Annotated in this window: 107 protein-coding genes (2 of these 107 only partly in view); 61 read left to right on the plus strand and 46 right to left on the minus strand. The window is 73.1% G+C overall.

Features of this window, described 5'->3' with window-relative positions:
- The 4 genes in view from nagA to BLU82_RS34275 are tightly spaced (at most 11 nt apart) and all read right to left on the minus strand, a layout consistent with a single transcriptional unit that may run on beyond the window.
- Window positions 1–184: the beginning of an N-acetylglucosamine-6-phosphate deacetylase gene (nagA, locus tag BLU82_RS19395; RefSeq protein WP_092622750.1), read on the minus strand. The gene continues 983 nt to the left of window position 1, outside the view; the window shows 184 of its 1,167 coding nt (coding positions 1–184); it begins with the start codon at window positions 182–184; its stop codon lies off the left edge, out of view.
- Window positions 185–187: 3 nt separating this feature from the next.
- Entirely contained in the window at window positions 188–1,033 is an 846-nt protein-coding gene (locus BLU82_RS19400; RefSeq protein ID WP_092622751.1) for a PTS system mannose/fructose/sorbose family transporter subunit IID, read from the minus strand.
- An 11-nt stretch (window positions 1,034–1,044) separates the two neighbouring features.
- The gene (locus tag BLU82_RS19405; protein WP_092622752.1) at window positions 1,045–1,818 is read right to left on the minus strand and encodes a PTS sugar transporter subunit IIC; all 774 of its coding nucleotides are present in this window, start codon (window positions 1,816–1,818) and stop codon (window positions 1,045–1,047) included.
- The gene (locus BLU82_RS34275) at window positions 1,815–2,237 is read right to left on the minus strand and encodes a PTS sugar transporter subunit IIA (protein WP_157741135.1); all 423 of its coding nucleotides are present in this window, start codon (window positions 2,235–2,237) and stop codon (window positions 1,815–1,817) included. The genes BLU82_RS19405 and BLU82_RS34275 overlap by 4 nt, the downstream gene beginning before the upstream one ends.
- Window positions 2,238–2,388: 151 nt before the next feature.
- Between BLU82_RS34275 and BLU82_RS19415 the strand changes: the two genes are divergently transcribed.
- From BLU82_RS19415 to BLU82_RS19425, 3 genes are all read left to right on the plus strand, one after another.
- Window positions 2,389–4,395, plus strand: coding sequence for a TPM domain-containing protein (locus BLU82_RS19415; protein WP_172885650.1), 2,007 nt, complete (start codon window positions 2,389–2,391; stop codon window positions 4,393–4,395).
- A gap of 63 nt (window positions 4,396–4,458) precedes the next feature.
- Entirely contained in the window at window positions 4,459–5,190 is a 732-nt protein-coding gene (locus BLU82_RS19420; protein WP_092622754.1) for a PspA/IM30 family protein, read from the plus strand.
- An 88-nt stretch (window positions 5,191–5,278) separates the two neighbouring features.
- Window positions 5,279–5,767 carry a pyridoxamine 5'-phosphate oxidase family protein gene (locus BLU82_RS19425; RefSeq protein ID WP_092622755.1) on the plus strand — a complete coding sequence of 163 codons (489 nt, stop codon included), beginning with the start codon at window positions 5,279–5,281 and terminating at the stop codon, window positions 5,765–5,767.
- 639 nt (window positions 5,768–6,406) lie between these two features.
- On the opposite strand, the gene BLU82_RS19430 is transcribed toward BLU82_RS19425, so the two are convergent.
- Window positions 6,407–7,252, minus strand: coding sequence for a LysR family transcriptional regulator (locus tag BLU82_RS19430; RefSeq protein WP_092622756.1), 846 nt, complete (start codon window positions 7,250–7,252; stop codon window positions 6,407–6,409).
- An 81-nt stretch (window positions 7,253–7,333) separates the two neighbouring features.
- Here BLU82_RS19430 and BLU82_RS34280 point away from each other — a divergent pair, with 81 nt between their 5' ends.
- The 10 genes from BLU82_RS34280 to BLU82_RS19475 all read left to right on the plus strand — a co-directional run bounded on the left by BLU82_RS34280 (window position 7,334) and on the right by BLU82_RS19475 (window position 15,392).
- Window positions 7,334–7,471, plus strand: a complete 138-nt coding sequence (locus BLU82_RS34280) for a hypothetical protein (protein WP_157741136.1) — start codon at window positions 7,334–7,336, stop codon at window positions 7,469–7,471.
- 111 nt (window positions 7,472–7,582) lie between these two features.
- Complete coding sequence (locus BLU82_RS19435; protein ID WP_092622757.1) at window positions 7,583–9,103, plus strand: ABC transporter substrate-binding protein; 1,521 nt, start codon at window positions 7,583–7,585, stop codon at window positions 9,101–9,103.
- A 4-nt stretch (window positions 9,104–9,107) separates the two neighbouring features.
- Window positions 9,108–10,061: an ABC transporter permease gene (locus BLU82_RS19440; RefSeq protein ID WP_092622758.1), complete on the plus strand. Its 954-nt coding sequence runs from the start codon at window positions 9,108–9,110 to the stop codon at window positions 10,059–10,061.
- Window positions 10,058–10,903 (plus strand): ABC transporter permease, encoded by an 846-nt coding sequence (locus BLU82_RS19445; RefSeq protein WP_092622759.1) that lies wholly within the window; start codon window positions 10,058–10,060, stop codon window positions 10,901–10,903. The genes BLU82_RS19440 and BLU82_RS19445 overlap by 4 nt, the downstream gene beginning before the upstream one ends.
- Entirely contained in the window at window positions 10,887–11,678 is a 792-nt protein-coding gene (locus tag BLU82_RS19450; protein ID WP_092622760.1) for an ABC transporter ATP-binding protein, read from the plus strand. Before BLU82_RS19445 ends, BLU82_RS19450 begins: the two co-directional genes overlap by 17 nt.
- On the plus strand, window positions 11,675–12,475 hold the full coding sequence (locus tag BLU82_RS19455; RefSeq protein WP_092622761.1) for an ABC transporter ATP-binding protein: 801 nt from the start codon (window positions 11,675–11,677) through the stop codon (window positions 12,473–12,475). The genes BLU82_RS19450 and BLU82_RS19455 overlap by 4 nt, the downstream gene beginning before the upstream one ends.
- A complete protein-coding gene (locus tag BLU82_RS19460) occupies window positions 12,472–13,584 on the plus strand; it encodes an LLM class flavin-dependent oxidoreductase (RefSeq protein ID WP_092622762.1) in 1,113 nt (370 codons plus the stop codon). The genes BLU82_RS19455 and BLU82_RS19460 overlap by 4 nt, the downstream gene beginning before the upstream one ends.
- Window positions 13,581–14,063 carry a cupin domain-containing protein gene (locus BLU82_RS19465; protein ID WP_092622763.1) on the plus strand — a complete coding sequence of 161 codons (483 nt, stop codon included), beginning with the start codon at window positions 13,581–13,583 and terminating at the stop codon, window positions 14,061–14,063. The genes BLU82_RS19460 and BLU82_RS19465 overlap by 4 nt, the downstream gene beginning before the upstream one ends.
- On the plus strand, window positions 14,060–14,782 hold the full coding sequence (locus tag BLU82_RS19470; RefSeq protein WP_092622764.1) for an alpha/beta hydrolase: 723 nt from the start codon (window positions 14,060–14,062) through the stop codon (window positions 14,780–14,782). Before BLU82_RS19465 ends, BLU82_RS19470 begins: the two co-directional genes overlap by 4 nt.
- A gap of 22 nt (window positions 14,783–14,804) precedes the next feature.
- Window positions 14,805–15,392 (plus strand): flavin reductase family protein, encoded by a 588-nt coding sequence (locus tag BLU82_RS19475; protein WP_092622765.1) that lies wholly within the window; start codon window positions 14,805–14,807, stop codon window positions 15,390–15,392.
- Window positions 15,393–15,586: 194 nt separating this feature from the next.
- On the opposite strand, the gene BLU82_RS19480 is transcribed toward BLU82_RS19475, so the two are convergent.
- From BLU82_RS19480 to era, 4 genes are all read right to left on the minus strand, one after another.
- Window positions 15,587–15,973, minus strand: coding sequence for a GNAT family N-acetyltransferase (locus tag BLU82_RS19480; protein WP_092622766.1), 387 nt, complete (start codon window positions 15,971–15,973; stop codon window positions 15,587–15,589).
- Between the two features lies 1 nt (window position 15,974).
- On the minus strand, window positions 15,975–17,537 hold the full coding sequence (gene dacB, locus BLU82_RS19485; protein WP_197682334.1) for a D-alanyl-D-alanine carboxypeptidase/D-alanyl-D-alanine-endopeptidase: 1,563 nt from the start codon (window positions 17,535–17,537) through the stop codon (window positions 15,975–15,977).
- Window positions 17,538–17,587: 50 nt separating this feature from the next.
- Window positions 17,588–19,330, minus strand: coding sequence for a 2-isopropylmalate synthase (leuA, locus tag BLU82_RS19490; RefSeq protein WP_092622767.1), 1,743 nt, complete (start codon window positions 19,328–19,330; stop codon window positions 17,588–17,590).
- Between the two features lie 330 nt (window positions 19,331–19,660).
- Window positions 19,661–20,590, minus strand: a complete 930-nt coding sequence (era, locus tag BLU82_RS19495) for a GTPase Era (protein ID WP_092622768.1) — start codon at window positions 20,588–20,590, stop codon at window positions 19,661–19,663.
- A 104-nt stretch (window positions 20,591–20,694) separates the two neighbouring features.
- On the opposite strand from era, the gene BLU82_RS19500 reads away from it, so the two are divergent.
- The gene (locus tag BLU82_RS19500; RefSeq protein WP_092622769.1) at window positions 20,695–21,021 is read left to right on the plus strand and encodes a multidrug efflux SMR transporter; all 327 of its coding nucleotides are present in this window, start codon (window positions 20,695–20,697) and stop codon (window positions 21,019–21,021) included.
- On the plus strand, window positions 21,021–21,590 hold the full coding sequence (locus tag BLU82_RS19505) for a TetR/AcrR family transcriptional regulator (protein WP_092622770.1): 570 nt from the start codon (window positions 21,021–21,023) through the stop codon (window positions 21,588–21,590). The genes BLU82_RS19500 and BLU82_RS19505 overlap by 1 nt, the downstream gene beginning before the upstream one ends.
- A 221-nt stretch (window positions 21,591–21,811) precedes the next feature.
- Here the strand turns inward: BLU82_RS19505 and BLU82_RS36025 are convergent, their stop codons facing one another.
- From BLU82_RS36025 to BLU82_RS19535, 6 genes are all read right to left on the minus strand, one after another.
- Window positions 21,812–23,899, minus strand: a complete 2,088-nt coding sequence (locus BLU82_RS36025; RefSeq protein WP_092622771.1) for a zinc ribbon domain-containing protein — start codon at window positions 23,897–23,899, stop codon at window positions 21,812–21,814.
- A gap of 72 nt (window positions 23,900–23,971) precedes the next feature.
- Window positions 23,972–24,313 (minus strand): cytidine deaminase, encoded by a 342-nt coding sequence (locus tag BLU82_RS19515; protein WP_069113706.1) that lies wholly within the window; start codon window positions 24,311–24,313, stop codon window positions 23,972–23,974.
- Entirely contained in the window at window positions 24,310–25,671 is a 1,362-nt protein-coding gene (locus tag BLU82_RS19520) for a hemolysin family protein (protein WP_092622772.1), read from the minus strand. Before BLU82_RS19520 ends, BLU82_RS19515 begins: the two co-directional genes overlap by 4 nt.
- A complete protein-coding gene (gene ybeY / locus BLU82_RS19525; protein ID WP_092622773.1) occupies window positions 25,671–26,135 on the minus strand; it encodes an rRNA maturation RNase YbeY in 465 nt (154 codons plus the stop codon). The genes BLU82_RS19520 and ybeY overlap by 1 nt, the downstream gene beginning before the upstream one ends.
- Window positions 26,132–27,166: a PhoH family protein gene (locus BLU82_RS19530; RefSeq protein WP_092622774.1), complete on the minus strand. Its 1,035-nt coding sequence runs from the start codon at window positions 27,164–27,166 to the stop codon at window positions 26,132–26,134. The genes ybeY and BLU82_RS19530 overlap by 4 nt, the downstream gene beginning before the upstream one ends.
- A 113-nt stretch (window positions 27,167–27,279) precedes the next feature.
- Window positions 27,280–27,627 carry a histidine triad nucleotide-binding protein gene (locus BLU82_RS19535; RefSeq protein WP_231947535.1) on the minus strand — a complete coding sequence of 116 codons (348 nt, stop codon included), beginning with the start codon at window positions 27,625–27,627 and terminating at the stop codon, window positions 27,280–27,282.
- Window positions 27,628–27,793: 166 nt separating this feature from the next.
- Here BLU82_RS19535 and BLU82_RS19540 point away from each other — a divergent pair, with 166 nt between their 5' ends.
- From BLU82_RS19540 to BLU82_RS19550, 3 genes are all read left to right on the plus strand, one after another.
- Complete coding sequence (locus tag BLU82_RS19540) at window positions 27,794–28,864, plus strand: LCP family protein (protein ID WP_157741137.1); 1,071 nt, start codon at window positions 27,794–27,796, stop codon at window positions 28,862–28,864.
- A 96-nt stretch (window positions 28,865–28,960) separates the two neighbouring features.
- Window positions 28,961–29,470 carry a SigE family RNA polymerase sigma factor gene (locus tag BLU82_RS19545; RefSeq protein WP_197682335.1) on the plus strand — a complete coding sequence of 170 codons (510 nt, stop codon included), beginning with the start codon at window positions 28,961–28,963 and terminating at the stop codon, window positions 29,468–29,470.
- Window positions 29,471–29,480: 10 nt separating this feature from the next.
- Window positions 29,481–30,506: a Gmad2 immunoglobulin-like domain-containing protein gene (locus tag BLU82_RS19550; protein WP_092622777.1), complete on the plus strand. Its 1,026-nt coding sequence runs from the start codon at window positions 29,481–29,483 to the stop codon at window positions 30,504–30,506.
- Here the strand turns inward: BLU82_RS19550 and BLU82_RS19555 are convergent, their stop codons facing one another.
- Genes BLU82_RS19555 through hrcA form a run of 3 tightly spaced genes read right to left on the minus strand, consistent with a single transcriptional unit; the run spans window position 30,507 to window position 33,415 of the window.
- Window positions 30,507–31,244, minus strand: coding sequence for a 16S rRNA (uracil(1498)-N(3))-methyltransferase (locus BLU82_RS19555; RefSeq protein ID WP_092626036.1), 738 nt, complete (start codon window positions 31,242–31,244; stop codon window positions 30,507–30,509).
- Window positions 31,241–32,380, minus strand: a complete 1,140-nt coding sequence (gene dnaJ / locus BLU82_RS19560; protein ID WP_092622778.1) for a molecular chaperone DnaJ — start codon at window positions 32,378–32,380, stop codon at window positions 31,241–31,243. Before dnaJ ends, BLU82_RS19555 begins: the two co-directional genes overlap by 4 nt.
- 12 nt (window positions 32,381–32,392) lie before the next feature.
- The gene (gene hrcA / locus BLU82_RS19565) at window positions 32,393–33,415 is read right to left on the minus strand and encodes a heat-inducible transcriptional repressor HrcA (RefSeq protein WP_092622779.1); all 1,023 of its coding nucleotides are present in this window, start codon (window positions 33,413–33,415) and stop codon (window positions 32,393–32,395) included.
- A 931-nt stretch (window positions 33,416–34,346) separates the two neighbouring features.
- Between hrcA and BLU82_RS19570 the strand changes: the two genes are divergently transcribed.
- The 3 genes from BLU82_RS19570 (at window position 34,347) to BLU82_RS19580 (ending at window position 37,537) form a co-directional block, all read left to right on the plus strand.
- Complete coding sequence (locus BLU82_RS19570; protein WP_092622780.1) at window positions 34,347–34,997, plus strand: TetR/AcrR family transcriptional regulator; 651 nt, start codon at window positions 34,347–34,349, stop codon at window positions 34,995–34,997.
- A gap of 81 nt (window positions 34,998–35,078) precedes the next feature.
- The gene (locus BLU82_RS19575; protein ID WP_092626038.1) at window positions 35,079–36,578 is read left to right on the plus strand and encodes an MFS transporter; all 1,500 of its coding nucleotides are present in this window, start codon (window positions 35,079–35,081) and stop codon (window positions 36,576–36,578) included.
- A gap of 119 nt (window positions 36,579–36,697) precedes the next feature.
- Window positions 36,698–37,537 carry a DUF3097 domain-containing protein gene (locus BLU82_RS19580; RefSeq protein WP_092622781.1) on the plus strand — a complete coding sequence of 280 codons (840 nt, stop codon included), beginning with the start codon at window positions 36,698–36,700 and terminating at the stop codon, window positions 37,535–37,537.
- 188 nt (window positions 37,538–37,725) lie between these two features.
- On the opposite strand, the gene hemW is transcribed toward BLU82_RS19580, so the two are convergent.
- Genes hemW through BLU82_RS19595 form a run of 3 tightly spaced genes read right to left on the minus strand, consistent with a single transcriptional unit; the run spans window position 37,726 to window position 42,033 of the window.
- Window positions 37,726–38,952 (minus strand): radical SAM family heme chaperone HemW, encoded by a 1,227-nt coding sequence (gene hemW, locus BLU82_RS19585; protein WP_092622782.1) that lies wholly within the window; start codon window positions 38,950–38,952, stop codon window positions 37,726–37,728.
- Between the two features lie 39 nt (window positions 38,953–38,991).
- A complete protein-coding gene (locus BLU82_RS19590; protein WP_092622783.1) occupies window positions 38,992–40,824 on the minus strand; it encodes a long-chain fatty acid--CoA ligase in 1,833 nt (610 codons plus the stop codon).
- A 60-nt stretch (window positions 40,825–40,884) separates the two neighbouring features.
- On the minus strand, window positions 40,885–42,033 hold the full coding sequence (locus BLU82_RS19595; RefSeq protein ID WP_197682336.1) for a glycosyltransferase: 1,149 nt from the start codon (window positions 42,031–42,033) through the stop codon (window positions 40,885–40,887).
- 295 nt (window positions 42,034–42,328) lie between these two features.
- On the opposite strand from BLU82_RS19595, the gene BLU82_RS19600 reads away from it, so the two are divergent.
- From BLU82_RS19600 to BLU82_RS19610, 3 genes are all read left to right on the plus strand, one after another.
- Window positions 42,329–43,072, plus strand: coding sequence for a hypothetical protein (locus BLU82_RS19600; protein ID WP_157741138.1), 744 nt, complete (start codon window positions 42,329–42,331; stop codon window positions 43,070–43,072).
- Complete coding sequence (locus BLU82_RS19605; protein ID WP_092622785.1) at window positions 43,038–43,724, plus strand: hypothetical protein; 687 nt, start codon at window positions 43,038–43,040, stop codon at window positions 43,722–43,724. Before BLU82_RS19600 ends, BLU82_RS19605 begins: the two co-directional genes overlap by 35 nt.
- Window positions 43,725–43,805: 81 nt before the next feature.
- Window positions 43,806–44,360, plus strand: a complete 555-nt coding sequence (locus BLU82_RS19610) for an NUDIX hydrolase family protein (protein WP_092622786.1) — start codon at window positions 43,806–43,808, stop codon at window positions 44,358–44,360.
- On the opposite strand, the gene BLU82_RS19615 is transcribed toward BLU82_RS19610, so the two are convergent.
- Window positions 44,357–45,355 (minus strand): IS481 family transposase, encoded by a 999-nt coding sequence (locus BLU82_RS19615; protein WP_092622787.1) that lies wholly within the window; start codon window positions 45,353–45,355, stop codon window positions 44,357–44,359. The two genes, BLU82_RS19610 and BLU82_RS19615, sit on opposite strands and share 4 nt — an antisense overlap.
- 185 nt (window positions 45,356–45,540) lie before the next feature.
- Here BLU82_RS19615 and BLU82_RS19620 point away from each other — a divergent pair, with 185 nt between their 5' ends.
- The gene (locus BLU82_RS19620) at window positions 45,541–46,173 is read left to right on the plus strand and encodes a hypothetical protein (protein WP_092622788.1); all 633 of its coding nucleotides are present in this window, start codon (window positions 45,541–45,543) and stop codon (window positions 46,171–46,173) included.
- Here BLU82_RS19620 and lepA read toward each other — a convergent pair.
- Window positions 46,170–48,020 carry a translation elongation factor 4 gene (gene lepA / locus BLU82_RS19625; protein ID WP_092622789.1) on the minus strand — a complete coding sequence of 617 codons (1,851 nt, stop codon included), beginning with the start codon at window positions 48,018–48,020 and terminating at the stop codon, window positions 46,170–46,172. The two genes, BLU82_RS19620 and lepA, sit on opposite strands and share 4 nt — an antisense overlap.
- 158 nt (window positions 48,021–48,178) lie before the next feature.
- Between lepA and BLU82_RS34780 the strand changes: the two genes are divergently transcribed.
- The 4 genes from BLU82_RS34780 (at window position 48,179) to rpsT (ending at window position 49,995) form a co-directional block, all read left to right on the plus strand.
- The gene (locus BLU82_RS34780) at window positions 48,179–48,388 is read left to right on the plus strand and encodes a hypothetical protein (protein ID WP_172885493.1); all 210 of its coding nucleotides are present in this window, start codon (window positions 48,179–48,181) and stop codon (window positions 48,386–48,388) included.
- 5 nt (window positions 48,389–48,393) lie between these two features.
- The gene (locus tag BLU82_RS19630; RefSeq protein WP_197682337.1) at window positions 48,394–48,657 is read left to right on the plus strand and encodes a hypothetical protein; all 264 of its coding nucleotides are present in this window, start codon (window positions 48,394–48,396) and stop codon (window positions 48,655–48,657) included.
- Between the two features lie 294 nt (window positions 48,658–48,951).
- A complete protein-coding gene (locus BLU82_RS19635) occupies window positions 48,952–49,518 on the plus strand; it encodes a type II toxin-antitoxin system PemK/MazF family toxin (RefSeq protein WP_231947538.1) in 567 nt (188 codons plus the stop codon).
- Between the two features lie 216 nt (window positions 49,519–49,734).
- On the plus strand, window positions 49,735–49,995 hold the full coding sequence (gene rpsT / locus BLU82_RS19640) for a 30S ribosomal protein S20 (protein WP_069113733.1): 261 nt from the start codon (window positions 49,735–49,737) through the stop codon (window positions 49,993–49,995).
- Between the two features lie 460 nt (window positions 49,996–50,455).
- Here the strand turns inward: rpsT and holA are convergent, their stop codons facing one another.
- The 6 genes from holA to leuS form a co-directional block, all read right to left on the minus strand.
- Window positions 50,456–51,343 (minus strand): DNA polymerase III subunit delta, encoded by an 888-nt coding sequence (gene holA / locus BLU82_RS19645; RefSeq protein WP_370246188.1) that lies wholly within the window; start codon window positions 51,341–51,343, stop codon window positions 50,456–50,458.
- Complete coding sequence (locus BLU82_RS35735) at window positions 51,280–54,165, minus strand: DNA internalization-related competence protein ComEC/Rec2 (protein WP_092622791.1); 2,886 nt, start codon at window positions 54,163–54,165, stop codon at window positions 51,280–51,282. Before BLU82_RS35735 ends, holA begins: the two co-directional genes overlap by 64 nt.
- On the minus strand, window positions 54,162–55,340 hold the full coding sequence (locus tag BLU82_RS19655) for a helix-hairpin-helix domain-containing protein (protein WP_092622792.1): 1,179 nt from the start codon (window positions 55,338–55,340) through the stop codon (window positions 54,162–54,164). Before BLU82_RS19655 ends, BLU82_RS35735 begins: the two co-directional genes overlap by 4 nt.
- A 468-nt stretch (window positions 55,341–55,808) precedes the next feature.
- Entirely contained in the window at window positions 55,809–56,267 is a 459-nt protein-coding gene (locus BLU82_RS19660) for a VOC family protein (RefSeq protein ID WP_172885651.1), read from the minus strand.
- 408 nt (window positions 56,268–56,675) lie between these two features.
- The gene (locus BLU82_RS19665) at window positions 56,676–57,653 is read right to left on the minus strand and encodes a DegV family protein (RefSeq protein ID WP_197682338.1); all 978 of its coding nucleotides are present in this window, start codon (window positions 57,651–57,653) and stop codon (window positions 56,676–56,678) included.
- Between the two features lie 5 nt (window positions 57,654–57,658).
- Entirely contained in the window at window positions 57,659–60,511 is a 2,853-nt protein-coding gene (leuS, locus tag BLU82_RS19670) for a leucine--tRNA ligase (protein ID WP_092622793.1), read from the minus strand.
- A gap of 208 nt (window positions 60,512–60,719) precedes the next feature.
- Here leuS and BLU82_RS19675 point away from each other — a divergent pair, with 208 nt between their 5' ends.
- On the plus strand, window positions 60,720–61,934 hold the full coding sequence (locus BLU82_RS19675) for a TerC family protein (RefSeq protein ID WP_092622794.1): 1,215 nt from the start codon (window positions 60,720–60,722) through the stop codon (window positions 61,932–61,934).
- Window positions 61,935–61,943: 9 nt separating this feature from the next.
- Here BLU82_RS19675 and BLU82_RS19680 read toward each other — a convergent pair whose 3' ends face one another.
- Window positions 61,944–62,579: a vitamin K epoxide reductase family protein gene (locus BLU82_RS19680; protein WP_092622795.1), complete on the minus strand. Its 636-nt coding sequence runs from the start codon at window positions 62,577–62,579 to the stop codon at window positions 61,944–61,946.
- Between the two features lie 109 nt (window positions 62,580–62,688).
- Here BLU82_RS19680 and BLU82_RS19685 point away from each other — a divergent pair, with 109 nt between their 5' ends.
- The 5 genes from BLU82_RS19685 to BLU82_RS19705 are packed head-to-tail and all read left to right on the plus strand — an operon-like array spanning window position 62,689 to window position 66,620.
- Complete coding sequence (locus BLU82_RS19685; RefSeq protein WP_092622796.1) at window positions 62,689–63,414, plus strand: DUF4129 domain-containing protein; 726 nt, start codon at window positions 62,689–62,691, stop codon at window positions 63,412–63,414.
- On the plus strand, window positions 63,411–63,875 hold the full coding sequence (locus tag BLU82_RS19690; protein ID WP_092622797.1) for a hypothetical protein: 465 nt from the start codon (window positions 63,411–63,413) through the stop codon (window positions 63,873–63,875). The genes BLU82_RS19685 and BLU82_RS19690 overlap by 4 nt, the downstream gene beginning before the upstream one ends.
- Complete coding sequence (locus tag BLU82_RS19695) at window positions 63,872–64,849, plus strand: MoxR family ATPase (protein ID WP_092622798.1); 978 nt, start codon at window positions 63,872–63,874, stop codon at window positions 64,847–64,849. Before BLU82_RS19690 ends, BLU82_RS19695 begins: the two co-directional genes overlap by 4 nt.
- A complete protein-coding gene (locus BLU82_RS19700; RefSeq protein WP_092622799.1) occupies window positions 64,846–66,177 on the plus strand; it encodes a DUF58 domain-containing protein in 1,332 nt (443 codons plus the stop codon). Before BLU82_RS19695 ends, BLU82_RS19700 begins: the two co-directional genes overlap by 4 nt.
- Window positions 66,174–66,620, plus strand: a complete 447-nt coding sequence (locus BLU82_RS19705; protein WP_092622800.1) for a hypothetical protein — start codon at window positions 66,174–66,176, stop codon at window positions 66,618–66,620. The genes BLU82_RS19700 and BLU82_RS19705 overlap by 4 nt, the downstream gene beginning before the upstream one ends.
- A 19-nt stretch (window positions 66,621–66,639) precedes the next feature.
- Here BLU82_RS19705 and BLU82_RS19710 read toward each other — a convergent pair whose 3' ends face one another.
- Window positions 66,640–68,370, minus strand: coding sequence for an aminotransferase class V-fold PLP-dependent enzyme (locus BLU82_RS19710; RefSeq protein ID WP_092622801.1), 1,731 nt, complete (start codon window positions 68,368–68,370; stop codon window positions 66,640–66,642).
- Window positions 68,371–69,328: 958 nt separating this feature from the next.
- On the opposite strand from BLU82_RS19710, the gene BLU82_RS19715 reads away from it, so the two are divergent.
- From BLU82_RS19715 to BLU82_RS19730, 4 genes are all read left to right on the plus strand, one after another.
- Window positions 69,329–71,452: a PhoX family phosphatase gene (locus BLU82_RS19715; RefSeq protein ID WP_092622802.1), complete on the plus strand. Its 2,124-nt coding sequence runs from the start codon at window positions 69,329–69,331 to the stop codon at window positions 71,450–71,452.
- Window positions 71,453–71,649: 197 nt separating this feature from the next.
- The gene (locus BLU82_RS19720; RefSeq protein WP_092622803.1) at window positions 71,650–73,779 is read left to right on the plus strand and encodes a PhoX family phosphatase; all 2,130 of its coding nucleotides are present in this window, start codon (window positions 71,650–71,652) and stop codon (window positions 73,777–73,779) included.
- A 110-nt stretch (window positions 73,780–73,889) separates the two neighbouring features.
- The gene (locus BLU82_RS19725) at window positions 73,890–74,639 is read left to right on the plus strand and encodes a cupin domain-containing protein (protein WP_092622804.1); all 750 of its coding nucleotides are present in this window, start codon (window positions 73,890–73,892) and stop codon (window positions 74,637–74,639) included.
- A gap of 227 nt (window positions 74,640–74,866) precedes the next feature.
- Complete coding sequence (locus BLU82_RS19730) at window positions 74,867–76,762, plus strand: glycerophosphodiester phosphodiesterase family protein (RefSeq protein WP_092622805.1); 1,896 nt, start codon at window positions 74,867–74,869, stop codon at window positions 76,760–76,762.
- Window positions 76,763–77,239: 477 nt separating this feature from the next.
- Here the strand turns inward: BLU82_RS19730 and BLU82_RS19735 are convergent, their stop codons facing one another.
- The 3 genes from BLU82_RS19735 to BLU82_RS34290 form a co-directional block, all read right to left on the minus strand.
- The gene (locus BLU82_RS19735; protein WP_092622806.1) at window positions 77,240–80,338 is read right to left on the minus strand and encodes a M14 family metallopeptidase; all 3,099 of its coding nucleotides are present in this window, start codon (window positions 80,336–80,338) and stop codon (window positions 77,240–77,242) included.
- Window positions 80,339–80,432: 94 nt separating this feature from the next.
- A complete protein-coding gene (locus tag BLU82_RS19740) occupies window positions 80,433–80,804 on the minus strand; it encodes a DUF2203 domain-containing protein (RefSeq protein WP_092622807.1) in 372 nt (123 codons plus the stop codon).
- A 19-nt stretch (window positions 80,805–80,823) separates the two neighbouring features.
- Window positions 80,824–80,988, minus strand: coding sequence for a hypothetical protein (locus BLU82_RS34290; RefSeq protein ID WP_157741139.1), 165 nt, complete (start codon window positions 80,986–80,988; stop codon window positions 80,824–80,826).
- 257 nt (window positions 80,989–81,245) lie between these two features.
- Here BLU82_RS34290 and BLU82_RS19745 point away from each other — a divergent pair, with 257 nt between their 5' ends.
- From BLU82_RS19745 to BLU82_RS19755, 3 genes are read left to right on the plus strand one after another with little or no spacing between them, the layout of a single operon-like run.
- The gene (locus tag BLU82_RS19745; RefSeq protein ID WP_092622808.1) at window positions 81,246–81,767 is read left to right on the plus strand and encodes a (2Fe-2S)-binding protein; all 522 of its coding nucleotides are present in this window, start codon (window positions 81,246–81,248) and stop codon (window positions 81,765–81,767) included.
- Window positions 81,764–84,178: a xanthine dehydrogenase family protein molybdopterin-binding subunit gene (locus BLU82_RS19750; RefSeq protein ID WP_092622809.1), complete on the plus strand. Its 2,415-nt coding sequence runs from the start codon at window positions 81,764–81,766 to the stop codon at window positions 84,176–84,178. The genes BLU82_RS19745 and BLU82_RS19750 overlap by 4 nt, the downstream gene beginning before the upstream one ends.
- Window positions 84,175–85,029 (plus strand): xanthine dehydrogenase family protein subunit M, encoded by an 855-nt coding sequence (locus BLU82_RS19755; RefSeq protein WP_092622810.1) that lies wholly within the window; start codon window positions 84,175–84,177, stop codon window positions 85,027–85,029. The genes BLU82_RS19750 and BLU82_RS19755 overlap by 4 nt, the downstream gene beginning before the upstream one ends.
- Window positions 85,030–85,102: 73 nt before the next feature.
- Here the strand turns inward: BLU82_RS19755 and BLU82_RS19760 are convergent, their stop codons facing one another.
- Together BLU82_RS19760 and BLU82_RS19765 are read right to left on the minus strand one after the other, a co-directional pair.
- Complete coding sequence (locus tag BLU82_RS19760) at window positions 85,103–85,708, minus strand: hypothetical protein (protein WP_092622811.1); 606 nt, start codon at window positions 85,706–85,708, stop codon at window positions 85,103–85,105.
- Window positions 85,708–86,226: an RNA polymerase sigma factor gene (locus BLU82_RS19765; RefSeq protein WP_092622812.1), complete on the minus strand. Its 519-nt coding sequence runs from the start codon at window positions 86,224–86,226 to the stop codon at window positions 85,708–85,710. Before BLU82_RS19765 ends, BLU82_RS19760 begins: the two co-directional genes overlap by 1 nt.
- Before the next feature lie 143 nt (window positions 86,227–86,369).
- Between BLU82_RS19765 and BLU82_RS19770 the strand changes: the two genes are divergently transcribed.
- The 3 genes from BLU82_RS19770 (at window position 86,370) to BLU82_RS19780 (ending at window position 88,078) form a co-directional block, all read left to right on the plus strand.
- Window positions 86,370–86,858, plus strand: a complete 489-nt coding sequence (locus BLU82_RS19770; protein ID WP_157741140.1) for a DUF1772 domain-containing protein — start codon at window positions 86,370–86,372, stop codon at window positions 86,856–86,858.
- A 37-nt stretch (window positions 86,859–86,895) separates the two neighbouring features.
- The gene (locus BLU82_RS19775; RefSeq protein ID WP_197682339.1) at window positions 86,896–87,384 is read left to right on the plus strand and encodes a MarR family winged helix-turn-helix transcriptional regulator; all 489 of its coding nucleotides are present in this window, start codon (window positions 86,896–86,898) and stop codon (window positions 87,382–87,384) included.
- Between the two features lie 364 nt (window positions 87,385–87,748).
- Window positions 87,749–88,078 (plus strand): putative quinol monooxygenase, encoded by a 330-nt coding sequence (locus BLU82_RS19780; protein ID WP_092622815.1) that lies wholly within the window; start codon window positions 87,749–87,751, stop codon window positions 88,076–88,078.
- Here BLU82_RS19780 and BLU82_RS19785 read toward each other — a convergent pair.
- The gene (locus BLU82_RS19785; RefSeq protein ID WP_197682340.1) at window positions 88,053–88,475 is read right to left on the minus strand and encodes a DUF2000 domain-containing protein; all 423 of its coding nucleotides are present in this window, start codon (window positions 88,473–88,475) and stop codon (window positions 88,053–88,055) included. The genes BLU82_RS19780 and BLU82_RS19785 overlap by 26 nt on opposite strands.
- Window positions 88,476–88,524: 49 nt before the next feature.
- On the opposite strand from BLU82_RS19785, the gene BLU82_RS19790 reads away from it, so the two are divergent.
- Entirely contained in the window at window positions 88,525–89,316 is a 792-nt protein-coding gene (locus tag BLU82_RS19790; protein ID WP_092622816.1) for an AraC family transcriptional regulator, read from the plus strand.
- Window positions 89,317–89,349: 33 nt separating this feature from the next.
- Window positions 89,350–90,363: an aldo/keto reductase gene (locus tag BLU82_RS19795; protein ID WP_092622817.1), complete on the plus strand. Its 1,014-nt coding sequence runs from the start codon at window positions 89,350–89,352 to the stop codon at window positions 90,361–90,363.
- 3 nt (window positions 90,364–90,366) lie between these two features.
- Here BLU82_RS19795 and BLU82_RS19800 read toward each other — a convergent pair whose 3' ends face one another.
- Window positions 90,367–90,708: a YciI family protein gene (locus BLU82_RS19800; protein ID WP_231947838.1), complete on the minus strand. Its 342-nt coding sequence runs from the start codon at window positions 90,706–90,708 to the stop codon at window positions 90,367–90,369.
- A gap of 147 nt (window positions 90,709–90,855) precedes the next feature.
- Here BLU82_RS19800 and BLU82_RS19805 point away from each other — a divergent pair, with 147 nt between their 5' ends.
- The 3 genes from BLU82_RS19805 to BLU82_RS19815 all read left to right on the plus strand — a co-directional run bounded on the left by BLU82_RS19805 (window position 90,856) and on the right by BLU82_RS19815 (window position 93,685).
- Window positions 90,856–91,227: a VOC family protein gene (locus BLU82_RS19805; protein ID WP_092622819.1), complete on the plus strand. Its 372-nt coding sequence runs from the start codon at window positions 90,856–90,858 to the stop codon at window positions 91,225–91,227.
- A 562-nt stretch (window positions 91,228–91,789) separates the two neighbouring features.
- Window positions 91,790–92,593, plus strand: coding sequence for a DUF5134 domain-containing protein (locus BLU82_RS19810; protein ID WP_092622820.1), 804 nt, complete (start codon window positions 91,790–91,792; stop codon window positions 92,591–92,593).
- A 162-nt stretch (window positions 92,594–92,755) separates the two neighbouring features.
- Entirely contained in the window at window positions 92,756–93,685 is a 930-nt protein-coding gene (locus tag BLU82_RS19815) for a serine protease (protein WP_092622821.1), read from the plus strand.
- 67 nt (window positions 93,686–93,752) lie between these two features.
- On the opposite strand, the gene BLU82_RS19820 is transcribed toward BLU82_RS19815, so the two are convergent.
- Window positions 93,753–94,310 (minus strand): TetR/AcrR family transcriptional regulator, encoded by a 558-nt coding sequence (locus tag BLU82_RS19820; RefSeq protein ID WP_092622822.1) that lies wholly within the window; start codon window positions 94,308–94,310, stop codon window positions 93,753–93,755.
- A 114-nt stretch (window positions 94,311–94,424) separates the two neighbouring features.
- Between BLU82_RS19820 and BLU82_RS19825 the strand changes: the two genes are divergently transcribed.
- Together BLU82_RS19825 and BLU82_RS19830 are read left to right on the plus strand one after the other, a co-directional pair.
- Window positions 94,425–95,570 (plus strand): FAD-dependent oxidoreductase, encoded by a 1,146-nt coding sequence (locus BLU82_RS19825; protein ID WP_092622823.1) that lies wholly within the window; start codon window positions 94,425–94,427, stop codon window positions 95,568–95,570.
- Between the two features lie 35 nt (window positions 95,571–95,605).
- Window positions 95,606–96,364: a hypothetical protein gene (locus BLU82_RS19830; RefSeq protein ID WP_157741141.1), complete on the plus strand. Its 759-nt coding sequence runs from the start codon at window positions 95,606–95,608 to the stop codon at window positions 96,362–96,364.
- Between the two features lie 51 nt (window positions 96,365–96,415).
- On the opposite strand, the gene BLU82_RS19835 is transcribed toward BLU82_RS19830, so the two are convergent.
- Window positions 96,416–97,759, minus strand: a complete 1,344-nt coding sequence (locus tag BLU82_RS19835; protein ID WP_092622825.1) for a 6-phospho-beta-glucosidase — start codon at window positions 97,757–97,759, stop codon at window positions 96,416–96,418.
- Window positions 97,756–98,508: a DeoR/GlpR family DNA-binding transcription regulator gene (locus BLU82_RS19840; protein WP_092622826.1), complete on the minus strand. Its 753-nt coding sequence runs from the start codon at window positions 98,506–98,508 to the stop codon at window positions 97,756–97,758. Before BLU82_RS19840 ends, BLU82_RS19835 begins: the two co-directional genes overlap by 4 nt.
- A gap of 198 nt (window positions 98,509–98,706) precedes the next feature.
- Here BLU82_RS19840 and BLU82_RS19845 point away from each other — a divergent pair, with 198 nt between their 5' ends.
- From BLU82_RS19845 to BLU82_RS19865, 5 genes are read left to right on the plus strand one after another with little or no spacing between them, the layout of a single operon-like run.
- Window positions 98,707–99,804 (plus strand): carbohydrate kinase family protein, encoded by a 1,098-nt coding sequence (locus BLU82_RS19845; RefSeq protein WP_197682342.1) that lies wholly within the window; start codon window positions 98,707–98,709, stop codon window positions 99,802–99,804.
- A 44-nt stretch (window positions 99,805–99,848) separates the two neighbouring features.
- Complete coding sequence (locus tag BLU82_RS19850) at window positions 99,849–101,213, plus strand: extracellular solute-binding protein (protein WP_092622828.1); 1,365 nt, start codon at window positions 99,849–99,851, stop codon at window positions 101,211–101,213.
- On the plus strand, window positions 101,213–102,103 hold the full coding sequence (locus BLU82_RS19855) for a carbohydrate ABC transporter permease (RefSeq protein WP_092622829.1): 891 nt from the start codon (window positions 101,213–101,215) through the stop codon (window positions 102,101–102,103). The genes BLU82_RS19850 and BLU82_RS19855 overlap by 1 nt, the downstream gene beginning before the upstream one ends.
- Window positions 102,100–102,903: a carbohydrate ABC transporter permease gene (locus BLU82_RS19860; protein WP_092622830.1), complete on the plus strand. Its 804-nt coding sequence runs from the start codon at window positions 102,100–102,102 to the stop codon at window positions 102,901–102,903. Before BLU82_RS19855 ends, BLU82_RS19860 begins: the two co-directional genes overlap by 4 nt.
- Window positions 102,904–102,942: 39 nt before the next feature.
- Window positions 102,943–105,636 (plus strand): sugar-binding protein, encoded by a 2,694-nt coding sequence (locus tag BLU82_RS19865; RefSeq protein ID WP_092622831.1) that lies wholly within the window; start codon window positions 102,943–102,945, stop codon window positions 105,634–105,636.
- A 54-nt stretch (window positions 105,637–105,690) separates the two neighbouring features.
- Here BLU82_RS19865 and BLU82_RS19870 read toward each other — a convergent pair whose 3' ends face one another.
- From BLU82_RS19870 to BLU82_RS35180, 4 genes are read right to left on the minus strand one after another with little or no spacing between them, the layout of a single operon-like run.
- Window positions 105,691–106,899: an ABC transporter permease gene (locus BLU82_RS19870; RefSeq protein ID WP_092622832.1), complete on the minus strand. Its 1,209-nt coding sequence runs from the start codon at window positions 106,897–106,899 to the stop codon at window positions 105,691–105,693.
- Window positions 106,896–107,555 (minus strand): ABC transporter ATP-binding protein, encoded by a 660-nt coding sequence (locus tag BLU82_RS19875; protein WP_092622833.1) that lies wholly within the window; start codon window positions 107,553–107,555, stop codon window positions 106,896–106,898. The genes BLU82_RS19870 and BLU82_RS19875 overlap by 4 nt, the downstream gene beginning before the upstream one ends.
- Window positions 107,552–108,631 (minus strand): peptidoglycan-binding domain-containing protein, encoded by a 1,080-nt coding sequence (locus BLU82_RS19880; RefSeq protein ID WP_197682343.1) that lies wholly within the window; start codon window positions 108,629–108,631, stop codon window positions 107,552–107,554. Before BLU82_RS19880 ends, BLU82_RS19875 begins: the two co-directional genes overlap by 4 nt.
- Window positions 108,628–109,158: a hypothetical protein gene (locus BLU82_RS35180; protein WP_197682344.1), complete on the minus strand. Its 531-nt coding sequence runs from the start codon at window positions 109,156–109,158 to the stop codon at window positions 108,628–108,630. The genes BLU82_RS19880 and BLU82_RS35180 overlap by 4 nt, the downstream gene beginning before the upstream one ends.
- 80 nt (window positions 109,159–109,238) lie before the next feature.
- Between BLU82_RS35180 and BLU82_RS19885 the strand changes: the two genes are divergently transcribed.
- Genes BLU82_RS19885 through BLU82_RS19895 form a run of 3 tightly spaced genes read left to right on the plus strand, consistent with a single transcriptional unit; the run spans window position 109,239 to window position 111,754 of the window.
- Entirely contained in the window at window positions 109,239–109,898 is a 660-nt protein-coding gene (locus BLU82_RS19885) for a response regulator transcription factor (RefSeq protein ID WP_172885652.1), read from the plus strand.
- A complete protein-coding gene (locus BLU82_RS19890; protein WP_092622835.1) occupies window positions 109,895–111,064 on the plus strand; it encodes a cell wall metabolism sensor histidine kinase WalK in 1,170 nt (389 codons plus the stop codon). The genes BLU82_RS19885 and BLU82_RS19890 overlap by 4 nt, the downstream gene beginning before the upstream one ends.
- Before the next feature lie 21 nt (window positions 111,065–111,085).
- On the plus strand, window positions 111,086–111,754 hold the full coding sequence (locus BLU82_RS19895) for an alpha/beta fold hydrolase (RefSeq protein WP_092622836.1): 669 nt from the start codon (window positions 111,086–111,088) through the stop codon (window positions 111,752–111,754).
- Window positions 111,755–111,786: 32 nt separating this feature from the next.
- Here the strand turns inward: BLU82_RS19895 and BLU82_RS19900 are convergent, their stop codons facing one another.
- A complete protein-coding gene (locus BLU82_RS19900) occupies window positions 111,787–112,500 on the minus strand; it encodes a TetR/AcrR family transcriptional regulator (protein ID WP_092622837.1) in 714 nt (237 codons plus the stop codon).
- A 90-nt stretch (window positions 112,501–112,590) separates the two neighbouring features.
- Here BLU82_RS19900 and BLU82_RS19905 point away from each other — a divergent pair, with 90 nt between their 5' ends.
- Window positions 112,591–112,849: the 5' portion of an aldo/keto reductase gene (locus tag BLU82_RS19905; protein ID WP_092622838.1), read on the plus strand. It continues 737 nt past the right edge of the window; only the first 259 of its 996 coding nucleotides appear in the window; the start codon lies at window positions 112,591–112,593; its stop codon lies off the right edge, out of view.

Genomic DNA, 112,849 nt, shown 5'->3' on the forward strand with positions numbered 1-112,849 from the left:
CGACGAGGCCCGGCGCGACGATCAGCCCGTCGACGTCGATCCGCTCGACACCCGGCGCGGCGTCGTCGGACGGCCCGGCCGCGGCGACGAGCCCGGCCCGGACGTGGACGGCGCCCGCCTCCAGCCGGCCGTCAGGCAGCAGCACCCGCCCGCCGGTCAGCACGTACTCGTCGGTCCCGGGCACGGCTCAGGCCGCCAGGATGCCGAAGTAACCGAACACCAGGCCCGCGACCAGCGTGCCGAGCAGCACCCAGACCGGCGACACCCGGCGCCTGATCAGCGCGTACACGATCAGCGTCGCGATCAGCGGCAGCAGCGCCGGCAGCACGAGGTCGAGCTGGTCCTGCAGTGCGATGGTCTGCTCGCCACTGGTGTACGACCACGGCGTGGTGACCTTGAGCATCGTCGCCACCAGCGCGCCGGTGACCGCGAGGCCGACGATCGTCGCGCCCTGCTTGATCTGGTCGATCTGCGCCGGCGACAGCTTCTCGAAGAACTGCATGCCGGTGCGGTAGCCGGTGGCGGTGCCGCCGACGCGCATGAGCACCTGGATGGCCAGCAGCGCCAGGAAGAAGATGATCGGCCCGGCGATGTTGCCGTCGATGGCCAGCCCGGCGCAGACCGCGGCCAGGATCGGCCGGATGGTGCCGAAGATCAGCGAGTCGCCGATGCCGGCCAGCGGCGCCATGAGCCCGACCTTGACGGAGTTGATCGCCTCGTCGTTCAGGTCAGTGGCGCCCTTGGCGCGCTGCCGCTCCATGGAGGCGGTGACGCCGGCGATCGGGCCGACCACCCACGGGTTGGTGTTGAAGTAGACCATGTGCCGCTGGTAGGCGGCGGCGCGGTCGACGGGGTCGGGGTAGAGGCGGTCCAGCGTCGGGCGCATCATCCACCAGAACCCGAGGTTCTGGAACCGCTCGTAGTTGAAGCCGCCCTGCAGCAGCAGGCCGCGCACCGTCAGACGGCGGATCTCGCCGCGCTCGTCGTCCAGTTGCTCCGGCGCCTCGGTGGCGATGGTGGCGTTCTCGGTCATGTCTCCTCCGCTCAGATCAGCGCCGACGACTGCGGGCTGGACGGCGACTGCGGCGTCTGCGGCGTGCGGTTCCGCAGGATCGTGACGACCAGCGCGGTCGCGATGATGGCGACGCCGATCACCGTGAAGTCGGTGAACGCGGCGACGGCGAACCCGGCGAAGAAGACCGGGAACAGCGCCTTGTTGTAGAGCACCGACAGCAGGATCCCGAAGCCGACGGCGGGCAGCAGCGCCGCGGACGTGTTCAGCGCGTTCTGGACGTCGTCGCTGAGCGCGTTGAGCACGCCCTCCAGCGCGTTGGCGCCGAACTGCAGCACCAGGAAGGTCGGCACGAAGTAGGCGAGGAAGTGGATCGCGTTGCCGATCCAGATGATGCCCAAGATCGTGCGTCCTCGTGCTTGTGCCGCTGCCGCGTCGGCGCGGTGCACCAGGAACGAGCAGACGGTCTTGGCGAACAGCTCGCAGAACGTGCCGAGCACCGCCGCCGGAACCGCGGCCACGAGCGCCGTCTCAGCACCCTGACCGGCGGAGATGGCCAGCGCCGTGCCGACGGCCGCGCCGATGGCGACGTTGGGCGGCGCGGTGCCGCCGAAGGTCGCGGCGCCGATGAAGATCAGCTCCAGGGTGCCGCCGACGATCAGCCCGGTCTCGAGGTCGCCGGCGATGAGGCCGACGATCGGGCCGAGGATGATCGGCCGCTCCAGCTGCGGGTCGCCGAGGATCCGGCGCGCCAGGTAGGCCAGCGCGACCACCAGAGCGATGAGGAACGCCTGCCAGAGTGTCACGACACTCCTCCTTCCGGCCGGACGAGGGCGCCGGCGTCGCGGATTCCGTCCTGTCCCGCCGTGACGGCGCGGGCGGCCAGCTCCGGCGCCGACGCGGTGCCCGCGGCCAGCGCCAGATCGATGAGCATGGGCAGGTTGACGCCGGTGACGGCGTCGGCCCGGCCGGCCGCCGCCTCGGCGAGCGCGACCCGCGCGGGCGAGCCGCCGAGGACGTCGGCCAGGATCAGCACCTCCCCGGGCTCGCCGGCGGGGTTCGCCCGCTCGATCACCGCGGCCACGCGTGCGGTGAGGTCCTCGACCCCGGTGCCCACCGGGAAGTCGACGGGATGCACGTGCTCAGTCGAGCCGACGATCATCTGCGCCGTCTCGACCAACGACGTAGCGAACGAACCGTGGCCCGTCACGACGATTGTTGTCATCCATACTGCATACAGTATGGAGTGAGGCCGCTGCAACCCGAGATGGGGCGAGCGGCGCCCCGTCCGCGACCGCACCGCACGAGGGGCGGCCGCAGGCCGAATCCATCGGAATCGATTGTGCGACCACCCCTCACCAGGCAGGATGACACTCGTGACTGCCACGCGTTGGCGGGGGCTGGTAACGCTCGTCGTAGTCGCGTTCACCACGTTCCTCGTCGCCGGCCCAGCGGTGGCCGAGCCGCCCTTCAACGTCCCGGGTGCCATCACGGACCGGGCCGGAGCGCTGTCGGGCGACGACGAGCAGCGCGTCCAGGCGGCGTTCGACCGCCTCACCGACGACGCCGGGCTGCAGATGTTCGTCGTCTACGTCGAGAGCTTCGACGGCCTGGACGGCCAGACGTGGGCGAACGACACCGCCACGGCGTCCGGGCTGGGCACCGACGACATCCTGCTCGCGGTCGCGCTCGAGGACCGCTCGTTCGGCATCTCCGTCACCGACGAGCTGGACCTCACCGACGACCAGCTGGCCGAGGTGCGGCAGGACGACATCCGCCCGGCGCTCAGTGACGAGGACTGGGCCGGTGCGGCCATCGCCGGCGCCGACGGGTACCGCGAGGCCGCCACCGGCTCCGGCGGCGGCTCGGCCACGCCGTGGGTGGTCGGCGGCGTGGTGGTGGTCGGCGCGGGCGCCGCGGGCTGGTGGGCGCTGCGCCGCCGCCGTCGCGACCAGGCCGGCGCGCCGGTCGGCCCGGACGGGCAGCCCGTGGACGAGTTGGCCGGGCTGTCGGCGGACGAGCTGGACAAGCGCGCCAGCGCGGCACTGGTCGACATCGACGACGCGCTGAAGACGTCGGAGCAGGAGCTGGGGTTCGCCCAGGCGCAGTTCGGCCTCCAGGCCACCACCGAGTTCAGCGAGCTGCTGGCCACGGCGAAGACGCGGGTCGCCGACGCGTTCACGCTGCGGCAGCGGCTGGACGACAGCGAGCCGGAGACCGATCAGCAGCGGCGGGCGATGACGACCCAGATCATCGTGACCTGCCGCGAGGTCAGCGACGCGCTCGACGCCCAGGTCGAGGCGTTCGACCAGCTCCGCGACCTGCAGGCGCGGGCGCCGGAGGTGCTGGCCGAGACCGCGCAGCGCGCCACCGAGGTCGAGCAGCGGCTGCCCGCCGCCCGGGCCCAGCTCGAGCAGCTGGCGCTCGGCTACCAGCCGGCCGCTCTGGCGTCGGTGAGCGGCAACCCGGACCAGGCGGCCCGGCTGCTGACGGCGGCGCACGAGGCCGTCGCGGCGGGTCAGGAGTCGCTGCGGACGGACGACCGCGCAGCCGCCGTCGCCCAGGCCAGGGCCGCTGAGGACGCCGTCGGACAGGCCGCCACGCTGCTCGACGCGGTCGCGAGCGCCAAGGACGAGCTGGAGACCGCCGGCGAGCGCATCGGCAAGGCGATCGAGTCGGTGTCGCTGGACATCGCCGACGCCGCGCGGCTGGCGCCGTCCGACCCGGCGATCACGACCGCCAGCGCGACCGCTCAGCAGGCCGTCGCCGCCGGACGCGCCGCCGGGCAGGGCGACCCGCTGGCCGCGCTGCGGCAGCTGGCCGAGGCCGAGACGGCGCTGGACGATCTGCTCGACCCCGTACGGGCGGCGGCCGAGGAGGCCGAGCGCGCCCGCACCGCCCTCGCCGAGACCGTGGGACGGGTGACGTCGCAGGTCAAGGCCGTCAACGACTTCATCGAGACGCGGCGTGGCGCGGTCGGCACCGAGGCGCGGACCCGGCTGTCCGAGGCGGCCCGCCACCTCGCGCAGGGCCAGTCGCTCGCGACGTCGGACCCGGCGGCCGCGCTCAACGCCGTCAACCGCGCGGATCAATTGTCGCGGCAGGCGCAGCAGCTGGCCGAGCAGGACGTCGGCCAGTGGCAGCGGCAGCAGAACCCGGGGCGCGGCGGCGGCGACCTCACGTCGATGATCCTCGGCGGCATCCTGATCAACTCGATGGGCCGTGGCGGCGGGATGTTCGGCGGCGGCTCCTCCGGCGGCTTCGGCGGCGGCTCCTCCGGCGGCTTCGGCGGCGGGCGTCCTTCCGGCGGCGGCCGCCGTTCGCCGGGCAGCTTCGGAGGGGGCGGCACCCGCGGCCGCCGGGGAGGCGGTGGGCGGTTCTGACCCTGCGCACTGCCTTTCATCCGATCGCGGCTCCACGGGGGGCCAGGAACGAAGGACGACATCATGGCTGAGAAGCAATCCATTCTCGGGCGCATCTCCCAGCTGGCGAAGGCCAACATCAACTCGCTGCTGGACCGCGCCGAGGACCCCGAGGTCATGCTCGACCAGATGGTCCGCGACTACACCGACAACATCGCCGAGGCCGAGCAGGCCGTCGCGCAGACCATCGGCAACCTGCGGCTGGCGGAGCAGGACCACGCCGAGGACGTCCGCGCCGCCGCCGAGTGGGGCAACAAGGCGCTGGCCGCGTCGCAGCGCGCCGACCAGCTGCGCGCGAGTGGCGACACCGCCGACGCGGACAAGTTCGACAACCTCGCCAAGGTCGCCATCGGCAAGCAGATGGGGTTCGAGTCCGAGGCGAAGACGGCCGAGCCGATGATCGCGTCGCAGCGCGAGGTGGCCGAGAAGCTCAAGGCCGGCCTGGTGGGCATGAAGGACAAGCTCAGCGACCTGAAGAACAAGCGCGACGAGCTGGTCGCGCGGGCCAAGAGCGCCCAGGCGCAGGCCCAGGTGCAGGACGCGGTGCGCTCCATCGACATCTTCGACCCCACCAGCGAGGTCTCCCGGTTCGAGGAGAAGGTGCGGCGGCAGGAGGCGCAGGTCGCCGGCGCCGCCGAGGTCGCCGCGTCGTCCATCGACCAGCAGTTCGAGGAGCTCGAGGACAGCGCGACGTCGGTGGAGGTCGAGGCCCGGCTGGCCGACCTCAAGCGCGGTGCGCCCGCCATCGGCAGCTGACGCTTCCAGGGGACTGTCACTTCGAGGTGCCCGACGCACTTCGAAGTGCCGTCTTCCGCCCCGGCCCGCGGCGTTCGACGATGACGGGGTGACCACCGCGTACGCCGACCTCCGCCCCGACGTCGACCGGATCCTCGCCGGCATCGTCTACGCCACCATGACCACGGTCGACCAGCGGCACCGGCCGCGCTCGCGGGTCCTCATCCCCGTCTGGGAGGTGGCCGGCGGCGCGCCGCTGGGCTGGCTGGCCACTTTCCCGACGCCGGTGAAGGTGGCGCACCTGGCCGCGAACCCGCACGCGACGTTCTCGTACTGGAGCGCCGCCCAGGACACCGTCGCCTTCGACACCACCGCCGCCTGGGTGGACGACCCGGAGACGAAGCGGCGGGTGTGGCGGCTCTACGAACAGGGCAGCCCCCGCGGCGTCGGCTACCCGCCGGGCCGGTTCTGGGCGGCAGCGGAGCACGAGTCGTTCGGCGTGCTGCGCCTGGAGCCGTATCGCGTGCAGGTGCTGCTCGGCCGCGACCTCGCCGCCGGTCGGCCGTCGCGCATCTGGACGGCGCCGGCCCGCGCTTGATGCTCTGTCGCCGTTCGCCGGCGTGCTCTAGTTCGCCGCTTTGCGGCAGTTGGCCGTCCCCCTGCTGCCCATTCTCTTAGCCGCGCACGCGCGCCTCAAGTCCGCGCCGTTGTGGTCGGTGTTCACTGTTGTCGGGGGCTTGGACTTGACCCGCGCGCACGCGGCCTAAGAGCGGGCAGCTATCAGGGGGACGGGGGAAGTGCGGGCACAGCCCGCCCAGTGCGCCGTTCGCCAGCCGTCCGGCGCACCGTTGGCCGGTTCGCGCCGACGCCGGCAGCCCCGGCGGCGGGTTTGCCCGACTTCGATAGCGGGTGTTGCGTTATGGGCCCTGTTGCGGGCCGATCGCGTGGGTTCTGGCTATCGAAGTCGGTCCCGCGGCGGCTCATCAACTCGTTGGCGGGTGCGGGCCACGGTGGACCAGGCGACGGCCGCCGACGTCGGGGTGTGCCCAGTCCTTCCCCGTCCCCCTGATAGGTGCCCGTTCTTAGGCCGCGTGCGTGCGGGTCAAGCGGTCGTCGTCGCGCGAAGCGCCGAATAGTCCGCTTGAGGCGCGCGTGCGCGGCTAAGAGAATGGGCATCAGGGGGACGGCCAACTGCCGCATAGCGGCCCACTGCCGCCACTCCCCGGCGCACTGGAGCTCACGAACCCGCCACCACCTGCTCGACCGCAGCGGCGGCGACGGAGGCGAGCGACGACGGCGCGCCGGCGCGGACGCGGACCCGCAGCGCGGCCGGCTGGATCGGCGGCAGCCCGGCCAGCGGCGCCAGTCCCTCCGGCCGCCCACCCACCCCCGCCAGCACCGCCACCCCGAGGCCGGCCCGGGCGGCCGCCAGGATGCCCGCGAGGTACGCCGCCTCGCAGGCGATCGCCGGCTCCCGCCCGGCCGCGCCGAGCGCCTCGACCGCCCGCCGCCGCAGGGCGCAGGGCTCGTCGAACACGACCAGGGGCAGCGGTTCGCCGGGCGGCGGCAGCCGGAAGCCGGGCGCGGCGTACCAGCGCAGCGGCAGCCGTCCGGCGAACGTGCCGCGGTCGGCGCTGAGCACGACCGCCACGTCGACGCTGCCGTTGTCGACGGCTTGGGCGAGCCGGCCGCTGCGGTCCAGCCGGAACCGGACCTGCCGCCGCGGGAACGCCGCCCGCAGCGCCGTCGCGATCTCGGGCAGCAGCTGGTCGGCGGCGTGCTCGGAGGAGCCGACGACGAGGACGCCGTCGGAGGACTCGACGCCGAGCCGGCGCAGGGCCTCGTCGTGCGCGGTGAGGATGCGCCGGGCCTCGGCCAGCAGCGCCTCGCCCGCGGGCGTGAACCGGCCGCGCCGCCCGTCGCGGACGACGAGTGGCCGGTCGAGCACCTTCTCCAGCTTGCGTAGGTGCTGGCTGACGGCGCTCTGGGTGATGTGCAGCGCGGCGGCGGCGCGGTGGAATCCGCCGCACTCGGCGACGGCGACGAGGCTGCGCAGCGGCACGATGTCGAGGACCGCGCTCATGGACCGATCAGCGTTCGCGATCGATCACGATCAGTATTCGATGTTGGACAGATCGGGGCCGATCCCCTCAGAATCGTTCGCATGGCCCCACTCCAGGACACCGCCACCGGCGAGCGGCTCGCTCGCACGGCGCTGCGGCACGTCCTGGAGCCGGCCCGCATCCTGACGGTCCGGCGCAGCGTCGACCTGCTGCGCACGGCCAGCGCGCTCTGTCGCTGAGCTCCCACTCCGGCACCACCTCGCTCGCCTGACGGCGGGCGGCCGTCTGCCGCCATGCCGTAAAGCCTAGTAAATCCATCGGCTTTAAGTATTTCAACGGAGCGTCCATCGATGAGAACCCGCACGCTGACCACCGTCCTCGCCGCCCTGCTCCTGCTGGCCGGCTGCGCGGGCGACACCTCGCCCACCAGCCAGGGCGCGACCGGCCAGAACGCCGCCGGCGGCAGCCTCACCTGGGGCTGGCACCTCCCGTCGACCTGGGACCCGGTGACGTCCACCGTCGGCCAGGACGTGCACGTGCTGTCGCTCGCCTACGCGGCGCTGACCAAGCAGGACGTCGACGGCAACGCGGTGCCCGCGCTGGCGGAGAGCTGGACGTACAACGAGGCCGGCGACGAGGTCACCTTCACCCTGCGCGAAGGGCTGACGTTCACCGACGGCACCCCGCTCGACGCGGAGGCGGTCAAGGCGAGCCTGCTGCGCGGCCGCGACGCCCCGGACTCGACGATCGGCGCCCAGCTCGGCGTCGTCACCGACATCAGGGTCGACAGCCCCACCGAGGTGACGCTGCTGCTCAACCAGCCCGACTACCAGATCCCGCTGCTGCTCTCGGGCAAGACCGGGATGATCGTCAGCCCGACCGCGGTCGAGAACGACGTCGACGGCCTCGCCACGCGGCCCGTCGGCGCCGGGCCGTTCACGCTGGACGAGTACGTCCCGGCCTCGCACGCCACGCTGCACAAGAACGAGGACTACTGGGACGCCGACGCCATCCTGGTCGACGACTTCGAGCTGCGGGTGCCGCCGGATCCGACCGTCGCCGTCGCGGGCATCCAGTCCGGCCAGTTCGACGTCGCCGTCATCCCGCCGGCGCAGCTCGAGGCGGCCCGGGCGGCCGGGCTCGAGGTCGACGTCATCGACGTGTTCACCGTGCGGGTGCTGGACGTCAACAACACCGTCGAGCCGTTCGACGACCCGCGCGTCACGCAGGCGATCAGCCACGCGATCAACCGCCAGGAGCTGGTCGACGTCGCGTTCTTCGGCGAGGGCGACCCGAACTGGCAGCCGTTCCCGCGCGACTACCTTGCCTGGAACGAGGAGCTGGACCAGCTGTACCCGTTCGACCAGGACCGCGCCCGCGAGCTGCTGGCCGAGGCCGGCTACGCCGACGGTGTCGCCGTCACGCTCACCACCAGCGCCGAGAACGACCCGCTGGCCGAGCTGCTGCAGCAGCAGCTCCAGGCGGTCGGCATCGACGTGACGCTGGAGGTCGCGACGCCCGGCGCGAACAACTACGTGACCCGGCAGTACCCGTTCGTCGTGGACAGCTTCTCCGGCCGCGAGTCGCCGCTGCAGTCGCTGGAGGTGCTGTTCGGGCCGGAGGGGCTGATGAACCTGGGCCGCAACGCGCCGCCGGAGATCCAGGCCGCCATCGACGTCGCCCGCTCCACCCCGCTGGACGACCCCGGCTACGAGCAGGCCGTCCAGGACGCCGTCGCCGCCGCCGTCACCACCATGCCGAACACGTTCCTGTTCACCTGGCCGCGGATCTTCGCCCGCGACCCGTCCGTGCACGGCCTCGAGCACTACATCGGCACCCAGCGGTTCGAGGGCGTCACGGTGGGGCGGTGACGGTGTGCGCGCACTCCACACGGTGGGCAGGGCGGCGCTGATCGCGGTCCCCGTCCTGCTGATCTCGACCTTCATCACGTTCGGTCTGGGCGCGCTGAGCGACCAGAACCCGGCCGCGGCCGCCATGGGCGAGACGGCGACGCAGGCCGACATCGACCGCCTCAACCACGAGTTCGGGCTGGACCGGCCGTTCCTGGAGCGGTACGTGACGTGGATCGGCGACGCGCTCACCGGAGACCTCGGCCGGTCCTGGTTCACCCACATCCCGGTGGCCGAGAGCATCGGGCAGCGGCTGCCGGTCAGCCTGTCGATCGCGGCGCTGGCGCTGCTGCTGGCAGTCGTGCTGGGCGCGGCGGCCGGCATCGGGGCGGCGCTGACGGCAGGCAGCTGGTTCGACCGGGCGGTGACGGCGGTCTGCGCGGCGCTGTCGACGATCCCGGCGTTCGTGGCCGGCATCGGGCTCATCGTCGTGTTCGCGGTGCTGCTGCCGGTCCTCCCCGCCGGCGGGTACGTGCCGCCGTCGCAGGGCGTGGGGCCGTGGCTGACGTACCTGCTGCTGCCCGCGGTCGCGCTCAGCCTGGACAGCGCCGCCGACCTCGCCCGCCAGCTGCGCACCGGCCTGGTCACGACGCTGCGGGAGAACTACGTCACCGGCGCGGTCGTCCGCGGCCTCGGCCCGCGCCGGGTGGTGTTCGGGCACGCGCTGCGCAACGGCGCCGGCCCGGCGGTCGCGGTGCTCGGGCTGCACGTGCCGCGGCTGATCGGCGGCGCCGTCATCACCGAGACGGTGTTCGCGATGCCGGGTCTCGGGCAGCTGGCGACGACCGGCGCGTTGCAGGGCGACGTGCCGGTCGTGCAGGGGACGCTGCTGGTGGCGATCGCGCTGGTGCTGGTCTCCAGCGTGCTGGTCAACGTGGCGCTGGCGCGGCTGCGGCCGGCATCGGGGCGGACGGCATGAGTGCGCTGCGACTGGCCGTCCGGCAGCGTGCGGCGAAGATCGCGCTGGCGGTGCTCGGCGTCGTCGTGCTGCTGATGGTCGCGGGGTCGTGGCTGGCGCCGTACGACCCGCTGCACCAGGACACGTCGGCGATCCTGGCCGGCCCGAGCGCGGAGCACTGGCTGGGCACCGACTACGTGGGCCGCGACGTGCTCAGCCGGCTGCTGGCCGGGTCGCGGCTGTCGGTGATCGCCGCCGCGGAGGCGGTCGGGCTGGGGCTGCTGCTCGGTGTGCTGCCCGGGCTGGCGTCGGTGTACCTCGGGCGGGTCTTCGAGTGGCTGTCGCTGCGGGTGATGGACGGGCTGATGGCGCTGCCGTTCATCATCTTCGCGATCGCCGTGGCGGCGCTGCTCGGCAACGGACTGCACCAGGCCATGTTCGCCGTCGGAGTGCTGATGGCGCCGTCGTTCTACCGGGTCACCCGCGCCGCGGCGATCGGGCTGCGCCAGGCGCAGTACGTCGAGGCGGCGACGCTGTTCGGCGCGACCCGCTGGCGGATCGTCCGCACCCACGTCTGGCAGAAGGTGCTGCCGACGGTCGTGGTGACGACGGCGACGGCGATGGCCGGCGCGCTGCTGGTGGTGTCGTCGCTGACGTTCCTCGGCATCGGCGTGCAGCCGCCGGCGCCGACGTGGGGCGGGATGCTGGCCAGCGACCTCGGCTACCTCAGCCAGCGCCCGTTCGGCCCGGTCGCGCCGGCGCTGCTGATCATCGTCACCGTCGCCGCGCTCAACGCGCTGGCCGACGCCATCACCGTCGACCCCGCCACCACCCAGGAGGCCCCGGATGCTCTTCGTCGATGACCTGCACCTGAGCACCACCGGCGGCACCGAGCTGGTGCACGGCGTGAGCTTCGCCCTCGCGCCTGGCGAGGCGATCGGCCTGGTCGGGGAGTCCGGCAGCGGCAAGACGCTGACCTGCCGGGCGATCCTGGGTGTCCCGCCGCCGGGCGTCACCGTCAGCGGCGGCACGATCCGGCTGGCCGGCGACGACGTCGCCCACTACACGCGGCGGCAGTGGGACCGCGCTCGCGGGCCGCGGATCGCCGCCGTCTTCCAGGACCCGGCGTCGTACCTGAACCCGTCGCTGACGGTGGGCCGCCAGCTCGGCGAGGTGCTGCGGGTGAAGAACGGCCTGCACCGCCGGGTCGCCAAGGCGCGGGCCGTCGAGCTGCTGGCGTCGATGGGGCTGCACCGGCCCGAGCACGTGCACGACCAGTACCCGTACGAGTTGTCCGGCGGCATGCTGCAGCGCGTCCTCATCGCGATCGCCGTCTCCGGCGACCCGGACCTGCTGATCGCCGACGAGGCGACGACGGCGCTGGACGTCACCGTCCAGGCCGAGGTGCTGAACCTGATCGCGGCGCTGCGGGCCGAACGCCGGCTGTCGCTGCTGCTGGTGTCGCACGACCTCGCCGTCGTGGCGCAGCTGTGCGACCGCGTCGTCGTGCTGCGGGACGGGCGGGTGGTGGAGTCCGGGCCGACCCGCCAGGTGCTCGACGACCCCGCCGACCCGTACACCCGCGCGCTGGTCGCCGACCACCGCGAGTACGGCCTGCACCGGCTGGTGGCCCGATGACCGCGCTGGAGGTGGACGGCGTCGAGGTCCGGCTGGGCCGCCGCGCGACGACGCCCATCCTGCACGGCGTCGACCTCACCGCGCGCTCCGGCGAGATCGTCGGGCTGATCGGCGAGACCGGGTCCGGCAAGACGACGCTGGCCCGGGCGGTGGCCGGGCTGGCGTCGTTGCACGCCGGCGCCGTCCGCGTCGACGGCACGCCGGTGTCCGGGCTGCGCGGCGCCGAGCTGCGGCGGTTCCGCCGCAGTGGGAGCGTCCAGTACGTGTTCCAGGACCCGCTGCGCTCGCTCGACCCGGACGTGACGGTGCTCGACTCCGTCGCCGAAGGACTGGCGATCCGCGGCGACGGCCAGGGCGCGGACCGGCGGGCGCGCGCCGTCACCGCGCTGGAGCAGGTCGGGCTGGACCCCGCGCTCGGCGACCGGCTGCCTGGACGGCTCTCCGGCGGCCAGCGCCAACGCGTCACGATCGCCCGCGCGCTCGCCGTCGGCCCCCGGGTGCTGCTGCTGGATGAGCCGGTCAGCGCGCTGGACGCGGCCAACCGCAACCACGTGCTGCGGCTGCTGGACCGGCTGCGGCGCGAGCGCGAAGTGGCGATCGTGCTGATCACGCACGACCTCGGCTCGCTGGCCGGCATCGCCGACCGGATCGTCGTGCTCTACCACGGCCGTGTCGTCGAGGAGGGCCCGGCCGCGCGGGTGCTGCTCGAGCCCACCCACCCCTACACCCAGCGGCTGATCGCGTCCGTCCCGAGCATCGACGGACCCCGTCCCATCTACGCAAGGAGCACGACATGACACTGGAAGTCCTCGGCATGGTCGGCACCAAGGAGGGCTCGGAGAGCCTCGGCTGGCGCCCCGGCCCGGTCGTCGACGCCGCCTACCTGAGCCGGTTCGCGCAGGCGCACGAGCTGGCCGGCTTCGACCGGGTGCTGATCGGCTACAGCGCGTCCTCGCCGGACGGCTTCGCCATCGCCGCCTCCGTGCTGCACCGGACCGAGCGGCTCAAGGTGCTCATCGCGCACCGGCCCGGGTTCGTGCAGCCGACGCTGGTGGCCCGCAAGCTGGCCACGCTGGACCAGCTGACCGGCGGCGGCCGCGTCGCGATCCACCACATCACGGGCGGCAGCGAACAGGACCAGCAGCGCGACGGCGACTACGTCGAGAAGGACGCACGGTACCGCCGCACCGGCGAGTTCATCGAGGTGCTGCGCCGCACGCTCACGTCGGCCGAGCCGTTCGACCACGAGGGCGAGTTCTACCGCTACACCGGCGCGTTCAGCACGGTGAAGCCCGCGACGCCGGACGGCATCCCGGTGTACTTCGGCGGCCAGTCCGACGCCGCCGTCGAGACCGGTGCCCGGCACACCGACGTCTACATGCTGTTCGGCGAGCCGCTGGCGGCGACGGCCGAGCGGATCGCGCTGATCCGCGCCCGCGCCGCCGAGCTGGGCCGGACGGTCGAGTTCAGCCTGTCGACCCGGCCGATCGTCGCCGACACCGAGGACGCCGCCTGGGCCCGGGCCCGCGAGATCTACGACCAGGCGGTCGAGGTCAAGTCGCGCGCGGGCACGGACGACGGCTGGTGGGGCCCGCGCCGCCGCGGCGGCGAGCGCAATGCCGTCTCGTCGAACCGGCTGCAGGAGCACGCCGCCGTCCAGGACGTGCACGACGAGCGGCTGTGGTTCGGCATCACCAAGCTGTTCGGCCCGACCGGCAACTCGACCGCGCCCGTCGGCACGCCGGCGCAGGTGGCCGAGGCGCTGCTGAAGTACTACGACCTCGGCGTCACGAGGTTCCTCATCCGCGGCTTCGACCCGGTGAACGACGTGCTGCGCTGGGGCGAGGACCTGGTGCCGCTGCTGCGCTCCGGCGCCGCCTCGCGGGCGGGGACGGCGGCCGCATGAGCGTCGACTCCGTCGAGAACGGCAACCGAGTCTGGCACGGGCGGCTCGAGCACGTCCGCGGCGCCGGGCTGTCGTCGGACACCGCGCAGACGTCCGGGATGAAGCGGTTCGAGGCGATCTCCGGCCAGACCGTCGGGTCGTCGAAGCTGTGGATGGGCCGCACCGACGTCGCGCCCGCCACCAACTCCGGCGACCACCACCACGGCGAGGCCGAGACCGCCATCTACGTGAAGGCCGGGCACCCGGTGTTCGTCTTCGCCGACGGCGACCAGGAGATCCGCATCGAGACCGAGCCGGGCGACTTCGTGTTCGTGCCGCCGTACGTGCCGCACCGCGAGGAGAACCCGTCGCCGGACGAGGAGGCGGTCGTGGTGATCGCCCGCAGCACCCAGGAGGGCATCGTGGTCAACCTGCCCAGCCTGTGGGCGACGGACGGGGTCGCGGCCGACGCCGAGTGCGCGCCGGAGGTGGACGCATGAGCGTCGTCGAGACGGCTCCCGGTGTCGTCGCGTTCGACCCGCCCGGCGGGGTGACGGCGCGCGGGACGGTCGTCGTGCTGCCCGGGCGGGGTGAGCACGGCGGCGTGTATGAGCGGTTCGGCCAGCGGCTGGCTGCCGACGGGTACGTGGTGCGGGCACTGGGCGAGGGCCCGGCGACGGCGTCCGCGGCGGGCGTCGCGGTGGCGGCCGTGCTGGCCGTCGCGGGTCTCCCCCGGCCGTACGTGCTGGCCGGCTCGGACACCGGCGCGGTGCTGGCGCTGGCCGTGGCCGGCCCGCTCGGCGCCGACGCGGTCGTGGTGGCCGGCTACCCGGTCGCCGGCGGGTCGGCCACGGCCGGCGGGTCGGCCGAGACCGGGATCGAGGCCCGCACGGCCTGCCCGGTGCACGCCGGCCGGCTGCGCGACGACCCGCGGTTCGTCGCCGCGGCGCTGGCCGGCCCGGTGCCCGACGGCGGGCCGCTCGACGCCGTCGAGGTGCCGGTGCTGGCGCTGCACGGCGCCGCCGACACCGTCAGCCCCTACCGGGCCGCCCGGGCCGCGCTGTCCGCCGTGCCCGGCCTCGTGCTGGTGACGCTGGCCGGCGGCCGGCACGACGCGTTCAACGACCGGTCGCACCGCACCGCCGCGGCGCACGTCGTGCTGTTCCTGGAGGACCTGCGCGCCGGTTCCGCCGTCGCCGCCTCCGAACGCCTGGACTGACTCTCGCATCCGAGGAGGACCCATGTCCGTCAGCGCCGACACCTTCCGCAGCGTCTTCCGCCGGTACGCGACCGGGGTCGTGGTGATCACGGCCTCGGCCGGCGGGCGGCCCGCCGGGCTGACCGCGACGTCGCTGGCGTCGGTCTCGCTCGACCCGCCGCTGCTGTCGTTCGCGGTGTCGGCGACGGCGTCGGCGTGGCCGTCGTTCGCGGCCGCCGGCTCGGTCGTCGTCAACTTCCTCGACGCGGACCAGCACCACATCGCGACGCGGTTCGCCACCAGCGGCATCGACCGCTTCGCCGCCCCGACGGCGTGGTCGCGGCTGGCGTCGGGCGAGCCCGTGCTCGACGACGCGCCGTCGCACCTGCGGGCGCGGGTGACGCACCGCCTGCCGGTGGGCGACCACGTCATCGTCGTGGCCCGGGTGGTCGACGCGGCCGTGACGGCGGCGCCGGCCACCGCCCCGCTGGTCTACCACGCCGGCGCCTACGCGACGGTGGCCCCTGCGGGCGGTCAGCAGCTAGGTGCAGTTGGCGGAGTACCGAATCCACGACCACCCACAATGATCATCCAGGATCGGTGGTGCCGCCACACCCCGGATCCTGGATGATCACGCGCCACGGGACCGGCACCTTGGCAAGGCTGACCAGTCAACGCGCCGAGGATCCGCCGGGCGCCCCCTCGTACGGCTCCTCTGATGTGTCATCGAGAAGATCTGCGATTCGCAAGCAGCCGATCTCGCCCTCGAACTGGAAACCCATCCGTTCGAAGGCAGTCCGTCGCCTCTCGACGTCACCGACTTGGTCAAGACGAAGGCCAATCCGGCCCAGCGTCCGATCGAGCCAGCTGGGCGAAATCACGCACCGCATTCGGACCGTGGTGAAGGCCGCGAGCCTCCTTGGCCACGACCACCATCGACACGAAGGCGGCCTGCTCGTCAACGGAAAGGTCCCGGCCGGGCAACCCACCCGAGAATCTCCCGCTGAGGTAGCCAATAACGGTCCCGTCGTCAGCCAGGATCGCGTACCTCGGCAAGCCCGGATCGGTCCCTCGCTGGACAGCGCGGGCGTATGCCTGGACGAGGCGGCATTCCTTATCAGCATCGAGGTCCATGACGTTCTCAGCCGCAACGCGATTCAGGAGGCCGACAACCGCGTCGACGTATGCGTCTGCTCGAGCCAGAATCGTCATGTCAGCAGGCTTTGACCCAGGAGCACTCGACGTCGTCGGGGAGGTCGGCGGCCGGGATGTCGACGCTGGTCAGGCGGGCCGCGGCGTCCTCGGAGTGGGTGGCCAGCCGCACGGCGATCGCGTCCTCCAGGTCGCTCGGCTTGCCGCTGAGGTAGTCGTTGAGCACGATCGAGAACACCAGCCGCCGCCCGTCGGCGTCGTCGACGTAGCCCGAGAGCGCCGACGCGCCGGTCAGCGAACCGGTCTTCGCGTGCACGTTGCCGGCGGCCGGGGTGTCGCGCATCCGCGAGCGCAGCGTGCCGCCGACCATGCGGTCGGACTCACCGGCGATCGGCAGTGCCTCGTACCACGTATCGAACCAGGGCCGGTCCTGCGCGGCGACCAGCAGGTCGGCCAGCTCGGCGGCCGGGATCAGGTTGCGCCGGGACAACCCGGAGCCGTCGCGGTTCGCGACGGTGGGGGTGTCGACGCCGAAGCCGGCGAGGCGGTCGCGCAGGACGGCGAGCCCGGCGGCCCACGTGCCCTCGCCCGCGACCTCGCGACCCATCGCCTTGATCAGCACCTCGGCGTGGCCGTTGTTGCTGAGCTTGAGGAACGGCACCATCAGCTCGCTCAGCGGCATCGACTCGTGCTCGGCGACGACGGTCGCGCCGGATGGCGTGACGCCGCGGCCGATGCCGCCGGTCACGCGCACGCCCTCGGCCGCCAGCGCCTTGACGAACACGTCGGCGGCGTAGTCGGTGGGCTCGGCGACGCTGGCCCACTCGCTGACGCCGCTGCCGCCCGCCGCGACGGTGCCGGACACGACGATGCGGTCGGTGCCGTGCTCGCGCTCGACGGAGATGTCGTTCTCCGTGCCGGTGGTGGCCTCGTCGACAATGGTGACGGCGTCGGTGTCGGGGGTGACGGAGATGCGGGCCGGGTCGCCGGCGGCAGCACCCGGGTCGACGGTCACGATGACGGTGCCGGCGTCGTAGTCGGTGTCGGGCGCGACCGTGAGCGCCGAGACCGGCGCCGCGTAGTAGTACGGCTCGTCGTCCCAGGCCCAGTCGTTGCCGAGGCGGACGTCGTCGAACCAGGTGTCGTCGGCCAGCACCCGCCCGGACACCAGGCGGACCCCGCCGGCCGCCAGCTGCTTCGCCAGCCCCGCGTAGTCCGACGCCAGCATCGTCGGGTCGCCGGTGCCGCGCAGGTACACGTCGCCGCGCAGGATCGGGCCGGTCCGCTGCCCGGCCGTCGCGACGGTGGTCGCGAACGTGTGCTCCGGCCCGAGCACGTCCAGCGCGACGGCCGAGGTCAGCAGCTTCTCGTTCGACGCCGGCATCAGCCGCTCGTCGGCGTCGTGCTCGTACAGCGTCTCGCCGGTCGCGGCGTCGCGCACGACCACCGACGCCTGACCGCCGTCCAGCCGCGGATCGTCGAGGATCGCGTCGAGGTCGGCGGTCAGGGCGTCGGGTGGAGCCGCCTCCGGCTCCGCCGCCAGTAGGTGTGAGGCGACGTTCCCCGTCATGACCAGCGCGGTGGCGCCGGCCGTGACGGCCAGAGTGCGGGTCCAGGTGGCCATCGTGTGCTCCTTGGTCGGGAGCGACACGATGGTCTATACCAATGCGTTAGTCAAGATCCAGTGCGGGCGACGGATCGGTTGACAGCGCTGACGATGGCCTTGAGCGACGCCGTGACGATATTGGGGTCGATGCCGACGCCCCAGAACACCTCGCCGCCGACCGAGCACTCGAGATACGCGGCCGCCTTCGCGTCGGCGCCGGACGTGAGCGCGTGCTCGGCGTAGTCGAGCACCCGGACGTCGTGGCCGATGCTGCGCAGCGCGTCGGTGAACGCGTCGATCGGGCCGTCGCCGCTGCCGTGCAGCACCTGCCGCTCGCCGTCGACGTACACGCCGACCTGCAGGGCGTCGCGCTCCCCCGCCGCCGACGACGTGTGCACCGAGTTCAGCGCCAGCGGGGTGTCGCGCTCGAGGTATTCGGCGCGGAACACCTCGCCCATGCGCGCCGGCTCGACCTCGCCGCCCTCGCCGTCGGTGAGGCCCTGGACGACGCCGGAGAACTCGATCTGCAGGCGGCGCGGGAGGTCGAGCTGGTGCTCGGTCTTCATGATGTACGCGACGCCGCCCTTGCCGGACTGCGAGTTGACCCGGATGACCGCCTCGTACGTGCGGCCGACGTCCTTCGGGTCGACCGGCAGGTACGGGACCTCCCAGGTGTGGTCCTCGACGGCGACGCCGGCGTCCTTGGCGTCGCGCTCGAGCGCCTCGAAGCCCTTCTTGATGGCGTCCTGGTGGCTGCCGGAGAACGCCGTGTAGACGAGGTCGCCGCCCCACGGGTGCCGCTCGGGCACCGGCAGCTGGTTGCAGTACTCGACGGTGCGGCGGATCTCGTCGATGTCGCCGAAGTCGATCTGCGGGTCGATGCCCTGCGTGAACAGGTTCATGCCGAGCGTGACGAGGTCGACGTTGCCGGTGCGCTCGCCGTTGCCGAACAGGCACCCCTCGACGCGGTCGGCGCCGGCCAGCAGCCCCAGCTCGGCCGCCGCGACCCCGGTCCCGCGGTCGTTGTGCGGGTGCAGCGAGAGGATCATCGACTCGCGGTGCGGCAGGTGGCGGTGCATCCACTCGATGGAGTCGGCGTACACGTTCGGCGTCGCCATCTCGACCGTCGCCGGCAGGTTCACGATCATGCGGCGGTCCGGCGTCGGCTGCAGCACGTCGGCGACGGCGCCGCAGATCTCCGCCGCGTAGTCGAGCTCGGTGCCGGTGTAGGACTCGGGCGAGTACTCCCAGTAGATCTCGGTGTCCGGGGTGATCGCCTCGGCGTACTTCTGCGCCGACCGCGCCCCCGTGGTGGCGATGTCGGTGATGCCGTCGCGGTCGAGCCCGAACACGACGCGGCGCTGCAGGATCGACGTCGAGTTGTACAGGTGGACGATGGCCTGCTTCGCGCCCACGAGCGACTGGAAGGTGCGCTCGATCAGGTGGTCGCGGCACTGCGTCAGCACCTGGATGACGACGCCGTCGGGGATGTGCTCGCCCTCGATCAGCTCGCGGACGAAGTCGAAGTCGGTCTGGCTGGCGGCCGGGAAGCCGACCTCGATCTCCTTGTAGCCCATGCGCACCAGCAGCTGGAACATGCGCATCTTGCGCTCGGCGTTCATCGGGTCGATGAGCGCCTGGTTGCCGTCGCGCAGGTCGACGGCGCACCACTGGGGTGCGGTGGTGATGCGCTTGGTCGGCCAGGTGCGGTCCGGGAGGTCGACGGCGATCTGCTCGTGGAACGGCCGGTAGCGGTTCGCCGGCATACCGGACGGACGTTGCGCGGGCGGCCAGACGTTGGCACTGCTCATGGCGGGGAGGCTCCTGCTCGGGAAGGTCGTACACAGCGCGACCGGCAGCGCGAACTCACCGCGACAGGGGAGCCGGTCTAGCGGACCCCGTCGCGGCAGCTAAGCAGGAGGCTGAAGCGCCGCACGAGCAAAGACTCTAGCACCTGGATTCGTGTCCGGGCTGGGGTGGGGGATGCCGGCCCCGCCCCACCCCTCCCCACCCGCAAGCACGGAGGCACCTGCGACCACAGCGGCCGTGGGGGCGGGGGATGCCGTCAGGGGTAGGCTCGGGCGTCCGAGCGAGGAACGAGCGAGGCGGGCGGGGACGGTATCCCCCGCCCCCACGGCCCCTCAGAAGCCGAGCCTGCCGAGTTGCTTCGGGTCTCGCTGCCAGTCCTTGGCGACCTTGACGTGCAGGTCGAGGTAGACGGGGGTGCCGAGCAGCCGCTCGATCTGCGTCCGCGCCTTCGTGCCGACCTCGCGCAGCCGCGACCCCTTGCGGCCGATGACGATGGCCTTCTGGCTGTCGCGCTCGACGTAGAGGCTGGCGTGGATGTCGAGCAGCGGCTTGTCCTCGGGGCGGTCCTCGCGCGGGATCATCTCCTCGACCACGACGGCGATGGAGTGCGGCAGCTCGTCGCGGACACCCTCGAGCGCGGCCTCGCGGACCAGCTCGGCGATCAGCGTCTCCTCCGGCTCGTCGGTCAGCTCGCCGTCGGGGTAGAGCGGCGGCCCATCGGGCAGCTGGGCCAGCAGCAGCTCGGTGAGCAGCCCGACGCGGTCGCCGGACGTCGCGGAGACGGGGACGACGTCGGCCCACTCGATGCCGGTCTCGGCGCCCAGCTCGGCGACGGCGGCCAGCTGCTCGGCCAGCCGGCCGGGGCCGACCAGGTCGCTCTTCGTGACGACGGCCAGCTTCGGCGTCCGCTTCAGCGCGGCCAGCTCGGTCGCGATGTACCGGTCGCCGGGGCCGATGGCCTCGTTGGCCGGGACGCACAGCCCGATGACGTCGACCTCGGCCCAGGTAGTGCGCACGAGGTCGTTGAGCCGCTGGCCCAGCAGCGTGCGCGGCCGGTGCAGCCCCGGGGTGTCGACGATGACCAGCTGGCCGTCGGCACGGTGGACGATGCCGCGGATGGCGTGCCGGGTGGTCTGCGGCCGGTTCGAGGTGATCGCGATCTTCTCGCCGACCACCGCGTTGGTCAGGGTCGACTTGCCCGCGTTGGGCCGTCCGACGAAGCAGGCGAAGCCGGAACGGAAGCCCTCGTAGTCACCGATCACGGTGTCGAGTCTCCCACCTTCGACGCCGCCGCGGAGCCGACTTGTACACCCGTACCAGTCTTTTGGTACAGTCGTACAGGAATTCAGATCGACAGGAGGACATCATGGCGTGGCTCTACGTGATCGTCGGCGGGCTGTTCGAGACGGCCTTCGCGATCTCGCTCAAGGAGTCGAACGGGTTCACCCGGCTCTGGCCGACGGTGAGCTTCGCCGTCACGGTCGCGATCAGCATGGGCCTGCTCGGCCTCGGCCTGCGCGAACTGCCGGTCGGCACGGCGTACGCGGTCTGGGTCGGCATCGGCGCGGTCGGCACCGCCATCGTCGGCATGCTGTTCTTCGACGACCCGGCGACGTTCCTGCGCCTCTCGGCGATCGGCCTCATCGTGGCCGGCGTCGTCCTGTTGAACCTGTCCGGCGGGTCGGGGCACTGATGGCCACCGCGAAGGGCGAGCAACGGCGCACCGCGCTGGTCCGCGCCGCCGCCGACCTGCTGCAGGGCGGCGGGCTGGAGGCGGTCAGCCACCGCGCGGTGGCGGGCCGGGCGGGGCTGCCCCTGGGCGCCACGACGTACTACTTCGCCGACCTGACGGAGCTGCGCCGGGCCGCGGTCGACGCCCTGGCCGAGGACGACGTCGCGCGCATGGCCGCCGCCGTCGAGGCGCTGCCCACCCGGCGACGCGGCGCGGCCGTGGCGGCCCGGCTGATCGCCACTTTGCTGACGCCGGACGAGTACGGCGCGCTGGTCGCCTGGTACGAGCGGTACGTGCTGGCCGCCCGCGAGCCGCTGTTCGCGGCGGCCGCCCGGCGCAGCAACGCGGCGGCGCTCGAGAGCGTCGCGGCCGTGCTGGAGCGGTCCGAGCTGACGGCGGGCGTGGCACCACAGGTGGTGCTCGCGGTGGTCGACGGCGCGGTGCTCGGAGCGCTGGCCGACGGCGCGGACCTGGAGGGGGCGCGCGTCGCGGCCGCCGACGCCCTCACCGTCGTGCTCGACCTCGCCTGACGGCACCGCCGCCCGACCCCGCGCCGCACACACCCACGGCCTTGGCACGCCGGCGATCACCGACGCCGGGCGGTTTGCCCCGATTTGTGGTGCACGCCAACGTGCCAAGGGAGCGCGCCAGCGTGCCAAGGGTGCGCGCCAGCGTGCCAAGGGAGGGCCGACTGGCGGGCAAACGAAACGCCGGCCGGGGCGAACCCCGGCCGGCGTCGGTGTGGACGGACTCAGCGGCCGCCGCGGCGGCGCAGCGCCTCGTCGATCTCGGGGTCGCCGAGCTGGCTCAGCCAGGTCAGCAGTTCCGGGTAGGTCGACGGGTTGGCGGCGACGTACTTGCGCAGACCGGGTTCCTGGGCCGCGATGTCGGCCAGCGTCTGCAGCGGCGTGTTCGGGTCGAGCGCCGTGCGGGCGTCGAACCCGGGGGTGTCGCTGACGGCCGGCTGGTCGACCCGGGTGGCCGGCTCGACCCGCGGCTGGTCGACCCGGGTGGCGGTGTCGTCGGCGGCGGACTGGCCGACCGCGAGGCCGCTGATCGGGCCCGGCTTGGCCTCGCTGAGCAGGCCCTCTCCGGCGGCCGCCGGCTTCGCGTCGTCGGCGGGGACCTCCGGGCTGGCCGGCACCTCGTCGCCCTTGGCGGCATCGGCCTTGGCGGCGTCGGTCTTCTCGGCGGCCGCGGCCTCGGCCTTGACCTTCGCCTCGTCGGCCTTGGCCTTGGCGTCCTCGGCCTTCGCCTTCGCGTCGTCGGCCTTCGCCTCGGCCTTCACCTTGGCGTCGTCGGCCTTCGCCTCGGCCGGGCGGGCCGCAGCAGCACCGGCGGCGGCCGCGGCCGCTCCGGTCGCGACCCCGGTCGCGGCGCCGGCCGCAGCCGGGGTCGACGCGCCGTTACCGTTGCCCGGCAGCACGCTGCTCAGGTTGAGCTGGCTGGCGCCCACCGGGCCGTACTCGGCACGCACCGACGGCGGCGCCGTCAGCACCACGAACAGCGCCACCCCGAACCACCAGAGCACACTGATGATCGCAGCGTCGACGACCGCGACGAACGCGTCGTCGGAGGCACCCAGGATGGCCGCGACGACGATGCCCAGCAGGATGAACACCCCGCCCGCCACGACCGCGATGGCCCGGCCCGCGTTGGGGTCGCGGACCAGCGCGTTGCGGCCGACCAGCGCGGCCAGCGCCAGGATCAGCATGAGCACCAGGACCACGATGGCCAGGCCGCGGCCGTCCTCGACCCCGATGATGCTCAGCACGTACAGCACGACCCCGGCGGCCGCGGTGACCATGACCAGCTCGAGCATGCGGGCGCCGACGCCGGACCAGTAGGCCGCGCCGGGCGTGTGCCGGTACGTCGCCCGGAGCCCCGGCGCGGCCGCCGCGACGGCGAGGGCCGGGACGAGGATCAGCTGCGGGCCGAACGTGCTGAGGCTCCAGGCATCGTTCATGGTGCCCTCGGCGCTGAGCTGCCAGACGCCGACGAACAGCGCCACGAGGCCCACCAGCAGGAGGACGTCGCGCCAGGCGGCGTCGCCGCGGAACACGCCCCACAGCGGCAGCGCGGCCAGCGCCAGGAAGAACAGCATCGCGACGATGAGGTACGTCGTCTGCTCCCATTCGAGGCCCTCGGCGGCGTCGGTGAGGAAGGTGATCAGGCTGATCAGCGTCAGCAGCGCGAACAGCCCGCCTATACCGAGCGTGACCCAGCGCCACAGCGCGCCGTCGCCGGACGGCGACTGCTCGGCCTCGCGGCCCTGCGCCGCCAGCAGCGCGCCGGCCAGGCCGAACGTGATGCCGACGCCCACGCCGTCGCCGCTGTTCTCGCCGACGTAGCCGAGCACCAGCGTGATCAGCACGACCACGACGTACGGCGCGTTGGCGCCCAGCCGGGCCAGCCGCAGCTCGGCCGTCCCCCACGACGCCGGCAGCACGCCGCCGCGCTTGAGGTACGGCAGCGACAGCGACAGCACCGACAGCAGCGTCACCAGGACGACGTAGACCTTGCCGGTCACGGTGTCAGTGAGGTCCCACGGCATGCCGAACGAGACGAGCAGGAGCACCAGCGCGACGACGTCGCGGGCGTAGTCCAACGCGGGGATGTCCGCGAACGGGTTGCGCGCGGGCGCGCCACCGGCCGCGGGAGCACCACCGGATGCGGGCGCGCCACCCGGCGCCGCGGCGCCACCGGACGCGGAGGCGCCCGGAGCTGCCTGCGCCGGAGCGGCCGCCTGGGCCGCCGCGGACGCCGTCATGGGCGCGCCGCAGTTGCCGCAGTACGCCGAACCCGTGGCCGGCGCCCCGCAGTTGCTGCAGAAGTTCATTCGTATCTCCGTCTTCGGTCGGTCGCCTCGGAGGTCGAACGGCCGCACGTTAGCGCACTCGGATGCTGATGGCTACGAACGCAGCGCCGAGATCGGCGTGCCGTCGGGACCCGCGACGTACACCGGTATACCCGGTCCGCCGAGATCCGACACCACCGCGGTGTCGACCTCGCCGGCGGCGTCACCGGTGACGACCGCCGCGGCCTCGAGCCCCGTGGCGCCGCTTGACACCGCCGACGCGACCGCCAGCTGCAGCGCGGTGAGGCGCAGCGACGGCAGCACGACGTCGGCGGCGGCGTAGGTGCGGCCGTCGGCGTCGCGGACGGCGGCGCCGGCGGGCGCCCCGGTGCGGGCCCGGGCGGACCGGGCCAGGATCAGGATCTTCTGGTCCTCGGGGTCGAGTGCGTCGCTCACGCATGCTCCTCGTGCGGCTCGTTGTCGGTGACCTGAACGAGCCGGCTCACCCGGACGGTTCCGATGCGGTTGCGGCGCCCGGACGGGTCCTCGGCGACCAGCCGCAGCCCGGCGACGACGACCTCGGCGCCGGCGATCGGGACCCGGCCCAATTGCTTGGCCATGAGGCCGCCGACGGTGTCGACGTCGTCGTCGGACAGCTCCAGCCCGAACAGCTCGCCGAGGTCGTCGATGTGCAGCCGGGAGCTGACCCGGACCACGCCGTCGTCGAGGGTCTCGACGCCGTCCTCGTCGGCGTCGTACTCGTCGGTGATCTCGCCGACGATCTCTTCGAGGATGTCCTCGATGGTGACCAGGCCGGCGGTGCCGCCGTACTCGTCGACGACGACGGCGACGTGGGTGCGCTGTGCCTGCATCTCGCGCAGGAGGTCGTCGGCCGGCTTGGAGTCGGGGACGAAGAACGCCGGCCGCAGCACCGACTCGACCCGCTCGACGGACTCGGCGTCGCGGTTGTCGTAGAGCCGGCGGGCGACGTCCTTGAGGTAGGTGATGCCGACGATGTCGTCGAGCCCGCCCGGGCCGACCGCCGGGATGCGGCTGAACCCGCTGCGCAGCGCCAGCGACTGGAACTGCCGCAGCGTCTTGTGCGCCTCGATGAACACGACGTCGGTGCGCGGCACCATGACCTCGCGGACCACGGTGTCGCCCAGTTCGAACACCGAGTGGATCATCTGCCGCTCGCCGGACTCGATGATGCGCCCGGCTTCGGCGAGGTCGACCAGCTCGCGCAGCTCTGCCTCCGTCGCGAACGGCCCCTCGCGGAAGCCCTTGCCCGGGGTGAGCGCGTTGCCCAGCAGGATGAGCAGGCGCGGGATGGGGCCGAGCACCCGGGTGACGCCGAGCAGCAGGCCGGCGAAGGCCAGCGCGATGCCCTCGGCGTGCTGGCGGCCCAGCGTGCGCGGCGCGACGCCGATGACGACGAACGACACCACGACCATGCTGCCGGCGGCGACCAGCAGCGTCTGCCACCACGGGGTGAAGAACTCTTCGCACACGACCGCGACCATGACGACCGCGGCGACCTCGCAGGCCATGCGCAGCAGCAGCGCGGTGTTGAGCGCGGGGACGGGGTCGGAGGCGACCCGCACCAGCGCGTCGGACCCGCGGCGGCCCGCGCGGTGCAGCTCCTCGGCGCGGGTGCGCGAGAGGCTGGTCAGCGCCGCCTCGGACATCGCGAACAGCATCGCGACGACCACCAGCACCGCCGCCGAGACCAGCAGCCAGACGGTGGACGCACCACCCGCGGTGGTGGCGCCACCGGCGGCCAGGACGGCGGCGGGCAGCGGTGAGGCGAACATCAGCGGCCGCCCCCTCGGGCGTCTCGCCAGTCGCTCAGGAGCTGTTTCTGCAGCCCGAACATCTCCTTCTCCTCCTCCGGCTCGGCGTGATCGTAGCCGAGGAGGTGGAGTATGCCGTGCGCGGTCAGCAGCTCGAGCTCGTCCTCGGTGCTGTGCCCGGCAGCCTTGGCCTGCGTGGCCGCGACGTCGGGGCAGAGCACGACGTCGCCCAGCAGGCCGGGCTCGGGCTCGGCGTCGTCGGGCGTGGGCCGCAGCTCGTCCATCGGGAAGGACAGCACATCGGTGGGGCCGGGCTCGTCCATCCACTGCACGTGCAGCTGTTCCATGGTGTCGGTGTCGACCAGCAGGATGGCCAGTTCGGCCAGCGGGTGGATGCGCTGGTGGTCGAGGACGAACCGGGCGAGGTCGGAGAGCGTCTTCTCGTCGACCTCGGCCCCGGACTCGTTGTTGACCTCGATGGTCACGGGCGCCGGCCGGGAACGCGCGGCCGCCCGTTGCCCCCTGCCGCCTCCTGCGCGGCGTCGTAGCGGGTGTACGCCTCGACGATCTCGCCCACGAGCCGGTGCCGGACGACGTCGCGGCTGCTCAGACGGCAGAAGTGGACGTCGTCGATGCCGTCGAGGATGCCCTCGACGACGCGCAGCCCGCTGGTGGTGCCGGCCGGGAGGTCGACCTGGGTGACGTCGCCGGTGATGACCATCTTCGACCCGAAGCCGAGCCGGGTGAGGAACATCTTCATCTGCTCGGCGGAGGTGTTCTGCGCCTCGTCGAGGATGACGAACGCGTCGTTGAGCGTGCGCCCGCGCATGTACGCCAGCGGCGCGACCTCGATGGTGCCCTCGGTCATCAGTCGCGGGATGGACGCGGGGTCCATCATGTCGTGCAGCGCGTCGTAGAGCGGCCGCAGGTACGGGTCGATCTTCTCCGACAGCGTGCCGGGGAGGAAGCCCAGCCGCTCGCCCGCCTCGATGGCCGGGCGGGTGAGCAGGATGCGGCTGACCTGCTTGGCCTGCAGCGCCTGCACGGCCTTCGCGACCGCGAGGTACGTCTTGCCGGTGCCGGCCGGGCCGATGCCGAAGATGACGGTGTGTTTGTCGATGGCGTCGACGTAGCGCTTCTGGTTCAGCGTCTTCGGCCGGATGGTGCGCCCGCGGTTGGACAGGATGTTGGCCGTGAGCACCTCGGCCGGCCGCTCGCCGGTGCGCGCGCGCAGCATGGCCACCGTGCGCTCGACGGCCTCGGGCGACATGCCCTGACCGGTGCGCAGCACGGCCACCATCTCGTCGATGACGCCCTCGGCCTCGGCGATGTCGCCCGGCCGGCCGGTCATGGTGATCTGGTTGCCGCGCACGTGGATGTCGACGTCGGGGAAGGACGACTCGACGACCTTGATGAGCTCGTCGGCGGACCCGAGCAGGCTCACCATGGAGATGCTCGTCGGCACGACGATGGTGTGCTGGGCGGCCTGCTGTTCGGCCTGTTCTGTCTTCGTCATGGGCGGCCTCGCGGGGCCTCTCACGCCTACTTCCCGTCTCGATGGCGCCGTTCAGTGGATGTGTTGAATGCTACCTGCGAGCGCTGACAAGTCATTGCGAATTTGTCGCCGGCTCAGCCGGGCGGCCACGTCATGGCGCGTCCGCCGAGCACGTGCGCGTGCACGTGGAACACCGACTGACCGGCCTGCTCCCCCGTGTTGAACACCAGCCGGTACGCCTCGATTCCCGCCCCCGCGGCGACGTCGGCGGCCGTCCGGACCAGTTCGGCCAGGGTGTCCGGCGCGGCGGCCGCGAGCGACGCGACGTTCGGGTGGTGCTCGCGCGGCACCACCAGCACGTGTGTGGGCGCCTGCGGCGCGATGTCGCGGAACGCGAGGGTGCGCTCGGTCTCGTGGACGACCTCGGCCGGGATCTCGCCACCGGCGATCTTGCAGAACAGGCAGTCGGCGTCTCGGGTCACACGTGCCTCCGGTGCTTCGGGTAGGTGGATGGTAGGCCACCGGCGTGACCGGCGGGTGGCCCGGTGCAACCTGCGGCCCGCCTCGCGCGTCATCACAGCGAGAGGCCACCGCCGGGCGGGGTGTCCTCGCCGGACCCGTCGCCGCCCGGCCGTACCCTCTGGAGCCATGTCGAACCCGCCCGGCGACCCGCAGCCCGACCCGTCCCTCGAGACCGAGCCGGCCGAACCGGCCGAGCCGCCGCGCAAGCGCCGCCGCAACCGCAAGGTCCTGGTGATCGTGCTGGTGACGCTGCTGGCGTTGCTGCTCGCGGTGGCCGGCGGGGCGTTCTGGTTCGTGAACCGGCTGTCGTCGAACATCGAGCGCATCCCCGACGCGTTCGACATCCCGGAGACCGCGCGCCCGGCCGAGCTGCCCGGCGACAGCATCACGTTCCTGCTGGGCGGACTGGACGGCGAGGACAAGGTCGACGTGTACGAGCCCGGCGCCGCGCGCACCGACACCATCATGCTGGCGCACTTCCCGGAGGGCCGTGACCGCGGCTACCTGGTCTCCATCCCGCGCGACACCTACATCGAGATCCCCGGCCACGGCGAGAACAAGATCAACGCGGCCTACTCGTTCGGCGGCCCGTCGCTGTTCGTGCAGACCATCGAGGAGCTCACCGGCATCCGCGTCGACCACCTCGCGCTGATCGACTGGAACGGCTTCCAGGCGCTCACCGACGAGCTGGGCGGCGTCACCATGACGTTCGACGAGGAGACCCCGCTGGCCGACGGCGACGAGCCGATCCCGGCCGGCACCCACACGCTGACCGGCGAGCAGGCGCTGCAGTACGTCCGCGACCGCAAGGACCTTCCGGGCGGCGACTTCGACCGCGTCAAGCGGCAGCAGAACTTCCTCCGCGCGCTGATGAACGAGCTGATCTCGTCCGGCACGCTGACCGACCCCGGCAAGGTCAACGGCGTCGCCGGGGCCATCGGCCAGGCCGCGCGGGTCGACGAGGAGCTCAGCGCGTTCGGCATGGTCGACCTCGCACTGTCCATGCGCAACCTGCGCGCCGACGACATGACGTTCCTGACGGTGCCCACCGACGGCACCGGCATGGCGGGGTCGCAGAGCATCGTCGTGTACGACGAGGAACGCGCCGGCCAGCTGTGGACCGCTCTGGCAGAGGACGACATGGACGCCTTCCTCGCCGCCAACCCCGACCTCGTCACCGGCGACGAGGTCCGCTGACCGCCCGTTCGGCTGAAGATCACCGGCCCGATCCCCTACGGTTGGGCGCGCATCGGTAAACCGGCGCCGCCGGCAACGCGTCAGTAGGGGTATGTGGTGCAAGACAGGACCGGGTCCGAGGCAGACGACGCCATCACGGACCTGTACGCGGCGCACTATGTCCGCCTCGTCCGGCTCGCCACGTTGCTGCTGGGCGACGAGGCGGTGGCCGAGGAGGTCGTGCAGGACGCGTTCGTGGCCCTGCACCGCCGCTGGCGCCGGCTGCGCGAGCCGGCCGCCGCGGTCGCGTACCTGCGCACGTCCGTGGTGCACGGCAGCCGCTCGGTCCAGCGCCGCCGCGGTGTGGCGGCCCGTCATCCGGACGAGCCGCCCGGTCACGCGCCCAGCGCCGAACACGTCGCCGTCGGTGGCGCCGCCGCCGACGCCGTCGTCGAGGCGCTGCGCGGGCTGCCCCAGCGGCAGCGCGAGGCGCTCGTCCTGCGCTACTACGGCGGTCTCTCCGAATCGGAGATCGCGAGCGCGATGAAGATCAGCAACGGCGCCGTCAAGAGCCACGCCTCTCGCGGGCTGGCCGGGCTGCGCGAGGCGATGGCGGACTGGGCGTGAGGAGGCAGCGGTGAGCACGCCGGAGAACTGGACGCCGGAGGAGCAGAAGCTCCACGGCGCCCTGCACCGCGCCGCCGAGCGGGTGCAGCCGGGCCCCGACGGCCTGGCGCGGATCAGGAGGAGGACGGCGGTGGTTCCGATGTGGCGACGACCGGTGGTACTCGGGCTCGCGGGGGCGACGGCCCTGGCCGCGGCGGTGATCGTGGGCGGCGTCATCGCCCTGAACGACGACGACGGCGACGCCCCCGTCGCCTCGCAGACCTCCACGTCCCCGGCGCCCTCGCAGAGCGAGACGCGGACGGAGACGGTCCCGCCGACGTCGCCGCCCGCCGAGACGACGCCGCCGGCGCAGTCGCTGACGGTCCCTGTCTACTACGTGGCCGACACCGGCGACGGCCTGCGGCTCGCGCGCGAGTTCCACACCGTCGAGACGTCGCTGTCGCCCATCGCCGCCGCCGTGAACGAGATGCTGACGGCACCGCCGGCCGACCCCGACTACACGAGCCTGTGGACGTCCGGCCTCGAGGTGACGTCGGCCGAGATCGCCGACGGCGCCATCGTGGTCGACCTCAGTGCGCCGCCGACGGCCGACGAGGAGGCCGATCTCGCTGTTCAGCAGCTCGTCTACACGGCGACGGCGGCGGCCGCGAACGCCCAGCTGGACGGCTCGCTGCCGGTGCGCATCACGGTCGCCGGGGCGGATCCCAGCGAGCCGGTCGGCCGGGCCGACCCGCTGGAGGTGCGCCAGCTGGTGCAGCTCAACGACCCCGCCGAGGGCGCGACGCTGCCCAGCCCCGTCACCGTGACCGGCGAGGCCGCGGTGTTCGAGGCCACCGTGCTGTGGGAGCTGCGCCGCGACGGCGAGGTCGTCGACACCGGCAACACCACCGCCGAGGAGTGCTGCACGTTCTCACCGTTCACGTTCGACCTCGAACTCGAGCCGGGCAGCTACGAGATCGTCGTCAGCGAGAGCGACCCGTCCGGCGGCGAGGGGCGGGCGCCGATGAGCGACTCGCGCACGTTCGTCGTCGAGTAGTCAGGCCCAGCGGGCGGTCCGCGCGAGGACGACGCCGGCGGCGACGGTGCCGGCGGTGGACGTGCGCAGGACGGTCGGCCCGAGCCGGGCGACGACGGCGCCGGCGGCGGCCAGCTGGTCCAGCTCGTCCGGGGCCACCCCGCCCTCGGGGCCCACGACCAGCAGGATGTCGCCGTCGTTGGGCAGCTCGACGGCGGCGAGCGGCGAGGTGGCCTCCTCGTGCAGGACGACGGTGCGCGCCGCCTCCGCCGCCCGGGCAGCGAGCGCCGCCGTCGACATCGGGTCGGCGACGGCCGGAAGCCAGGCGCGGCGGGACTGCTTGGCCGCCTCGCGCGCCGTCGACCGCCAGCGTCGCAGCGCCTTGTCGCCGCGCTCCCCCGTCCAGCGGACCATGCAGCGCTGCGCCGCCCACGGCACGATCTCGTCGACGCCGACCTCGGTCATGGTCTCGACGGCGGTCTCGCCGCGGTCGCCCTTGGGGATCGCCTGCGCGACGACCACCCGCGGCCGCGGCTCCGGCACGTCGAGGCGCTCGGTGACCTCGCAGGTCAGGCCCCGCTTCGACGCGGCGACGACGACGCAGCGGGCCAGCTGCCCGGCGCCGTCGGTCAGCTCGACGGTCTCGCCGGGCGCGATGCGGCGCACCACGGCCGCGTGCCGGCCCTCGTCGCCGTCGAGGACGACGACGTCCGACCCGCGCAGCGCCGCGGCATCGGCCAGGAACACCGGTGCGGTCAGTTCAGCCCTTCCTTGAAGGCGTCGCGGATGCGGGTGAAGAAGTTGCCGTGGGTGCCGGCGGCGCCCGGCCCCTCGACCCGCTCCTCGTTGCGCAGCCCGGCGAGCTCGCGCAGCAGCTCTTCCTGCCGCGCGTCGAGCTTCGTCGGCGTCTGCACCTCGAGGTGGATCAGGAGGTCGCCGCGGCCGGTGCCGCGCAGCTTCGGGACGCCGCGGGCGCCGAGCTTGATGACCTCGCCGTGCTGGGCGCCGGCCCGCACCTCGATGGTCGTCGGGCCGTCGAAGGTCTCGAGGTCGACGCTGGTGCCGAGCGCGGCCGCCGTCATCGGCAGCTGCAGCGTGCAGTGCAGGTTGTCGCCGTTGCGGCTGAACACCGGGTGCGGCGTGACCGCCAGCTCGACGTAGAGGTCGCCGGCCGGGCCGCCGCCGGGGCCGACCTCGCCCTGGCCGGTCAGCTGGATGCGGGTGCCGTTGTCGACACCCGCCGGGATCTTGATGGTGAGCGTGCGGCGGGTGCGGACCCGGCCGTCGCCGGAGCATTCGACGCACGGGTTCGGGTTGACCGTGCCGAAGCCCTGGCAGGCCGGGCACGGGCGGGTCGTCATGACCTGACCCAGGAACGAGCGCTGCACCTGGCTGACCTCGCCCTGCCCCTGACACGTCGGGCAGGTGACCCGGGTGGCGCCCTTCGCGGTGCCCTCGCCGTGGCACACCTCGCACACCACGGCGGTGTCGACCTGCAGCTCGCGGGTGGCGCCGAACACGGCGTCGGCCAGCTCGACCTTCAGCTGCACCAGCGCGTCCTGGCCGCGGCGGACCCGGCTGCGCGGGCCGCGCGCGTTCGTCCCGCCGAAGAAGGCGTCCATGATGTCGGTGAAGGAGAACGCGCCGCCGAAGTTGCCACCCGCGCCGCCGCCGCTGCTGAGGGGGTCGCCGCCGAGGTCGTACATCTCCCGCTTGCGGGGGTCGTTGAGCACCTCGTAGGCCGTGACGACCTCTTTGAAGCGCTCCTGCGTGGCGGGGTCGGGGTTGACGTCGGGATGCAGTTGCCGGGCGAGGCGGCGGTAGGCCTTCTTGATCTCCTCGCCGGAGGCGTTCTTCGGCACGCCGAGAACTTCGTAGTAGTCGGTGGTGGGCACCCTGTGTCTTCCCTAGTGAGCCGCGAGAATCTTGCTGACGTATCGAGCGACGGCGCCGACGGCCGCGATGGTTCCGGGGTAGTCCATGCGGGTCGGGCCGACCACCCCCATGCTAGCCAGGGCCAGTTCGCCCGGCCCGTAGCCGGAGGTGACGACGGACGTGGCCGAGAGCCCGGTCTGCGCGTTCTCGCTGCCGATGCGGACCCGGACCGGGGTGGGGCTGGTGGCCTCGCCGAGCAGCCGCAGCAGCACGACGTGCTCCTCGAGCGCCGACAGCAGCGGCTCGAGCTCGCGGTCGAACTCCTGGCCATAGCGGGCGAGGTTGCCCGTCCCGGCCACCGCGACCCGCTCCTCGTGCCGCTCGATCAGCGTCGTGAGCAGCGTGCCGGTGACCGCCGCGACCGCCGCGCGGTCCTCGGGGCCGAACCGCTCCGTGAGATCGGTCACCCGCGCCTCCACGGCCGCGAAATCCTGGCCCACGGCGAGCGCGTTGATGCGGGCCCGCAGCTCCCCCACCAACGCGTCGTCGGCGTCGGACGGGAGGTCGACGATGCGCTGCTCGACCCGGCCGGTGTCGGTGATGACGACCACCAGCACCCGCGCCGGCGCCAGCATGACCAGCTCGACGTGGCGCACCAGCGACCGGCTCAGCGACGGGTACTGCACGACCGCCGCCTGGCGGGTCAGCTGCGCCAGCAGCCGCACCGTCCGCGACACGACGTCGTCGAGGTCGACCGCGCCGTCGAGGAACGTCTGGATGGCCCGCTTCTCCGGCGCCGACAGCGGCTTCACGTTCGACAGGCGGTCGACGAACAGCCGGTACCCCTTGTCGGTGGGCACCCGGCCGGCGCTCGTGTGGGGCTGGGCGATGTAGCCCTCCTCCTCGAGCGCCGCCATGTCGTTGCGGATGGTCGCCGGCGACACCCCCAGATGGTGCCGGTCGACCAACGCCTTCGACCCGACCGGCTCCTGCGTGGCGACGTAGTCCTCGACGATCGCCCTGAGGACGTCGAGCTTGCGGTCATCGACGGACAACCGGGCACACCTCCCGCAGCGGAATTGGCACTCGACCCTGGCAAGTGCCAATTCTACGTTGTCCCGGTCGCTTCCGTCTTTCCTCGCAGGCCAGGGGGCCGAGGATCGTTCGCCGCTCTGCTCCAGTGCGCCGCTGTGCGGCTGTTGGCCGTCCCCCTGATGCCCATTCTTAGGCCGGGCACCTATCAGGAGACGGGGAAGGACCGGCGGCGGCCGTCGCCCGGTCCGCCGTGGCCCGCACCCCCACAGCGTCGGGCCGACTTCGATAGCCAGAACCACGCGATCGGCCCGCACCAGCGCCCAGAACGCAACGCCCGCTATCGATGACGGGCAACCGCCGCCTACACCACCCGGCCACGGCGCACCGGGCACCAGACAGTCAGCGGCTGGCGGCTGGCAGCTGGCGGCTGGCGGCTGGCGGCTGGCGAACGGTGCACCCGGCGGGCTGTGCCCGCACTTCCCCCGTCCCCCTGATAGCTGCCCGTTCTTAGGCCGCGTGCGCGCGGGTCAAGCAGTCATCGCCGCGCGAAGCGCCGAAGAGTCCGCTTGAGGCGCGCGTGCGCGGCTAAGAAAATGGGCAGCAGGGGGACGGCCAACTGCCGCCAAACGGCGAACGGCAGCACGGCGGCCAACGCGACGAGCCCTCAACGCGACGAACCCCCGCCGAGCCCACCCCGGATGCCGTCGCCCCGACCTTGTCAGTGCCGCCACGTATGGTGCGAATGTGCTGGACATCCGCTCGTCGTCCGCGCCGGAACCACCCCGGCGAAGACGCCATCGGGCGATGTGACGCAGGTCACATCCAACACGGGAAATATCCGGGGAGGCGTTCCCCGTTTGAGAACACGTCAAGCACAACCGGGGACGCACTCCCCGGTTCAGGAAACGGGGAAAAGATCTCCGTTTCGCCGTTCGACTCGAAGGGGGAATCATGGGCGGCATGGCGACAGCCGAGCGCAGGGCACAGCCGGCACGCGTCGACGCCACCCGTAACCGTGAGCGCATCATCGCCGCGGCGCGCGAGGCGTTCGTCGAGCATGGGCCGGCCGTGCCGCTCGACGCCATCGCACACCGCGCGGGCGTGGGCAACGCCACGCTGTACCGGCACTTCGCCGACCGGCACGAGCTCATCCACGTCGTCGCGTCGTACTCGCTGGCTCGCATCACCGAGCAGGCCGAGTCGGCGCTCGCCGAGGAGACCGACGCGTTCGAGGCGCTGCGGCGGTTCGTCCACCGCGCGGCCGACGAGCGGGTCGGAGCGCTGTGCTCGCTGCTGTACGAAGGCTTCGACAAGAACGACCCACTCGTGGTCGACGCCAGGGTCCGGCTGGAAGCGGTCGTCACCGAGCTGATGGACAACGCTCGCGAGGCCGGTCAGCTACGACCCGACGTCGGCATCGGTGATCTCATGGTCGCGATCACCCAGCTGACCCGGCCCATCGCCGGCACCGCGTGTGCTCACGTCGAACGCTTCATGCATCGCCACCTCCAACTCTTCCTCGACGGCTTCCGCGCGCCCGCCCGCTCGGAACTGTGCGGCGCCGCGGCCACCTTCGAGGACTTCGAGCCCGACCGGACCTGATCGCGTCCCATCACCCCCGGTCCACTCGTCCTGACTACGACACCTGACTGCAACACCCGTGACCCTTGATTGGACTTCGTCATGCCTGAAACACAGCTGCCTGATCCCAGGCGGTGGCGGGCGCTGGCGTTCATCGCCCTCGCTCAGCTGATGGTGGTGCTCGACGCCACCATCGTGAACATCGCGCTGCCGTCGGCGCAGGCCGACCTCGGCATCTCCGACGCCAACCGGCAGTGGGTCATCACGGCCTACGCGCTGGCGTTCGGCAGCCTCCTCCTGCTCGGCGGCCGCATCGCCGACATGTGGGGCCGCAAGAACACCTTCCTGACCGGCCTCATCGGCTTCGCGGCCGCGTCGGCCCTGGGCGGCGCCGCGGTCAACGAGGCCCTGATGTTCGCCTCCCGCGCGTTGCAGGGCGTGTTCGGCGCGCTGCTGGCCCCGGCCGCGCTGTCGCTGCTGGCCGTCATGTTCACCGACGGCAAGGAGCGGGCCAAGGCGTTCGGCATCTTCGGCGCCATCGCCGGTGGCGGCGCGGCGCTCGGCCTGATCCTCGGCGGCATCCTCACCGAGTACCTCGACTGGCGCTGGGTGTTCTTCGTCAACATCCCGATCGCCGCCATCGCGTTCGTCGGCGCCGTCACCTCGGTGCACGAGCCCGACGGCACCCGCAACCGCGCGCCGCTCGATCTCCCGGGCACCCTGCTGGGCACGCTCGGCCTGGTCGCGCTGGTCTACGGCTTCACCCGCGCCGAGACCGAGGGCTGGAGCGACACCGGCACCGTCTCCATGTTCGTGCTGACGGGTCTCCTGCTGGTCGCGTTCGTGCTGGTGGAGCGCAAGGTGAAGGAGCCGCTGCTGCCGCTGCGCGTCGTGCTCGAGCGCAACCGCGGCGGGGTCTACCTCGCGCTCGGCCTGGCCGTCATCGCGATGTTCGGCCTGTTCCTGTTCCTGACGTACTACCTGCAGATCGTCAAGGGGTACAGCCCCATCCGCTCCGGCGTCGCGTTCCTGCCCATGGTGGCGGGCATGGTCATCGGCTCGACCCAGCTGGGCGCGCGGCTGATGACCCGCGTGCCGGCGCGGTACCTGATGACGCCGGGTCTGCTGGTCGCCGCGGTCGGCATGCTGCTGCTGACCCAGATGAACGTCGACAGCTCGTATGTGGCCCTGCTGTTGCCGGCGCAGATCCTGCTCGGTCTCGGCCTGGGCACCACGTTCATGCCGGCCATGAGCCTGGCGACGTTCGGCGTCGAGCCGCGCGACTCCGGTATCGCCTCGGCGATGATCAACACGTCGCAGCAGGTCGGCGGCGCCATCGGCACGGCGCTGCTGAACACCATCGCCGCCAGCGCCACCACGTCCTACATCGGCGCCCACATCGGCGGCAGCACGCCGCCCGAGCTGGTGCAGTTGCAGGGCATGGTCAACGGCTACACCACCGCCATCTGGTGGGCCGTGGGCATCCTGGTCGTGTCGGCGGCCATCGCGTTCTTCTTCGTGAACGCGACGCCCGACACCGAGCAGGCCGCCTTCGACGAGCTCGACGGCGAGGGCGAGGCCGCCCCGGTCATGATCCACTGACCCAGGGCAGCCACGCCCGCACGAGACTGGGGCCCCGTCGTCCGGCGACGGGGCCCCTGCCATGTCCGATTCGTGTCGCTGCCGCCCCCGCGCCCGTCGAGCGGCTAGCGTCACCGGACGTGAGCTCCTACAACGACCGCTACGGCCGCGACGTCCTCACGAACTCGCCGCACCCGAAGCGCCCGGTCAGCACCCAGGAGGCCGCCGTGCCGGGGCTGGTCGTCGAGGACGTGCAGACGGGGTACGTCGGCGCCGTCGTCGAGGTCGACAAGCACGGCGTGATCCTGGAGGACCGCCACGGCAAGCGGCGCGCGTTCCCGCTCGGGCCCGGGTTCTGGATCGACGGCAAGCCGGTCGAGCTGGTCCGCCCCACGGCGCCGGCGAAGAGCGGCCGCATGGTGTCCGCGTCCGGCTCGGTCGCCGTGCTGGACCACAAGGCACGCACCGCGCGGGCCAGCCGCATCTACGTCGAGGGCAAGCACGACGCCGAGCTGGTCGAGAAGGTGTGGGGCCACGACCTGCGGGTCGAGGGCGTCGTCGTCGAGGAGCTGGGCGGCGCCGACGACCTCGCCGCCGTCGTCGCGGAGTTCCAGCCCGGCCCCGGCCGGCGCCTCGGCGTCATGCTCGACCACCTGGTCGCCGGCAGCAAGGAGACCCGCCTCGCCGACACCGTCCGCGGCGGCCCGCACGCGGACGCCGTCCTCATCGTCGGCCACCCGTACATCGACGTGTGGCAGGCGGTCCGCCCGGCCGTGCTCGGCCTGAAGGCGTGGCCGGACGTGCCCAAGGGCGAGCCCTGGAAGGAGGGCGTGCTGCGGCGGCTGGGCTGGCGCGGCGAGACGTGGGAGGCGTGGGCGCACATCCTCGGCAAGGTCACGACGTACACCGACCTCGAGCCGTCCTTCCTCGGCCGGGTCGAGGAGCTGATCGACTTCGTGACCGACCCCGGGCCGGCTTGAGGCCGAGGGGCCCGGGGATGCCGTCCCCGCCCGCCTCGCTCGTTCCTCGCTCGGACGCCCGCGCCTACCCCTGACGGCATCCCCAGGCCCCTCGGCCCGGGTGGTCGCTCGGGTCCGTCGCTCGCTCCCTCGCTCCCCGCCTCGGCCGGTGGGAGCTCGGCCGGTCGTTCGCCCCTCGCTCGGCTGTTCTAGGGGAGGAGGTCGCGGACGACGGCGTCGGCGAGCAGGCGGCCGCGGCGGGTGAGGACCAGCCGGCCGGCGGCGAGGGCGTCGGGCTCGCCGAGGCCGTCCGCCACGATCTTGGCCGCGGCGGACCGGCCGGCGTCGTCGAGGACGGAGAGGTCGAGGCCGGAGGACAGCCGGACCTCCAGCAGCACCCGCTCGACCCGCCGGGTCTCGGCGTCGAGGACCTCGCGGGCGTGCGCCGGGCTCTCACCGGCCGCCAGCCGGGCCGCCCATGCGGCCGGGTGCTTGACGTTCCACCAGCGGGTGCCGCCGACGTGGCTGTGCGCGCCCGGACCGGCGCCCCACCAGTCGGCGCCGGTCCAGTACAGCTCGTTGTGCCGGCAGCGCCCCGCCGCCGACGTCGACCAGTTGGACAGCTCGTACCAGGAGAACCCGGCCGCCGACAGCAGGGAGTCGGCCAGCAGGTACTTGTCGGCCTGGTCGTCGTCGTCAGGGAACGGCAGCTCGCCCCGCGACATGCGGGCGGCCAGCCGCGTGCCCGGCTCGACGATGAGCGCGTAGGCGCTGACGTGGTCGGGCCCGGCGTCGACGGCGGCCGACACGCTGGCCCGCCAGTCGTCGGCGGTCTCGCCGGGCGTGCCGTAGATGAGGTCGACGCTGACGTGCTCGAACCCGGCAGCGCGGGCCTCGGCCACGACCTGCGCCGGGCGGCCGGGCGTGTGCACGCGGTCGAGGACGGCGAGCACGTGCGGCCGCGCGCTCTGCATGCCGACGGACACCCGGGTGAAGCCGGCCGCCCGCAGCCCGGCCAGCGACCGCGCGTCGACGGACTCGGGGTTGGCCTCCGTGGTCACCTCGGCGCCGGGCGCCAGCCCGAACTCGTCGCCGAGGAACCGCAGCACGCGGCCGAGATCGGACGGTGGCAGCAGCGTCGGCGTGCCCCCGCCCACGAACACCGTCGATACCGGCACGTCGGCGTCGCCGAGCACCTGCCGGGCCAGCCGCAGCTCCGCGATGGCGCCGTCGGCCCACGACGTCCGGGACGCGCCGGGCGCGACCCCCAGCTCGGAGGCCGTGTAGGTGTTGAAGTCGCAGTAGCCGCAGCGCGTGGTACAGAACGGGACGTGCAGGTACACGCCGAACGGCCGGGCGCCGACGCCGGCCAGCGCGGACGGCGGCAGCGAGCCGTCAGCGGGCGCGGGCGAGCCGTCGGGCAGGGTGGAGGGCACGACCCATTGTCCCCGCCCGGCGGCCCGGAGGCGAAACCGTCAGTCGTACATGCTGTCGAGGACGGCCATGTACCGCTTCTCGACCGCCTTGCGCTTCACCTTGAGGCTGGGCGTGATGTCGCCGCCCTCGATGCTGAGGTCGGCCGGCAGGATCTCGAACTTCTTGATCGTCTCCCAGCGCTCCAGCCGGGCGTTGAGCTCGTCGATCTGGCCCTGGATCAGCGCACGCACCTCGGGCGCCGCGGTCAGCTCCTCGTACGAGCGACCGCCGAGGTCGTGGTGCTCGGCCCAGTCGGCGATGGCCTCGGGGTCGAGGGTGATGAGCGCGACGCAGTAGTTGCGGGTGTCGCCGTGGACGACGATCTGGCTGGAGTGCGGGCTGACCGCCTTGAAGATGATCTCGATCTTCTGCGGCGCGACGTACTTGCCGCCGGAGGTCTTGATGAGGTCCTTCTTGCGGTCGGTGACCCGCAGGTAGCCGTCGGCCAGCTCGCCGATGTCGCCGGTGTGGAACCAGCCGTCGGAGTCGAGCACCTCGGCGGTGACGTCGGGCAGCTTGTGGTAGCCGCGCATGACGACCGGGCCGCGGACCAGGATCTCGCCGTCGTCGGCGATCTTCACCTCGGTGCCCGGCAGCGGCGGCCCGACGGTGCCGAAGCGGCAGTCCCAGGGCACGTTGACGAAGCAGGCGGCGCTGGTCTCGGTGAGGCCGTAGCCCTCGAGGATGAGCATGCCGGCCGCGTGGAACCACTCGGCGACGTCGCGGGAGAGCGCGGCCGCGCCGCTGACGAAGAACCGGATGTTGCCGCCCAGCCGGGCCTTGATCTTGCTGAAGACCAGCTTGTCGGCGAGGCCGTACTGGAACTTCAGCAGGCCGGTGGGCTCTTGGCCGTTCTGGCGCAGCTTCGACACCTTGGCGCCGACGCCGAACGCCCAGGCGAAGATCTTCGCCTTCGGGCCGCCCTCGTTGTCGACGCCGGTGATGACCCGGGAGCGCACCTTCTCGAAGATGCGCGGCGCACCGGCCATGAACGTCGGCTTCACGACGCCGAGGTTCTCGACGATGTTGTCGAGGTTGCCGTCGACGGCGGTGGCGAAGCCGATGCGCAGCTGGATGGCCTCGAGCGTCTTGCCGAACGAGTGCGACAGCGGCAGCCAGAGGTACTGGACGTCGTCGACGGAGAGGATCTTGTGGGCGTCGACCGCGACGCCCTCGTACACCCAGTTGTCGTTGACCAACCGGACGCCCTTGGGCCGTCCGGTGGTGCCGGAGGTGTAGATGAGGGTGGCCAGCGTCTCGGGTCCGACGGCCTCGAGCGCGACGTCGACGGCGTCGGGCCGCTCGGCCAGCAGGGCGCGGCCGCGCTCGTCGAGCTCGGCGAGGGTGATGACGAGGCCGTCGTGGGAGTCGACGCCGTCGTCGTCGAAGACCACGATGCGGGTGAGCTGCGGCAGCTCGGCGCGCTGCTCGAGCACCTTGGCGACCTGCTCGGCGTTCTCGGCGAACACGACGCGGGTCTCGGAGTCGCTGAGGATGTACGCGACGTCCTCGGGCGTGGTGGTCGGGTAGACGGTGGTGGTGGCGGCCCCGATGACGTTGATGGCGAGGTCGGCGAGGATCCACTCGATGCGCGTGGTGGCGGCGATGGCCACCCGCTGCTCGTGCTCGACGCCGAGGTCGAGCAGGCCCGCGGCGAACGCCCAGACGCGGTCCTTGGTCTCGTCCCAGGTCAGCGACGACCAGCCGGAGCCGCTGGGGTAGCGGTAGGCCTCGCGGCTCGGGGTGGCCTCGACCCGATCCAGGAACATCCTGCCGACCGAGGCCGGCCGCACCGCGACGAGATCTGCCTGGTCAGTGGTGCCGAGGCTCATGCGTCATTCCTCCCAATCGCCCTTGACGGGACCGGCCGGAAACGGCCAGGTGGAGGAAGGTTACGACCTGGTAGCTTCCAGCGACAGTCTGTGCGGTGCACGGGTTTCCAATCCGTGTACCGCGAGCATCCCCTCAACCGTATCCGACCAGGAGAAATCCTGGGCTCGGCGGCGCGCCGCCCGCCTCGCCGCGAGGCCGTCCGCGACCACCTCCAGGACCGCCTCCGCCATCGCCGCGGGGTCGGACGGAGCGGTCCGCCCGGACCCGCCCGTCACCAGCTCCGGCAGCGCGCCGCGGTCGCTGGCGACCACCGGGGTGCCGCTGGCCATCGCCTCCAGCGCGGCCAGCCCGAACGTCTCGTACGGCCCGGGCGCCACGACGACGTCGGCGCTGGCCAGCACCGCGGCCAGGTGTGAGCGGTCGGCGACGAACCCGGCCATCGTGACGGGCCGGCCCTCGGCCTGCTCGGCCACCATGTCGCGGACCGAGCCGTCGCCGCACACGACCATCCGGACGCTCGCGCCCCGGCTCACCAGCTCGTCGACCATGGGGACGAGCAGGTCGGGGCGCTTCTCCGGCGACAGCCGCACGGCGGTGACGATCAGCACGTCGGCGCCGCGGGCCAGTTCGGCGCGCAGCCGCGGGTCGCACCGTCGCGGGTGGAACGTCTCCAGGTCGATGCCCAGCGGCACGTGCGCGAGGTTGCCGACGCCCAGCCGGACGAACTCCTCGGCGGCCCACCGGGTGGTGCAGACGACGGTGCCGAACGACGCCGCCAGCTTGCGGTTCCAGCGGTCGGCGAGCTGCTTGGTCGGCAGCGCCCGGCCGAGGTGGAACTGCAGCAGCGCGTCCAGGCGCTCGTGCGAGAACACCGCCGACGGCACGTCGCGGCGCGCGGCCCACGGTCCGATGCGGGCCAGCGTCATGCGGTCGGACACCTCGACGCGGTCCGGCGCGATGACGGCGAGGAGGTCCTCGACGATGCGCCACCGGGTGATCATCCGGTAGCCGCCGGTGGCCGGGATGGTCGGCGCGGCGATCTCGATGACGCGTCCGTACGACGTGGCGCGCGTCGCGTTGCGCTCCCCCGGCACCACCGCCACGACCTCGTGCCCGGCGGCGGCGTACCCGTCGGCGAGATGCCGCATCATCGTGCGGATCCCGCCGGAGTGCGGCGCGACGAAATTGGCGGCCTGAAGGATGCGCACGGCCGTCACTCTGTCGGCCGTGATCAGCCCCGAGGCGACGCCGACGTGTCCAGCCGGTGAATTCCGGCGCCCACTTTCGCCACATCTTCACGATTCGTCACGACGCCATTCACGGATTGCGGCAATGGGACGCGCCTACCGCGGGCGGGCGGGAAAACCTCTGGCACCGGACCGGCTCGACCAGAGAATCCCCAGCTCACAAGATCGATATGTCCGTATTCTCCGTCGATAAGACTGACTATGTATTTGATCACGTTGATATGGAAAAATGCCCGGGGATTGAAGGGGGGCACTTGTGCCGAGGCAACGAAAGCGCGAACGTCGCGGATCGGCCGGGCTCGTCATCGCGGCTCTGCTCGTGATCGGCCTGCCACTGCTCGGCTGGGCCGGCGTGAATGCGCTCACCGGCGGCGACAGCGGCAATGACTCCGCCGCGGCGGCCGATGGTTCCCGGACCGACGCGGCCGGCGAGGCGTCGCGCGGCGAGACACCCGGCTCGTTCGAGGTCGCCCAGATCGGCCGCGAGGCCGTCAGCGCGTGCGTCGAGCGGATGGCCGCCGGCCAGGCCTACGTCGAGAGCGCGGGTGTCGGCATCGGGCACTGGGGCGAGCACGTGCAGGCGCGGACGGACATGCTCGCCGGCACCGTCGTCCAGGAGGAGATGCGCGCCATCTGGAAGCGCACCCGCCTCGCCGGCCCCGACGACGTCGCCCAGGCGACGGCCGCCCTGGAGGCGTACGACGCGCTGCCCGGTTGCGACGACCTCGGCTCGCTGGAGGGCGCGCTGCCCGAGGTCGCCGACCAGGCCGCCGCCTGCCTGGAGCGCGAGGCCGCGATGACGACCGCCGTCGCCGCCTCGACCGCCGGGCTGCAGGACTGGGCCAACCACCTCAACGCGATGGCCGCGCACGCCGACGGCGAGATGACCGCGGCCGCCGCCCAGGACCTCTGGGTCGCCTCCTGGGAGGCGGCGCCGGTGAACATCGGCGCCTACAACGACGCGCATGCGCTCCTGGCTGCGGCGCCGGCCTGCGAGTGACGGCGCGGCGCTGACGCTGCCCGCGGTCGCCGGTCCGGCGGCCCCGGCTGTGCGGGCGGGCCCGGCCGTTCCGGCGGCCCCGGCCGTTCCGGCGGCCCCGGCCGTTCCGGCGGGCTCGGCCGGCGTGGCGCGGCCGCCACGCGAGCCGATCGTCACCCGGGCCGAGCTAGCGCTGGTGTTCTCGACGCTGATCGTGCTGGCCGGCGTCGTGCTCGGCAGCGCGCTGGTGCAGCCGCCGCCGGTCGTGCACTCCGTCGCGCAGTTCGTGCACCTGGCCTGCGTGGTGCTGGGCCTGGGCAGCGTGCTGGCGGTCGACTGGTTCGGGCTGCGCTGGCAGCTGGGCCGGGGGACGCTGCGCGAGGTGGTGACGACGGCGGCCGCGCTGGCGGTGCCGATCTGGCTCGGGCTGGGCGGTCTGATGCTGTCCGGGATGCTGCTCTCGCCCGACTACGCGTCGACGATCACGCTGGTCAAGGTCGCGATGGTGGGGGTGGCGGGCGTGGTCGGCGTGCTGGCGCTGGCGGTCAGCCGGCGGCTGGCCGCCCGCACGAACCCGTCGCGGCGGCTGTTGCGGGCCGGCCTGCTGATGGCGACGACGTCGCAGCTGGCGTGGTGGACGGCGACGGTGATCGGGTTCCTCAACCGGAGCTGACCGCCCGCGACGGAACCGGTCGTCGGTCACATCTCGCGTGGTCGTCGGCGCGTCGTCACCAAGACTGTGTAGAACAGTCCCATGAACCAGACCGCCGTCGACTCCCACGAGAACTGGCTCACCCCCGACGAGCTCGCCACCGCGCGCCGTCGGCTCCCGATCCTCTACGTCAACGCGGTTCCCGTACGGGTCGACGACTCCGGTGTCGCGACGGCGGTCGGCCTGCTGCTGCGCTCGACGCCGGAGGGCGAGATCCGGCGCGAGGTCGTGGCCGGACGCGTGCTGTTCCACGAGCGCATCCGCGACGCGCTGGTGCGGCACATCGAGAAGGACCTCGGCCCGCTGGCGCTGCCGCGCATCCCGGTGTCGCCGGCGCCGTTCACCGTCGCCGAGTACCTGCCGACGCCGGGCGTCACGCCGTACCACGACCCCCGTCAGCACGCCGTCGCGCTGGCGTTCGTCATCCCCGTCACCGGCGACTGCGCGCCCCGTCAGGACGCGCTCGACCTCATCTGGCTGTCACCGCAGGACGCCGCCGACGACGCCGTCCAGAAGGAGATGCTCGGCGGGCACGGCATCGTGCTGCGGCAGGCGCTCGCGCACCTCGGCTTCCCGCCGGCGCCGGCCGTCGGCTAGCTGTGATGTCCAGCCAGGTTGTCCAACCGGCTGACGGGTGGAAGGCCACCGAGGGCTGAGTGGGGTCGGTGGTGGTTGTACTGGTGTAGCCATCCTGCCAGTGCTGAGCGGCGGGCGTGCTCTGAGCGGTAGAGCTTCTTGTAGGCCCAGCCATCGGCCAGGGTTCGGTGGAAGCGTTCGATCTTGCCGTTGGTCTGGGGGCGTCGGGGCCGGGTCCGCTTGTGCTTGATCTGGAGGTCGGTGCAGCTGTCGCGCCACAGGCGGGAGATGTAGGCCGGGCCGTTGTCGGACAGGACGCGTTCGACCGTGACGCCTCGTCCGGCGAACCAGGCCACGGCCCGGTGGAGCACGCCGGCCGCGGTGACGGCCTTCTCGTCGTCGTGGATCTCGGCGTAGGCGATGCGGGAGTAGTCGTCGATGACGGTGTGGACGAAGCAGGTGCCGACCTTTGGGTAGTAGCCGCGGCTCTTTACCCCGGTTCGGTCGCGGGTGGCGTTGCGGTTGCGGCTGCCTTGCTCGACGCCGACGAATCGCCAGCCCCCGCCGTCGGGGATGTTGCCGAACTTGGTGACGTCGACGTGGATCAGCTCACCTGGTCGTTCGCGTTCGTAGCGGCGGGCGGGCTCGCCGATGACCCGGTCGATGTGAGTCAGCCTGTTGAGCCGACAGCGGACCAAGACCGCGTGCACGGTCGAGGCCGGCATAGCGAGCTTCGCTGCGATCGGGACCGGCCCGAGTCGCTGTTTCCACCGCAGATGCACGATCTTGCGCTTAAGCGGCTCGCTGGTCCTGGCAGGCTGCGTATGACGGGCCGAGGACCGGTCGACCATCCCTGCCACGCCTTCGGCACGGTACCGGCGGGCCCACTTGTCGGCCGTGCGCCAGGACACGTGGAAGAACTCCGCCGCCCGCGACGGCGGCCAACCGTCATCGACGATCAGCCGCGCCAGCCGGAGCCGATGCTTCGGGGTCAGTGCCGCGTTAGCGTGAGCCATGAAGGCCTCCCTCGTGGAAGTGGGTCCTAGACAGCTCCACTCCACATCCGGGAGGCCTTCACCCATCTACGGCTCGCCGAAACCGATCGCACAACCTGCCTGGACATCACAGCTAGCGACCAAAGACGGCCAGGGGTCGACTTTCGGCGGTGGTGGCGCCGGCGCCGATGACCGACGCTGGCAGTATGGCCGAGCTGAGTGGTCCCGCCGCGTTCCCCGATCCGACGTCGGTCGAGCGGCTGCACGTGCGGCAGAAGCTCACCGCGATGGTGAACCGCTACGCCGTTCACGCCGTCGACGACCACGGTGGCGAGGGCCCGCTCATCGCGTTCGCGCAGCAGAAGCGCCTCGCCTTCAAGGAGCAGGTCACGTTCTACGCCGACGAGGAGCGGACCGTTCCGGTGTTCACGTTCAAGGCGCGCTCGACGTTCGACGTCAACGCGGGCCACGACGTCACCGATGCCGACGGCCAGCAGATCGGCTGGTTCAAGAAGGAGTTCCGCAGGTCGTTGACCCGGTCGACCTGGCTGCTGGGCTACCCGGTGCTCGGCCTCGAGGCGACCGGCACCGAGCGCAGCGGGCGCGTCGCGATCGTCCGCCGCGTCTGGAACCTCCTGCTCGAGGACGTCCCCAGCCCGTGGCGGTTCCACTTCGACTTCCGCACGGCCGATGGCACGCTGGTCATGTCCTCGGACCGCCGCCGGGCGCTGCGCGACGTCTACGACGTCCGGTTGCCCGTCCTGCCTGACGGCACCCGGCTCGACTGGCGCCTGGCCGCCGCGATGGCCGTCGCCCTCGACGCGCTGCAGTCGCGCTAGTTCGAGGAGCCGCCGCCGTCGGACGAGAGTGCCGCGATGAACGCCTCCTGCGGCACCTCGACCCGGCCGACCATCTTCATGCGCTTCTTGCCTTCCTTCTGCTTCTCCAGCAGCTTCCGCTTCCGCGTGATGTCGCCGCCGTAGCACTTGGCCAGGACGTCCTTGCGGATGGCGCGGATGTTCTCGCGGGCGATGACGCGCGCGCCGATGGCGGCCTGGATGGGCACCTCGAACTGCTGCCGCGGGATGAGCTCCTTGAGCTTGCCCGCCATGGCGACGCCGTACGCGTACGCCTTGTCCTTGTGGACGATGGCGCTGAACGCGTCGACGGGGTCGCCGTGCAGCAGGATGTCGACCTTGACGAGGTCGGCCTCCTGGTCGCCGGTGGGCTCGTAGTCGAGGCTGGCGTAGCCGCGGGTGCGCGACTTGAGCGCGTCGAAGAAGTCGAACACGATCTCGGCCAGCGGGATGGTGTAGCGCAGCTCGACGCGGTCCTCGGACAGGTAGTCCATGCCGAGCAGCGTGCCGCGGCGGGCCTGGCACAGCTCCATGATGGTGCCGACGAACTCGCTCGGCGCCAGCAGCGTGGCCCGCACCACCGGCTCGCGCACCGACGCGATCTTGCCGGACGGGAACTCGCTCGGGTTCGTGACGATGTGCTCGGCGCCGTCTTCCATGGTGACCTGGTAGACGACGTTCGGCGCGGTCGAGATGAGGTCGAGGCCGAACTCGCGCTCGAGCCGTTCGCGGACGATCTCGAGGTGCAGCAGGCCGAGGAAGCCGCAGCGGAAGCCGAAGCCCAGCGCCGCCGACGTCTCCGGCTCGTACACCAGCGCGGCGTCGTTGAGCTTGAGCTTGTCGAGCGCCTCGCGCAGGTCCGGGTAGTCAGACCCGTCCACCGGGTAGAGGCCGGAGAACACCATCGGCTTGGGGTCGCGGTAGCCGGCCAGCGCGGTGCTCGCCGGCTTCCCGGCGACGGTGACGGTGTCGCCGACCTTCGACTGGCGGACGTCCTTCACGCCGGTGATGAGGTAGCCGACCTCGCCGACGCCGAGCCCGCCGCCGGGCGTCATCTCCGGCGAGATGACGCCGATCTCGAGCAGCTCGTGGGTGGCCTTCGTCGACAGCATGAGGATGCGCTCGCGCGGCGTCAGCTTCCCGTCGACGACACGGACGTACGTGACGACACCGCGGTAGGTGTCGTAGACGCTGTCGAAGATCATCGCGCGGGCGGGGGCGTCGGGGTCGCCCTCCGGGGGCGGCACCTCGGTCACGACCCGCTCGAGGAGGTCGAGCACGCCCTCGCCGGTCTTGCCGCTCACCCGCAGGACGTCGTCGGGGTCGCCGCCGATGAGGTGGGCCAGCTCCGCGGCGTACTTCTCCGGCTGCGCCGCCGGCAGGTCGATCTTGTTGAGCACCGGGATGATCGTGAGGTCGTTCTCCAGCGCCATGTACAGGTTCGCCAGCGTCTGCGCCTCGATGCCCTGCGCGGCGTCGACCAGCAGCACCGCGCCCTCGCACGCGGCCAGGCTGCGGCTGACCTCGTAGGAGAAGTCGACGTGCCCTGGGGTGTCGATGAGGTTGAGCGCGTACGTCGTCCCGCTGCCCTGCGATGTGAACGGCAGCCGGACCGCCTGGCTCTTGATGGTGATGCCCCGCTCGCGCTCGATGTCCATGCGGTCGAGGTACTGCGCGCGCATGGACCGCTCGTCGACGACGCCCGTCAACTGCAGCATCCGGTCCGCCAGCGTCGACTTGCCGTGGTCGATGTGGGCGATGATGCAGAAGTTCCGGATCAGCTCCGGCGGGGTCGCCGACGGCACCGGCGCGTTCTCGCTGACTGGCACGCAGTTTCCTCGGGGCTTCGGGGTAGTCGTTCGGGACGGGGCGCGGTGTGCAGGGCGCACCACACATCATCCCATGGTCGGCCATGCGGGTGCGCCAGAAAAGTGATATCACTTAGCTATCTGGTTGGCCGGACTCGGCCGTGACACCTGGAGGACGCATGACCGAGACCCCCACCGCTCCACCGGACGACCCCTCGCGGCGGCCCTCGCGCCGCCCCGCCGACGGCGCCGCCGGCAGCGGCGGCGGCGGTGCTGGGGGCGACGGTGGGAGCGTCGGCTCGGCGGCACGCGACACCGCCGGCATCGACGCGCCCGTCCAGGGCGGCGCCGACGGCGCGGCGGGCGGCAGCGGCAGCCTCTACACCTGATCGCGGTGGCCGATCCCGAGCCCGACGGCGCCCGCCCGGCGCGGCGGCGCGAGCGGCACGCCATCCTGCTGCGCCTCGACCCCGCCGTCCACGAGGCGCTGACCCGCTGGGCGCAGGACGAGTTCCGCAGCGTCAACGCGCAGGTCGAACTGGTGCTGCGGAACGCGCTGCGGGCCGCCGGGCGCGAGCCGAAGGACGCCGGTCCGCTCCCCCGCCGCGGCCGCCCGCCGTCCCCGCCGGGCGACGACCTGCCCCGTCCGCCGAGTTGATCCCACCCGGCGACCCCCGCCCGCCGAGCCACCCCCGTCCAGCGGGCCGCCCCGTCCGGCGCGCCGCCCCCATCCAGCAGGCCACCCCCGTCCAGCAGGCCACCCCCGTCCAGCAGGCCACCCCCGCCCAGCGGGCCGGGCCGCACCGGCGACAGCTGAACGGTTCGGTCGTCGGCGCCGGAGCCGCCGGCCTGCCGAACGGGCGCACCCGCACGGTCGTCCTCGCACGGCCGTCCCCACGCGGTCGTCAGCGAACGGCAGGCCGGCGGCGGGTCGCGGCGCTACAGTGCCGACGTGGCCCGACTCCTCCGCGACCTCGTGCGCACCCTGCTGACCCCGCCGAAGCGACGGTCCGACCGCAACGGCGACCGCCGGGCCCGGCCATCGGCTCGTCCCGCCGATCGTCAGACGCCGGGCCGCGATGACGGCGACCAGGGCGAGGAGTCGCCGGGCCAGTTCGGCCGGAACGCGACCACGGAGGCGCACTCCGTCGGCGAGGTCCACACGTCGTACAACCCGAGCACCGACGGCGACCCCGATCCCGGCGAGATCGTCTGGACCTGGGTCCCGTACGAGGAGAACGACGGCCGCGGCAAGGACCGTCCCGTCCTCGTCGTCGCGCGCGAGCCCGGCGGCACGCTGCTCGCCGTCCAGCTGACCAGCAAGAACCACGACGGCGAGCGCGACTGGGTCGGCGTCGGTTCCGGCCGCTGGGACGGCGAGCACCGTCCGTCCTGGGTCGATATCAGCCGCGTCCTGCGCGTTCACCCCGACGGCATGCGGCGCGAGGCGGCGGCGCTCGGCCGCGACCAGTTCGACCTGGTTATCGGCGCGCTGCGCGACCGGTACGGCTGGAGTTGAGCCGCTCCCCCTGCCGGCCGTACGGCGCCGACGACCGGGGCGGGGCCGAATTGGCTGGTGAGCCGCCGCGCTGGTATTGTTAGCGGCTGCGCGTCGGCCCAGGTCGTTGACGCGCCCGGCCAACTCCTTGCCGCCGCGACGGTTCCCCACCGGCGCGTGTCCCGGACGAGGCCGACGCCCTCACGACCTATCCGAACCGACCAAAGGCATCAGTTCGTGGCGAACATCAAGTCCCAGAAGAAGCGGATTCTCACCAACGAGAAGGCGCGGCTGCGCAACAAGGCCGTGAAGTCGTCGCTGAAGACGGCCATCCGCAGGTTCCACGAGGCCGCCGACGCCGGCGAGACCGAGAAGGCCACCGAGGCCGCTCGCGCCGCCAACCGGCAGCTCGACAAGGCCGCCTCCAAGGGCGTCATCCACAAGAACCAGGCGGCCAACCGCAAGTCCTCGATCTCGAAGCGGGCCGCCTCGCTCTGAGGCCGAGCCCTTTTCGGCTCGACGACGGCGTCGCCCTCCACATCCGGTGGGCGGCACCGTTGTCATGCCCGCACGCCGCTCGCCTGGTCCACGCCGACTGAGCTGACGGCGTTGCATGCGGCCCGGTGCAGCTTGCACGACTGCCGTCCCGCTCGCCCAGATCTACCGGCGCGCCAGTGCCGCCAGGCTCCTCTCACCCACGTCGCCGACGCTCGGCAGGCGCCCGGCGACCACCCGCCGACACCCGCCCGGCACCCCGCGACCACCCGCCGACACCCGCCAGGCACCCCACGACCACCCGCCGACACCCGCCAGGCACCCCACGACCACCCGCCCACACTCGCCAGGCACCCCGCGGCCACACGCCGACACACGCCAGGCGTCGGGCTGGCGCTGCGTCGGCACCGTTGAGCGCGGCGTTCGATCGACCGTTCGGCGGTACCCGCGCCAGGTGCCGAGCTCAGGCGGCGCGAGCGGTCCCGATGGCGACCAGTGCGGTCGTGAGCGCGAGCGTCGCATCGTTGCCACCGCCCTTGACCGCGAGGTCGGCGTCGGCGACGGCGCGGATGGCGCGGGCCAGACCGGTCGGCGTCCAGCCCCGCAGCTGGCCACGCAGCACCCGGATCTTCCACGGCGGAATGCCCAGGTCACGAGCGACGTCGGCGTCGCGCATGCCGCGCGGCGCGCCGGCCAGCCGGGCCAGGGACCGCAGCGAAGTCGCCAGAGCACCCGTGACCAGCACCGGGTCGGTTCCGGTCTCGAGCGCCCAGCGCAACTGCTCGACCGCCTCGCCGGTCTTGCCCTCGACGGCGCGGTCGGCGACGACCCAGCCCTTCACTTCGGCGCGGCCCTCGAAGTACATCGCGACCACCTGACCCGTGACCTGCCCGTCCGGCGCGTCGACCGCCAGTTGGCCGGCCGCCGAGGCCAGCCCGCGCAGGTCGGCGCCGACAGCCTCGACCAGCTGCCGCGCGGCCACCTCGTCGATGCGGCCGCCCTGCCGGCGGACCTCGGCCCGCACGAACGAGACCTGGTCGTCGGGGCGGGTCAGCCGCTCGGCCGGGACCTCGTGGATGCCGGCCTTGCGCAACGCCGTGAGCAGCTTCTTGCCCTTGACCCCACCGGGATGCAGCAGCACCACGTAGATGCCCTCGATGGGCGAGGTCACGTAACCCACCAGCAGGTCGCCGACCTGTTCACTGACGTCCTGGACGTCGTTGACCAGCAGCACCCGGCTCGTGGCGAACAGCGACGGGCTGACGTGCTCGGCGAGGGCCCCGGGGGTCAGCTCGGAGCCGGACACCTGCGACACGTCGGCGTCGGCATCGGCGGCGCGCGCTGCCCGCACGACAGCGCCCGCGGCGCGTTCAGCCAGCAACGCCTCCGGACCGAAGACGAGCGTGACCGGGACGAGGGGGTCGGTCGATAGCGCAGCCATGTCGCCACACAGCATGTCACGTCCCGCCGACAACGTCCCGGCGCCCGCACGGGGTCGTCCGGTGTGCGCACCACACGGCCTGCGCCCCGCACCGGACAACCCGGTGCGTCGGCCAGGTGTCGCAGCCGGCCGGGCGGCCGCACACGCCTGCGGAGCGAACGCCGCGGCGCTGTCGCCGCTCGCGGCCCGCCGGTGACCACGCCGAGCCCGCCGTCGCCGGTGCGGACGACGGCGACGCTGCCGTGCTCGTCCGTGCGGTAGACCCGGACGCCGCTCGCCCGTAGCGCGCCGAGCACTCGCGGCGACGGGTGGCCGTAGGTGTTGTCGCCCACGCTGATCAGCGCGACCCTCGCGTCGACGCCTGCGAGCAGGCCGGCGTCCTGGTGCGGCGACCCGTGGTGAGCGACCTTGAGCACGTCGGCGTCGAGTCCCGGTGCGGACCGCAGCAGGGATCGTTGCGCCGACGGCTCGATGTCGCCGGTCAACAGCACGCTGACGCCGTCGACATCCGCCTCGACGACGATGCTGGCGTTGTTGGACTCGGACTCCGACGACTCGACCAGCCGGCCCGGCCCCAGCACGTCCAGCCGGAGCCGCTCCCCCACCTGGATGAGGTCGCCGACCCGCGGCACCGACGCCGGCACGCCCGCGGCAGCGAGCCGTCGCCGCACGCCGTCGGCCGACTCGGGCGGGTCGCCGAGCGGCGAGACGAGCACCCGGTCCACGTCGCGGCCGGTCAGGACGCCGTCGAGACCGCCGACGTGATCGGCGTGGAAGTGGGTGAGGACGAGCACCGGCACCTGCCGCACGCCGAGGCCGTCGAGGCAGCGCCGCACCAGCCGCGGCTCGGGCCCGGTGTCGACGACGACGGCGGATCGGTCGCCGGCCCGCAGCACGAGCGCGTCGCCCTGGCCCACGTCGCAGGCGACCACCAGCCATCCGGGCGGTGGCCAGCCCGGCGTCGGGACCGCCTTCAGCAGGCCGACCGCCAGCACCGCCGCGGCCGCCGCGGTGATCAGCGGACGGCGCAGCAAGACCGGCAGCGCGATGAGGCCGGTCACCGCCAGCACGACGCCCGCGACCACGCCGCCCGTGCCCGGCGGCCAGGGGACGACGGCGCCGGGTTGGTCGGCGAACCACCTCGCGACGGCGGCGATCCACCAGGCCGGCAGCGCGGCCAGCCACGCGCACCCCGTCGCGACCGGCGGCAGGACCGGGCTCACGACCGCGGCGGCCGCGCCCAGCACCGTCGCCGGCGCCACGGCCGGGGCGGCGAGCAGGTTGGCCGGAACCGCTGCCAGGCTGAGCTGACCCGACAGCCCGAGCACGATCGGCGTGCAGGCGACCTGCGCGGCCAGCGGCACGGCGACGGCGACCGCCAGCGGCCGCGGCAGCCACGCCAACGACTGTGTCCACGCAGGCACCAGCAGCAGGATCCCGGCCGTCGCCAGCACGGACAACGCGAACCCGGCGCTGCGAGCCAGCCACGGATCGAGCAGCACCAGCACGATGACCGCGGCGGCCAGCGTCGGCAGGCCGCGCCGCCGCCCGGCCACCGTCAACCCGACCACGGCGACCAGACCCATCGCAGCGGCCCGCAGGACGCTCGGCTCGGGCCGCGCGAGCAGCACGAACCCGACGACGCAGACCACGCCGACCACCGGCAACGCGTAGCCGCGCACGCGCAGCCAGCGCGCCAGCCCGAGCGCGACCACCAGCACGATCGCGACGTTCGTCCCGGACACCGCGGTCAGGTGCGTGAGCCCGGCGATCGTCATGGCTTCGCGCAGATCGTCGGAGAGCAGCGACTCGTCGCCGATGACCAGGCCCGGCACCAGGCCACGCGGATCGGGCGGCACCCCGCTGACGGCCTGGCGCAGGCCGGCCCGGAACGGCTCGGTCGCGCGGCTGGCGACGCTCGGCGGGCCGGTCGCGCGCTCGTCGGGCCCGGCGTACGGGCGGAACACGGCGGCGACGTCGTCGCGCGGACGGTCGGTGGGCTCGAGTCGTCCGGCGACGCTGACACGCTGGCCCGGCAGCAGGTCGGCCCAGGCGACGTCGCCGCTGACCAGCAGCACCGGCACCGAGACGTCGTGCGCCCGGCCGCGGCCGACGACGTGGTCGACCCGCAGGCGGCCGACGACGTATTCGGTGGCGGCGGCTTCCTCACCGGCCGGGCCGCCGCGCCGCACGACCGGATCGCGCGCGACGACTGCGTCCAGCTCGACGTGTGCGCCCGCCGCCGCGAACGTCGTGACCGGTCCGTCCCAGACTGGTGCTGCCCGGGCCGCGCCGACGGCGAACCCGGCGACCAGGCACAGCGTCGCGGCGATGAGAGCGCGGCGGCCGGCGGGTTTCAGCCGGCCGGCGGGACCTGGGCCGTCCGGCGACGCGTGGGCGGCTCGCGGACGGGCGCCGAGCAGGACGACCGTGACCATGACGACGGCGAATACGCAGCCCGCGAGGCCGGTGCGCCACGGCACCAGGACGCCGGCCAGCGCGCCGAGCCAGAGGCCGAGTGCGGCGGGCACGAGACGCAGGTCCAGCGCGTCGGCGGCGGCCGTGCCGGGCGCCGGGCCGGGCTCGGCGGGCGTCGCGTCCAGGCCAGGCTCGGCGGGCGTCGCGTCCAGGCCAGGCTCGGTGGGCGTCGCGGCCGGGCCGGGCGTGACGGGGCGCGTGGTGGCCTGCTCGGGGGCGGGTGCGGCTGGGCGGGGGATCGGCGCGCGGTTCATAGCGTCACCAGCGGTTCGAGTTGTGCGAAGCGCTGCTCGCCGATGCCGGAGACCTCGCGCAGCTCGTCGATGCTGGTGAACCGGCCGTTCTGCTCGCGCCAGTCGAGGATGCGGCCGGCCAGGGCCGGGCCGATGCCGGGCAGGGCTTCGAGTTCGGCGGCCGTCGCGGTGTTGAGGTTGACCGGCGCTTGCGTCGTCGGCGCGGCCGCACTGCCGCCGGGCGGGACCGGCGGTGCGGCCGGCGGCGGATCGGCGGTGACGAGGACCTGTTCGCCGTCGGTGAGGACGCGGGCGAGGTTGATCGGCGTCAGGTCGGCATCGGGCGTGGCGCCGCCGGCCGCCTCGATGGCGTCGACGACCCGGGAGCCGGATGGCAGCTCGACGACGCCTGGGCGGGCGACGAGGCCGGCGACGTGGATGACGATCGGCCCGCCGGTAGCCGGCGGATCGTCTGGGTTCACGGCGGGCGGGTCGCCGGTGGTTGGCGCGTTGGTGGGCGGGTCGCTGGCGGCGGTCTGGGCGGTGCCGGTGGCGACCAGTTCAGGCTCGATCGGCACAACCTCGGGCCGGGCCAGCAGGAACAGCACGGCGGCGCCGATCGCCCCGATGAGCACCACGAGCACGATGACGGCGAGCTGGATGCGTTCCAGCCCCAGCCGCCAGAACCGGGCCGGCGACGTGGCCTCGGCGGGCGGCGGTGGGTCGCCTGTGTGTTCGAGCTCGTGTTCGGGCTGAGGATCCGCGTCGCTGGGTGCTGCCGCTCGCCGGGACGCGCTGGCCGGCCGGGCCCACGGCGGCACCGGATCGGCGGCCGTGGTCGTCGCTGACGCCGAGTCGGTGGGTTGCCCCACCTGCCGGAACGGGACGGCTGAGCGGGAGTGCGGCGCCGGGTGCCGTCGAGCGGCAGGACGTGCGCCGAGCGGAGGTGCGTCGTCCGGCTCCGCCCAGAGCGCCGGCCCCGCGTCGTCGTCGGCCAGGGCAGGCGGTGGTTTGGTGCCGTCGTCCGCCAGGGCAGGCGGCGGTAGGGCGGCATCGTCAGCCAGGGTCGGCGGCGGTGCGGCGCCGTCGGCGAAGGCGGTCCCGTGCGCCCAGGGTCGACCAGCGACGTGCGCCACCCGGGCTCGGGCGAGCGCCGCCGTGTGGTCGTCGACGGAGCGGGAACGGAACGATCGCATGCCTGCGACGCTAGGCCGCCACACCGACCGAGCCGGGTGCCGAAACCGGCTTCTGTGGACAACCGACGGAACTGGTCAGGGCTGTGGACGGAGCGTCCTCCAGGCGTCGGAACCGGGTGGCGGCGAGCGAGCTGGTCGCCGCAGGTCATGCCACCGGTGTCGGCGAGCCGGCCGGGTTCAGCGGCGCGACGGACCGTCGCACCAGAGAGGCCGAGGACCGGCGAGCCGACCAGGTCCAGCGGCACGACCGGCCCGCCACGCCGAGGACCAGCGAGCCGACCAGGTCCGCGGCGCAGCGCGCTGACCAGGGCCAGCGGCACGACCGACCGCCACACCAAAGCGGCCGAAGACCAGCGAGCCGACCAGGGCCAGCGGCACTACCGACCGCCGCACCAAAGCGGCCGAAGACCAGCGAGTCGGCCGGGTCCAGCAGCGGAGTGGACCGCCGCCGGGATGGGAGACGCCGGGTCAGACGATGCAGAATTCGTTGCCTTCGGGGTCGTGGAGGACGGTCCAGGCGTTGCCGGACTGCTCGACCGTGCCGCTGACCGTCGCGCCGGCGGCGACGAGTTCGGCGACCTTGGCGGCGATGGCGGCCTGGACGTCGGCCTCCGGCGGCCGGCCTCCGGAAGCGTCGGTGTAGCGCCAGGCGCGGACGTCGAGGTGGACGCGGTTCTTCGAGGTCTTGGGCTCGGGGACCCGCTGGAAGAAGATGCGCGGCAGGACGCCGCCCGGGTCGATGATGGCGCTGGCGGAGTCCCACTGATCCTCCGGGACGTTCCAGGCGGCGAGCGCTTCGTCCCAGGTCGCGAAGCCCTCGGGCGGCGGCTCGAGCTGGTAACCGAGCGCCAGCGCCCAGAACTCGGCCAACCGGCGCGGATCGGCGGCGTCGAAGGTGAGGTTGAAGATCTCGGAGGCGATCGGCATCTTCGCATCCTGCCAGCCGCCACCGACAACCTCCGGACCGACGGCCTCCGGGTCAGACAGTGGCGGGCTGACGGCCCGAGGGCGGGCGAGAAGCGACGAGCAGGGCACGGTGACGGCGCGCGTCGGCGCAGGGGCAGTGCGGACGAGCCCGGCGACCCAGCGGGACGGCGACGGGCGGGCGGCCGGGCGGGCCGGCGGCCGGACGGGCCGGCGGCCCACTGCGGGGCCTCAGTGCGGACGAGCCCGGCGACCCAGCGGGACGGCGACGGGGCGGGCGGCCGGGCGGGCCGGCGGCCCACTGCGGGGCCTCAGTGCGGGCGAGCCCGGGGTCCGGGCGGGACGGTGACGGGGCGGGCAGAGCGGGCCGGCCGGCCGGGTGGCAGCGGCGACGGGGGCGGCGGGGGCGGGTCAGTGCGGGCTGATCACGGCGGCCAGCAGGCCAGGCCCGACGTGGGCGCCGATGACCGCGCCGACTTCGGTGACGACGACGGAGCCGAGGGTGGGGAGGCGGTCGGCGAGGCGGGCGGCGAGTTCATCGGCGCGGGCGGCGTTGTCGAGGTGGTGGACGGCGAGGTCGACGCGGCCATCGGCGGCCAGGGCACGCTCGACGGCGAGGTCTTCGAGGCGGGCGCGGGCCCGCGCCGACGTGCGCACCTTCTCGAGGAGGTCGACCCAGCCGTCGCGGAGGTGGAGCAGCGGCTTGATCGCCAACGCCGTACCCACCACGGCCGACGCGGCGCCCACCCGCCCACCGCGACGCAGGTACTCGAGCGTGTCGACGTAGAAGAAGGCGGACGACCGAACGGCGCGGTCGAGGGCGAGCGCCGCCACCTCGTCCGCCATCAGCCCGCGCTCCGCCGCCGACGCCGCCACCAGGACCGCGAAGCCGAGCCCCATGCCGAGCGACCGCGAATCGACGACGTGGACCGGGATCGGCGCGTCTCGGGCGGCCAGCCGGGCCGCGTCGGCCGTGCCGGAGAGGCTGCCGGAGATGTGCACGGACACGACGGCGCCGAACCCCTCGGCGGCGGCCGACTCGTAGGTGTCGAGGAACACGCGCGGGCTCGGCCGCGACGTCGTCACGGGCACGTGCGCCCGCAGCGCGTCGGCCACCTCCCGCGGGCCGAACCGGGTCTGGACGCCGACGCCGCCCGCGCGGCCGCCTCGCTCACCCAGGCGGCCGGCCCCGAGCCCAGAACCGGGCTCAGAGCCAGGCCCGAACCCAGCTCCAGGCCCGAACCCAGCACCGGCCCCAGGCGTCCATTCGTCCACCGCGACCCCGTCGACGACCACCTGGAGCGGCACCACCCGGATGCCGTGCTCGTCGACGTCGGCGGCGGCGAGGTGTGCCGTCGAGTCGGTGACGACCGCGACCCGCCCGGTCACGGACGTCAGCCCGGAACGACGTTGACCAGCTTGGGCGCCCGCACGACCACTGTGCGGACGGGCCGGCCGTCCAGGGACCGCTGCACCGCCTCGGACGCCAGCGCCAGCTCCCGCAGGTCGTCCTCGGTGATCGACGGCGGGACGTCCAGGCGGTCGCGGACCTTGCCCGCGACCTGGACGACGCACGTGACGGTCTCTTCGACCAGGTACCGAGGGTCGGCCACGGGGAACGGCTGGCGCGCCAGGGAGCCGGGGTGGCCCAGCCGCGACCACAGCTCCTCGGCGATGTGCGGCGCGACCGGCGCCAGCATCAGCACCAGCGCCTCGGCCGCCTCGCGGGGAACGACGTCCAGCTTGGTCAGGTGGTTGTTCAGCTCGATCATGCGGGCGATGGCGGTGTTGAACCGCATGGCCTCCATGTCGGTGCGTACGGCGTCGATGGTGCGGTGCAGCACCCGCAGCGTGGCGTCGTCGGCCGGATCGGAGCCGACGACGACCGCACCGGTCTGCTCGGAGACGATGTTGCGCCAGACCCGCTGCAGGAACCGCAGCGACCCGACGACGGCGCGGGTCTCCCAGGGCCGGGACAGGTCCAGCGGGCCCATGGACATCTCGTAGACGCGGAAGGTGTCGGCGCCGTAGTCGCGGTACATGTCGTCGGGCGTGACCATGTTCTTCAGGCTCTTGCCCATCTTCCCGTACTCACGGGTGACCGGCGCGCCGTCGAACAGGAACTGGTCGCCGGACTCGACGACCTGGTCGGCCGGCACGTACGACCCGCGCGCGTCGACATAGGCGTAGGCCTGGATGTAACCCTGGTTGAACAGCTTGTGGAACGGCTCTTCGCTGGACACGTGGCCCAGGTCGAACAGCACCTTGTGCCAGAACCGCGAGTACAGCAGGTGCAGCACGGCGTGCTCGACGCCGCCGATGTACAGGTCGACGCCGCCCACGTCGCCGTTGGCGCGCGGGCCCATCCAGTACTGCTCGACCTCGGGGTCGACCAGCCGGTCGGTGTTGGCGGGGTCCAGGTAGCGCAGCTCGTACCAGCAGGAACCGGCCCAGTTCGGCATGGTGTTGGTGTCGCGGCGGTACGTCTTGGGACCGTCGCCCAGGTCCAGCTCGACGTTCACCCATTCGGGGACGCGGGCCAGCGGCGGCTCGGGCTCGCTGTCGGCGGCGTCGGGCGGGTACGTGCGCGGCGAGTAGTCGGGCACCTCGGGCAGCTCGACCGGCAGCAGCGAGTCGGGCACCGCGATGGGCTGGTCGTTCTCGTCGTACACGACGGGGAACGGCTCGCCCCAGTAGCGCTGCCGGCTGAACAGCCAGTCGCGCAGGCGGTAGGTGACGGTGCCCTCGCCGGTGCCCTTCGACTCCAGCCACGCGATGATGGCGGCCTTCGCCTCGGCGACGCCCATGCCGTCCAGCGAGATCTCGTCGTTGGCAGAGTTGACGGCGGGTCCCTCGCCCACGTACGCCTCGCCGTCGAAGCCGTCCGGCGGCTGCACCGTGCGGATGATCGGCAGCTCGAACCGCGTCGCGAACTCCCAGTCGCGCTCGTCCTGGCCGGGCACCGCCATGATGGCGCCGGTGCCGTAGCCCATCAGCACGTAGTCGGCGACGAAGACGGGGATGCGGGTGCCGGAGACGGGGTTGACGGCGTACGACCCGGTGAACACGCCGGTCTTGTCGCGGCCCTCGGTCTGCCGCTCGACCTCGGTCTTCGCGGCGGCCTCGGCGCGGTAGGCGCTGACGGCGTCGGCGGGCGTCGCGTGCCCGCCGGTCCACGCCGGCCGGGCGTCGGCCGGCCAGGCGGACGGCGTCAGCGCGTCGACCAGCGGGTGCTCGGGCGCGACCACCATGAACGTGGCGCCGAACAGGGTGTCGGGACGCGTCGTGAAGATCTCCAGCGGGCCGGCGTCGGTGCCGAAGCGCACGTTCGCGCCGGTGGACCGGCCGATCCAGTTGCGCTGCATCGTCTTGACCTTCTCGGGCCAGTCGATGCGGTCCAGGTCGTCGATCAGCCGGTCGGCGTAGGCGGTGATGCGCATCATCCACTGGCGCAGGTTGCGCTTGAACACCGGGAAGTTGCCGCGCTCGCTGCGGCCGTCGGCGGTGACCTCTTCGTTCGACAGCACCGTCCCCAGCCCGGGGCACCAGTTCACCGGCGACTCGGACACGTACGCCAGCCGGTGGTCGTCGATGACGCGACGGCGCTCCACCTCGCTCAGAGCACTCCAGGACGCGCCGCCGGGCACCGGACGCGACCCGTCCTCGAACGCGGCGACCAGCTCGGCGATGGGCCGCGCGCGCCCCGCCGACTCGTCGTACCAGGACTCGAAGATCTGCAGGAAGATCCACTGCGTCCACCGGACGTAGCCGGGGTCGATGGTCGCGAACGTGCGCCGGTTGTCGTGCGCCAGCCCCAGCCGGCGCAGCTGCCGCCGCATGGTCGCGATGTTCTCTTCGGTGGTCTTGCGCGGGTGCTGGCCGGTCTGGACGGCGTACTGCTCGGCCGGCAGCCCGAACGCGTCGTAGGCCAGCGCGTGCAGGACGTTGTCGCCGCGCATGCGCCGGTAGCGGCCCAGCACGTCGGTGGCGATGTAGCCCAGCGGGTGCCCGACGTGCAGGCCCTTGCCGGACGGGTACGGGAACATGTCCATCACGAAGAACTTGTGCTCGGGCAGCTCGGCGCCGGGCTCGGCCAGCGGGCCGGTGGGGTTGGGCGCGTTGAACGTGCCCTCGTGCTCCCAGCGGTCCTGCCAGCTCTGCTCGATCTGGCCGGCCACCTCGGCGGTGTAGCGGTACGGCGCGTCGTCGGCAGGCGTGGTCGTCGGGCCGGTGTGCGTCTGGCTCATCGGAATTCGTCCCTCATCTGTGGTCGGGGGCCCGGAACTAACTGGCACCTAAAAGAAGGGACCCCTCACGCAGGAGGGGTCAGCCGCGCCGACGTGACGCCGCTGGAGGGCGTCCGTTTCAAGTCAGCGCGGCCCGATAAGGAGCAGCAGGCCTCGCACGTTGCCAGAATAGCGCACCGGCCGGGCAGGCGGCCCTAGGGTTGCGGTCATGGACGTCCCCGGCTGGGTGTGGACGCTGACGGTGGCCGGCATCGCCGGGCTGCTGGCCTTCGACTACGTCGTCCATGTCCGCAAGGCGCACGTCCCGACGCTGCGCGAGGCGGCCGTGTGGTCGGCGCTGTACGTCGGCATCGCCATCGCGTTCGGCCTGGGCGTCCTCGTGTTCGGTGGCGCGGCGATGGGCACCGAGTACTTCGCCGGCTACCTCACCGAGAAGGCGCTGTCGGTCGACAATCTGTTCGTCTTCCTCGTCATCCTGCACAGCTTCCGGGTGCCGCGGGAGTACCAGCAGAAGGCGCTGCTGTTCGGCATCACGTTCTCGCTGATCGCCCGCACCGCGCTGATCTTCGTCGGATCGGCGCTGATCAACACGTTCGCGTGGGTGTTCTACGTGTTCGGGCTGGTGCTGCTGGTGACGGCGGGCAACATGCTCAAGCCGCGTGGCGGCGAACCGGACGAGGGCGAGAACGTCGCCGTCCGCCTCGCCCGGCGGCTGTTCCACACGACCGACGACTACGAGGACGGCCGGCTGTTCACCGTCCGCGACGGCCGCCGCGCGATGACCCCGCTGGTGCTGGTGATGGTGGCGCTGGCCGGCACGGACGTGCTGTTCGCGCTGGACTCCATCCCGGCGATCTTCGGGCTGACGCAGAACGTGTACCTGGTGTTCACGGCCGTCGCGTTCTCGCTGCTCGGGCTGCGCCAGCTGTACTTCCTCATCGACGGGCTGCTGGACCGGCTGATCTATCTGGCCTTCGGGCTGGCGGTGATCCTGGGGTTCATCGGCGTGCGGCTGATCCTGCACGCGCTGCACGAGAACAACCTGCCGTTCGTCAACAACGGCGAGCCGGTCGAGGTGGTCGAGCTCAGCACCGGTCTGTCGCTCGGCGTCATCGTCGTGGTGCTGGTGGTGACGATCGTCGCGTCGCTGGTCAGCCGGACGGGGCGGGCACAGACGGCCATCGCCAACGCCCGCCGGCACGCGACCGCCTACCTCGACTCCGAGTACACCGCCGACCCGGCCGAGCGGGAGCGGATCTTCCAGTGCCTCGTCGACGAGAAGCAACAGATCATCGCGCTCGGCCCGAGGTACCGGCAGATGGCCCGCGACGCCGACGGCCTGCTGGAGTTGGCCGACCGGGCCAAGGCCAGCCACGACGCGGCGGTGTCGCGCGGCGAGGCGCCGACCGGCCCGCACCACTGACGGCGGGGGTCAGAACACGAGGTACCAGCGGTCCCAGAACTCGATGGTGATGAGCATCGCGATGATCAGGAACCACACCGTGACGATGAGCCCGCGGCTCTCGACGACGGTCCTGCGCAGCCATGCGGGCGCCTTGAGGTGCCCCTCGGAGAGGTTGTAGCCGGTGGTGTAGACGAAGATCGGGATGGTGACGACCCAGACGACCATGCAGTACGGGCACAGCGCCCCGATGTAGTACGTGGTCTGCGTGAACAGCCAGGTGACGAACACCGCGCCGCCCAGCGCGCCGGTGTTGAGGCCGAGCCAGAACCAGCGCGGCAGCTTGGCGCCCGTCAGCGCCACCACACCGGCGGTGATGACGACCGGGAACGCCGCGACACCGATGATCGGATTGGAGAAGCCGAACAGCGACCCCTGCCAGCTCTCCATGACGGTGCCGCAGGTGACGATCGGGTTGAAGCTGCAGGAGGGCGTGTAGGCGGGGTCCTCGAGCAGGCGTATGCGCTCGATGACCAGCATCGCCGACGCGAACAGGCCGATCGCGCCGCCGACGGCCAGCAGCCAGCCGAGGACCTTGATCGAGGCACGCGTCTCGGGGAGCTCGAACTCGGCGTCCTCGAGGTGTTCCTTCTCCTGCACGGCCATGACTCACCCGGGGTTGTTCGTAGGGATCCGACGGCTCCTCAACGTACGCTACCCGCGTTTGGTGCCGCAGGGGCCGATGGTCCTTTGACCATATGCGAGGATTGCAGCAATGCACTGGTCAGGGCGACGTTCCACCGGCGGGCCGCTGGCGGCTGCCGTCGTCGCGGTGGCGGCGCTCGTCGTCGTGCTGGCGCTGGCCGTCGGGCCGGCCGAGGTGCGCGAGCCGGGCTGGCTGAGCGGCACCGCCGATCCCGCGCGGGTCGAGCCGGTCGAGCCGCCGCCCACGTTCGACCTCGGGCAGACGGGGCAGCCGATTCCCGACGGCGGGACCGGCGGGTTCTCCGTGCCGTGGCCGGTCGTGCTGACGATCGCGGCGCTCGCCGCGGCGTACCTCGCCTATTACCTGCTGCGACGGCTGTTGCCGGAGCTGCGGGGACGGGTGGCGCGCCGGCGGACGGTGCTCGGCGGGCACGTCGAGGCGCTGGACGACCCCGGCGCCGCCGACGACCTGCGCGACGGCGCCCGTTCGGCCGCGACCGCGCTGGCCGGACCGGCGCCGGACGCCGCGGCGGCGGTGGTGGCGGCGTGGCTGGCGCTGGAGTCGGCCGCGGCCGGCACTGGGGCGGCCCGCGACCCGGCCCAGACGCCGACGGAGTTCACGGCCGCGCTGCTGCGCCGTCACCACGCCGACGAGGGTGCGGTGGCGACGCTGCTCGGGCTGTACCACCGGGCCCGGTTCGCGGCCCGGCCGGACCTCGGGCCGGACGACGTCGACGCGGCGCGGCGGGCGCTCGGCCTGGTGGTCGAGACGATCGGAACGGCGGCGGCCCGATGAGCCGCCGGGTGCTCGTCCGGGCCGTCCTGCTGGGCGCGGCCGCCGGGGCCGTGACCTGGCTGTTCGGCGTCCAGGGCGGGCGGCCGATCCTGATCGGCGCCTGTGTGACGGCCGGGACGCTGGCCGTGCTGGGCATCGAGCCCGGCTGGTACGGACGCTGGCCGGCCCGGCCGAAGCCGGCGTCCGGCGGCGGGTCCGGGCAGGTGTGGCGGCTGGCCAACCGGCTACGCCGCTACGAGAACGACTACGACCCCGCGTTGCACCAGCGGCTGCGCTCGCTCGCCGCCGCCAGGCTGCGACGGCTGGGGCTGGAGTGGGACGATCCGCGGGCGGCCGAGGCGCTCGGCCACGACGTGCATGCGACGCTGTCCGCCGCGGCGATGCGGCCCAGCCTGCGCGACGTCGACGCGGTGCTGAGCGCGATCGAACGACTCGACAAGCCAGAAGGAGCCGGTCCATGACGACCTCCAGCAGCACGGCCCTCCCGGTCGCCGAGGTGGCCCGCGTCGGGTCGGAGGTCCTCGACGGCGTCGGGACGGCGGTCGTCGGGATGCGGCGGACGCTGCGGCTGGCGCTGGCCGCGATCCTGGCCGGCGGGCACGTCCTGTTCGAGGACGTCCCGGGACTGGGCAAGACACTGGCCGCGCGCAGCCTGGCCGCGGCGCTGGGGCTGGAGTTCCGCCGGCTCCAGTGCACGCCCGACCTGCTCCCGGGCGACGTCACGGGGTCGTTCGTGTGGGATCCCGGGACGCGCGAGTTCGGGTTCCGGCCGGGACCGGTGTTCGCGGGCCTGCTGCTGGCCGACGAGATCAACCGGACGCCGCCGAAGACGCAGTCGGCGCTGCTGGAGGCGATGGCGGAGCGGCAGGTGACGGTGGAGGGCCGCACGTTCGCGCTGCCGCGGCCGTTCCACGTCCTGGCCACGTCGAACCCGGTCGAGTACGAGGGCACCTACCCGCTGCCGGAGGCGCAGCTGGACCGCTTCATGCTGCGACTGTCGGCGGGCTACCTGGAGCCGCCGGACGAGGCGCAGGTGCTGGCCAGGCGCATCGCCCGGCGTCAGGAGGCGGCCGAGGTCGAGCCGGTCGTCGACGCCGAGACGGTGCGCGGGCTGCAGGCCGGCGTCGAGAGCGTCGACGCGGACCCGTCGATCGTCGCGTACTGCGTCGACCTCGCCGCCGCCACGCGGCGGCACCGGGCGGTCGAGGTGGGCGCGTCGCCGCGCGGGTCGCTGGCGCTGCTGCTCGCCTCACGGGCGCTCGCGGTGCTCGACGGCCGCGACTACGTGCTGCCGGAGGACGTGAAGGAGGTCGCGGTGTCCGCGCTGGCGCACCGGCTGACACTGACGCCGGAGGCGTGGACCACCCGCCTGCGCACCGCCGACATCGTCACCGAGGTGCTCGGACAGGTCCCGGGCCCGGCCTCGGGCCGATGAGCCGCGACCTCGTCTGGCGGGCCACGCCGGCGCTGGCCCGGTCGCTGCTGCTGCCGGCGCTGCTGGCCGCGACGGGGCTGGCGCTGGGCCGCGCGGACTTCGTCCTGCTCGGCGTCCCGCTGGTCGTGGGCACCACGCTGGCGCTGGGGACGGCGGCCGAACGGCGTGCGCGGCGGCCGCCGCCCGAGGTGCGCGCCATCGGGCCGCGGATCCTCGACGCCGGCCGGTCCGTCCCGGTCGCGGTCCGGCTCGGGCCGTCCGACGCGCAGCTGGTCGCGACGGTGCTGCCGCCGGCCGAGGCGGGCGGCGACGCCGACGCCGTCGCGGTGGCCGCGCCCGCGGACGGCGAGCGGCAGCTGGTGGTCGAGGTGACGGCGCCGCGCTGGGGTGCGCAGCAGCTGGCCCGTCCGGACCACCTCGCGGCCGCCGCCGACGGCCTGCTGGTCGCCGGGCCGGTCGCCGGCACGCCGTACACCGCGCAGGTGCTGCCCGCCGTCGCGCCCGCCCTGCCGCCCGGGCCGCTGCCGCCGCGTCCGGCCGGCATGGTCGGCGCGCACCGCACCCGCCGTCCCGGCGAGGGCACCGAACTGCACGACGTGTCGCCGTTCCAGCCCGGTGACCGGCTGCGGCGCATCGACTGGCGGGTGACGGCGCGCCAGGCCGGCCCGCGCGAGACGCTCTATACGCGGCACACGCTGGTCGACGCCGACGCGGACGTCGTCTGCTGCCTGGACAACCGCTACGACCTCCCCGCCGACGTCGCCGCCTGGCTGGACCTCGGCGAGCACGCCGAACGGCCCGGCCGCACCAGCATCGACGTCGCCGTCGACACCGTCGCGTCGGTCGCGGCCGCCTACATCGAGCACGGCGACCGCGTCGGCATCCTCGACCTCGCGCGCCCGCTCGACCCCGTCCACCTGGGCAGTGGCCGCCGGCACCTGCTCCGGCTGCGCACGCACCTCGCCCGGCACACGCGGCGGCCCGGATCGGGCGACGCGCTCCCCGCGCCCCGGCACGCCCCGCGGCTGCCGCCGGGCGCGATCGTCGTCGTCACCTCGGTCTTCCTGGACGACGCGCCAGGCACGCTCGCGGTGACGTGGCGGCGGCGCGGGCATCCGGTGGTCGCGGTCGACGTGCTGCCGGCGCCGCTGGTCCTCGACGCCGCCGACGCCGCGACGACGCTGGCGGCCCGGCTGGTGCTGGCCGAGCGGCAGGAACGGATCCGGGCGCTGGAGGCGGCCGGCGTGCCCGTCAGCGCGGCCGACCCGGCGGCGCTGGGTCTCGGCCTGGCCCGGCTGCGGCTGCTCGCCCGCGGGGTGCGACGGTGACGGCGGCGGCCGCGCCCGGCGCGCCCGGCGCGCCCGGCGCGCTGGGACCGGCGCTGCCGGGCTGGGCGCTGCGCCCGGCGCTGGCGGCGTCCGTCGTGGTGACGGTGCTCGCGGTGGCCGGCTGGACGCCGGTGTCGCCGGTCGTGCTGGCGGTGGCGCTGCTGGCCGGCGGCTCGGCGACGGCGCTGCCGGCCTCGCACGCGACGACGGCGTTCCTGGCGGTGTGCGCGCTGTGCGGGCTGGCTGCCGACGGCGCGATCACGGGCTGGCTGAGTCTCGCGGTGCTCGGCGCGCACGCCACCCACGTGACGGCGTCGCTGGCCGCCGTCGTGCCGCCGCGGTCGACGGTGGAGTGGGCGGCGCTGCTGCCCTCGCTGCGCCGCTTCGCGGTAGCGCAGGCCGCCGGCCAGCTGTTGGTGCTGCTGGCGTGGGCGCTCTCCTGACTGACGCGGCCGGCCGCGGTCAGGGGTGGTGGGCGCAGCGGTCGTCGACAAGCACCTCGACCGCGGTGTCGCCCGCCAGCACGCACGACGGCGGCAGCGTGAACCAGCGCAGCGCCTCGAACTCGTCCGACAGCCCGGTCGGCCCGTCCTCGACGTCGTCCGGCCGGCCGGCCAGCACGTCGCGCGCGTCGGCCAGGTGCTCGGCGAGCGCGTCCTCACCAACCCGCTCGTGCCGCTCGGCGCCGACCAGTAGGCCCTGCTCGTCGTAGCGCAGCCCCGTCAGCCGGACCGGCGGGCGCGACGTCCCCTCGCGGTGCCGCCACAGCCCGGTGTGCGGGTCGAAGCCGTAGTCGGGCAGCAGGCGTTGGCCGTCGCGGGCGATCAGCGCGACCGCGTCGACCAGGTAGTCGCGGACGGTGTCGGAGATGAAGTAGTTGAAGTTCAGGCGGGTCCAGCCGGGCTTGATGCCCTCGCAGCCGACGCCGACGACGTCACGGAAGCCGCGCGACTCGTCCGGACCGACGGACAGCAGCCGGTGGCCGTACGGCCCCGCGCAGGAGCAGCCGCCGCGGGCCTGGATGCCGAACAGGTCGTTGAGCAGCGCGACGACGAAGTTGTGGTGCAGGAAGCGGGCGCCGTGGCGGATGCGGAACGACACGATGGACAGCCGCGGGACGTCGGGGTTGCCGAGCACGTCGATCTGCGGCACGTCCCGCCAGCGGCGCAGCGCGTGGCGCCAGAGCGCCTCCTCGCGCTCTTGGATGAGGTCGGTGCCGACGGCGTCCTTGAGCCCGAACACCAGCCCGGCCCGGATCGACTCGACGATGGCCGGCGTGCCGCCCTCCTCGCGGGCGACGGGGTCGTCGAGGTAGCGGTGCTCGTCGGGGCTGACGAACTCGACGGTGCCGCCGCCGGGGACCGACGGGACCTCGTTGCGCACCAGCGCGCGGTCGACCACCAGCACGCCGGGGGTCTGCGGCCCGCCGACGAACTTGTGCGGCGACAGGAAGATGGCGTCCTTGTGGTCGCCGGCGCCGGGCGCGCTCTCGGCCATGCGGATGGGGACGTACGGCCCGGCGGCGGCGTAGTCCCAGAACGACAGCGCGCCGTGCTCGTGCAGCAGGGCCGCGATGCGGTCGGCGTTCGTCAGCACGCCGGTGACGTTGGACGCCGCCGAGAAGCTGCCGATGCGCAGCGGCCGGTCGGCGTACGCCCGCAGCAGGTCGTCGAGCTGGCGCAGGTCGATGTGGCCGTCGGCATCGGTGTCGACCGCGACGACGTCGGCGATGGTCTCGCGCCACGGCAACTCGTTGGAGTGGTGCTCGTACGGCCCGACGAACACCACCGGCCGGTTCTGCGGGACGTCGTACAGGACGCCGTGCCGCTTGGGCGCGCCGGCCGGCAGCCGCAACTCGAGGATCGCGACCAGCTTGTTGACGGCGGACGTGGCGCCGGACCCGGTGAAGACGACCAGGTGGTCGTCGGTGCCGCCGACGGACTCGCGGATGGTCCGGCGGGCGTCCTCGCGCAGCAGCGTCGTCTGCAGGCCGGTGCCGGAGCTCTCGGTGTGCGTGTTGGCATAGAGCGGCAGCACCTGCTCGCGGACGAAGTCCTCGATGAAGTCCAGCGACCGTCCCGACGCGGTGTAGTCGGCGTACGTCATGCGGCGGGCGCCGTACGGCCCGTGCAGGACCTCGCCCTCGCCGATGATGCCGCGGCGTATGCGCTCGATCAGCGACGTCGTGACCATGCCGGCCCCCTCTTCCGTGTTCTCCCAGGATGCACCCTCTGGGGGCCACTGGAGTGGTTCGTGGTCGCTGGTGGTGCGGCTCGGTGGTTGCCGCCGGTGCGGTCCTGGTCGCCCGATGGTGCGGCTCGGTGGTTGCCGACGGTGCGGTTCGCGGTCGGCAGGGATGGGCAGCGGTGCGGTTCGCGGTGGGCAGCGGTGCGGTTCGCGGTGGGCAGCGGTGCGGTTCGCGGTCGGCGGTGGGGGTCGGGCCCCTCCCGGCCGGGAGGGCACCCACCCTACGGGCGGGCCGCGTTGACCAGGCGTGAACGCCGGCCGGTCCAGCAGGCATCAACCCGTGCCCGGCCAGGCGTCAACCCTCTGACCCCGCTTGGTCGCCTGATCATCTTCGGAGGAACGATCAGGGGACGAACACGCCGCGGACTGGGTCGGTAGGTCACCTGATCATCTCCACCAGGTGGACAAGAAACGATCAGGTGACGTACCGGCCGCCAACCGTGGCAGTACGTCACCTGATCACCGCCAGGCCGGCCGGCCTGGCGGGCGGAGGCTGGAGGTCGGCGGAGGGGTCGGGCCCCTCCCGGCCGGGAGGGCACCCACCCTACGGGCGGGCCGCGTTAACCAGGCGTGAACCGCCAGCTGGTCAACACCGGACGTGACCTGCCGCCCGGCCGGCCGGCGGAGGCTCGAAGTCGGCGCAGGGGTCGGGCCCCTCCCAGCCGGGAGGGCACCCACCCTACGGGCGGGCCGCGTTAACCAAGCGTGAACGGCCGATCGATCCCCCGGCGTGAACCCCGGCTGGTCACCGCCGGCGAACCGCCAGCCGGCCGCCCGGGCGCGGACCACCCGGAGCCCGCGGAAACCGCCGTCACGCGTTTCGTGACTTTTTGGTAGCCAACGGGTGAATGTTTACCTACGCTGTGACACCACGTTCGTGCCCCCGGCAGAGGGAGTCACACCGATGCCCGACCTCGACGACGTCCCCGGCCGGCGGCGGCTGCTCCCGCTGCTCGACGGTGCTCGCGGCGGCCGCAGCGCCATGACCTGCCGCTACCGCTGCGCCGACGCCTGCGCTCACGAAGCACCCAACACCAGCGACAACGCCTACTTCGGCGACATCGTCGAGGCCGCCGTCAGCCGCCGCGGCCTGCTCCGGGGCGGGGCCGTCGCGGCCGCCGTCGTGGTCGGGGGCGGGTCCGGCACCCTGGCCGCCGTCGCATCCGGCGGCGGCCCCACCGACACAGCAGTCCCGCCCAGGCCGGACCACTCGGACGCACCCGAGTACGGCCGGCCGGTCGGTTTCCGCCCGGTCGGCGACAACACGCTGGACGCCGTCGTCGTCCCGAACGGGTACGACTGGTCGGTCACCATCGCGTGGGGCGATCCGCTGTTCCGTGGCGCGCCGGAGTTCGACTTCGAGCACCAGACGGCGGCCGCACAGCGCGAGCAGTTCGGCTACAACTGCGACTTCGTGGCCGTCTACCCGCTGGACCGCCGCTTCGAGCGCGCGCTGCTCTGGGTGAACCACGAGTACACGAACGAGGAGCTGATGTTCCGCGGCTGGACGGGCGCGGAAGGCGCCACCGTGGAGCAGCTGCGTATCGCGATGGCGGCGCACGGCGGATCGATCGTCGAGATCGAGCGGGTCGGCGACACCGGCGAGTGGCGCCCCGTCGACGGACGCCGGCGCTACAACCGGCGCATCCACGCCGGCACCCCGTTCCGCGTCACCGGCCCGGCCGCCGGCAGCGACCTGCTGCGCACGGCGGCGGACCCGGAGGGAACGACCGTCCTGGGCATGCTGAACAACTGCGCCGGCGGCACCACGCCGTGGGGCACCGTGCTGACCGGCGAGGAGAACGTCAACCAGTACTTCGGTGCGTCCGCCGACGTCACCGACCCCGAGACGGCCGCGCGATACACCCGCTACGGCATCCGCACCACCGCCGGCACCAGCCGCGCCTGGGAGCGCGCCGACGCCCGCTTCGACGTCAGCGGCGAGCCGAACGAGCCGAACCGGTTCGGCTGGGTCTGCCAGATCGACCCGTACGACCCGCGCTCGACGCCGCACAAGCTCACCGCGCTGGGCCGGTTCAAACACGAGGGCGCGACGACGGCGCTGACGGCGGACGGCCGGGTCGCGGTCTACATGGGCGACGACGAACGGTTCGAGTACGTGTACAAGTTCGTGTCGTCGGGCCGGTTCCGCACCGGCAGCGGCGACCGCGACCGCCGGCACAACCTGGCCCTGCTCGAGGACGGCGACCTCTTCGTCGCCCGGTTCACCGGCGACAGCCCGGCCGCCGAGATCGACGGCTCCGGCCGGTTGCCGTCCGATGGGTTGTTCGACGGCGCCGGCGAGTGGCTGCCGCTGGTCAGCGGCGGCGAGAGCGCCGTCGACGGCATGAGCGTCGAGGAGGTGCTGGTGTTCACCCGGCTGGCCGCCGACCGCGCCGGCGCGACGAAGATGGACCGCCCCGAGGACGTCGAGCCGCACCCCGTCACCGGCACCGTCTTCATGGCGCTGACCAACAACGATCGCCGCACCCCCGCTCAGGCCGACGAGGCCAACCCACGGGCCACCAATCGGTGGGGGCACGTCATCGCGCTGGACGAGGACGGCGGCGACGCGGCCGCGACGACGTTCACCTGGTCGATCGTGCTGGTCGCGGGTGACCCCGACGACTCGTCGACGTACTACGCGGGCTTCGACAAGTCACAGGTCAGCATGATCAGCTGCCCCGACAACGTCGCGTTCGACCCGTCCGGACGGCTCTGGCTGGCCACCGACGGCATGCCGGGGTCGGTCGGCGCCAACGACGGCATGTTCGTCATGCCCCTCGACGGTGACGACGCCGGCCACCTGCGCCGGTTCGCCTCGGTCCCGGTCGGCGCCGAGTGCTGCGGCCCGTGCATCACACCCGACGGCCGCACCGCGCTGATCGCCGTCCAGCATCCCGGTGAGGAGGACGGCGCCTCCCCCGAGGCGCCCGCGTCTACGTTCCCCTACGGCGACCAGCCGCGGCCGTCCGTCGTCACCGTCTGGCGCACCAGCCCGACCGGCGGCCCGTTCATCGGGGACTGAGCTCGGGGGGTGGGAAGGGCGGGCCGGCGTTCCTCGTCCGCGCGTCGGCACCGTCCCACCCCTGGTCAGAGCCTTAGCACAGGCTCTCCTAACTCATTTGTCCTTTACCTGCTGTTCGTCCTGACGTGGTGGTTCCCGTTCGCACCAGTTCCTAGGTTCTGGTGAGAACGTGCCGGAGCTGTGACGAAGGGACTCCCATGCCCGAACCCGAAGGTGCCCAGCGCCGCCGCCTGCTGCCCGTCCTGGGCGGCGTGCACGGCGGCCGCAGCGCCATGACGTGCAAGTACCGCTGCGCCGACGCCTGCTTCCACCCGGTGCCGAACGAGAGCGACAACGAGTACTTCGGCGACATGGTGAACAAGGCGATGTCGCGGCGCGGCCTGCTCCGCAGCGGCGCCGTGGCCGCGCTGGTCGTCGGGTCCGGTGTCGGGAGCGGCGCGCTGGCCGCCGCCGCTGCCCCGGCGAGCACGACGTCGTCCGGCCCGAAGCCGCCGAACCCGAGCTTCCCGGACGTGCCCGAGCGCGGCCGCCCGGTCGGCTTCCGCTCCGTCGGCGACAATACGCTCGACACCATCGTCGTGCCCAACGGCTACGACTGGTCGGTGACGGTGGCCTGGGGCGACCCGATCTTGCCGGGCGCGCCCGAGTTCGACTTCGACCACCAGACCGAGGCCGCGCAGCTGCAGCAGTTCGGCTACAACTGCGACTTCGTGGCGATCCTGCCGCTGGACCGCAACTTCACCAAGGGCCTGCTCTGGGTGAACCACGAGTACACCAACGAGGAGCTGATGTTCCGCGGCTGGACCGGCGCCGCCGCGGCGACCGTCGACCAACTGCTCATCTCGCAGGCCGCGCACGGCGGCTCCGTCGTCGAGATCGAGCGGGTCGCCGAGACCGGCGAGTGGCTGCCCGTCACCGGCCGCCGCCGCTACAACCGGCGCATCCACACCAAGACCCAGTTCGCCGTGACGGGCCCGGTGGCCGGCAGCGACCTGCTCAAGACCAGCGCCGACCGCACCGGCACGAAGATCCTCGGCATGCTGAACAACTGCGCCGGCGGCACCACCCCGTGGGGCACCATCCTCACGGCCGAGGAGAACTTCAACCAGTATTTCGGCGCGTCGGCGGCCATCACCGACCCGGCCGTCGCGGCCCGCTACGCCAGGTACGGCATCCGCACCGCCGCCGGCACCGAGCGCGGCTGGGAGAAGACGGACAAGCGCTTCGACCTCGCGCAGGAGCCGAACGAGCCGAACCGGTTCGGCTGGATCGTCGAGATCGACCCGTTCGACGCCGACTCAACCCCGCGCAAGCACACCGCGCTCGGCCGGTTCAAGCACGAGGGCGCGACCATCTCCATCGCCGAGGACGGCCGCGCCGTCGCCTACATGGGCGACGACGAGCGGTTCGACTACGTGTACAAGTTCATCTCGAAGAACGCGTACCGCCCCGGTAACAGCAAGCGCGACCGCGACTCCAACCTGCGGCTGCTGGAGGAGGGCGACCTCTACGTCGCGAAGTTCACCGGCGACAGCCCGGCCGGCGAGATCGACGGCACCGGCAAGCTGCCCTCCGACGGCGAGTTCGACGGCACCGGCCAGTGGCTGCCGCTCGTCGTCGGCGGCAAGAGCAAGGTCGACGGCATGTCGGTCGAGGAGGTCCTCACCTTCACGCGCCTCGCCGGCGACAAGGTCGGCGCCACGAAGATGGACCGCCCCGAGGACGTCGAGCGCAACCCCGTCACCGGCACCGTCGTCATCGCGCTGACGAACAACACCGCGCGCAACGCGTCCACCGGCGTCGAGGAGCCGAACCCGCGTCTGAACAACAAGTGGGGCCACATCGTCGGCATCGACGAGGACGGCAACGACGCGGCGGCGCTCACCTTCACCTGGCGGATCCTGGTGCTGGCGGGCAATCCGTCCGACCCGTCGACCTACTACGACGGCTACGACAAGTCGCAGGTCAGCCACATGTCCTGCCCGGACAACGTGGCCTTCGACCCAGCCGGCCGGCTCTGGATCTCCACCGACGGCATGCCCGGCGCCAGCAGCATCGCCGACGGCCTGTTCGTCATGCCGGTCGAGGGCGACGACAAGGGGCATGTCCGCCGGTTCGCGTCGGTGCCGCGCGGCGCCGAGTGCTGCGGCCCGTTCATCACGCCGGACGGCCGCACCGCCACCATCGCGGTGCAGCACCCGGGTGAGGGCAGCGGCGCCTCGCCGGACAACCCCCTCTCGACCTTCCCGTACGGCGACCAGCCGCGGCCGTCCGTGGTCACGGTGTGGCGCAAGAGCCCGACGGGTGGTCCGTTCATCGGCGACTGACGCTCGTCCCGTTAGGGCTCCGGCAGCCTGCCGGGGCCCTTTCGCCGTTCCCGGACTCCGCGTAGGGTGGGAGAGCGCTTTCCGTCCGCGTCGCGCAGGAGGTTCGTCGTATGGGTGCAGGGCGGCCGGGGTTCCCCGGCGGAACGGCGGTCAGCCATCTCACCGTCTACGACTGGCCCGGTGACGACGGACTGGCCGGCGGGTCGCCGCACCTCCACACGGCGTCGGGCGAGGGGTACGTGGTGGTCGGCGGCAGCGGCCGGCTCGAGACGCTGAGCGCCGAAGGTGTGGGCTCGCACCCGCTGACCGCCGGCACCGTGCTGTGGTTCACGCCGGGGACGGTGCACCGGCTGGTCAACGACGGCGGCCTGCAGATCGTCGTCGTCATGCAGAACGCCGGACTGCCCGAGGCCGGCGACGCCGTCTTCACCTTCCCCGACGAGGTGCTGGCCGATCCCGTGCAGTATGCGGCGGCTGCCGCGCTGCCGTCTGGGCCTGGTTCCGGGCTCGCGGAGCATGCGATCGCCGCCGCGGCCCGGGCCCGCCGCGACCTCGCGCTGGCCGGCTTCGCCGACCTCCGTCGCCGCGTCGAGGTGGAGGGGCCGGCCGCGCTGTCGTCGCTGTACGAGCGGGCCGGTGCGCTGGTCGCGGCCAAGGTGCCCGGCTGGCAGTCGACGTGGTCGCGGTCGGTGCGCGCGGAGGTCGACGAGACCGGCCGCGTGCTGACCGCCCTCGCCGGCGCCGACGCGAGCCACCTTCACGCCGCGTCGGTGCACGTCGGTGAGCGGCGCGAACAGCCCTACCGGTACGGCATGTGCGGCCGGCTGCGCACCTGGGACGTGGCCGCGCTCGTGGGATAACGGCACATGCTCCGTCGCGGCCGAGTCTGTCGGTGCCCGCCCGTAGGGTGGGCCCCACCCGGGCCGGGAGGGGTCCACCTACCAGCCAACGCGACGTCGCCAAACGCACCGGCCGAGACCGCCGAGACGACCGTGTGCCGCCGGACACCGGGAGCGCCACCCGGTGTTCAACCGGCATTCAGCGACGATCCGTAGCATCCCGGACACCCCCACCCCTGGAGGACCCCGTGCGCCTACCCAGACCGTCCCTACTCCGGACCGCGACCCTGGCCACCGCTCTTGCCGTCGCTCTGCCGGTCACCGCCCTCAGCGCGGCGACCGTCGCGGCGCCCGCGGCAGCGGAAACGGCCGAGACAGACGAGCCCGCAGTCATCCTCAGCGAGGACTTCGAGGGCGGTGAGATCCCGGTCGGCTGGAACCCCGTCGACGGCCAGTGGTCGGTGTCGGACGGGCGGCTGGTCGGCGTCAGCACGTCGTCGAGCCAGTTGTCGCGCATCACGTTCGGCCCGCACCTGCGCAACTTCCGGGTCGAGGTGACGGCGCGGTTCGAGCAGGTCGCCAACGCCGCCCGGTGGACCGCCGTCGGCATGGACATCGCGCCCGACGGGTCGACGCCGTGGTGGATCGCGACCATGCGCAGCGGCACCACCGCCGCCAACGGGCTCGAGTTCGCCCAGCGCACCACGTCAGACGGCTGGAACGTGACGAACACCGCCGCCGCGCCGCACGCGGCCGGCACGGGCCGGGACGTCCGCATCGCCGTCGAGGTGCACGGCAGCCGGGCCACCTGGATCTTCGACGGCCAGGAGGTCATGCGCACCAGCGCCCTGCAACGCAGCGAGGGCGGCGTGCTCGGCCTGATCGTGAACGGCAGCACCGTATCCTTCGACGACCTCGTCGTCACGGAGCTGGAGGAGGAGCCGGTGATCCGACCGGTCGGACCCGGGTCGACGCCGGCCGTGGTGGCGCACCGCGGCTACTCGTCCGTCGCGCCCGAGAACACCCTCGCCGCGGTGGAGTCCGCGCTGCGCAGCGGCGCCGACTACGTCGAGGTCGACGTCGCGAGCAGCGCCGACGGCGTGCCGATCATCCTGCACGACAACACGCTCGACCGGACGACCGACGGCACCGGCGCGCTGCCGTCCGTGACGTCCGACTACATCGAGGGTCTCGACGCCGGGTCGTGGTTCTCGACGGCGTTCACCGGCCAGCCGGTGCCGACGCTGCACGACGTGCTCGCGCTGATGAAGGGCCGCGCGCCGGTGCTGCTGCTGGAGGTCAAGGGCCCGGAGACGTACGCCGAGCTGGAGGTCATCGTCGGCCAGCTGCGCGAGCAGGGGCTGATCGAGCAGACCCTGCTGCAGAGCTTCGACGTCCAGGTGCTGCGCGACGTGCGGGCGATCGAGCCGGAGCTGCGGCTCGGCCTGCTGCGCTCCAGCCTCGACGCCGACCCGGTCGCGACGGCGCGCGACCTCGGCGTCGTCAGTTACAACCCGTCGTGGACGGCGCTGCAGACCAGCACCGACGTCGTCGCCGACCTGCACGAGGCCGAGATCGCCGTCATGCCGTACACCATCGACGACCCCGCCCAGTGGGCCATCCTGCGCGACCTCGGCGTCGACGGCGTCATCACGAACAAGCCGGGCGAGCTCGTCGGCTGGAACGCGCGGCACGTGCAGACGGTGCCGGACGAGCCCACGGTGGCGTTCGCGGCCCCGGCCGACGGTGCGACGCTGACCCGCGGCGACGTGCTGGTGCCGGCGGTGACGTCGGAGCGGGCCGAGTCGATCGCACTCACGCTGGACGGCGCGGAGGTCGCCGAGGGCGCCGCCATCGCCGTCGACACGCTGGCCGCGGGCGAGCACACGCTCGAGGTGACGGCCACCGGCGTCAGCGGCACCGCCACCGCGACCACCACGGTGACGGTGCAGCCGTCGGCGGCCGGGCTCGTGCGCCTCGCCACCGGACCGGACGTCGGCCGGGCGCTGCGCGACCAGCTGCTGCGCGCCATCGACCGGTCCGACTGGATCCGGGTCGCGTCGATCGCCGAGGCCGGGGTCGGCGGAGAGCACCTGCCGGCCGAACTGGCCGCGCTGATCGCCGCCGACGCACGGGCGCTCTGACCCACCGGCAGATCCGCCCGACGCCAGCACCACGGCATGGCTCGGCGTCGGCGGACTCTGTCGGTGCCCGCCCGTAGGGTGGGCACCCTCCCTAGAGGGGCGGGTCATACCTACCCCGTCGAGTCGGCCGTCCGGGTGGGCCCCTCCTGCGTGGTGCGGGTCACGCCTACCCCGTCGAGTCGCCCCTCTCGGGTGGGCGCCTCCTGAGTGGGGCCGGGTCATGCCGACTCCGTCGGGCCGCCGTCAGTCGAGCAGGTGCTTCTGCGCCCGCTCCATGACGACGGCCCGCTCGGCGTCGGCGGAGTATGTCGGTGCCCGACCGTAGGGTGGGCACCCTCCCTAGAGGGGCGGGTCATACCTACCCCATCGAGTCGGCCCTCCGGGTGGGCACCCACCCCGGAGGGTCGCCCTCCAGGGCGGGCACCCTAGCTGGACATCGCACCTGGTGGGGCTGGCGCCTACCCCACCGGGTCGTCGTCAGTCGAGCAGGTGCTTCAGCGCCCGCTCCATGACGGCGGCTCGCTCGGCCGCGTCCTCGATGCCCTCCAGGCCGAACCCGGCGTAGAGCGTGCCGGGCGTCGCCGTCACGGCCGCCTCCGGGAAGCCGCCGGCCGTGGTGCGGACGAAGTCGTTGGCGTTGGGCGCGCTCCCCTCGGGCGGGCCGGGCACCTCCCAGCCGCCGAGATCGGTCTCGAACGACGTGTCGCCGTCGCCGGTGCTGACGGTGATGTCGTCGACGAAGACGCCCAGGCCCTGGACCGCCCAGTCGCTGGCGTAGCTGATGGACAGCTCGACGTCGCCGCCGGCGTAGGCGGACAGGTCGATCGACCACTGCTGCCAGCCGCCGGAGTTGCCCGACGCGGCGTTCCACTCGCCGGTCGTGCCGGTCGGCAGGCAGGTGTCGCCGTCGACGACGGTCTGGTAGTGCTCCAGCTGGGGGTGCAGGGCGTTCCATCCGGCCGTGCAGCTGCCTTCGGCGGCGATGTCCTGTGTGGTGTGCCCGTTCAGCTCGGGCAACGTCGTCCAGTCGTCGGTGCCGGCGGGTGCAGCCTCGACGAACAGGTGGTCCCAGTCGGCCTCGGTGTCGTACGACGTCCAGAAGGACAGCGTCGCGCCGCCCGCGGGAACCGACACCGTGTTGGTCAGCCGCTTGAACGAGACGTCGCCGATCTGCGAGTAGACGTAGAAGTCGCCGGTGTGCGGCTCGAACGGGCCGCCCTCGCGGTCCCAGCGCGCCGCGACCCAGCTGTCGAACTGCGGGTACGTCTCCGGGTCGAGGATGCCGCTGGTGACGACCTGCGAGTTGCTGTGGTCCTGGTTCCCGGCCGGGTCGAATCCCCAGCCCAGACCCTCGAACGGGCCCTCGTCGCCGCCGATGACGTCGAGCAGGCCGTCCTCGGTGGTGCCGGCGTCGTCCACCAGGAGGTAGGCGCCGAGCCAGTACTGCAGCACGTCGTTGGTGAGGTCGCCGGAGCCGGCCAGCACCCGGCAGCGCGCCGCGACCACGGGCGAGGAGGAGCACTGCGCGTTCGCCGCCGTCGGGTCGTAGGCCTGCAGCCCGAGGTTCTGGGTGTACTGGCTGCCGGCGTACTTGCCGGTGTAGAGCACCTGGCCGCCCTCGTTGAGGAAGTCGCGGACCTCCAGCAGCTCGTCCATGGCCAGCCGCGACGCGTTGCCGCCGGCCCAGCCCGGCTCGCGGGTGACGATGTCGTCGCCGGTGTACCAGACGACGGCGTCGTAGTGCGACAGCACGCCCAGGGCGTCCGGCGCCGTCCGGCCGCGGGCGTCGACGTCGTACACGTCGTACCCGACGCCGTTCGCCGTCAGCGCCTCCTCGTAGGCGGCCAGATGGTTCGGCCCGCCGGCCTGCACCGGCGAGGCGCCGGTGTAGTCCTCCGCGGCCAGCACCAGCACCTCGTCGCCGGACTCCGAGACCGCCGTGTAGGTGAACGAGTCGCTGGTCTGCCCGCCGCCCTCGAACCACACCTCGACGGTGTCGCCGGGGTCGGTGCCGGTGACGACGCCGCTCATCACCCGGTAGTAGACGTCGGTGCCGCCGCCGTAGCGGTCGCCGCCGTCCCACTCCTCGGTGGGCGCGCTCTGGACCGGGCCGCCGTCGACGCGGTACTTCACCGTGACGTCGCCGAGGTCGCGCTTGGCCAGCACCCGCACCTCCTGCGGGTCGCCGTAGGAGTAGTCGAAGGTGAAGTCCGCCTGCGGCAGCCCGGCCTTGTAGGTGTCGTCGCTGCGCAGGTAGAACGGCTTCGTCGTGAGGCCCAGGTGCGACACCGGGTCGTCCGGGTCGGCCGCGGACCTCGCGACGTCCATGGCGAACGGCAGCACCTTCTCGAACTCGGCCTGCACCAGCGCCTCGTCGTCGGGGAAGACGAACCCGCTGCCGGGGACGCCCTCGCCCAGTTCGGGCGTCCACGCGAGGGTGCCGCGCTCGGCGTGCGCGAAGTCGGTGGTCTCGCCGTTGGTCACGTACAGGACGTCCGACGACAGGCCCGGTTCCCAGCCGGGGATCGCCGGGGTGTCCAGGTTGCCCGACAGCGCGAAGTAGATCGGGTCGTCCGCGCTCGGGGTGCCGGTCTGCCAGCCCTCGGGGTACAGCAGCCACTCGCCGGCCGAGTGCCAGTTCACGTGGAAGGCGAAGTCGACGCGGTCGTAGAGCGCGAGCATCGCCTGCGTCTCCGGCTCGGAGGCGGCCTCCGGCCCGCGGTAGGTGTCGCTGGAGATCAGCGACGACGAACCCTCCTCGTCGTAGCGGAAGTGCTCGGGGTAGTTGCGGTTCGGGTCGACGCCGTCGAGCGCCGTGGTGGTGCCGTCGCCGTCGTTGTCGCGCAGGTTCTTCCGCCACAGCCGCTCGGCGTCGAACGTGTACTGGTAGCCGTCCGGGTTGGCCACCAGCACGAACCAGTACTCGTTGCGCCGCAGCAGGCCGCGCACCTCGCGGTCGTTGGCCCGCCAGCCGTCTACCAGGCTGGTCAGCATCCGGCGGTTGACCTCGCCGGAGATCCACTCACGGGCGTGCTGCAGCGAGCTGTACAGCACCGCCGGACGGGTGCCGTCGGCGATGCCGCGGGCACCCTGGGTCAGCTTGAGCGCGATGATCTCGCGGCCCTCGTACGTCTTGCCGAGCACGACCAGCTTGGCGATCTGCGGGTTGTCCTTCGCCAGGTCGTACAACTGGTCGCGCAGCCCGCCGTCCTCGTCCCAGGACCGCCAGACGGTGTACCCGGCGGCCGCCTGCCGGGCCGCCGCCTCGGTGGCGCTCAGCCCGTCGGCGTTGCGCTTCACCACGACGTCGACGCCGCGGCCGCGCAGCGCCCGCACCTCGTCCTCGGTGAGCACCAGGTCCATGTGGACGCCGGACGCGGTCGGCTCGGCGGCGGTGACGTCGAGGCCGTCGGCGCTGATCTCGGCCGCCTGCTGGGCGGTGACGTCGGCGGTGTAGGCCTCGAGTTCGCCGCCGTCGTCGGCGCCCGCACCGCTGGTGACCAGCAGCGAGACGCCGAGCCCGAGGGTGGCGGCAGCGGCGGTGAGACGGCGGGAGCTACGACGAGATGCGGCCATGCTGGACTCCTTCGTCCGAGGACGACCCCCCTGGCGCGCCCCGCCCGGACCGTAGCGGCCGTGGCCGATCTTGTGAAGCCGCTGGTCCGGACCGCTAGGAGGACGGCGGGAGGCGGCGGCGCCCGGCGAAGCCGAGATCGGCGCGGTGGTACCAGGCCAGCTCGGCGTCGCCCTCCAGCCAGCACAGCAGCACCGGCTCGTCGTCGAGGACGGACGGGAAGTCCAGCAGCACCGGCGCGATGCCCTTGACCTCGACGCCGGACGCGACGACCGCGGAGAGCAGTTCGTCGAGGCGGGCCTGCGCGGCCTTCAGCTCCGGCAGCCCGCCCAGCGCGGACGGCGCACCGCTCTGGACGGCGGAGCCCAGCTCGGCGAGGTCGGCGCGGACCTCGATCAGAGCGTCGAGGGTCGGACGCAACCGGTCCAGCACGGCGCGTGCCTCGGCGGCGGTGTAGACGTCGCTCATGCTCCGATTGTCCCGGAGCTCAGCCCCGCGGCAGCAGGACCCGCAGCGAGTCGGCCGGGCCGAGGAAGCGGTGCCCGCCCGCACAGTGCACCGCGACGTGCTCGACCGGGCCGGAGGTGCCGGACAGCCGGCCGCGCGAGGTGACGGTCGCGGGCAGCGCGCATTCGGGGCAGTCGTAGAGCATCGGTCGCACTCCTCACGTGGGACGTGGTCGCGCCGTCCTCGCCGCGAGTCGTTAGGTAAGCCAATCCTGCCCATTACCGCAGCTTGATCGCCAGATGGTCGTGAGCGGCATCACCTGTGCCCTGGGTCACACGGGTTCGGGCGAAACCCTTGCGGTGTCAGCATTCGCGGACTTTGCTGGAACCAGCAAGCGCGCATCGGATTGCGCTCGGTCGGGCCGGTGAGGCTGCGCCGGTCCCTGGCGTAGGCGGGAGTCCCATGACCAGAATCACCATGACGGTCGACGGCGTCCGGTACGACGACGACGTCGAGCCACGCACGCTGCTCGTCCAGCACCTGCGCGACCGGCTCGGCAAGGTCGGCACCGTGGTCGGTTGCGACACCAGCAACTGCGGCGCCTGCACCGTCCTGCTGTCCGGCACCAGCGTCAAGAGTTGCTCCGTCCTCGCCGTCCAGGCCGACGGCGCCGACGTCACCACCATCGAGGGCCTGGCCGGCGCCGACGGCGAGCTGCATCCCGTCCAGGCGGCCTTCCACGAGCAGCACGGCCTGCAGTGCGGGTTCTGCACACCGGGCATGATCATGGCCTCGGTCGACCTGCTCACCGAGAACCCCGACCCCACCGACGACGAGATCCGCGAGGGCCTCGAGGGCAACCTGTGCCGCTGCACCGGCTACCAGAACATCGTCCGGGCGGTCCACGCGGCGGCCGAGTCCATGCGCACCAGCGTGCCGTCGACGCCGGAGAGCGCCGAGGCGGCCGAGGGGGTGACGACGTGACCGTCACCGAGCAGCGCCCGTCCGGCGAGGTCGGACGCGACCGCCGCCGCAAGGAGGACGCCCGGCTGATCACCGGGCGCACGACCTGGACCGACAACCTGTCGCTGCCGGGCATGCTGCACCTCGCCATCCTGCGCAGCCCCATGGCGCACGCACGCATCACCGGCATCGACGTCACGGCGGCGCGGGGCGCGTCCGGCGTGGTCGACGTCTTCACCGGTCGGGACGTCGCCGACCTGCAGGGCAGCATGCCGTGCGTCTGGCCGGTCACCGAGGACACCGTCCTGCCGGCCTATCCCCCGCTGGCGCTGGACGAGGTCCGGCACGCGGGCGAACCGGTCGCCGTCGTCGCCGCGCGCAGCCGCGAGAGCGCCCTCGACGCGCTGGAGCTGATCGAGGTCGACTACGAGCCGCTGCCGGTCGTGCTCGACATGGAGGAGGCGCTGGCCGACGGCGCGCCTCTGGTGCACGAGGCCAGCGGCACCAACAAGTGCTACACGTGGATCCTCGACTCCGCCCAGGCCGGCACCGGCGGCGACGTCGCCCAGGCCGAGGCCGAGGCGGAGGTCGTCGTGCGCCGCCGGTTCATCCAGCAGCGGCTGATCCCGGCGTTCATGGAGCCGCGCAGCACCGTCGTCGACCCCACCGGTGACCAGATCACCATGTGGTCGGCCACCCAGGTGCCGCACATCCTGCGCATCCTGCTGTCGCTCGGCACCGGCATGCCGGAGCACAAGATCCGGGTCATCGCGCCCGACGTCGGCGGCGGCTTCGGCGGCAAGCTGGAGGTCACGCCCGAGGAGTTCATCGCGTTCGCGGCGGCCCGGCGCCTGAACAAGCCGGTGAAGTTCACCGAGTCGCGGTCCGAGGCCATGCTCTCGGCTCACCACGGCCGCGACCAGATCCAGGACATCACCGTCACCGCCCGCCGCGACGGCACCGTCACCAGCATGTCCGCGAAGCTGCTCGCCAACATGGGCGGCTACCTCGGCATCATCACGCCGGGCATCCCGATCCTGGGCGCGTTCATGTTCGGCGGCATCTACAAGTTCCCGGCCTACCGGTTCGAGTGCACCGGCGTCTTCACCAACACGACGAAGACCGACGCCTACCGCGGCGCCGGGCGGCCCGAGGCCACGTTCGCGCTGGAACGCATCATGGACGAGCTCGCCGCCGAGCTGGGCATGGACCCACTCGAGCTGCGCCGGCGCAACTGGATCGACAGCTCCGAGTTCCCGTTCACGACGTCGGCCGGACTGACGTACGACTCCGGCGACTACGCGGCGGCCACCGCGCGGGCGACGGAGCTGTTCGAGTACGACGCGCTGCGGCAGGAGCAGGAGCGGCGGCGGGCGTCCGGCGATCCGGTGCAGCTGGGCATCGGCGTGTCCACGTACACGGAGATGTGCGGCCTGGCGCCGTCGCGGGTGCTGGGCCAGCTGCGGTACGCGGCGGGTGGGTGGGAGTCGGCGTCCGTCCGGGTGCTGCCCACCGGCAAGGTCGAGGTCGTCACCGGCACGTCGCCGCACGGCCAGGGCCACGAGACCGCGTGGAGCCAGATCGTCGCCGACCAGCTCGGCGTCGGGTTCGACGACGTCGAGGTGCTGCACGGCGACACCCGCACGTCGCACAAGGGCCTGGACACCTACGGCTCGCGCTCGCTGGCCGTCGGCGGCATCGCGCTGGTCAACGCGTGTCAGCGGGTGGTCGAGAAGGCGCTGCCGGTCGCGGCGCACCTGCTCGAGGCCGACCCCGCCGACCTCGAGTTCAGCGAGGGCGAGTTCCGGGTGAAGGGCGCGCCGGGCGCGGCGACGAAGACCGTGGCCGACTGCGCGTTCGCGGTGTTCCAGTCGCACGACCTCCCCGACGGCGTCGAGTCCACCCTCGACGCCGATGCCACGTTCGACCCGGAGAACTTCTCCTACCCGCACGGCACGCACCTGTGCGCCGTCGAGGTCGACACCGAGACCGGCATGGTGACGATCCGCTCGTACGTCGCGGTCGACGACATCGGCCGGGTGATCAACCCGCTGATCGTCGAGGGACAGGTGCACGGCGGCGTCGCGCAGGGCATCGCGCAGGCGCTGTTCGAGGAGGCCCGCTACGACGAGGACGGCAACCTCACCACCGGGACGTTCGTCGAGTACACCATCCCGAGCGCGGCCGACCTCCCGGACATCGTCACCGACCGCACCGAGACGCCGGCGCCGGGGCACCCGCTCGGCGCCAAGGGCGTCGGCGAGGCCGGCACCATCGCGTCGACGCCGGCGGTCGTCAACGCCGTGGTCGACGCGCTGCGGCCGATGGGCGTCAACGACGTGCGCATGCCGTGCACGCCGGAACGGGTGTGGTCGACGATCGCGGCGGCCCGCGCCGCGTCGTCCGCCACGGACGGAGGTGAGACGCGATGATCCCCGCGGCGTTCGACTACACGAAGGCGGCGTCGGTCGAGGACGCCGTCACGGCCCTGGCCGCGGCCGGCGACGACGGAAAGGTGCTGGCCGGCGGGCAGAGCCTGCTGCCGATGCTGCGGCTGCGGCTGGCGGCGCCGGCCATGCTGGTCGATCTCGGCGGCCTGGCCGAGCTGCGCGGCGTCGACGACGACGGCGACGCGCTGCACATCGGCGCCATGACCACGCACGACGAGGTCACGCGGCATCCGCTGGTGCGCGAGCACGCGCCGCTGATCGCACAGGCCGCCGAGACCGTCGGCGACCGCCAGATCCGCCACCTCGGCACGTTCGGCGGGTCGCTCGCGCACGCCGACCCCGCCGGCGACCTCCCCGGCGTCGCGCTGGCCATGGACGCCGTCATGACGGTGGCCGGTCCGGGCGGCATGCGCGACGTGCCGGCCGCCGACTTCTTCGTCGACTACTTCACGACGGCGCTCGGCCCCGGCGACGTGCTGGTGTCGGTGCGGGTGCCGAAGCTGACCGGCTGGAGCACGCATTACGAGAAGTTCCACCAGCTGGCGCAGTCGTGGTCGGTCGTCGGCGTGGCGGCGGCGGTGCGGCGGTCCAACGGCAGCATCGCCGAGGCCCGGGTCGCGCTCACCAACATGGGCGTCACCCCGGTCCGCGCCCGCGGCGTCGAGGAGGCACTGACAGGCGCCCCGGCGACGGCGGACGCGGTGGCGGCCGCGGCCGGTCGCGCCCTCGAAGGCGCGTCGCCACTGACCGACGGCACCGCGTCGGCGGAGTACCGGACCCAGCTGGCGCCCGTCCTCACCCGGCGCGCCGTCATGGCGGCAAGCAGGCTCTGACCTCGCCGGACATGGCCTCTCCCGCTTCACCCTGAAGGGCTTGCCCGGTGGAGCGGGAGAGGCCGTGGTGCTGTCAGCCGACCGGCTGGATGGCCAGGTTCGGGTTCACCACCGTCCAGTCCGCCAGGAGGTCGGCGTCCAGCACGTCCCCGTCGGGCAACAGCCAGGCCCGGACCCCGCCGCCCGGACCACTCGCCGACAACGGGAGGCCGTTGTCGGCGAAGTACGCCGGTGGCGCACAGGACAACGCCGTCGTCGGCTCCTCCGCCGGCACCTGCACGACGAAGCAGACCTCACCGTCGATGTCGACGACCGCCCAGAACCGTGCCTCCGGCGTCGCCGCGACCGCGCGGGCCGTCGACTCGACGAGGCCCGGATCGCTCAGCTCGGCAGGCAGGTGGTCGTCTGGACCCAGGGGTCCGGCCAGCAGCGCCAGCAGTTCCTCGGCCGAGCCGGGGTCGGCGACGGCGGTGTCCGTGCCCGTGGAACGGTCCTGCCAGGCGATAGCGGCGCCGAGCCCCACCGCGGCGACGACCACAACGGCCCCGGCCCGGGCCATCCGCGACCGTCGTCGCCGCGTCTCGCCGCCGCGCACCACAGCGTCCAGATCGAAGGGCTCCGGTGGCATGGTGTGCTCACCAGCACGGCGCAGCACGCCGACGACGTCGTCCATGGTCATCACCGTTCTCCCTCGGTCAGGTCATCGAGCTCGTCCGCGGTCCTGAGGTGCCGGCGCAAGTGGCCGAGGGCGTCGTGGCACTGCCGTTTGACGGTCCCCTCGGCGACGCCCATGAGGTCGGCGACCTCGCGGACCGGTCTGTCCTCGATGAACCGGAGGACGACGATCGCGCGCTGCTTCACGCTCAGCCCGTCGAGAACCCGCGCCAGGTCGAGCCGGGCGGCGCCGTCGTCGACCTGCGCCGGCGCCTCCGGAAGCACGTCGGTCACCCGCTCGCGCCGCCACCATGCCCGCCGCGCCTCGGTGGCGGCCTGGCGGACGACGACGGTGCGGGCGTAGGCGCCGAGGTCGGAGACGCCGCCGAGCTTCGGCCAGGTGACGTACATCCGCTCCAGCGCGGACTGCACCAGGTCGTCGGCACGGTGCCAGTCGCCGCCGACGGCGTAGGCGAAGCGGCGCAGCCCCGGCAGCGCCGTGGTAGCCCAGGCGGCGAAGTCGTCGCGGCCGTTCGTCCCCATCGCCCCTCCGTCGCCGAATCGTCGCCGTCATGGTGGAGACGCGACCGGCCGCGGGCAAGGTTGTGCCTGCCCTCGGCGCGGGTCCGGCCATCTGTCCGAGCGAGCCTCTAGGATCGGCCTTCATCATCGTCTGGAGGCTCCGCATGCCCGACAGCGTGTTCTTCGCTCTGACGCTCGCCTCGGCGGTCTCCGCCGGGCTGATGGCCGGCGTCTACTTCGCCTGGTCGAGCATGGTGATGCCGGGCCTGCGCCGGCTGTCGCCGGGAGACGCGATCCGGGCGATGCAGAAGATGGACGTGGCGCTGATGAACGCGTGGTTCCTCACCGCGTTCGTCGGCTCGGCGGTGCTGTCGGCCGTCTCGGTGGTCTACTCGTTCGTGCGCTGGGGCGAGGAGGAGGCCATCTACCTGCTCATCGCCGGCCTGCTGCTGATCTTCGGCTCCATCGTGATCACCGGCTCCTACCACATCCCGCGCAACAAGGCGCTGCACCTCGTCGACCCCGACGGGCCGGAAGCGAAGCGGCGCTGGGAGACCTACGACGCCGAGTGGACGTCGTGGAACCACGTCCGCGCGGTGGCCAGCTTCGCCGCGGCCATCCTGTTCGCCGCCGGCCTGGCGGCCGTCGAGTAGACAGATCTTCTGCCGCACAGACGATTATCATGGCTGGGTGACCACGACCCAGGGCATCGAGGACGACCTCGGCTGGCGGCTCGGCGTGCTGTTCCGCGCCTACGTCCAGTCCGCCGACGCCGCCACGGCCGGCATCCCGGGCGACCACCGCGGGCGCCAGGTGCTCGCCGTCGCCGTCCGCGAGGAGCCGCGCACGCAGTCCGCGCTGGCGCAGCGGCTCGGCATCGACAAGACGGTGCTCACCTACCTGCTCGACGCGCTGACCGAGGCGGGCCTGGTGGAGCGGCAGCCCGACCCGGCCGACCGCCGCAGCCGCCGCGTCGTCGCCACCGAGCGCGGCCGCGAATACCTGGCCGAGGCCGACCGCCGGGTCCGGCTCACCGAGGAGCACGTCCTCGCCGGCCTCGACGACGCCGACCGGACGGCGCTGCGCGAGCTGCTCGGCCGGCTGGCGGCCCGGCTGCACGCCGCCGACCCCGTCGCCGACCCGTGCCGGATGATGCAGGAGATCGGTGACCGCGGCTAGTCTCCTGGTCGGCTCGCCCTCGCGGTCGAGGCGGATCAGGTGCGCGCCCAGGCCGGTGGCGAAGGGTCTGCAGGTCGCGGCCGGAGAACCCCTCGGCGGTGCAGATCAGCTGAGGGCCCCCGGGGTGGTGGCAGGCGGCGGGGTGACACTCGTGCCAACGGTTGGCGCTGAGGTCACCGCGCGTCGGAACAGTACTCCCGGCGGGCGTCGGGCCGGCCGGGTCCAGGACGTGCCGCCGGACCGTCTCCTGGCCACCCATGCCGTGCGCGCCTGATCCTCGACACCCGCAAGATCAATAGGGCGCACTCATCTAGAGGTCCGATCCGTACAAGCGCGGCGCCGCCCGAGGTGCGACGCTGACCTGGTGACCTACGCATACCAAGGCACCATGCGCACCCGGCCCGGCCGCCGCGACGAGGTCGTCGCGATCCTGCTCAGCGGGACCGACGGGCTGCGCGCGGCCGGCTGCCACCTCTACGCCGTCGGCGTCAGCGAGACCGACCCGGACCTCGTCGTCGTCAGCGAGCTGTGGTCGTCGAAGCGGCACCACGACGCGTCGCTGGAGCTGCCGGAGACGAAGGCCGCCATCGCCGCCGCCATGCCGATGCTGACCGGCGAGTTCACCGGCGCCGAGGCGCGGGTCGAGGGCGGCCTCGGCGTCGACGTGCTCACGGGTGCAGCCGCGCGCCCTTGACGATCTTGTCGACGGCGTTCTTCGGGCCGTGCACCGCGAGGCCGGCGAGGTCGAGGTCGGCCCGCTTCACCGCGCGGACGGCGGCCCGGTTGTCGCGGTCGTTGCCGGTCGTGAACAGCTCGCGGGTGAAGACCGACGGACGCAGCCCGCGGTCCAGCGCCCGCCCGTGCGCGGCCGTCAGCACGGCGGCGTCGCCGGCGAACACCAGCACCGGCTGACGGAACATCGGCAGGTAGACGGTGCCGTCGGCGTCCTCGTACGGCTCGCCGATCAGCTCCGGGATCGTCCCGGCCAGGCCACTGACCAGGAACGCCGTCACGTTGAGGCGTTGCCATACGGGCAGGTCGTCGGCGAGCAGGACGGCGATCTTGGTGGCGAAGCGGATCTCGTCGGTCACCGTCCCAGCATCACGCGGCCGCGGTCGCCGGGTCTTGTACGGTGTTAGCGTGTTCGCCCCCGCCGGCGCGACGGTCCGCGCCTGGCGCCCCGACGTGCCCGGGCTGGCCGAGGTCTTCCACGCCCGGTTCACCCACCACGCCTACCCGGCGCACACCCACACCGCGTGGACGCTGCTCATCGTCGACGACGGCGCCATCCGGTTCGACCTCGACCGCCACCACCACGGCGCCGCCGGGTCCGCCGTCACGCTGCTGCCGCCGCACGTCCCGCACGACGGCCGGGCCGCGACGCCGGCCGGGTTCGGCAAGCGGGTGCTGTACCTCGACCCCGGCCTGCTCGGCGACGACCTCATCGGCGCCGCCGTCGACCACCCCACGTTCGCCGACCGGCAGCTGCGGCTGCGCGTGCACCAGCTGCACCGGGCGCTGGAACGGCCCGGCGACGCGCTCGAGGCGGAGAGCCGGCTGGCGCTGATCGGCGCCCGCATCGCGGCGCGGCTGTCGCCCGCGGCGGCGCCAGGCCGCCAGCCGGCCGGGCTGGCCGGGCGGCTGCGCGAGCTGCTCGACGCGAACGTCGCCGACGGCGTCACGCTGCGGGATGCGGCCGCGGAGCTGCACGCCCACCCGACCCACCTGGTGCGCTCGTTCACGGCCGCGTTCGGGCTGCCGCCGCACCGCTACCTCACCGGCCGCCGGGTCGAGCTGGCCCGCCGGCTGCTGCTGGCCGGGCAGCGTCCGGCCGACGTCGCCACCGCCGCCGGCTTCTACGACCAGGCGCACCTCACGCGGCAGTTCCGCCGCTACCTCGGTGTCAGCCCGGGCGCGTACGCCAGGGGTTGACCTGGAGCGCGCTCGAACTGGCAGCGTGGAGGCATGACTGCGACGACACGCACACTGGGCCGCAGCGGCATCGAGGTCAGCGCCCTCGGCATGGGCTGCTGGGCCATCGGCGGGCCGTTCTGGGCCGGCGACCAGCCGTGCGGCTGGGGTGAGGTCGACGACGACGAGTCCGTGGCGACCATCCGGCGGGCGGCCGAGCTGGGGGTGACCCTGTTCGACACGTCCGACGCGTACGGCACCGGGCACAGCGAGCTGATCCTGGGCCGCGCGCTGGCCGGGCGCCGCGACGACGTCGTCATCGCCACCAAGTGGGGCAACACCATCGACCCCGCGACGCGGCAGCTCACCGGCACCGACCCGTCGCCGGCGTACCTGCGCCGGGCGCTCGAGGGCTCGCTGACGCGGCTCGGCACCGACTACGTCGACCTCTACCAGCTGCACCTCAACGACCTCCCGATCGCCGTCGCCGCCGACCTGCTGGGGACGCTGGAGGAGCTGGTCGCCGAGGGCAAGCTGCGCTGGTACGGCTGGAGCACCGACCACGCCGACCGCGCCGCCGCCTGGGGCGAGGCCGGCCCGCACTGCACCGCCGTCCAGCACGCCTTCAACGTCCTGCACGACGCCGCCGAGGTGCTGGCCGCGTGCGAGGCGCACCACCTCGCCAGCCTGAACCGCAGCCCGCTCGCGATGGGCCTGCTCACCGGCAAGTTCACCGCGTCGTCGACGCTCGGGCCGGACGACGTGCGCGGCATCGCGCCGGACTGGCTGCGGTACTTCCGCGACGGCCGGCCGGTGCCGCTGTGGCTGGACCGCGTCGCGGCCGTCCGCGAGGTGCTGCGCAGCGGCGGACGGACGCTGGCGCAGGGGTCGCTGGCGTGGATCTGGGCGCGCAGCGACGCGACCATCCCGATCCCCGGCTGCCGGACCGTCGCGCAGGCCGAGGAGAACGCCGGCGCGCTGGCGCACGGGCCGCTCGCCCCGGCCGAGCTGGCCGAGGTCGAGCGGCTGCTGGCGGACCTGCGCGCGGAGCCGGTCGCCGCGATGTGAGCGTCAGCCTCCGCCGATGACCTGCCGGACCTCCATGCCCCAGCGGCAGGCGTCGGGCCACTGGGCGGCGATCTCGACGGCCCGCTCCTCCGACGCGACGTCGACGGTGAGGTAGCCGGCGAACTGCTCCTTGGCCTCCAGGTACGGGCCGTCGGTGACGACGGCCGCGCCGTCGCGCACGCGCACCGTCTTGGCCCGCGCCGCGTCAGCCAGCCCTTCGCCGGCGACCCACTCGCCGGACTCGCGCAGCTCCTTCATGATGACGTCGACCTGCCCGAAGACGGCCGACTTCTCGTCCTCGGTCATCGCCTCGAACGCGGCGGCGCTGTTGTAGATGAGCAGCATGTACTTCACGGTGTGACCCTTCGTGCTCCGGCGTCCCGGCTGGACGCCGTTCGGGAGAGACGTCGGAGCCTGCGCTCGCTTCTCGACATGGCGTCCATTGTCGGTGCCGATGGGTACCGTCACACGTGACGAGAGAAGGGATCCGACATGTTCGAGAAGACCAAGGCCTTCAGCGGCTTCTCGGTCGACGACATCCCGGCGGCGAAGCGGTTCTACGCCGAGACGCTCGGCCTGGAGGTCAGCGAGGCCAACGGCATGCTCACACTGCACATCGCCGGCGGCAACGGCGTGCTCGTGTACCCCAAGGGCGACGCGCACACCCCGGCGTCGTTCACCATCCTCAACTTCCCGGTCGACGACATCGACGCCGCCGTCGGCGAGCTCACCCGCCGAGGCGTCGAGTTCCTGCGCTATCCCGACATGGAACCCGACGCGACGGGCGTCCACCGCAATGCCGGCCCGCCCATCGCGTGGTTCACCGACCCCGCGGGCAACGTGCTGTCGGTGCTGCAGGAGTGACCCCCACACGAAGGGTCCGGCTCCCCCGGAACCGGACCCTTCGTGTCCTGCGCCCACCCGTCCACCCCCGTCACGGGACGAGCGGCCCCAGGACGCTGGAGCGCTGCGGCGTCACCTGGCGACCACCACCGCATCCGGATCGTCCCCACGCCCGCGCGAGGCGCTCTTCAACCAGCCGAGCGGCCAGCTCTTGCGCGACCTGGTGGGACGCCGCCGCCTGTGCCTGCCCTTCATCGTTCCTCCCTTGTGGGTGGGAATGACCCCCGAGAAGCGGTGACACAGCCGCTCAGGGCCAGCGTGATGCCGGTTGTCCCTGAGCGGGACTCCAGTGTTCTGTTGTGACTCCACTATGACACTCGCTGTTACACGGGTTCAAGAGAAATAGCGATTTTGTTTTCTGGCCCCCGGCTAAGCGGATCGACGCATGATGACAGGTAAATTACTGGCTGTCTTGACATAGAACAAGACTGTTGTGGCGTCGTAGTGTGCATTACCGTGAAGTCACGGCGCTGCCTGCGCCGGAGCACGGCCGACGTGCGAACTCGAGCGGGATGTGAGGCCGATGTCCCCGATCGAAATGGCCCGCGTCGTGGCGGTCGTCGTGTTCCTGGCCGTGGCCGTGTATTCCGCCGCTCGATTCGCTTGGTCGGTGACACGACGAGGCCCGCGCACCGGTCTCCTCGCGGCCGACGTGCCCGACCTCTCGCACGCGCTCATGGGCGTCGCGATGGCACTGATGGTGAGTCCGGCCGGCGCGGCGGTGCCGCCGGCCCTCGGCATCGCCGCCTTCACCGTGCTCGCCGCCTGGTTCGGCGCCCGGTTGCGTCACGACGGGCTGCTGAGCCGGGGCGCCCTGCCCGCGGCCGCGCTCGGCGCTGCGCCGTGCCCCGGCTCGGCCGGCAGCTCGGTCCCGGTCAGCCGTCTCACCGATCTCGGCCACCGAGACCACCGCGACGGTCACGAGGGCGGCCACAGCGGCTATCACCTGCACCATCTCGTCGGCTGCGCGGCGATGGTCGTCATGTACCTGACCGGCCACGGCGCGCTCGCCGCCCACGCCGTCGCCGCTGCCGCCACCACCGAGGCCGGCACCGGCGCCGCCCCGGCCGCCGTCGCACTGGACGTGCACGGGGCGCATGCCGGGCTGCCCGCACTGGCCGCGCTGTGCTGGATGTTCGGCCTGTACTTCCTGGTCGCCGCCACGTCGCTGGGGTTCCGGGTCGGCGAGCGCACACCGCCCGAACCGCCGCCCGGGCGGCCGCCCCGCCCCACGACGGCGCGGGTGCTGACGTCGCAGGCGGGGGCGTGCGCGACCGAGGTGGCCCTGAGCGCCGGCATGGCGGTGCTCTTCTTCAGCGCGCTGTGACACGTGACCGTTGACCTCTCCATGACTTGCGGTCCCGGCCGTTGTCCAGGTGAACTCCCGGAAGAGTCAATTCCGACATACCTGTACATGACAGGATGATGACTGTATGTTGAGGCATCTCGTCGAACCCCGACGAACTGCCTCATCAGGGAGGAATGGGCAATGAGGAGACCCGTCATTCGATCTCTCCTGGCCGGTGCCGCACTCGTGGTGTCCGGCATCGCTGCCACTCCGGCGCTGGCCGGAACGGATGTCACGACGGCCACCGCCGACGGCATCCGGGCGTCCGAGGTCGTGCACCAGGAACTGGCGACGACACGGGCACAGCAGCGCGCGGCGCAGGCCTACTGGACGCCCGAGCGCATGCGGGCGGCCATCCCGGCCGACGTCATCGTCACCGGCGACGCGAGCACCGCGTCGCCGAAGAAGCGCGACTTCGCGCCGGCCGCCGTGCCGGAGAACCCGCGCTCGCAACTCGGCAAGGTCTTCTTCACCATCGGCGGCACCGACTACGTCTGCTCCGGCACCGCCACCACCAGCTCCAACGGCGACGTCGTGACGACGGCCGGGCACTGCCTGCACGAGGGCGGCGGCGGCGCGTTCGCGTCGCAGTTCACCTTCGTGCCCGCGTACGACAACGGCTCGGCGCCGTACGGCCAGTGGTCGGCGTCGGACCTGTTCACGTCCAGCGGCTGGGCCAACAGCGGCGACTTCAACGTCGACGTCGGCTTCGCGGTGATGAACGAGAACTCGTCCGGCCAGAGCCTCACCAGCGTGGTCGGCTCCCACCCGATCGCCTTCAACCTGGCCCGCGGCCTGAGCTACACGTCCTACGGCTACCCGGCGGCCGCCCCGTTCAACGGGCAGCGGCTGTACTCGTGCAGCGGCACCGCCCGCAACGACCCGTCCGGCCTGCAGACGCAGGGCATCACCTGTGACATGACGGGCGGCTCGTCCGGCGGCGGGTGGCTCACGAGCAACCGGCTGAACTCGGTCAACAGCTACAAGTACAACAACGACCCGAACACGATGTACGGGCCGTTCTTCGGCAGCACGGCGCAGTCCGTCTACAACGCGGCGGCCGCGGCCTGACGGCCGGAACCAGCGTCGCTCCACCGGCGTCCCCGGAACGCCGGTGGGGCGGCGCTCGCACGTGCGGCTACGAGGCGCCGGTGAGGTAGCGCTGCAGCGTGGGGCCGACGTGGTCGACCAGCTCGTCCCGGCTCATCGCGGCGACCGGCGCGAACGCCAGCAGGTAGCGGCACAGCGCGAGCCCCAGCACCTGGCTGGCGGCGAGCCCGGCCCGCCGTCCGGCCTCGTCGGCGTCGGCGTCGGCGCTGAACCGGCGCACCATGGGCAGCAGCTGCGCACCGAAGATCTCGCGCATGCGCTCGGCCGCGTCGGGGTTGGTGACGCCGGAGCGCAGCAGGACCATGAGGCCTTCGTCGTCCTCCCACCGGTCGAGGAAGTGCGCGACCAGCCGCCGGCCCACCTCGGCGCGCGGAGCGGCCGCGAGGTCGGGCAGGTCGAGATCGAAGTGCGCGGCGGCCGCGAACAGCTTCTCCTTGGAGCCGTAGTAGCGCATGACCATCGACGGGTCGATGCGCGCGTCGGCGGCGATGGCCCGGATGGTGGCCCGCTCGTAGCCGTCGGCCGCGAACCGCTCGCGGGCCGCGGCCAGGATGATCGCCTTGGTCTCCTCGGAACTGCGTCTCACACCGTCGAGCGTAGACCAACAGACGTTTGCCTACAACTGTTGACTTTGCTGCGGACGCGTGCGTACGGTGATGCCAACGCTCGTTGACCAACGATTGTTGACAAGGAGGGCATCATGATCCCCACCACCACCGACGTCCTCGTCGTCGGCGCCGGCCCCACCGGGCTCACCCTGGCGACGGTCCTCGCCGAGCACGGGCACCAGGTCCTCATCGTGGACGGTCGCGCGGCCGCCGACACCACCTCGCGCGCAGCGGTCGTCCACGCGCACACGCTGGAGGCTCTCGAGCCGTACGGCGTGAGCGACCGGCTGACCGCACTGGGCATCCACGCACCGCGCTTCACCATCCGCGACCGCGACCGCGTCTTGGTGCCGGTGCCGTTCGACCGGCTGCCGACCGCCTACCCCTACACCCTCATGATCTCGCAGGCGGTCACCGAGCGGGTGCTGCTGGACCGGCTCACCGAACTCGGCGGCCAGGTGCTGCGGCCGCACCGGCTGACGACACTCGAGCAGACCGGCGACGGTGTCGTGGCCGGGTTCGCCGGCGGAGCGGAGGTCCGGGCCGGCTACGTCGTCGGCGCCGACGGCATGCACAGCGTCGTCCGCGAGCAGGCGGGCATCTCGTTCGACGGCGACGCCTACGCCGAGTCGTTCGCGCTGGCCGACGTCCGGCTGACGGGCGGCGCCCCGGACGACGAGGTCATCCTGTACTTCTCCCCCGCCGGCATGGTGGTCGTCGCTCCCCTGCCCGGCGGCGTCCACCGCGTCGTCGCCACCGTGGCCGACGCGCCGGAACATCCGGACGCCGCCTTCGTCCAGCAGCTCCTCGACACCAGGGGCCCGCTCGCCGAGCGGGCCGAGGTCCACGAGGTCGTCTGGGGCTCGCGGTTCCGGCTGCACCACCGCGTCGCCGGCGCCTACCGTCGCGGCCGGATCCTGCTGGCCGGAGACGCGGCACACGTGCACAGTCCGGCCGGCGGCCAGGGCATGAACGCCGGCATCACCGACGCGGTCGCGCTCGGCGTCCTCCTGCACGAGGTGCTCGACGGCGCCCCCGACGAGGTGCTGGACGCCTACGAATCGGCCCGCAGGCCGGTCGCCACCGAGGTCGTCGCCCTCGCCGACCGGCTCACCCGGCTCGCCACCGCCGGGCCGGTGGCGCGGCCGGCGCGCAATGTCGCGCTGCGCCTGCTCGGCACCGTCCCCGCTTTCCGCAACCGGCTGGCGCGCCGGCTGTCCGGCCTCGTCTACCGCTGATCCCCCGCACGTTCCCACCCCAGGAGATGATCGCGATGCGCATCGTCAACGAGCACCTCAACCCCGCACCCGCGGAGCTCGAGCCGCCCACGTCGTCGGGCTACCTGCTGCTGGCCGCGGAGATCGACCGGCGGCCGATGGTCCTGCCGGGCAGCCGGGCCAAGTCCCGCCTGCTGGCCGAGCTCCGCGCCGCCGCGGCGCGACTGCCCGCGGCGACCGGCGACGTCGTCCGGGCGACGGTCTTCCGGGGCTTCGCCCACCTGGTCTTCGGCGAGAACCACCGGCTGCTGCGGCGCGCCGTCGCGTCGGGCCGGCTGCGCGCCCGGGCCCGCTACGACGTCGTCGTCCTGATCGAGACGGTGTCGGCGCGCGCCGCCGGGGAACTGCGCGACCACGCCGCCTACCAGCAGCTGGCCGGCCGGGTGCGCGACACAGCCCGGCGGACGTTCGAGTTCGCCGCCGCCAGCCCGCGCAGCATGGGTGACGTCGACGCCGGACGGCCCGGCGTGTTCCTGTTCAACTTCTTCTACGCCGACGACGAGCGCGACCTCGTCCCCGTCTGGGAGTACACCGCCGGCTGGTGGAACGTCGCGACCGGCCTGGACAACTCGCGGGTGCTGGCGCCGCTGGACGGCGAGCCGCGCGACTACGGCATCGTCAACCACTGCCGGTGGGACCGGCTGCGCGACGTGGCGCCGAAGATGCTGGTGAGGTCGTCGTTCCGCCGGTTCGTCCTGGCCAACTTCGCCGCGAACCGCATCTCCGCCCAGCCGATGCTCTACCGGCTGGCCTGACGGATCGGCGTGCGGGCACCCCCGTGGCCCGCACCGATCCGCACGGGGACCTCAGTCGCGGGTGAGGACGGCGCGCAGCTCCGGCAGCGCGGCCAGCTCGGCCTCGACCAGCCGCTCCGCCGTCGTGACGGAGTCGACCAGCGGGTGGCCGGCCACGGCCGCCACGGCCGCCCGCCGGGACCCGGACCTCGCCGCCGCGATGGCGGCGCGGTCGGTCGCCTTCACCGCCGCCACCAGGGCGGCCGCCGCGGGGTCCAGCGCGCCGGCCGCGAGCGGCTGGGCGCCGTTGCGGCCGACCAGGCAGGGCACCTCGACGACGGCGTCGGCGTCGACGCCGGCGAGGGCGGAGCGGTTGCGGACGTTCAGCACCAGCGTGGCCCGCTCGTCGGCGGCGATGGCCCGCATGAGCGCCAGCGCGACGCGGTCGTAGCCGCCGCCGTCGAGGTCGGCGGTGTCGCGGTCGCCGACGCCGGCGGCGTCGCGGCTCTCGGCCATGTAGGTGGCCTCGCGCTCGCGCCGCACCTCGTCCCAGCGCTCGGCGGCGCCGCCCGTGGCCGACCCGGCGGCCGGGCCGGCGTAGAAGCCGGCCTGCTGCCGCAGCAGGTACTCACCGCGGGTGGCCGGCGCGGCCTGCGCCGACGCGATGGCGTCGCGGGTGAAGTAGTAGTAATAGAGGTACTCGTTCGGGATGGCGCCGAGCGAGCGCAGCCACGGCGCCCCGAACAGCTTCCCCTCCTCGAACGAACCCAGCGCGTCGTCCGAACCGAGCAGGTCCGGCAGCACGTCGCGCCCGTTCACCAGCACCCGGCGCAGCCAGCCCAGGTGGTTGAGGCCCGCGTAGTCGAACCACGCGTCGCCCATCGGGACGTCCAGCGCGCGGGCGACCCGGCGGAACAGCCCCACCGGGGAGTCGCAGATGCCGATGACGCGGTCGCCGAGCACCGAGCTCATCGCCTCGGTGACCATGCCGGCCGGGTTGGTGAAGTTGATCACCCAGGCGTCCGGCGCCTCCGCGGCGATGGTCGACGCGATGTTCAGCGCGACCGGCACCGTCCGCAGCCCGTAGAGCACGCCGCCGGCGCCGGTGGTCTCCTGGCCCAGCACGCCCTGCCCGAGCGCGCTGCGCTCGTCGCAGGACCGCCCGGCCAGGCCGCCGACCCGGATCGCCGAGAAGACGAAGTCGGTGCCGCGCACGGCCGCCGCGAGGTCGCTCTCGACCACCAGCTTCGGCCCGCGGCCACCGGAGCGCTCCTCGAGCACCGCCCGCACGGCCCGCACCCGTTCGGCGTCGGTGTCGTGCAGGACGACGGTGTCGACGCCGGACTCCTCGCTGGCCAACGCGCGATGCACCAGCGGGACGCGGAATCCGCCGCCCCCGAGGATCGTCAATCTCATACGAGAACCACCTTCACACCGCTCTCCCGCAGCGCGCCGAGGGCTTCGGTGCCCTCGTCCGCATCGGTCACGACGACGTCCAGGGCGTCGGGCCCGCACACGCTGGCGAACCCCGTCCCTGGGAACTTCTCCGCGTCGGCGAGCAGGATGACCTGGTCGGCCGCCGCGATCATGGCCCGGCGCACCGGCACCTCGACCACCGTGGTGTCGACGACAGCGCCGTCGGCGCGCACCCCGCTGGTCCCCATGAACAACTTGCCGGCGCGCAGCTGCCGGACGGCGTCCTCGGTGAGGAAACCGACCAGCGACTTGTAGTTGCGCCGCACCACCCCGCCGAGCAGGATCAGCTCGATGTCGGGGTCGGGCAGCAGCTCCTCGTAGACCGCCATGTTGGCGGTCATGACGGTGACCTTGCGGCCGCGCAGGTGCACGGCCAGCCGGTGCACCGTGGTGCCGATGTCGAGCAGCAGCACGTCGCCGTCCTCGACCATGCCGGCGGCCCGCCGGGCGATGGCGTCCTTCGCGCGGTGCGCCTCGGTGGCGACGGCCGCGAACGACGGCTCCAGCGACGGGCTGGCGGCCGCGCCGCCGCGCACCCGGGTGAGCAGTCCCTGCTCCTCCAGCCACGCGAGGTCGCGCCGGATGGTGGCCTGGCTGACGCCGAGACGGGTGCCCAGCACGGTGACGGAGACCGGACCCTCGGCACGGAGGGTCTGCATGATGAGCTCATACCGGCGCTGCGCAAGCACGGCTGCACCATATCAGTCATCTTCGCTCAATCGAACAGTAGTCACGCCGAAACGTGCGCAAAGCTGAGCGAAACACCCGGTCAGGGCGGTGCGTGACGCGAGGGATGCATCACAACCGCTCATATCTTGTCATTTGCGCGCACCCCCACTAGGGTTCGTCGCAACCCTGCAACTGGGGGAATGGGGAGAGGAAGCACCGTGTCGAACATCGCTCGTGACCCGTACCGCGCGCCGTCGCGGCACGACCCGCTGGCCGCACAGCGCCAGGACGGCGGTCCCGAGCTGGACGTCTTCCTCACCGGCACCGTGTTCTTCGACATCATCTTCATCGGCATGGAGGGCCCGCCGAAGCAGGGCACCGAGGTGTGGGCCGAGGGCATGGGCTCCAGCCCGGGCGGCGTCGCCAACCTCGCCGTCGCCGCCGCGCGCCTCGGGCTGCGCACCGGCCTGGCCGCCACGTTCGGCGAGGACCTCTACGGCGACTACTGCCGGCAGACGCTCGGCGTCCAGGAGGGCGTCGACCTCACCTACTCGCGCTACGTCACCGGCTGGCACTCCCCGGTCACGGTGTCGATGGTCTACCAGCGCGACCGCGCCATGGTCACCCACGGGCACCGGCCCGCGGCCCTGGACCGGCTGGTCACGCACCCGCCGCAGGCCCGGTCCTGCTTCGTCGATCTCGGCGGCGAGCGGCAGCCGTGGGTCGACTCCGTCACGGCGTCGGGCGGCCGGGTCTTCGCCGACCTCGGCTGGGACCCGGAGGACCGCTGGGACCTCGGCCGGCTGCGCGAGAGCCTGTCCGGCTGCTACGCCTTCTCCCCCAACGCCGTCGAGGCGATGAGCTACACCCGCACCGGCAGCGCCGAGGCCGCGGTCGAGAAGCTGGCCGACCTCGTGCCGCTGGCGGTCGTGACCAACGGCGCCGACGGCGCGCTGGCGTTCGACAAGGAGACCGGCCGCCCGGTGAGGGCGGCCGCGGTCCCCGTCGAGGCGCTCGACCCCACCGGCGCCGGGGACGTCTTCGTCGCCGGCCTCATGGTGGGTACGCTGGCGGGCTGGCCGCTGCTGCACAGCCTGCGGCTGGCCAACCTGGGTGCCGCGCTCTCGGTGCGGCACTTCGGCGGCGCGCTCGCCTCGCCCGGCTGGGGCGACATCGCGCTGTGGTACCGCGAGACGGGGTCGAAGGACCCCGCGCTCGCGGGCGACTACGAGTTCCTGAACACGATCGTCCCGGACGACGCCGTCCCGGAGGTGTCGCGTGCCATCGCGACGCTCGGCTTCCGGGCCGGCCGCTGAACCGGGCACCTGGGCACACCGACATCTCGAAAGGGCCGACTCTCATGACGTTGTCGATCACGAGGACCAGCACCCGGCTGTGCGCGGCTGCCGCCGTCGCACTGCTGATCGGGGCGTGTGCTCCGGGCGACGACGGTGACGACGGCGACGCCGGCAGCGCACCCACCGCCGGCGACGTCGCCACCGATCCGTCCGAACTGGGCGACATCACGCTGACGGTGTGGGACCAGGAAGTCCGCGAGGGGCAGACCGAGCAGATCGAGGCGCTCAACGCCGCGTTCCAGGAGGCCTACCCGAACATCACCATCGAGCGGGTGTCGCGCTCCACCGACGACCTGCGCACCACCCTGCGCCTCGCGCTGTCCGGCGACGACGCGCCCGACGTCGTCCAGGCCAACAACGGCCGCCCCGAGATGGGCCAGTACGTCGCGTCCGGCCTGCTCACGCCGCTCGACGGCTACGCCGAGGGGTATGAGTGGTTCGACCGCTTCCCCGAGTCGGTGCGCGCGCTCGCGTCGTACAGCGAGGACGGCGCCACCTACGGCGAGGGCGAGCTCTACGGCCTGCCGCAGATGGGCGAGATCGTCGGCCTCTACTACAGCAAGTCCAAGCTGGCCGCGCTCGGCATCGAGCCGCCGGAGACCACGGACGACTTCGTGGCGGCGCTGCAGGCGGCGCAGGCCGCCGGTGAGGTGCCGATCCAGTTCGGCAACTCCGAGCCGTGGGCCGGCATCCACGAGTTCGGGTTCATCCAGAACCAGTTCTCCGACGCCGACACCATCCGCAACCTCGGCTTCGGCCGGCCGGGCTCGTCCTGGACGTCCGACGACAACGTCGCGGCGGCCGAGGCGACCCGCGAGTGGGTCGACGCCGGCTACTTCGTCGAGGGCTTCAACGGCGTCAACTACGACAGCGCCTGGCAGTCGTTCGCCCAGGGCACCGGCGTGTTCTTCGTCGGCGGCACCTGGCTGGTCGCCGACCTCACCTCGGCCATGGGCGACGACGTCGGCTTCGTGCTGCCGCCGGCCGGCGCCAGCGGCTCGCACCTCGTCACCGGCGGCATCAGCATCCCGTGGGCGATCCCGGCCAACAGCGACGCCAAGGAGGCCGCGGCCGCCTACATCGACTTCATCACCAGCTCCGACGCCATGACGGCGGTCACCGAGGCGGGCAACCTGCCGGTCATCGAGGCCGACCAGCAGACCACCACCGGGCTGCAGTCCGAGGTGTTCGCGGCGTGGGCGCAGGCCGGTGAAGAGGACCTCGTCGTGCCGTACCTCGACTACGCGACCGAGACGTTCTACGACACCCTCACCGTCGCCGTGCAGAACCTCATGGCCGGGCAGAGCGACCCGCAGCAGTTCCTGGACACGCTCGAGGCCGAGTACAGCGCGGCCACCGGCAGCTGATGGCGGTAGCCGCGGGTAGGGGGCCCGGCGAACCACGCCGGGTCGCCTACCTCTACATCCTCCCCGCACTGCTGGTCTTCGGCCTGTTCGTCCTGGTGCCGCTGGCCCGGACGGCGCAGTTCTCGCTCTACGAGTGGAACGGGCTGGGCGCCAGCACCTGGGCCGGGCTGTCGAACTACCAGGACGTCTTCACCGAGCCGCAGCTGCGCGGTGCGTTCGTCCACGCGCTGGTGCTGATCGTGTTCTACGCGGTCATCCCGGTGACGCTGGGGCTGCTGCTGGCCGCGGCGATGAGCCGGGCGGTGCTGCGCGGCATGGGGTTCTTCCGGGTCGTGCTGTTCCTGCCGCAGGTCATCCCGATGGTCGTCGTGGCCATCGCGTGGCGGCAGATCTACGAGCCGAACGGGCCGCTGAACGACCTGCTCCGGTTCGTCGGTCTCGACGCGCTGGCTCGGCCGTGGCTGGGCGACTACGCCTGGGCGCTGCCGTCGGTCGGCATCGTCGGCACCTGGGTCGGCACCGGCCTGTGCCTGGTGCTGTTCCTGGCCGGCATGTCGCGCATCCCGCGGGAGCTGTACGAGGCGGCGCGGCTCGACGGCGCCGGCGCGTTCCGGGAGTTCCGGGCCATCACGCTGCCGTCGCTGCGCGGTGAGATGGCCGTGGCGCTGACGCTCACCGTCATCGCCGCTCTGAAGACGTTCGACCTGGTCTACGTCATGACCAGCGGCGGGCCGGGCACCGAGACCACCGTCCCGTCGTACCAGGTCTACAACAACGCGTTCCTGCTCGGCCGGGTCGGCATCGCGACGGCGCTGGCGGTCGTGCTGACGCTGGTCGTGTTCGTGGCGACGGTGCTGATCAACCGGGTCGGCGAACGGGGGCAGCGATGATCTCGCGCGGAGAACGGCTGGCGAACTACGCCGTGCTCGTGCTGTTCGCGGTGATCGCCGTGTTCCCGGTGCTGCTGATCCTGCAGACGGCGCTGTCGAACGACCAGATCGGTGGCGGCGGCTCGTTCCACTTCGAGAACTTCGCCGACGCCTGGGACCAGGGCCACTTCGGCTCCTACCTGCGCACCAGCATCATCGTCGCGATCCTCGTGGTGGGGCTGTCGACGCTGTTCTCGGTGCTGGCCGGCTACGCGTTCGGCACCATGCGCTTCCGCGGCTCGGAGGTGCTGTTCTACGTCATCCTGCTCGGCATCATGGTGCCGGCGGAGGCGCTGGTCATCGCGCTGTACTTCGACCTGCGCGAGGTGGGCCTGACGAACACGCTGGTCGCGATCGTCGCGCCGCAGGTGGCGCAGTCGACGGCGTTCGGCACGTTCTGGATGCGCGCCTACTTCCGCGGCAGCTCCCGCGAGGTCGTCGAGGCGGCCCGTCTCGACGGCGCGGGGCACTGGGCCACGCTGTGGCGCATTCTCGTCCCGATGGGCCGGCCGGCCGTCACCACGATGATCGTGCTGGTCTTCATGTGGACGTGGAACGAGTTCCTGATCCCGCTGATCATGGCCACCGACGAGAGTCTCCGCACCGCACCGCTGGGTTTGGCCTTCTTCCAGGGCCAGTACACGTCCGGAACGGCGCTGCTGGCCGCCGGCGCGACACTCGTCGCGCTGCCGGTCGTCGTGCTCTACCTGTTCCTGCAGCGCCACTTCATCCGGGGGATGGTCGAGGGCGCGGTCAAGTAGCGCGCCCGAAGTGTTCGTCACAACTCGAGAGGAGTCACCATGCGAGCAGCCAGACCCGCTGCTGCAGCCGCCACCGCAGCTCTCCTCGCGGCGACGCTCCCCGCGGTCGCCGCACCGGCCGCAACGGGAGCGCCCGCCCCGAAGTCCGACGCCGTCGATCTCGACGTGCTGTTCGTCGGCGCGCACCCTGACGACGAGGCCGGTGCGCTGGCCGCGTTCGGCCAGTGGAACGAGGCCGCGGACCTGAAGGCCGGCGTCATCACCGTGACCCGCGGCGAGGGCGGCGGCAACGCCGTCGGCCTCGAGGAGGGTCCGGAGCTGGGCATGCTGCGCGAGGCCGAGGAGCGCAGCGCCGTCGCCAACGCCGGCATCGAGAACGTCTACAACCTCGACGAGCTGGACTTCTTCTACAACGCCAGCGCCCCGCTCACCGACGAGGTGTGGGGCGACGACGCGCTGGAGAGGGTCGTGCGCGTCGTCCGGAGCACCCGGCCCGAGGTCATCGTCACGATGAACCCGTCGCCGACGCCCGGCAACCACGGCCATCACCAGCAGGCCGCGCGGCTGGCCGTCGAGGCGTACGAGGCCGCCGCCGACCCCGACGCGTTCCCGGACCAGCTGTCCGAGGAGGGCCTGTCGACGTGGCGCGTGTCGCGCATCCTGCGCAGCGGCGCCACCGGTTCCGGCGTGGGCGGCTCGGCCTGCGAGACCACCCCGTACACGCCGGCCGACCGCACCGACCGCGTGTTCGGCGCCTGGCAGGGCCGGACGTCGACGGAGACCGGCGAGCTGTGGGCGCTGCGCGAGCGCAAGGCGCAGTGGGAGTACGTGAGCCAGGGCTGGGCCGGCTTCCCGCCGCCGCCCACGGACCCGGAGCTGAACGGCTGCGACTGGTTCACGCTGATCGCCAGCCGCACGCCGTACCCCATGCCGGGCACCGGCCAGACCGCCGCCCTGCAGGGCGCGCTGCTGCCGATCGACGGCGGCCTGCCCCTGGGCACCGAGGTGACGATCGACCCGGAGCCGTTCCTGGTGCTCCCGGGCCAGTCGTTCACGGCGACGGTCACCGTCAAGGCGCCGGACCGCAAGCCGCTGGTGCAGCCGGCGCTGACGGTCACCGGGCCGGACGGCTGGACGGCGGACGTGCCGGCCGGTGCGCTCCCCCGCACGCTGGCCCCCGGCCGCGAGGTGAGCGTCGACGTCACCGTCACGCCGCCGGCGAACGCCACCGCCGGTGAGCGGGTCGCGCTGAAGGCGACCCTCGCCACCCGCACCGGCAGCGGCGCGAACGAGGCGGCCGTCGAGGTCACCACGGACGTGCGCGGCGAGCTGGCGCAGCGGCCGGAGGCCGAGGTCTTCGCCGCCTGGACCGGCGACGTCGACCTGCCGAAGCTGGAGAGCCTGATCGCGCCGATCGCCTCGGTCGGCGTCGGGCGCACCCAGCCGGTGTCGGTCACGGTCACCAACGACGGCGCCGCCGCGGCGGCCGGGTCGGTCACGCTCGACCTCGCCGACGGCTTCACCGCGTCGCCGGCGTCGGCGCCGTTCGACGGCCTCGCGCCGGGCGCCACGACCACCGTCACCTTCGACGTCACCAACACCGACACCGCGCTGCCGACGTCGAACCGCGCACCCAACGGCGGCTACCCGTTCCAGGTCGTCACCGACTTCGGGTCCGCCTCGGACACCCAGAACGCGGTGCTCGAGCTGGTGCCGTCGACGGAGATCCCGCAGGCGGCCACCGCTCCGGTGCTGGACGGCGTCGCGAGCGAGGGCGAGTACGCGGGCGAGGTCATCGACAGCGGGACCCGCTGGGAGGGCGAGGAGGCCACGCCCGAGGACGCGTCGTCGACCACGCGGCTGACCTTCACCGACGACGCCCTGTACGTGTTCGTCGAGGTCACCGACGACACGCTGGGCACGGTGCTGCCGCTCGAGGACTGCAAGCGGCACTGGCGCACCGACTCCGTCGAGATCACCGTCGACCCGCGGGGCACGTCGTCGAACACCTCGACGACGTTCAAGACCGGCATCTTCCCCACCACGGTGGAAGGTCAGCCGTGCTTCCAGCGCGACGCCGACAACCACCAGGGCCCGGGGGCCGAGACCGCGCCCGGCATGGAGGTCGCGTCGGTCGTGAACGAGCCGTACGACGGCTACACCGTCGAGGCCAAGATCCCGTTCGACGTCCTTCCCGACGCCGTCGACCCGGCGCGGACGGGCCTGAACGTGCTGGTCTACGACTCGGACACGCAGGACAAGACCGGCCAGACGCGGATCGGCTGGTCCACCTTCAACGGCGTGCAGGCCGACCCGTTCCGGTGGTCCATCGCGACGCTGCCGGGGCTGGCCGACGCCGGCTCGAACCCGGTCGCGCCGACGATGCCCGACACCGCGGCGCTGAGCGTCGACTCGCCGCAGAGCATCGCGCAGTCGGCCGAGGACGGCGTCGGACTCGGCGGCGGCCGGGAGCTGCCGGCCCGCACGGCGTCGATCCAGTCGGCCGAGGAGGACGACGGCGTGGTGCAGCTGCGGCTGCGCACCCGCGAGTCCGGCCGGGCGAACGTCTTCCTCTGGGACGGCGAGCGCGTGGCGGGCTCGGTGTCGGTGGAGGTCGGCTCCGGCCGCACCACCGTCGACGTGCCCGTGACCGGTGAGTCCGACGACCTCACCGCACTGGTCGCGTTCATCACCGACGACGGCACGCTGGCGCTGTCGGAGGCGGTGGACTGATCGAACGTCCCGCTCCGCCGGTGCTGGTCGCCCGGCGGAGCGGGACTCTCCACGTCAGGGCGCCGTCAACGCCAGGGCCGGCGCCAGGCGGGCGGCCCGGATCGCCGGGTACAGCCCGGCCAGCGCCCCGATGACCAGCGTCGCGCCGAGCCCGCCACCCATCGCCCACACGGGTACCACCACCGGCCAGCCCTGCGCCGTCGCGTAGGCCGCCGTGACGGCGATGCCGGCCAGCACCCCGGCCAGGCCGCCGAGGGCCGACAGCAGCAGCGCCTCGCAGACGAACTGCGTGCGAATCTGGCCGCGGGTGGCGCCGAGCGAGCGGCGCAGCCCGATCTCGGCGCGCCGTTCCAGCACCGAGATCACCATGGTGTTGGCGACGCCGACGCCGCCGACCAGCAGCGCCACCGCGCCGAGGCCGAGCAGCAGGGCGTTCAGCGTGCTGTCGGCGGCGGCCTGGGCGACCAGCGCGTCGGACGGGCGGGCGACGTCGACCTCGTTCGGCGCCTCCGGGTTCGCGGTGACCGCCAGCACCTGCTGGACGTCCTCGACGGCGCCGTCGGCGGCCCGTGCGTACACCGTCGTCGGCAGGCCGTCGAAGCCGAGCAGTGCCTCCGCGACCGGCCAGCCGACCAGCGCCGACGTGTCCAGCTCCGGCGCCAGCGGCACCGGGTCGAGGACGCCGGTGACGGTGAACCACTGCCCGCCCAGCCACACCGTCTGCTCCGGACCGGCCGCGCCGACGCCGAGCCGCTCTGCCGCCGTCGCACCCAGCACGACCGCCGGGTACTGCGCCGTCGCCGGGTCGAGGAACGCGCCGCTCTCGACCGTCGCGGCGACGGTGTCGAGCAGGGCGAGGTCGGCGGCGAGGACGGCGAGACTGTTCGTCTCGCCGGGCGGGACGAGGTCGTTGCGGTACACCGCGGTGTCCGGGACCACCGCGACCGCCGTCACCGACGTCACCGGCCCGATGCGCCCGATCATCCCGACGGAATCGGCCGGCAGCTGGGCGTCCTCGCCGAACAGGTCCTGGCCGGGCCCGGCCGACAGCAGGTTGGTGCCGAGCGCGTCGAGCTGCCGGTTCAGCTCCTCGCGACTGGACGTGGAGATGCCGACGACGGCGATCATCGCGGCGATGCCGATGGCGATGCCCAGCGCCGACAGCACGACGCGGGTCGGCCGCGACCGCAGCCCCGCGCCGCCGGTGTGCACGACGTCGGCGGGCCGCAGGCGCGCCGGTCGCAGCGTCGCGGCGGCGCTCATGACGTCACCCGCCCGTCGCGCATCTCGACCCGGCGCGGCAGCGCGGCGGCGATCTCGCGGTCATGGGTGATGATCACGACGGTGGTGCCGGCCGCGTTCAGCTCGCGCAGCAGCGCCATCACGCCGGCGCCGGACGACGAGTCGAGGTTGCCGGTGGGCTCGTCGGCCAGCAGCAGTTCCGGCGCGCCGATGACGGCGCGCGCGATGGCCACCCGCTGCCGTTCCCCGCCGGACAGCTCGTGCGGCCGGTGCCGCAGCCGGTGCCCCAGGCCGACACGGTGCAGCGCCTCCTCCGCCCGCCGCAGCCGCCGCGACCGCGACAGCCCCGTGTACAGCGCGCCGTCGGCGACGGCGTCCAGCGCGGCCACGCCGGAGGTCAGGTGGAACTGCTGGAACACGAAGCCGATGGCGCGCGCCCGCAACGCCGACAGCTGCCGGTCGCCGAGCCCGGCCACCCGGTGCCCGGCGATGCGCACCTCCCCCGACGTCGGCCGGTCCAGCGTGCCGATGAGGTTGAGCATGGTCGACTTCCCGGACCCGGACGGGCCGACGATGCCGGTCAGCTCGCCCGCCTCGACCGTCAGCGTGACACCCCGGACGGCGTGCACCCCGCCCGGGTACGCCTTGGCCACCTCGCGCAGCTCCACGACGCTCATGCCGGCACCCCCACGACGGTGCCGTCCTCGATCCCGGCGCCGCTGACCTCGACCAGGCCCGACGCGAACATGCCGGTCTCGACGGGGACGAACGCGGCCTGCCCGCCGTCGACGACCTGGACCGCGTAGCCGCCCTCCGCCAGCGCGACCAGCGCGCCGACCGGGACCGCCAGCACGTCCTGGGCCTCTGCCGCGACCAGGCCGACGTCGACCGGCGCCGCGTCCAGCGCGCCGGCGACGGCGGGGTCGGCCAGCGCCACCGTCACCCCGATGGTGGCGGTACTGGTGTCGGCGTCGTCGGTGTCGGCGGCCGTGGCCACCGGGCTGACGGCGGACACCGTCGCGGCCGTGGTGGCGCCGTCCGGCAGCAGCACGGTGGCCGCCGTGCCGGGCGCGACCAGGTGCTGTTGCGCCGGGTCCAGGGCGACGACGACCACGGGCGTCGTGCCGGTGTAGGTGACGACCGACGCGGCGCCGCCGCCCTCGGGCCCGCCGAGCGTGGCGCCGGCGGCCAGCGTCTGCTCGGCGATGCGCAGGTCGGCGGGCGCGACGACGATCTGGCCGGTGGTGACGGTCCCGGTCTCCTCGACGCCGAGATCGTCCTGCCATCGCGCCACCGCGTCCGCCGTCGAGCCGTGGTATTCGTCGTCGACCTGGAACCCGCCGTAGCCGAGCGCGGCCAACGCCGCCTCCAGCTGCTGGACGTCCGGGCCGGCCACGCCGGGTTCGAGCGTGCGGTACGGCGGCACCGTGCCGTGCACCAGGACGACCGGCTCGCCGTCGACGGCGTACACCGGCTGCCCCTGCCCCACGACGGCGCCCGGCGCCGCCACCCACGTGAGCGTGCCGCCGTCGGACTTCGCCGGCAGCTCGACCGGCGTGCCGTAGCCGAGAACACCCGGCACCTGCACGGTCTGCACCAGGTCGGTGGTGGAGACGGTGGCCGTGGCCGGCGGCAGGCCGTCCGGCTCGTCGCCGCCGGGCCCGGCGCCGCCGCCGATCCCCCGCGCCGCCAGCGCACCCGCGGCCAGCACCGCCGCGACACCGAGCGGCACCACGACCCGCCGCGCCCTCATTGCCCGCCGCCCGCGGGCAGCACGTCCTGGCACGCCTCCAGCGCCGCCTGGAACCCGGGGTTCGTGCGGTCGAGGCCCTCGAACAGGCCCTGGCCGCCGGGCTGCGGGTCGGGGAAGTCCGGCAGGCCGTTGTCGCGCATGCACTCGGCGAACGCCTGGAACTGGTCCAGCTCGGCCGGATCGGGCTCGGACAGCGCGCCGCCCTCGGGCAGCAGGTCCGCGCATGCGTCCATCGCCTCCTGGTAGGCCGGGCTGTCGGGGTCGACACCGTCGCCCACCTGCGGCCGGCCGGTCGTGGGGTCGGGGTCGGCCATGTCGACGCCGTGGTCGCGCATGCACTGGGTGAACGCCAGCGGTCCCGGCTCGGCGCCGGTCGTGGCCTCCGGCTGGGCGCTGGGCGCGGCGCTGGGCGCGTCCGTCTGCGCCGTCGCGACCTCCGGTGTGTCGTCCGCTTCGCTGCAGGCGCCCAGCCCGGCCACGCCGAGCAGCAGGAACGCCATGGTCATCGTCATCCGTCGAGTCATCATGACTCCAGCGAAGCGGCCGGGACATAACCTCGGCGTGACCGTTTATGCGGGCGTTACGCGGGGTGAGCGACCATGGGAGCATGCGGATTCTCGTGGTCGAGGACGAACGCATCCTGGCCGACGCCGTGGCCGAGTGGCTGCGGCGCGAGTCGTTCGCCGTCGACCTCAGCTACGACGGCGACGCCGCGCTCGAGCGGCTGTCCATGCACGCCTACGACGTCGTCGTGCTCGACCGCGACCTCCCCGGCACCCACGGCGACGACGTGTGCCGGTGGATCCTGGAGTCCGGCGCCGACCCGCCGCGCATCCTCATGCTCACGGCGGCCGCCGGCATCCGCGACCGCGTCGGCGGGCTGGGCCTGGGCGCCGACGACTACCTCACCAAGCCGTTCGCGTTCGCCGAGCTGTCCGCCCGGGTGCACGCGCTGCTGCGGCGGGCCCGGCCGGCCGCGCCGCCGGTGCTGCAGCGGTCCGGCATCCGGGTCGACCCCGCCCGCCGCGAGGTCTCCCGCGACGGCCGTCCGGTCGCGCTGGCCAACAAGGAGCTGGCGGTGCTGACCGAGCTGCTGCGGGCCGACGGCGCCGTCGTCAGCGCCGAGCAGCTGCTGGAGAAGGCGTGGGACGAGAACATCGACCCGTTCACGAACGTCGTGCGGGTCACCATGATGAAGCTGCGCCGCAAGCTCGGCGACCCACCCGTGGTCGAGACCGTCGCCGGCGCGGGATACCGGCTGCCGTGACGCGCTCGACGCTGCGGGCGCGGCTCACCACCCTGTACGGCGGGTTGTTCGTGCTGGCCGGCGCGCTGGTGCTGGCGGTCACCTACCTGCTGGTGCGGCAGAGCCTGGACGCGGTCACCGACCCCGGCCGCGAGTCGTCCGACCTCGCCGCGCTGCGCGCGTCGGCGGCCGTGAGCGGCAACGTCGACGAGGTGGTCGCGCACGTGCAGGCGCAGCAGGACGCCCTGCAGGACGCCGCGCTCGACTCCCTGCTCACGCAGGGCGCGGTGGCGCTGCTGGCCGTCGGCGCCGTGGCCGCGGGCGCCGGCTGGCTGGTCGCCGGGCGGGCATTGCGCCCGCTCGACGCCATCACCCGCACGGCGCGCCGCATCGCCCGCGGCGGCGGCGCCCGCGGCCTGCACGAACGCATCGCGCTCCACGGCCCGGACGACGAGGTGAAGCGGCTCGCCGACACCTTCGACGACATGCTCGAGCAGCTCGATCGCTCCTTCGACGGGCAGCGCCGGTTCGTGGCCAATGCGTCCCACGAGCTGCGCACGCCGCTGGCCCTCAACCGCGCGCTGGTCGAGCTGGCCGTCACCCAGCCCGGCGCCGCCGACGAGACCCGGCGGCTGGGCACCGCGCTGCTGGCCGTCAACCAGCGGCACGAGCGGCTCATCGACGCCCTGCTGACCCTGGCCGACAGCGAGCACGCCGTCACCGATCGGTCGCCGGTCGCGCTCGCCGACCTCGCCGCGCAGGTGGCCGAGCAGGTCGCCGTCGAGGCCGAGCGGGCCGGCGTGGCGGTGCGGCTCGGGCCGCTGCACCCCGCCGCGACCGCCGGTGATCCCGTCCTGCTGGAGCGGCTCACGCAGAACCTGGTCGAGAACGCCGTGCGGCACAACGTCGCGGGCGGCTGGCTGGCGGTGTCGACGACCTCCGATTCGAGCACCGTCACGCTGGTCGTCGCGAACACCGGCCCGGCCGTCCCCGGCGACGAGGTCGAGGCGCTGTTCCAGCCGTTCCGCCGGCTCGGCGACCGCCGCGCGGGGCCCGACCGCGGCTTCGGCCTCGGCCTGTCGATCGTCCGTGCGGTGGCCCGCGCCCACGGCGGCGACGCGACCGCCACCGCCCGCCCCGGCGGCGGCCTGACGATCACCGTCACGCTGCCCGCCCGGCCGGGCTGACGCCGCACTACGCTCGCGGTTATGGCGCTGGCGTACGAAGCCCACGGCGACGGGCGGCCGCTGGTCGTGCTGCCCTGGTTCGGGCTCGATCGCAGCTCGGTGGCCGCGGCGTTCGAGCCGGTGTTCGCCGGCCGCCCCGGGTGGCGGCGGGTCGACGTCGACCTCGCCGGCACCGGTGGATCCCCCGGCGGCGAGCCGGCCTCCGACGCGGTCCGGGCGGCGGTGATCTCGCTGCTGAGCTCCGGCGAGCTGGGCAACGGCCCCGTCGCGCTGGCCGGCTACTCCTACGGCGGCTACATCGCGGCCGGGGTTGCGCGGCGGGTGCCGGAGCGGGTCGCCGGGCTGCTGCTGGTCTGCTCGGGCGTGCATATCGCGCCGGCCGAGCGCACGCTGCTGCCGGCGCCGCCCGCACCGCCGCCCGACGGCTGGCTGGACGGCGTCCGCCCCGACCTCGCCGGCCACCTCTCGTCGGCCGCTCGGGCACCGCACCGCGGCGGTCGCGAACCGGGTGTTCGCCGTCGTCGCGGCCGCACAGACGGGCGACCACCCGTTCCTCGACCGGCTCCGCCCGGCCGGCTACCGGCTGTCCGACGAGCACGCTCGAGCACTACCCGGCCGGCGCTTTCGCCGTCGTGCCCGAGGCCGGCCACTACCTGCCGTTCGAGCAGCCCGAGACGTTCGCCGAGCTGACCCGGCAGTGGCTGGCCCGCCTGACGACGTGATCAGGACCGCCCGGCGAGGCGGTCCAGCCACTGCTCCAGCAGCGCCCGCTCGGCGCCGGTGAGCGAGTCCGCACCGGCGGCGTCGGTGTGCAGCGCCTCGCGCAGCGCGACCGCCCGGCCGACCAGCGGCGACACCCCCGCGTCGGCGGGAACAGCGTCGGTGACCACGGTGCGCAGCACGGAGTCGCGGGCGAGCTCGGACAGCGAGTGGTCGCGCTCGGCCTCCGGCGTCGCGATCAGCGACAGCACCACCCCGACGCCGGTCGCGTGCATGAGCCGGGCCGCCGGCTCGACGCTCATGGTGAGGCGTCCGGCCGCGGCGACCCGGCCGAGCAGCCGGTGCAGGATGGCCGCGGCGTCGCGCCCCGCAGCCGACCCGCCGGCCCGGCCGTTGCCGTACATCAGCACGTAGAACGCCGGCCGGGACAGCCCGAACTCGACGTGGAGGTCCCAGCCGCGGCGCAGGTCGGCCACCGGATCGTCGGTCTCGCCCATGGCCCGCTTGTCGCGCAGGTATTCCTCGAAGCCGTACGCCGCGACCGCGTCGAGCAGCCCGTTCATGTCGCCGAACAGCCGGTACAGCGTGGGCGCCTGCACACCGGCCGCGGCGCTGACGGCGCGCGTCGACACGGCGTCGCGGCCCTCGCGCTCGAGCAGGCCGGCGGCCGCGCGCAGGATGCGGCCCCGGGTGTCCGTCGCCTCCTCCGTCGTCATGGAATCAACGATAACCGACTTGCGTTAGCATCGCTATCAGATCACTGCTAACGTCAAAGTGTTATCAGTGGAAGCCTCGAAGGAGCCGTCATGCGCACCACCACCCTCGGCAGCACCGGACCCGCCGTCTCCGCCCTCGGCCTGGGCCTCATGGGCATGTCCGACCTCTACGGCCCGGCCGACCGCGACGAGTCGATCGCCACCGTCCACGCCGCCCTCGACGCCGGCGTCACCCTGCTCGACACCGGCGACTTCTACGGCATGGGCGCCAACGAACTGCTGCTGCGCGACGCCCTGCGCGGCCGCGACCGCGACGACGTCGTCGTCAGCGTGAAGTTCGGCGGCCTGC

The sequence above is a fragment of the Jiangella sp. DSM 45060 genome (genome assembly GCF_900105175.1).
Classification (GTDB): domain Bacteria; phylum Actinomycetota; class Actinomycetes; order Jiangellales; family Jiangellaceae; genus Jiangella.

Bases quoted from the DNA above. Each gene is read 5' to 3' on its own strand.
- BLU82_RS19870 (WP_092622832.1), bottom strand. From the start codon at position 106,899: ATGAGCGCCGCCGCGACGCTGCGACCGGCGCGCCTGCGGCCCGCCGAC.
- BLU82_RS19710 (WP_092622801.1), bottom strand. From the start codon at position 68,370: ATGGTCACGACGTCGCTGATCGAGCGCATACGCCGCGGCATCATCGGC.
- BLU82_RS19500 (WP_092622769.1), top strand. From the start codon at position 20,695: ATGGCGTGGCTCTACGTGATCGTCGGCGGGCTGTTCGAGACGGCCTTC.
- BLU82_RS19420 (WP_092622754.1), top strand. From the start codon at position 4,459: ATGGCTGAGAAGCAATCCATTCTCGGGCGCATCTCCCAGCTGGCGAAG.
- BLU82_RS19590 (WP_092622783.1), bottom strand. From the start codon at position 40,824: ATGAGCCTCGGCACCACTGACCAGGCAGATCTCGTCGCGGTGCGGCCG.
- BLU82_RS19460 (WP_092622762.1), top strand. From the start codon at position 12,472: ATGACACTGGAAGTCCTCGGCATGGTCGGCACCAAGGAGGGCTCGGAG.
- dacB (WP_197682334.1), bottom strand. From the start codon at position 17,537: ATGGCCACCTGGACCCGCACTCTGGCCGTCACGGCCGGCGCCACCGCG.
- BLU82_RS34290 (WP_157741139.1), bottom strand. From the start codon at position 80,988: ATGCTCTACGACTGCCCCGAATGCGCGCTGCCCGCGACCGTCACCTCG.
- BLU82_RS19725 (WP_092622804.1), top strand. From the start codon at position 73,890: ATGGGTGCAGGGCGGCCGGGGTTCCCCGGCGGAACGGCGGTCAGCCAT.
- BLU82_RS19875 (WP_092622833.1), bottom strand. From the start codon at position 107,555: ATGAGCGTCGTGGAGCTGCGCGAGGTGGCCAAGGCGTACCCGGGCGGG.
- BLU82_RS19695 (WP_092622798.1), top strand. From the start codon at position 63,872: ATGACGACCTCCAGCAGCACGGCCCTCCCGGTCGCCGAGGTGGCCCGC.
- BLU82_RS19445 (WP_092622759.1), top strand. From the start codon at position 10,058: ATGAGTGCGCTGCGACTGGCCGTCCGGCAGCGTGCGGCGAAGATCGCG.
- BLU82_RS19480 (WP_092622766.1), bottom strand. From the start codon at position 15,973: ATGACGATTCTGGCTCGAGCAGACGCATACGTCGACGCGGTTGTCGGC.
- BLU82_RS19455 (WP_092622761.1), top strand. From the start codon at position 11,675: ATGACCGCGCTGGAGGTGGACGGCGTCGAGGTCCGGCTGGGCCGCCGC.
- BLU82_RS19865 (WP_092622831.1), top strand. From the start codon at position 102,943: ATGCGAGCAGCCAGACCCGCTGCTGCAGCCGCCACCGCAGCTCTCCTC.
- BLU82_RS19610 (WP_092622786.1), top strand. From the start codon at position 43,806: ATGAACCAGACCGCCGTCGACTCCCACGAGAACTGGCTCACCCCCGAC.
- BLU82_RS19795 (WP_092622817.1), top strand. From the start codon at position 89,350: ATGACTGCGACGACACGCACACTGGGCCGCAGCGGCATCGAGGTCAGC.
- BLU82_RS19520 (WP_092622772.1), bottom strand. From the start codon at position 25,671: ATGTTCGCCTCACCGCTGCCCGCCGCCGTCCTGGCCGCCGGTGGCGCC.
- BLU82_RS19575 (WP_092626038.1), top strand. From the start codon at position 35,079: ATGCCTGAAACACAGCTGCCTGATCCCAGGCGGTGGCGGGCGCTGGCG.
- leuS (WP_092622793.1), bottom strand. From the start codon at position 60,511: ATGAGCCAGACGCACACCGGCCCGACGACCACGCCTGCCGACGACGCG.
- BLU82_RS19860 (WP_092622830.1), top strand. From the start codon at position 102,100: ATGATCTCGCGCGGAGAACGGCTGGCGAACTACGCCGTGCTCGTGCTG.
- BLU82_RS19770 (WP_157741140.1), top strand. From the start codon at position 86,370: ATGCCCGACAGCGTGTTCTTCGCTCTGACGCTCGCCTCGGCGGTCTCC.
- BLU82_RS19450 (WP_092622760.1), top strand. From the start codon at position 10,887: ATGCTCTTCGTCGATGACCTGCACCTGAGCACCACCGGCGGCACCGAG.
- BLU82_RS19470 (WP_092622764.1), top strand. From the start codon at position 14,060: ATGAGCGTCGTCGAGACGGCTCCCGGTGTCGTCGCGTTCGACCCGCCC.
- BLU82_RS19895 (WP_092622836.1), top strand. From the start codon at position 111,086: ATGGCGCTGGCGTACGAAGCCCACGGCGACGGGCGGCCGCTGGTCGTG.
- BLU82_RS19655 (WP_092622792.1), bottom strand. From the start codon at position 55,340: ATGCGATCGTTCCGTTCCCGCTCCGTCGACGACCACACGGCGGCGCTC.
- BLU82_RS19430 (WP_092622756.1), bottom strand. From the start codon at position 7,252: ATGAGCGCGGTCCTCGACATCGTGCCGCTGCGCAGCCTCGTCGCCGTC.
- BLU82_RS19900 (WP_092622837.1), bottom strand. From the start codon at position 112,500: ATGACGACGGAGGAGGCGACGGACACCCGGGGCCGCATCCTGCGCGCG.
- BLU82_RS19570 (WP_092622780.1), top strand. From the start codon at position 34,347: ATGGGCGGCATGGCGACAGCCGAGCGCAGGGCACAGCCGGCACGCGTC.
- BLU82_RS19675 (WP_092622794.1), top strand. From the start codon at position 60,720: ATGGACGTCCCCGGCTGGGTGTGGACGCTGACGGTGGCCGGCATCGCC.
- BLU82_RS19680 (WP_092622795.1), bottom strand. From the start codon at position 62,579: ATGGCCGTGCAGGAGAAGGAACACCTCGAGGACGCCGAGTTCGAGCTC.
- BLU82_RS34280 (WP_157741136.1), top strand. From the start codon at position 7,334: ATGGCCCCACTCCAGGACACCGCCACCGGCGAGCGGCTCGCTCGCACG.
- BLU82_RS19825 (WP_092622823.1), top strand. From the start codon at position 94,425: ATGATCCCCACCACCACCGACGTCCTCGTCGTCGGCGCCGGCCCCACC.
- BLU82_RS19800 (WP_231947838.1), bottom strand. From the start codon at position 90,708: ATGCTGCTCATCTACAACAGCGCCGCCGCGTTCGAGGCGATGACCGAG.
- leuA (WP_092622767.1), bottom strand. From the start codon at position 19,330: ATGAGCAGTGCCAACGTCTGGCCGCCCGCGCAACGTCCGTCCGGTATG.
- BLU82_RS19850 (WP_092622828.1), top strand. From the start codon at position 99,849: ATGACGTTGTCGATCACGAGGACCAGCACCCGGCTGTGCGCGGCTGCC.
- BLU82_RS19690 (WP_092622797.1), top strand. From the start codon at position 63,411: ATGAGCCGCCGGGTGCTCGTCCGGGCCGTCCTGCTGGGCGCGGCCGCC.
- BLU82_RS19615 (WP_092622787.1), bottom strand. From the start codon at position 45,355: ATGGCTCACGCTAACGCGGCACTGACCCCGAAGCATCGGCTCCGGCTG.
- BLU82_RS19400 (WP_092622751.1), bottom strand. From the start codon at position 1,033: ATGACCGAGAACGCCACCATCGCCACCGAGGCGCCGGAGCAACTGGAC.
- BLU82_RS19835 (WP_092622825.1), bottom strand. From the start codon at position 97,759: ATGAGATTGACGATCCTCGGGGGCGGCGGATTCCGCGTCCCGCTGGTG.
- BLU82_RS19760 (WP_092622811.1), bottom strand. From the start codon at position 85,708: ATGACCATGGACGACGTCGTCGGCGTGCTGCGCCGTGCTGGTGAGCAC.
- BLU82_RS36025 (WP_092622771.1), bottom strand. From the start codon at position 23,899: ATGAACTTCTGCAGCAACTGCGGGGCGCCGGCCACGGGTTCGGCGTAC.
- BLU82_RS19660 (WP_172885651.1), bottom strand. From the start codon at position 56,267: ATGCCGATCGCCTCCGAGATCTTCAACCTCACCTTCGACGCCGCCGAT.
- BLU82_RS19740 (WP_092622807.1), bottom strand. From the start codon at position 80,804: ATGAGCGACGTCTACACCGCCGCCGAGGCACGCGCCGTGCTGGACCGG.
- BLU82_RS19720 (WP_092622803.1), top strand. From the start codon at position 71,650: ATGCCCGAACCCGAAGGTGCCCAGCGCCGCCGCCTGCTGCCCGTCCTG.
- BLU82_RS34275 (WP_157741135.1), bottom strand. From the start codon at position 2,237: ATGACAACAATCGTCGTGACGGGCCACGGTTCGTTCGCTACGTCGTTG.
- BLU82_RS19735 (WP_092622806.1), bottom strand. From the start codon at position 80,338: ATGGCCGCATCTCGTCGTAGCTCCCGCCGTCTCACCGCCGCTGCCGCC.
- BLU82_RS19755 (WP_092622810.1), top strand. From the start codon at position 84,175: ATGATCCCCGCGGCGTTCGACTACACGAAGGCGGCGTCGGTCGAGGAC.
- BLU82_RS19475 (WP_092622765.1), top strand. From the start codon at position 14,805: ATGTCCGTCAGCGCCGACACCTTCCGCAGCGTCTTCCGCCGGTACGCG.
- BLU82_RS19700 (WP_092622799.1), top strand. From the start codon at position 64,846: ATGAGCCGCGACCTCGTCTGGCGGGCCACGCCGGCGCTGGCCCGGTCG.
- BLU82_RS19620 (WP_092622788.1), top strand. From the start codon at position 45,541: ATGGCCGAGCTGAGTGGTCCCGCCGCGTTCCCCGATCCGACGTCGGTC.
- BLU82_RS19540 (WP_157741137.1), top strand. From the start codon at position 27,794: ATGTCGAACCCGCCCGGCGACCCGCAGCCCGACCCGTCCCTCGAGACC.
- BLU82_RS19815 (WP_092622821.1), top strand. From the start codon at position 92,756: ATGAGGAGACCCGTCATTCGATCTCTCCTGGCCGGTGCCGCACTCGTG.
- BLU82_RS19435 (WP_092622757.1), top strand. From the start codon at position 7,583: ATGAGAACCCGCACGCTGACCACCGTCCTCGCCGCCCTGCTCCTGCTG.
- BLU82_RS19745 (WP_092622808.1), top strand. From the start codon at position 81,246: ATGACCAGAATCACCATGACGGTCGACGGCGTCCGGTACGACGACGAC.
- BLU82_RS19805 (WP_092622819.1), top strand. From the start codon at position 90,856: ATGTTCGAGAAGACCAAGGCCTTCAGCGGCTTCTCGGTCGACGACATC.
- BLU82_RS19605 (WP_092622785.1), top strand. From the start codon at position 43,038: ATGCGCTCCTGGCTGCGGCGCCGGCCTGCGAGTGACGGCGCGGCGCTG.
- BLU82_RS19465 (WP_092622763.1), top strand. From the start codon at position 13,581: ATGAGCGTCGACTCCGTCGAGAACGGCAACCGAGTCTGGCACGGGCGG.
- BLU82_RS19885 (WP_172885652.1), top strand. From the start codon at position 109,239: ATGCGGATTCTCGTGGTCGAGGACGAACGCATCCTGGCCGACGCCGTG.
- BLU82_RS19765 (WP_092622812.1), bottom strand. From the start codon at position 86,226: ATGGGGACGAACGGCCGCGACGACTTCGCCGCCTGGGCTACCACGGCG.
- BLU82_RS19715 (WP_092622802.1), top strand. From the start codon at position 69,329: ATGCCCGACCTCGACGACGTCCCCGGCCGGCGGCGGCTGCTCCCGCTG.
- BLU82_RS19505 (WP_092622770.1), top strand. From the start codon at position 21,021: ATGGCCACCGCGAAGGGCGAGCAACGGCGCACCGCGCTGGTCCGCGCC.
- BLU82_RS19830 (WP_157741141.1), top strand. From the start codon at position 95,606: ATGCGCATCGTCAACGAGCACCTCAACCCCGCACCCGCGGAGCTCGAG.
- BLU82_RS19530 (WP_092622774.1), bottom strand. From the start codon at position 27,166: ATGACGAAGACAGAACAGGCCGAACAGCAGGCCGCCCAGCACACCATC.
- BLU82_RS35735 (WP_092622791.1), bottom strand. From the start codon at position 54,165: ATGAACCGCGCGCCGATCCCCCGCCCAGCCGCACCCGCCCCCGAGCAG.
- BLU82_RS19810 (WP_092622820.1), top strand. From the start codon at position 91,790: ATGTCCCCGATCGAAATGGCCCGCGTCGTGGCGGTCGTCGTGTTCCTG.
- BLU82_RS19685 (WP_092622796.1), top strand. From the start codon at position 62,689: ATGCACTGGTCAGGGCGACGTTCCACCGGCGGGCCGCTGGCGGCTGCC.
- BLU82_RS34780 (WP_172885493.1), top strand. From the start codon at position 48,179: ATGACCGAGACCCCCACCGCTCCACCGGACGACCCCTCGCGGCGGCCC.
- BLU82_RS19880 (WP_197682343.1), bottom strand. From the start codon at position 108,631: ATGAGGGCGCGGCGGGTCGTGGTGCCGCTCGGTGTCGCGGCGGTGCTG.
- BLU82_RS35180 (WP_197682344.1), bottom strand. From the start codon at position 109,158: ATGATGACTCGACGGATGACGATGACCATGGCGTTCCTGCTGCTCGGC.
- BLU82_RS19855 (WP_092622829.1), top strand. From the start codon at position 101,213: ATGGCGGTAGCCGCGGGTAGGGGGCCCGGCGAACCACGCCGGGTCGCC.